General features: G+C 43.5%; 92 protein-coding genes and 2 pseudogenes (2 of these 94 cut by a window edge). 39 read left to right on the top strand and 55 right to left on the bottom strand.

Annotated elements, in window-relative coordinates; genetic code table 11:
• From BMW86_RS12755 to BMW86_RS12740, 4 genes are all read right to left on the bottom strand, one after another.
• Nucleotides 1-510, bottom strand: the start of a protein-coding gene (locus BMW86_RS12755) for a GDSL-type esterase/lipase family protein (RefSeq protein ID WP_177189247.1). 807 nt of this gene lie to the left of the window's left edge; the window shows 510 of its 1317 coding nt (coding positions 1-510); it begins with the start codon at nt 508-510; its stop codon lies beyond the left edge, outside the window.
• Between the two features lie 157 nt (nt 511-667).
• A complete protein-coding gene (locus BMW86_RS12750; RefSeq protein ID WP_143056563.1) occupies nt 668-1198 on the bottom strand; it encodes a glucosaminidase domain-containing protein in 531 nt (176 codons plus the stop codon).
• A gap of 208 nt (nt 1199-1406) precedes the next feature.
• Nucleotides 1407-3155, bottom strand: coding sequence for an aspartate--tRNA ligase (gene aspS / locus BMW86_RS12745; RefSeq protein ID WP_089782141.1), 1749 nt, complete (start codon nt 3153-3155; stop codon nt 1407-1409).
• A gap of 81 nt (nt 3156-3236) precedes the next feature.
• Nucleotides 3237-4280: an NAD(P)/FAD-dependent oxidoreductase gene (locus BMW86_RS12740; RefSeq protein ID WP_177189246.1), complete on the bottom strand. Its 1044-nt coding sequence runs from the start codon at nt 4278-4280 to the stop codon at nt 3237-3239.
• A gap of 200 nt (nt 4281-4480) precedes the next feature.
• Here BMW86_RS12740 and BMW86_RS12735 point away from each other — a divergent pair, with 200 nt between their 5' ends.
• On the top strand, nt 4481-5713 hold the full coding sequence (locus BMW86_RS12735; protein ID WP_089782139.1) for an alginate lyase family protein: 1233 nt from the start codon (nt 4481-4483) through the stop codon (nt 5711-5713).
• A 77-nt stretch (nt 5714-5790) separates the two neighbouring features.
• Here BMW86_RS12735 and BMW86_RS12730 read toward each other — a convergent pair whose 3' ends face one another.
• From BMW86_RS12730 to BMW86_RS33335, 10 genes and pseudogenes are all read right to left on the bottom strand, one after another.
• A complete protein-coding gene (locus BMW86_RS12730) occupies nt 5791-8169 on the bottom strand; it encodes an ABC transporter permease (protein WP_089782138.1) in 2379 nt (792 codons plus the stop codon).
• Nucleotides 8170-8180: 11 nt separating this feature from the next.
• Complete coding sequence (locus BMW86_RS12725; protein WP_089782137.1) at nt 8181-9557, bottom strand: alpha/beta hydrolase-fold protein; 1377 nt, start codon at nt 9555-9557, stop codon at nt 8181-8183.
• A gap of 2 nt (nt 9558-9559) precedes the next feature.
• On the bottom strand, nt 9560-12004 hold the full coding sequence (locus BMW86_RS12720; protein ID WP_089782136.1) for an FtsX-like permease family protein: 2445 nt from the start codon (nt 12002-12004) through the stop codon (nt 9560-9562).
• 405 nt (nt 12005-12409) lie between these two features.
• Nucleotides 12410-18481: an alpha-2-macroglobulin family protein gene (locus tag BMW86_RS12715; protein ID WP_089782135.1), complete on the bottom strand. Its 6072-nt coding sequence runs from the start codon at nt 18479-18481 to the stop codon at nt 12410-12412.
• Between the two features lie 234 nt (nt 18482-18715).
• A complete protein-coding gene (gene sucD / locus BMW86_RS12710) occupies nt 18716-19597 on the bottom strand; it encodes a succinate--CoA ligase subunit alpha (RefSeq protein ID WP_089782134.1) in 882 nt (293 codons plus the stop codon).
• A 197-nt stretch (nt 19598-19794) separates the two neighbouring features.
• Nucleotides 19795-20598: an ABC transporter ATP-binding protein gene (locus BMW86_RS12705; protein ID WP_089782133.1), complete on the bottom strand. Its 804-nt coding sequence runs from the start codon at nt 20596-20598 to the stop codon at nt 19795-19797.
• Nucleotide 20599: 1 nt separating this feature from the next.
• Nucleotides 20600-21343, bottom strand: a complete 744-nt coding sequence (locus BMW86_RS12700; protein ID WP_089782132.1) for an MlaE family ABC transporter permease — start codon at nt 21341-21343, stop codon at nt 20600-20602.
• 31 nt (nt 21344-21374) lie between these two features.
• Nucleotides 21375-22406, bottom strand: a complete 1032-nt coding sequence (locus tag BMW86_RS12695; RefSeq protein WP_089782131.1) for a hypothetical protein — start codon at nt 22404-22406, stop codon at nt 21375-21377.
• A 48-nt stretch (nt 22407-22454) separates the two neighbouring features.
• Nucleotides 22455-23453: pseudogene (locus tag BMW86_RS33340) on the bottom strand (phosphate acyltransferase); the annotation flags it as partial.
• A 117-nt stretch (nt 23454-23570) separates the two neighbouring features.
• Nucleotides 23571-24755 (bottom strand): annotated as a pseudogene (locus BMW86_RS33335) (malic enzyme-like NAD(P)-binding protein); the annotation flags it as partial.
• Between the two features lie 122 nt (nt 24756-24877).
• On the opposite strand from BMW86_RS33335, the gene BMW86_RS12685 reads away from it, so the two are divergent.
• Complete coding sequence (locus BMW86_RS12685) at nt 24878-25318, top strand: DUF4293 domain-containing protein (protein WP_089782129.1); 441 nt, start codon at nt 24878-24880, stop codon at nt 25316-25318.
• A gap of 36 nt (nt 25319-25354) precedes the next feature.
• Here the strand turns inward: BMW86_RS12685 and uvrA are convergent, their stop codons facing one another.
• Complete coding sequence (gene uvrA / locus BMW86_RS12680; protein ID WP_218149139.1) at nt 25355-28159, bottom strand: excinuclease ABC subunit UvrA; 2805 nt, start codon at nt 28157-28159, stop codon at nt 25355-25357.
• A gap of 304 nt (nt 28160-28463) precedes the next feature.
• Between uvrA and BMW86_RS12675 the strand changes: the two genes are divergently transcribed.
• Complete coding sequence (locus BMW86_RS12675; RefSeq protein WP_170302716.1) at nt 28464-29045, top strand: RNA polymerase sigma factor; 582 nt, start codon at nt 28464-28466, stop codon at nt 29043-29045.
• Between the two features lie 82 nt (nt 29046-29127).
• Here BMW86_RS12675 and BMW86_RS12670 read toward each other — a convergent pair whose 3' ends face one another.
• Nucleotides 29128-30327, bottom strand: coding sequence for an acetyl-CoA C-acyltransferase (locus BMW86_RS12670; protein WP_089783659.1), 1200 nt, complete (start codon nt 30325-30327; stop codon nt 29128-29130).
• Between the two features lie 125 nt (nt 30328-30452).
• Between BMW86_RS12670 and rlmN the strand changes: the two genes are divergently transcribed.
• The 5 genes from rlmN (at nt 30453) to BMW86_RS12645 (ending at nt 36132) form a co-directional block, all read left to right on the top strand.
• Nucleotides 30453-31490: a dual-specificity RNA methyltransferase RlmN gene (gene rlmN, locus BMW86_RS12665; RefSeq protein WP_089782127.1), complete on the top strand. Its 1038-nt coding sequence runs from the start codon at nt 30453-30455 to the stop codon at nt 31488-31490.
• Between the two features lie 35 nt (nt 31491-31525).
• On the top strand, nt 31526-33298 hold the full coding sequence (locus tag BMW86_RS33160) for a pseudouridine synthase (RefSeq protein WP_089782126.1): 1773 nt from the start codon (nt 31526-31528) through the stop codon (nt 33296-33298).
• A gap of 20 nt (nt 33299-33318) precedes the next feature.
• Nucleotides 33319-34062 carry an RluA family pseudouridine synthase gene (locus BMW86_RS12655; protein WP_089782125.1) on the top strand — a complete coding sequence of 248 codons (744 nt, stop codon included), beginning with the start codon at nt 33319-33321 and terminating at the stop codon, nt 34060-34062.
• A gap of 140 nt (nt 34063-34202) precedes the next feature.
• Nucleotides 34203-35531 carry an AAA family ATPase gene (locus BMW86_RS12650; protein ID WP_089782124.1) on the top strand — a complete coding sequence of 443 codons (1329 nt, stop codon included), beginning with the start codon at nt 34203-34205 and terminating at the stop codon, nt 35529-35531.
• Nucleotides 35518-36132: an RloB family protein gene (locus BMW86_RS12645; RefSeq protein ID WP_089782123.1), complete on the top strand. Its 615-nt coding sequence runs from the start codon at nt 35518-35520 to the stop codon at nt 36130-36132. The genes BMW86_RS12650 and BMW86_RS12645 overlap by 14 nt, the downstream gene beginning before the upstream one ends.
• 201 nt (nt 36133-36333) lie before the next feature.
• Here BMW86_RS12645 and BMW86_RS12640 read toward each other — a convergent pair whose 3' ends face one another.
• Nucleotides 36334-36969, bottom strand: a complete 636-nt coding sequence (locus BMW86_RS12640; protein ID WP_089782122.1) for a peroxiredoxin — start codon at nt 36967-36969, stop codon at nt 36334-36336.
• A gap of 335 nt (nt 36970-37304) precedes the next feature.
• On the bottom strand, nt 37305-37889 hold the full coding sequence (locus BMW86_RS12635; protein ID WP_089782121.1) for a hypothetical protein: 585 nt from the start codon (nt 37887-37889) through the stop codon (nt 37305-37307).
• A gap of 101 nt (nt 37890-37990) precedes the next feature.
• Between BMW86_RS12635 and BMW86_RS12630 the strand changes: the two genes are divergently transcribed.
• A complete protein-coding gene (locus BMW86_RS12630) occupies nt 37991-38992 on the top strand; it encodes a helix-turn-helix transcriptional regulator (RefSeq protein WP_089782120.1) in 1002 nt (333 codons plus the stop codon).
• Nucleotides 38993-39003: 11 nt separating this feature from the next.
• Nucleotides 39004-40635 (top strand): adenine deaminase, encoded by a 1632-nt coding sequence (gene ade / locus BMW86_RS12625; RefSeq protein WP_089782119.1) that lies wholly within the window; start codon nt 39004-39006, stop codon nt 40633-40635.
• Between the two features lie 111 nt (nt 40636-40746).
• On the opposite strand, the gene BMW86_RS12620 is transcribed toward ade, so the two are convergent.
• Entirely contained in the window at nt 40747-41832 is a 1086-nt protein-coding gene (locus tag BMW86_RS12620) for an anhydro-N-acetylmuramic acid kinase (RefSeq protein WP_089782118.1), read from the bottom strand.
• Nucleotides 41833-41930: 98 nt separating this feature from the next.
• Between BMW86_RS12620 and BMW86_RS12615 the strand changes: the two genes are divergently transcribed.
• From BMW86_RS12615 to BMW86_RS12595, 5 genes are all read left to right on the top strand, one after another.
• Complete coding sequence (locus BMW86_RS12615; protein WP_089782117.1) at nt 41931-43814, top strand: YfbK domain-containing protein; 1884 nt, start codon at nt 41931-41933, stop codon at nt 43812-43814.
• Between the two features lie 159 nt (nt 43815-43973).
• The gene (gene upp, locus BMW86_RS12610; protein WP_089783658.1) at nt 43974-44627 is read left to right on the top strand and encodes a uracil phosphoribosyltransferase; all 654 of its coding nucleotides are present in this window, start codon (nt 43974-43976) and stop codon (nt 44625-44627) included.
• A 203-nt stretch (nt 44628-44830) separates the two neighbouring features.
• The gene (locus BMW86_RS12605) at nt 44831-45850 is read left to right on the top strand and encodes a PorP/SprF family type IX secretion system membrane protein (RefSeq protein WP_177189245.1); all 1020 of its coding nucleotides are present in this window, start codon (nt 44831-44833) and stop codon (nt 45848-45850) included.
• 157 nt (nt 45851-46007) lie between these two features.
• Nucleotides 46008-46787 (top strand): EI24 domain-containing protein, encoded by a 780-nt coding sequence (locus BMW86_RS12600; RefSeq protein WP_089782115.1) that lies wholly within the window; start codon nt 46008-46010, stop codon nt 46785-46787.
• Nucleotides 46771-47490, top strand: coding sequence for an SAM-dependent methyltransferase (locus tag BMW86_RS12595; protein ID WP_089782114.1), 720 nt, complete (start codon nt 46771-46773; stop codon nt 47488-47490). Before BMW86_RS12600 ends, BMW86_RS12595 begins: the two co-directional genes overlap by 17 nt.
• Nucleotides 47491-47603: 113 nt before the next feature.
• Here BMW86_RS12595 and BMW86_RS12590 read toward each other — a convergent pair whose 3' ends face one another.
• Together BMW86_RS12590 and BMW86_RS12585 are read right to left on the bottom strand one after the other, a co-directional pair.
• A complete protein-coding gene (locus tag BMW86_RS12590; RefSeq protein WP_089782113.1) occupies nt 47604-47978 on the bottom strand; it encodes a hypothetical protein in 375 nt (124 codons plus the stop codon).
• A gap of 12 nt (nt 47979-47990) precedes the next feature.
• Nucleotides 47991-49367, bottom strand: a complete 1377-nt coding sequence (locus BMW86_RS12585; protein WP_089782112.1) for a M20/M25/M40 family metallo-hydrolase — start codon at nt 49365-49367, stop codon at nt 47991-47993.
• 201 nt (nt 49368-49568) lie between these two features.
• Here BMW86_RS12585 and bshA point away from each other — a divergent pair, with 201 nt between their 5' ends.
• Nucleotides 49569-50711: an N-acetyl-alpha-D-glucosaminyl L-malate synthase BshA gene (gene bshA / locus BMW86_RS12580; RefSeq protein WP_089782111.1), complete on the top strand. Its 1143-nt coding sequence runs from the start codon at nt 49569-49571 to the stop codon at nt 50709-50711.
• Between the two features lie 89 nt (nt 50712-50800).
• Here bshA and BMW86_RS12575 read toward each other — a convergent pair whose 3' ends face one another.
• From BMW86_RS12575 to porU, 7 genes are all read right to left on the bottom strand, one after another.
• Nucleotides 50801-52231 (bottom strand): murein hydrolase activator EnvC family protein, encoded by a 1431-nt coding sequence (locus BMW86_RS12575; RefSeq protein ID WP_177189244.1) that lies wholly within the window; start codon nt 52229-52231, stop codon nt 50801-50803.
• 69 nt (nt 52232-52300) lie between these two features.
• Nucleotides 52301-53086, bottom strand: a complete 786-nt coding sequence (locus tag BMW86_RS12570; protein ID WP_177189243.1) for a lipoprotein insertase outer membrane protein LolB1 — start codon at nt 53084-53086, stop codon at nt 52301-52303.
• A 64-nt stretch (nt 53087-53150) separates the two neighbouring features.
• Nucleotides 53151-54956 carry a tetratricopeptide repeat protein gene (locus BMW86_RS12565; protein WP_089782108.1) on the bottom strand — a complete coding sequence of 602 codons (1806 nt, stop codon included), beginning with the start codon at nt 54954-54956 and terminating at the stop codon, nt 53151-53153.
• A 2-nt stretch (nt 54957-54958) separates the two neighbouring features.
• Entirely contained in the window at nt 54959-55402 is a 444-nt protein-coding gene (dut, locus tag BMW86_RS12560; RefSeq protein ID WP_089782107.1) for a dUTP diphosphatase, read from the bottom strand.
• A gap of 31 nt (nt 55403-55433) precedes the next feature.
• Nucleotides 55434-55913 carry a 2-C-methyl-D-erythritol 2,4-cyclodiphosphate synthase gene (gene ispF / locus BMW86_RS12555; RefSeq protein ID WP_089782106.1) on the bottom strand — a complete coding sequence of 160 codons (480 nt, stop codon included), beginning with the start codon at nt 55911-55913 and terminating at the stop codon, nt 55434-55436.
• A 113-nt stretch (nt 55914-56026) separates the two neighbouring features.
• Nucleotides 56027-57202: a type IX secretion system outer membrane channel protein PorV gene (gene porV, locus BMW86_RS12550; RefSeq protein ID WP_255372909.1), complete on the bottom strand. Its 1176-nt coding sequence runs from the start codon at nt 57200-57202 to the stop codon at nt 56027-56029.
• 123 nt (nt 57203-57325) lie between these two features.
• Nucleotides 57326-60670, bottom strand: coding sequence for a type IX secretion system sortase PorU (gene porU / locus BMW86_RS12545; protein WP_177189242.1), 3345 nt, complete (start codon nt 60668-60670; stop codon nt 57326-57328).
• 279 nt (nt 60671-60949) lie between these two features.
• Here porU and BMW86_RS12540 point away from each other — a divergent pair, with 279 nt between their 5' ends.
• Complete coding sequence (locus BMW86_RS12540; RefSeq protein ID WP_089782103.1) at nt 60950-62491, top strand: SUMF1/EgtB/PvdO family nonheme iron enzyme; 1542 nt, start codon at nt 60950-60952, stop codon at nt 62489-62491.
• A gap of 142 nt (nt 62492-62633) precedes the next feature.
• Here BMW86_RS12540 and bcp read toward each other — a convergent pair whose 3' ends face one another.
• Both bcp and BMW86_RS12530 read right to left on the bottom strand, forming a co-directional pair.
• A complete protein-coding gene (gene bcp, locus BMW86_RS12535; protein WP_089782102.1) occupies nt 62634-63089 on the bottom strand; it encodes a thioredoxin-dependent thiol peroxidase in 456 nt (151 codons plus the stop codon).
• Nucleotides 63090-63091: 2 nt separating this feature from the next.
• Nucleotides 63092-64777, bottom strand: coding sequence for a peptidoglycan DD-metalloendopeptidase family protein (locus BMW86_RS12530; RefSeq protein ID WP_177189241.1), 1686 nt, complete (start codon nt 64775-64777; stop codon nt 63092-63094).
• A gap of 58 nt (nt 64778-64835) precedes the next feature.
• Here BMW86_RS12530 and BMW86_RS12525 point away from each other — a divergent pair, with 58 nt between their 5' ends.
• Together BMW86_RS12525 and BMW86_RS12520 are read left to right on the top strand one after the other, a co-directional pair.
• Complete coding sequence (locus BMW86_RS12525) at nt 64836-65990, top strand: sensor histidine kinase (RefSeq protein ID WP_089782100.1); 1155 nt, start codon at nt 64836-64838, stop codon at nt 65988-65990.
• Nucleotides 65987-66658 (top strand): LytR/AlgR family response regulator transcription factor, encoded by a 672-nt coding sequence (locus BMW86_RS12520; protein WP_089782099.1) that lies wholly within the window; start codon nt 65987-65989, stop codon nt 66656-66658. Before BMW86_RS12525 ends, BMW86_RS12520 begins: the two co-directional genes overlap by 4 nt.
• A 36-nt stretch (nt 66659-66694) precedes the next feature.
• Here BMW86_RS12520 and BMW86_RS12515 read toward each other — a convergent pair whose 3' ends face one another.
• The 4 genes from BMW86_RS12515 to BMW86_RS12500 form a co-directional block, all read right to left on the bottom strand.
• Nucleotides 66695-67489: a DUF475 domain-containing protein gene (locus BMW86_RS12515; RefSeq protein WP_089782098.1), complete on the bottom strand. Its 795-nt coding sequence runs from the start codon at nt 67487-67489 to the stop codon at nt 66695-66697.
• Nucleotides 67490-67557: 68 nt separating this feature from the next.
• Entirely contained in the window at nt 67558-68421 is an 864-nt protein-coding gene (locus BMW86_RS12510) for a phosphoribosyltransferase family protein (protein WP_089782097.1), read from the bottom strand.
• Nucleotides 68422-68525: 104 nt separating this feature from the next.
• Complete coding sequence (locus BMW86_RS12505) at nt 68526-69203, bottom strand: TerD family protein (protein WP_089782096.1); 678 nt, start codon at nt 69201-69203, stop codon at nt 68526-68528.
• Nucleotides 69204-69216: 13 nt separating this feature from the next.
• Entirely contained in the window at nt 69217-69792 is a 576-nt protein-coding gene (locus tag BMW86_RS12500) for a TerD family protein (protein WP_089782095.1), read from the bottom strand.
• A 254-nt stretch (nt 69793-70046) separates the two neighbouring features.
• Here BMW86_RS12500 and gldA point away from each other — a divergent pair, with 254 nt between their 5' ends.
• The 8 genes from gldA to BMW86_RS12460 all read left to right on the top strand — a co-directional run bounded on the left by gldA (nt 70047) and on the right by BMW86_RS12460 (nt 77110).
• Nucleotides 70047-70979 (top strand): gliding motility-associated ABC transporter ATP-binding subunit GldA, encoded by a 933-nt coding sequence (gene gldA / locus BMW86_RS12495; RefSeq protein WP_089782094.1) that lies wholly within the window; start codon nt 70047-70049, stop codon nt 70977-70979.
• A gap of 58 nt (nt 70980-71037) precedes the next feature.
• Nucleotides 71038-72330 carry a phosphopyruvate hydratase gene (eno, locus tag BMW86_RS12490; protein ID WP_089782093.1) on the top strand — a complete coding sequence of 431 codons (1293 nt, stop codon included), beginning with the start codon at nt 71038-71040 and terminating at the stop codon, nt 72328-72330.
• 124 nt (nt 72331-72454) lie between these two features.
• On the top strand, nt 72455-72760 hold the full coding sequence (locus BMW86_RS12485) for an FtsB family cell division protein (RefSeq protein ID WP_089782092.1): 306 nt from the start codon (nt 72455-72457) through the stop codon (nt 72758-72760).
• Between the two features lie 208 nt (nt 72761-72968).
• Nucleotides 72969-73118: a hypothetical protein gene (locus tag BMW86_RS32795; RefSeq protein ID WP_177189240.1), complete on the top strand. Its 150-nt coding sequence runs from the start codon at nt 72969-72971 to the stop codon at nt 73116-73118.
• Between the two features lie 52 nt (nt 73119-73170).
• Nucleotides 73171-73818 (top strand): endonuclease III, encoded by a 648-nt coding sequence (gene nth, locus BMW86_RS12475; RefSeq protein WP_089782090.1) that lies wholly within the window; start codon nt 73171-73173, stop codon nt 73816-73818.
• A gap of 1 nt (nt 73819) precedes the next feature.
• Nucleotides 73820-74533: a YqjF family protein gene (locus tag BMW86_RS12470; RefSeq protein WP_089782089.1), complete on the top strand. Its 714-nt coding sequence runs from the start codon at nt 73820-73822 to the stop codon at nt 74531-74533.
• Nucleotides 74534-74617: 84 nt separating this feature from the next.
• Nucleotides 74618-75844, top strand: a complete 1227-nt coding sequence (locus BMW86_RS12465) for a nucleoside permease (RefSeq protein ID WP_089782088.1) — start codon at nt 74618-74620, stop codon at nt 75842-75844.
• A gap of 72 nt (nt 75845-75916) precedes the next feature.
• Nucleotides 75917-77110 (top strand): Gfo/Idh/MocA family protein, encoded by a 1194-nt coding sequence (locus tag BMW86_RS12460; protein ID WP_089782087.1) that lies wholly within the window; start codon nt 75917-75919, stop codon nt 77108-77110.
• Nucleotides 77111-77302: 192 nt separating this feature from the next.
• Here BMW86_RS12460 and BMW86_RS12455 read toward each other — a convergent pair whose 3' ends face one another.
• Nucleotides 77303-77887 (bottom strand): DUF6134 family protein, encoded by a 585-nt coding sequence (locus BMW86_RS12455; protein ID WP_089782086.1) that lies wholly within the window; start codon nt 77885-77887, stop codon nt 77303-77305.
• A gap of 158 nt (nt 77888-78045) precedes the next feature.
• On the bottom strand, nt 78046-79896 hold the full coding sequence (locus tag BMW86_RS12450) for a 2-oxoacid:acceptor oxidoreductase subunit alpha (protein WP_089782085.1): 1851 nt from the start codon (nt 79894-79896) through the stop codon (nt 78046-78048).
• Between the two features lie 251 nt (nt 79897-80147).
• Here BMW86_RS12450 and BMW86_RS12445 point away from each other — a divergent pair, with 251 nt between their 5' ends.
• From BMW86_RS12445 to BMW86_RS12430, 4 genes are all read left to right on the top strand, one after another.
• Nucleotides 80148-80888, top strand: coding sequence for a Bax inhibitor-1/YccA family protein (locus BMW86_RS12445; RefSeq protein WP_089782084.1), 741 nt, complete (start codon nt 80148-80150; stop codon nt 80886-80888).
• Between the two features lie 444 nt (nt 80889-81332).
• The gene (locus BMW86_RS12440; RefSeq protein WP_089782083.1) at nt 81333-82088 is read left to right on the top strand and encodes a head GIN domain-containing protein; all 756 of its coding nucleotides are present in this window, start codon (nt 81333-81335) and stop codon (nt 82086-82088) included.
• A 34-nt stretch (nt 82089-82122) separates the two neighbouring features.
• Nucleotides 82123-82761 (top strand): RNA polymerase sigma factor, encoded by a 639-nt coding sequence (locus BMW86_RS12435; protein ID WP_177189239.1) that lies wholly within the window; start codon nt 82123-82125, stop codon nt 82759-82761.
• 4 nt (nt 82762-82765) lie between these two features.
• Nucleotides 82766-83743, top strand: a complete 978-nt coding sequence (locus tag BMW86_RS12430) for a FecR domain-containing protein (protein WP_143056562.1) — start codon at nt 82766-82768, stop codon at nt 83741-83743.
• A 217-nt stretch (nt 83744-83960) separates the two neighbouring features.
• Here BMW86_RS12430 and BMW86_RS33155 read toward each other — a convergent pair whose 3' ends face one another.
• The 6 genes from BMW86_RS33155 to BMW86_RS12400 all read right to left on the bottom strand — a co-directional run bounded on the left by BMW86_RS33155 (nt 83961) and on the right by BMW86_RS12400 (nt 93367).
• Nucleotides 83961-85238, bottom strand: coding sequence for a 2'-5' RNA ligase family protein (locus tag BMW86_RS33155; protein WP_255372908.1), 1278 nt, complete (start codon nt 85236-85238; stop codon nt 83961-83963).
• Nucleotides 85239-85248: 10 nt separating this feature from the next.
• Nucleotides 85249-86514, bottom strand: coding sequence for a kynureninase (gene kynU, locus BMW86_RS12420; RefSeq protein ID WP_089782080.1), 1266 nt, complete (start codon nt 86512-86514; stop codon nt 85249-85251).
• Between the two features lie 231 nt (nt 86515-86745).
• Nucleotides 86746-90258, bottom strand: coding sequence for an efflux RND transporter permease subunit (locus BMW86_RS12415; RefSeq protein ID WP_089782079.1), 3513 nt, complete (start codon nt 90256-90258; stop codon nt 86746-86748).
• A gap of 17 nt (nt 90259-90275) precedes the next feature.
• On the bottom strand, nt 90276-91370 hold the full coding sequence (locus tag BMW86_RS12410) for an efflux RND transporter periplasmic adaptor subunit (protein WP_089782078.1): 1095 nt from the start codon (nt 91368-91370) through the stop codon (nt 90276-90278).
• 33 nt (nt 91371-91403) lie between these two features.
• A complete protein-coding gene (locus BMW86_RS12405) occupies nt 91404-92744 on the bottom strand; it encodes a TolC family protein (protein WP_177189238.1) in 1341 nt (446 codons plus the stop codon).
• A gap of 5 nt (nt 92745-92749) precedes the next feature.
• Nucleotides 92750-93367, bottom strand: coding sequence for a TetR/AcrR family transcriptional regulator (locus BMW86_RS12400; protein ID WP_089782076.1), 618 nt, complete (start codon nt 93365-93367; stop codon nt 92750-92752).
• 482 nt (nt 93368-93849) lie between these two features.
• On the opposite strand from BMW86_RS12400, the gene BMW86_RS12395 reads away from it, so the two are divergent.
• From BMW86_RS12395 to BMW86_RS12365, 7 genes are all read left to right on the top strand, one after another.
• On the top strand, nt 93850-94473 hold the full coding sequence (locus tag BMW86_RS12395) for a DUF502 domain-containing protein (protein WP_089782075.1): 624 nt from the start codon (nt 93850-93852) through the stop codon (nt 94471-94473).
• A 263-nt stretch (nt 94474-94736) separates the two neighbouring features.
• Nucleotides 94737-95666, top strand: coding sequence for a zinc dependent phospholipase C family protein (locus tag BMW86_RS12390; protein ID WP_089782074.1), 930 nt, complete (start codon nt 94737-94739; stop codon nt 95664-95666).
• 188 nt (nt 95667-95854) lie between these two features.
• Nucleotides 95855-96925, top strand: coding sequence for a 3-phosphoserine/phosphohydroxythreonine transaminase (gene serC / locus BMW86_RS12385; RefSeq protein ID WP_089782073.1), 1071 nt, complete (start codon nt 95855-95857; stop codon nt 96923-96925).
• A gap of 144 nt (nt 96926-97069) precedes the next feature.
• Nucleotides 97070-98311: a DUF1015 domain-containing protein gene (locus BMW86_RS12380; protein ID WP_089782072.1), complete on the top strand. Its 1242-nt coding sequence runs from the start codon at nt 97070-97072 to the stop codon at nt 98309-98311.
• Nucleotides 98312-98439: 128 nt separating this feature from the next.
• Nucleotides 98440-99510, top strand: coding sequence for a tetratricopeptide repeat protein (locus BMW86_RS12375; protein ID WP_089782071.1), 1071 nt, complete (start codon nt 98440-98442; stop codon nt 99508-99510).
• Nucleotides 99511-99538: 28 nt separating this feature from the next.
• A complete protein-coding gene (gene paaN / locus BMW86_RS12370) occupies nt 99539-101197 on the top strand; it encodes a phenylacetic acid degradation protein PaaN (RefSeq protein WP_089782070.1) in 1659 nt (552 codons plus the stop codon).
• 15 nt (nt 101198-101212) lie between these two features.
• Nucleotides 101213-101875, top strand: coding sequence for a YceI family protein (locus tag BMW86_RS12365; protein ID WP_177189237.1), 663 nt, complete (start codon nt 101213-101215; stop codon nt 101873-101875).
• Between the two features lie 230 nt (nt 101876-102105).
• On the opposite strand, the gene BMW86_RS12360 is transcribed toward BMW86_RS12365, so the two are convergent.
• Nucleotides 102106-102408, bottom strand: a complete 303-nt coding sequence (locus BMW86_RS12360) for a winged helix-turn-helix transcriptional regulator (RefSeq protein WP_255372907.1) — start codon at nt 102406-102408, stop codon at nt 102106-102108.
• A 224-nt stretch (nt 102409-102632) separates the two neighbouring features.
• Here BMW86_RS12360 and BMW86_RS12355 point away from each other — a divergent pair, with 224 nt between their 5' ends.
• Nucleotides 102633-103742, top strand: a complete 1110-nt coding sequence (locus BMW86_RS12355) for an alpha/beta hydrolase (protein WP_089783656.1) — start codon at nt 102633-102635, stop codon at nt 103740-103742.
• On the opposite strand, the gene BMW86_RS12350 is transcribed toward BMW86_RS12355, so the two are convergent.
• The 12 genes in view from BMW86_RS12350 to BMW86_RS12295 are tightly spaced (at most 56 nt apart) and all read right to left on the bottom strand, a layout consistent with a single transcriptional unit that may run on beyond the window.
• A complete protein-coding gene (locus BMW86_RS12350) occupies nt 103743-104099 on the bottom strand; it encodes a cupin domain-containing protein (RefSeq protein ID WP_089782067.1) in 357 nt (118 codons plus the stop codon).
• Between the two features lie 2 nt (nt 104100-104101).
• The gene (locus BMW86_RS12345; protein ID WP_089782066.1) at nt 104102-105073 is read right to left on the bottom strand and encodes a glycosyltransferase family 2 protein; all 972 of its coding nucleotides are present in this window, start codon (nt 105071-105073) and stop codon (nt 104102-104104) included.
• Nucleotides 105074-105099: 26 nt separating this feature from the next.
• Nucleotides 105100-105846: a type 1 glutamine amidotransferase domain-containing protein gene (locus BMW86_RS12340; protein ID WP_089782065.1), complete on the bottom strand. Its 747-nt coding sequence runs from the start codon at nt 105844-105846 to the stop codon at nt 105100-105102.
• A 48-nt stretch (nt 105847-105894) separates the two neighbouring features.
• Entirely contained in the window at nt 105895-109296 is a 3402-nt protein-coding gene (locus tag BMW86_RS12335; RefSeq protein WP_089782064.1) for an ATP-binding protein, read from the bottom strand.
• 7 nt (nt 109297-109303) lie between these two features.
• On the bottom strand, nt 109304-109885 hold the full coding sequence (locus BMW86_RS12330; RefSeq protein ID WP_089782063.1) for a DUF4194 domain-containing protein: 582 nt from the start codon (nt 109883-109885) through the stop codon (nt 109304-109306).
• Between the two features lies 1 nt (nt 109886).
• Entirely contained in the window at nt 109887-111359 is a 1473-nt protein-coding gene (locus BMW86_RS12325) for a DUF3375 domain-containing protein (protein WP_089782062.1), read from the bottom strand.
• Nucleotides 111360-111397: 38 nt separating this feature from the next.
• Entirely contained in the window at nt 111398-111922 is a 525-nt protein-coding gene (locus BMW86_RS12320) for a class I SAM-dependent methyltransferase (RefSeq protein WP_089782061.1), read from the bottom strand.
• Nucleotides 111923-111926: 4 nt separating this feature from the next.
• The gene (locus BMW86_RS12315) at nt 111927-112847 is read right to left on the bottom strand and encodes a hypothetical protein (protein WP_218149138.1); all 921 of its coding nucleotides are present in this window, start codon (nt 112845-112847) and stop codon (nt 111927-111929) included.
• A 56-nt stretch (nt 112848-112903) separates the two neighbouring features.
• Nucleotides 112904-114001: a toxic anion resistance protein gene (locus BMW86_RS12310; RefSeq protein WP_089782059.1), complete on the bottom strand. Its 1098-nt coding sequence runs from the start codon at nt 113999-114001 to the stop codon at nt 112904-112906.
• A 21-nt stretch (nt 114002-114022) separates the two neighbouring features.
• On the bottom strand, nt 114023-114637 hold the full coding sequence (locus BMW86_RS12305; protein WP_089782058.1) for a TerD family protein: 615 nt from the start codon (nt 114635-114637) through the stop codon (nt 114023-114025).
• A 1-nt stretch (nt 114638) separates the two neighbouring features.
• Nucleotides 114639-115193 carry a TerD family protein gene (locus BMW86_RS12300; protein WP_089782057.1) on the bottom strand — a complete coding sequence of 185 codons (555 nt, stop codon included), beginning with the start codon at nt 115191-115193 and terminating at the stop codon, nt 114639-114641.
• Between the two features lie 11 nt (nt 115194-115204).
• Nucleotides 115205-115343 carry the 3' portion of an HAD family hydrolase gene (locus BMW86_RS12295; protein WP_089782056.1) on the bottom strand. It continues 557 nt past the right edge of the window, so the window shows 139 of its 696 coding nt (coding positions 558-696); the start codon falls outside the window, past its right edge; its stop codon occupies nt 115205-115207.

Raw genomic sequence — 115343 nt, 5'->3', positions numbered from 1 at the left:
AATGCTGGCAGGCGGTAATTCTTTATAGCTATAATCTTTCCAGTCTTTGGAGAAGGTATGAGTGATGGTAGTCCGGAAGCCTGCTACTACTGACGTAATAGGCACAAAACCTACCCCTGAACCACCAAACAGGACTTGCAGGCTATCGCGCAGGTCTGCTGTGATCAGGTCTCCTTCAATCATAGAATCCCCGAAGTAGGCGATACGTACTTTCTTTCTTTTACCGGTTTTCAATTCATTCAGTGCTGACAGGAAATGTTCCAGTCCGCTAACGGTGGTATCACGTACCGCATAGTTGAGGATACCTGTATAAGAGGTAAAATCGTGATCATGGTCAGGGTCGGGAATACCAGCCAGTGCGACTGTATCCACAGGGCTTGCTGCGGCTGTATCTGTTGGTATTTCAGCAGCAAAAGCTGAACTGTCTGCCGGCTCATCCTTACGGACATCTGCCAGCATATCTAAAGGTCGGGAAGTATAATTCTGAAGGGAAAATGTGTTTCTGACCATTGACAAAGCCACTAAACACACTAGGGATCCTGCGATTATATAGAAAGGATAGGCCGATTTGTTTTTGCCGGACATAACTCTAAATCAGATTTGTAATTCACGTTTGTAGTCCCCACTTACATCACACGATATATGGAAATTACTACAAATCTATATGTTAATTACTTGAATACGCCATTTGCTCATCCAATTTGTACAATTTATGTTTAGTGATCATGTTGGTCACTCTTTTCACCCATTCCTGTCCGGCAGAGGAATACCCTCCACGGTTCATATGGGTGAGCCATAATTTATACTCCGGTTTCCCTTTTACTTTGGAGAACCATTTTTTGCGGGAGAGCATACTCACAAAGTATTGGTAAGATTCGGCGTCAGATGCAAACTCCTTGTATTTTGAGCGATAGGTAGCCCCTTTGATTTTATGCAGTTTATTCCTCCCTACTATTCCGAAATGGTTATGCAGTAGTCTGGCATTTTTGCTGGTGCCTGAACCAGATTCCAGCATAGCCACACCCAGTATTACACTGGCAGGGATACCGGTCTCATTCATCAGTTTAACAGCAGTTTCTTTGTGATTGTCCACGTAGCGGGTAACTGAACGCTGCGCGAACGCTGTATTGCCAGCAAATAAAATGATACATAACACCGCACAAACCCATCCTCTGCAGAATAAGCGGTTTAATGACATGGCATTGTTATTTTTTGTTCTGGCAATATAGTTTAAATATTTATACAATATGATGATTAACTTGTAATTAATTATTAATCTGTTAGATATAAGCTACCAACAGTTAATGTTCCTTATTGTTTGCACTGATCCCCCTTAATACTGAAAATTCCAGCATCAAGGGGGACCTGTTACAAAGCAAACACCCATTGGCAAATTTTATGCCATCCTACTTCACTAATGATATTTTCAGCTCATTCAATTGTGACTGATCAATGTCGCTAGGCGCGTCCAGCATTACATCTCGGCCGGAATTGTTCTTCGGGAAAGCGATGAAATCCCTGATGCTTTCGCTACCACCCAGTAGCGAACACAGGCGGTCGAATCCGAAAGCGATACCACCATGCGGAGGTGCGCCATATTCGAAGGCTCCGAGCAGGAAGCCGAATTTATGACGGGCTTCATCCGGACTCATGCCTAATGCGGCAAACATTCTTTCCTGGAGTTCACGCTGGAAGATCCTGATAGATCCTCCTCCAATTTCGGTACCATTGAGTACTATATCGTAGGCGTTTGCCTTAATGTCTGCGTATTTAGAGGTGTCCTCCATCCAGCTGATATGTTCTGGTTTTGGAGAGGTAAACGGATGATGCCGTGCTACCCAGCGGTTTTCTTCTTCCGCGTATTCGAACAGCGGGAAGTCTATTACCCATAACGGCTTAAATTCTTCTTTATTACGCAGGCCCATGCGTTCGCCCATTTCCAGACGCAGCTCGCTCATGGCTTTACGGGTGCGTTCTTCTTTACCAGCCAATACCAGTATCAGATCGCCCGGTTGAGCCTGGCATTTGTCTGCCCAGATTTTCAGTTTGGTTTCGTCGAAGAATTTATCCACAGAGCTCTTAACGGTACCGTCAGCGCCTACGCGGGCGTAGATCAGGCCGCTCATGCCTATTTGCGGACGTTTTACCCATTCGGTGAGTTCGTCCAGCTGTTTACGGGTGTATTCTGCGCAACCTTTCGCACAGATAGCTACTACCAGTTCAGCTTCGTCGAATACTTTAAAACCGTTGTTTTTGGCAACGTCGTTGAAGTTTACCAGCTTCATTTCGAAGCGGATATCCGGTTTATCGTTACCATAGAATTCCATGGCATCGTCGAAGGTCATGCGGGGGAATGGTTCATTGAACGTGATCCCTTTTATTTCCTGGAAGATATATTTCAGCATCTCTTCGAAGTTGTTCAGGATATCTTCCTGTTCTACGAAGCTCATTTCACAGTCTATCTGGGTGAATTCCGGCTGACGGTCGGCACGAAGGTCTTCATCGCGGAAACACTTCACTATTTGGTAGTAACGGTCGTATCCGCTTACCATCAGCAGTTGTTTGAAAGTCTGTGGCGACTGTGGCAGAGCGTAGAACTCGTTAGGGTTCATACGGCTTGGCACTACGAAGTCGCGGGCACCTTCCGGAGTAGATTTGATGAGGAAAGGCGTTTCGATATCCATGAAGCCCTTACTGTCCAGGAAGTTACGTGCAGCCCTGTTGAGGCGGTAGCGCAGTTCCAGGTTTTGCTTCACGATATTACGACGCAGATCGAGGTAGCGGAATTTCATACGTAATTCATCGCCACCGTCAGTATCGTCCTGTACGGTAAAAGGAGGTGTTTTAGCAGCATTCAGAATAGAAAAGCTGCTGACAGTGATTTCCACTTCACCCGTAGGGATGTTTTTATTTTTGCTGGAACGTTCCGTAACGGTACCAGTGACCTGTATTACAAATTCGCGACCAAGTGGCTGGTTATCAAGCTGCTGATTCAAAGATTCACCAAACAGCAACTGCGTGATACCGTAGCGGTCGCGCAGATCCACGAAAGTGATGCTTCCAAACTTCCTGACTGTTTGTACCCAGCCGGACAATGATACCTGTTTACCGTTGTGTTCCAGTCGTAGCTCGCCACAAGTGTGCGTTCTGTACATATAATTATATTATAAAGTTCAAATTTGGTCCCGAAACTTCGTTACCGGGGTCGGCAAAGATAACGTATGATCACTGCATTTCTATCCTTTACGCCTGTTAAAAAAGCGTTTAATATCTGTTTCCTGCCATAGTGGCTTATCTTCAAGCAGATGCGCCACAAACTGAGCCGCCATAGCGGGTGCCAGCGACGTGCCTTTTGTACCCAGGCCATTGAAGATACCCAGGGCGGGGTGTTCCGGGTGTAACCCCATCATAGGGCGACGGTCCGTACCGGATGGGCGGACGCCTGCATATTGGTCCAGTACTTCGTAAGGGACTTTCAGCAGTTGTTGCAGCCCTGCTTCCAGGTATGCTCTTTTATCTGTAGTAGGCTGTTCATCTTTATAATCCCAGGCAAAAGTGGATCCTACCCAATAGATATCCTTTTCCTGTGGTACCAGGGTAATGCTTCTCTTCACGATATCTTCGGTATGGAAGTCGGGGATACGTACTTTTAGTACCTCTCCTTTGTTGAGCAGGAAAGGGACGTTATTGAACCAGGGATTTGAGGTAGTGGCAGCGCCTTCGCAGAAGATGATGCGGTTAGCGGTGATATCTTTGTACTGGACCGTCTCTCCTGTTTCTAATGCATCTGCATCAAAGCGTTCTTCTCTTAAAGCATTATGCTCTTTCAGCCAGGTTCTCCAGGCAGGCAGTAGATTATGCAATAACACCGTAGCTCCTTTAATAACTGCGGCCCCAAATGGCTGATGTAAGAACGTTTCATAAGGATCATTCTCCGGAACATGCATGTACGTTAGTCCGGATGTTCTCTCTATGAATGCATCCTTTAGCTGTTCAGATGGCAGTACATTCCAGATATCACGTTCTTTGAATACCGGCACGTTTAGCAATTCTTCCAGTCGCTGATAAGTCTTTACTGCTACCGGATATATATCATCATACAACCAGGAAATAGTAAACCGCCGACCCGATACAGGATTAATAACACCAGCTGCAATACGGGACGCACTATTCGGCTTGTACTCATCCATCACCATCACAGAACAACCGGCTTCCATCAGGGTATGACTGAGCACTGTCCCTGCAATCCCCTGACCAATTATAAGAAAATCAACATTCATTGGGATGCAAATTACAATAAACAGCATGCTCCGGACAAGGTAAAATTTTCATTGTCAGCCACGTATTTTAAAAAATAAATATTTATACTTATCTTGACCTTGTTTCGTGAACGATGAGCTGCCATTCCTTTTTGTATTGAAAAATCTGGTTGAATACCTAACAGTGTAACAATAAAATAAACCTGCAAACAACTTAATCCATGAGAGCCAATTACTTGTGTGTACTTTTCTGTACCCTATTTTTACCCATTTTATTCGCTGCCGCATGCGAAAAAAGCAGAGAAACACTGCTGGTAGCTCCTTTAGCTATTAATGACCATGACACCACATTCGTACATCCGGGGCTGTTACATACTGCAGCCGCTTTTGAACGTATGAAGACAAAGGTAGCAGCCGGCACAGAACCCTGGTTATCCGGCTGGAACAAACTTACTTCCAATGCACATTCTTCTACAAGCTGGACTGCCAGTCCGCAAGCCATTGTTTACCGCGGGGCTGATGGTGTGCATCCAGAAAATTACAGCCTGTTATTTAACGATGTAGCAGCCGCCTATGCTTCCGCGCTGAGATGGAAAGTATCCGGTGATGAAGTATATGCGAAGCAGTCTATCAGCATCATGAATGCATGGTCGGCCCAACTAACCCTGCTGGCAGGGAATAATGATTCCGTACTGGCCGCAGGTTTGTATGGTTATGAATTTGCCAATGCAGCGGAGATCATGAGAACATACAAAGGATGGTCTGCTTCCGATCTTGCTCGTTTTCAGCGAATGATGCTGAAAGTATTCTATCCGGTGAATCATACTTTCATAACAAGATGGGAAAGATGTATGGGCCATTATTATGCAAACTGGGACCTCTGCAATATGTGTTCCCTACTGGCAATCGGCGTGCTTTGTGATGACAGGGACATCTATAATGAAGCCATCACCTATTTCAAGTACGGAGCAGGAAACGGTAATATCAAAAATGCTGTCTATTATGTTCACGATGACGGACTGGGACAATGGCAGGAAAGCGGCCGCGACCAGGGACACACAATGTTGGGAATGGCATTGATGGGTGCTTTTTGCGAAATGGCCTGGAGCCAGGGAGATGATCTGTATGGATATGATGACAACCGTTTTCTGAAAGGAGCCGAATATGTAGCAAAATATAACCTGGGACAGGATGTGCCTTATGTTGCATATACCAATTGTTTGGGAGTGAACCAGACAGTTATCAGCGAAGCTTCTCGTGGCAATGCCCGCCCGGTATGGGAGTTGATCTATAATCACTATGTAAAGCTGAAAGGATTGTCTGCGCCATATACCACACAGTATGCAGCAAATGTAAGACCTGAAGGCGGTGGAGGAAACTATAGTTCAGGTAGTGGAGGATATGATCAGTTGGGATATGGCACGTTAACGTGTACACTGGATGATGGTCAGTAATATATCTATTAAAACAAGATGCTCCTGACAAGCAACATTCGCTATGTCAGGAGCATCAAATATAATAGCATGATCCGTTAATCTGTTTTCAGGCTTTTCACCGGGTCCATCAAGGCAGCTCTTACAGACTGATAACTGACAGTGAGCAGTGAGATAAATACTGCACAAACACCTGCGACAAGGAATACCCACCAATGTATAGACACACGATAGGCATAACCCTGTAGCCATACAGACATAGCCCACCAGGCCAGTGGAAATGCGATAAGCGTAGACAGACATACCAGCTGCAGGAAATCTTTGGAAAGTAAACCGGCAATACCGGCCACACTTGCACCCAGTACTTTACGGATACCAATCTCTTTTGTTCTGCGCTCTGCAGTATAAGCAGCTAATCCAAATAAACCCAAACAGGAAATGATAATTGCCAGTGAGGCAAAGATGCGTGTCAGTTTACTGATCAGCATTTCATTAGTGAACTGCCAATTAAACATATCATCTACAAACCTGTATTCAAAGGGATAACCGGGATTGTATTTGTGCATCACTGCTTCCATCTTAGCCAGCGTTTGTTCCATATCACGTCCTGCTTTTGTACGGATGTATGTCACAGTAGCCCGCGAAGGAAAACAGCCAAATATTACCGGGTCCGACTGACCATACATATTGCCGTATACATAATCATTTACAACACCGACAACCCTCAGATTACCATTAGCAGATCCGGGGAAGCCCGTATAGCTGATAGCTTTACCAACAGCACTTCCAGTTCCCATCAGCTTTGCCATAGATTCCGTGATGATTACATTAAAACTATCTGCAACTGCATTGGTCTGAAAATCCCTGCCATCTATGATACGCATACCCAAAGTAGCCATGAATGCAGGATCTACCACTCTTATTGAAAACAATATTTTCTTATTGGGATCTTTTCCTTCCCAACCTACATTTCCTGTATTATTTCCACCATACATGGTGATAACGTTCGCCAATGCCATATTCTCTATTGCACCGGTATTCAGCATATCTTCTTTTATGGCTGTAAAGTTCTTCAGCATATCCCCCTGCATATTCATCACTATCAGATTATCCTTATCATATCCGAGGTTCCTGCTTTTTACATGACGGATCTGCTGATAGATAATGATAGTACTGATGATTAATACAATTGAAACAGTGAATTGTAACACAACCAATCCTTTCCGGATAAATGCAGCACCACCGGTTTTTATGTTTAATCCTTTTAAAACAAATACAGGATTAAAAGAAGACAAATATAATGAAGGATAACTACCTGCTACCAAACCGCAAACAATGGCAATCAGTAATAACGCAGATAAGTGAACAGGGTTTCCCAAGCCTATATGCAGGTTTTTATCCATCAGCGTATTACAGTAAGGCAACACCACTATCATGATCAGCACCGCAATCAAAGTTGCCAGTGCCGCCATGAATATAGCTTCGCCTATGAACTGTGCAATCAACCCCGATTTCCCTGCTCCCATTACTTTCCTCACCCCTACTTCTCTTGCACGTTTTTCACTGCGTGCAGTAGAAAGATTCATGAAATTAATACAGGCAATAAAAAGAATGATCCATGCGATGATTGAGAACATATGTACGTATTGAATACGCCCCCCACTTTGGACTCCGTTATCAAAATTACTGCGCAGATGCCAGTCTTTCATCGCCAACAGAAAAGCATGCGTAATAGTTGTTGGTTGCTTGCTTTTCACATAATCATACAATTGCTTATTGATGGCATCCGGGTTAGCAGACGGGTCCAGTTCTACATAAGTATATGGAGCATTACTGCCCCAGTCGGTCAATGATCCATTCTCCAGCGCATACACTCCAAATGGTGCAGCCCATTCAAAACGTACAGTGCTATTCTCAGGAAAGTCTTTCACTACACCGCTGACCGTATATACCTGTTTATTATCAACCTTTAATGTTTTACCCACAACATTTTCCTCTTCTCCAAAGAACTTCTTCGCCGTCCTCTCAGTAATTACAACAGAATATAATTGTGCAAAAGCCGTCTTTGCATCTCCCTGTACAAAAGGTATTGTGAACATGTTAAACAAAGAAGCATCTGCATACAAACCGGACGCATACATTGACTTATCTCCGATACTGAATAATAAAGACGGAGAGAAATCTGTTACACGACACACCTCTTTTATACCTGGTATATCTGCTTTTATAGAGGCTGCCAGCAATCCTGGTGTTGATCTGAAAGTAGGGATATATCCATCATAATTCCAGTTCTGCATAACCTGATACAGCTGTGGCTTTTTCAGGTTTACATTATCATAATTTACTTCATCCTCTACCCATAGAAAAATTACTCCTGCACATACAATCCCTATTGCTAATCCGAAAATATTCAGAAAGCTATATGTTTTATTCTTCCAGAGATTACGAAGCATTGCTTTGAAATAATTCTTAAACATGGGAGTATTTTTTAATGATGATAAAGTACGTCCCGGGGAATAGGATTAGTTTCGTTGCCCCCCGGCACCAGATAAATGATCATAGGAATAACTGTACCTGTGTATTGTAAATGCAGCGGATAAAATCCTTTTTGCAGCGGAATAATAAACGTTTTGTCTTTACCGTTACCCGTGGCTTTCTTATAATCAAATAATAACTGATCACCCAGATGTAATGTTACATCCGTTACAGGATCCACTAATCCGAAAATATAATAGCCGTCTTCTTTTATTTCCAGAAAACCACTCTGCAGACCGGCGATACTATCCAGTCCACCGGGTTTTATTTTTCCTGGTTTTTTAACAGCAGTTAGTACAGTCCCGATTTTGTAATCAGTCTTCAGGACTTTATTATATTCCTGTCTTGCACAGAACGCTTTTAATGTTACCTGTGATGGTGTATTCATCTCTTTCATACCCTGTGGCATTTCAGGAGACGCAGAAGTTGGTTCCGTCCCATCTGTAGTATATCTCACATGCATCCTTTCATCAGAGAAACAATAGAAATTAAAAGGTTTATCTTTTAATATAATGCCTGCCATCGGATGAAATACCAGGCTATCAGGGGTATAACCTTCATAAGTATATTTCAATCCGTCGTATACTGTTTTGAAAATTGTGGAGTTATGCGTTTCACCGGTATATACCAATGTCTTCCAGTGTAATGTCGCAGGCGCATTGGCATGGAAAATAGAATCCATTGCCTTTACTCCCATTTCCCTGAAAGCGGCCCCTTCCCTGCCGGTAAACAAAATTGTTCTCTCAGGATTAGGTAATGATGGCAATTTTTCCGCTGCCATCTTCATCAGAAAACCATCTCCATACCAGAAAGCAGGATCTGCCAACATGTATGATTGGAATAGCTCAGGTTCTTTAAAGAAACAATATAATCCGAACAAGCCACCTAATGATCCACCTTCCAGTGTGCGTTGTCCTTTAGTAGGATATTTCTTTTCGATATAAGGGATCAGTTCTGTTTTGATGAATGCAATGTAATTATCTGCACCACCGGAAACAGGATTACCATCCACATGTATAGGAGTAAGCTCCCTATCCCGCATGTTATGGCCATTTATATAGGTATTAGGCAAGCTTACAATAATATTCGCCGGCATAAACTGGATCTGTGCAAAGCGTTGTAGTTGTGCAACGATCTTCGTATTCCATTCTCCATCTGTCACATAAGTAACGTCATACCGGGCACCAGATCCCGGTTTGTAATCATCCGGCAGCACTACTTCTATTTTCCGCTGTTCTTTCATGATAGTGGAATAAATAGAATCCTTGATGACCGTCTGCGCCATCGCAACTACAGGTAGCAGGAAAAAAATAACAATCAGTTTTTTCATATTTATTCTGTTTTCAGACTTTTAACAGGATTTGCCAGTGCTGCACTTATGGCTTTATATCCCACAGTCATCCAGGCGATGATGACGGATAATACAACAGACATCACAAAGATCCCCCAGCCCATGTTTGTATGATAATAGAAACCAGCGAGCCACTCCTGCATGAAATAATATCCCAGGGGTGCTGCTATCAGGAAAGCAATCCCTATTAAGATAGTAAATTCTCTTGAAAACATGTATACGATGCTTTGTACGGAAGCGCCTAATACTTTACGGATCCCTACCTCTTTAGTTTTCTGTACTGCCATGAATGAGATCAATCCGTATAAACCAAGACAGGAGATAAAGATGGCCAGGAATGCAAATACCTCGAAGAGTTTTGCAGTGATCCCTTCTATCTCGTAATACTGGCCAATCCTTTCATCCAGGAATGTACAGTCGTACAGATAAGTAGGAAATACGGACGTGAATACCTTTTGTACCTGGGGTAATGTAGTGTGCATTTTAGCAGGGTCCAGCCGCAACGCGATAAAACTGTACGTCCCGAAATAGGTGGTTAATACTAACGGTTCCACAGCAAAACGCAGGTTCCTGCTGTTAAAATCCTGCAATACCCCTACTACAGGATGTTTTATACCATCATCAAAAGCAATTGTTTTATCAAGGATCTCATTGACTGATTTTAATCCCAGTCTTTTCACCATTGTTTCATTCACTAATAATTCCCGGATCGTATCACTGGCGTATGGCATTCTGCCTGCAGCCAGACTTAACTGGAACGTTCTTAAATAGCCTGTATCAGCAAATTGCTGCATGGTTACAAAAGGCTGCTTCTCCGGATTGCTATCGAAAAAGAAAGTACTGGTAGATTCCCAGCCGGCGGAAGGAGCATCCATACATAAACTGGCGGCCGATACACCAGGTATCTGTGATAACTGCTGTTTCAGATTTTCATAGTGTGTTTTATAACTATTCTCACTGGGGAGACTTATTAAGATAACCGCTTCTTTTGTAAATCCCATAGGCTGGCTACGGAAATATGCCATCTGCTTTACCACCACCAGGGTACCTATTACCAGCAACTGGGCAATCACAAACTGCATCACCACCAATCCCCTACGCAATGAGATCCCCCCTATTGTACGGGCCGTAATCTTGCTTTTAATGGCCGCTACCGGGTTAAAACCGGATAAAACCATGGCTGGATAAGAACCGGCCAATAAGGTGATTAAAACGCCTGTAATGAGCAAATACAGGATAGTGGCCGGGGAATATAATAACTGCGGGGAAATCTCTTTCTGCATTAATGTACTGAGGGCCGGCAATGACACTGTAACTATCACACAGGCAAGTACCACAGCAACCCCAGTTATCAGGGCTGTTTCATTCAGGAACTGCCTAAGTAGCTGAGTACGGGTACTCCCCAATACTTTACGCACTCCTATTTCTTTCGCACGGCTTACTGACTGTGCAGTGGCCAGGTTGATGAAGTTAATGCAGGCTACCAGCAGCAGGAAGATACCGATAAGTCCTAATGAGTAAAGTTCCCGGTAGGTGAGACTGGCTTTACCGTAATGCGTAAAACGCTTATCCAGGTGCATTTCCTTCAGCGGCTGAAAAGCTAAGTGTATTTGTTTGGCTTTGGGCCCCTGTTCTTGCGGGTAATAATGGTTTACAAAACCAGGCATCTGCTGTTGCAGCTTGTTCATATCCTGTTTCGCAGACGCCAGCACAAAGCAGGAGCTGTTACTGTTTGTATGGCCCCAGGAAGATTTATCCAGCAGGTTGCTCCCATTCAGCTTCAGGAAGGTCACAAAGGAGCCTACCAGTCGTACGGGAACATCTGTATTGGCAGGAAGGTCTTTATACACTCCTACGATCTTTAAAGGGACCCTATATGACCATAACTGCACTGTTTTACCTATCGCATTACTATAACTGCCGAAAAAGGCTTCTGCCAGGCTTTTATCAATGACTACAGTGTTCAGATCTTTTAAGCCTTCGGCATTACCAACCAGCCAGGTATAATCAAATATTTTAAAGAGATGTGGCTCTGAGAAAAACAGCCCGTTTTTGACATTAAAACGTTTTTCATCGGCTAAGTCTTTTCCGGGTACATACACCTGGGCCGTTCCTATGTCCCAGAGGGCCGCGGCCTGTTCAATACCTGGAAAATCCTGTCTCAAGGTACTTGATAAAGGCACGGGGGCAGCAGCGTGTCTGGATTCCACTTCTCCATTGCTGACGTTAGTCACGGTGGTCACCACGCGGTAGATCCTGTTGGCATTGGTATGGTAGCTGTCATAACTCATTTCATTCCTGATGACGAGGAAGATCAGCAGACTGGCGGCAATACCGACTGCCAGTCCGGCAATATTCAGGAAGGAGAACGCCCGTTTTCTCCACAGGGAGCGGTAAGCAATCTTAAAATGGTTGTTATTAAACATGGTTGTAACAATAGATGAGCGTGATGACAAAAAGAATACCACGCATTAAATAGTTGATTATCATAAATATAAGAAGTTGACTGGGTGTTTTTTTGTTCGATTTTGAAGAGGAAGTGTACGTTTTTGAACAGGACTGTAAACTCTTATCAGAACTAAAACTCCCTTGAAATCCTATATCCCTTCATCACAGAAAGCTCATTCCTTCGGCACTCTTTCGTCATTCCTATATCGTTTGGATATAGGAATGCTAGTAGAATGATATAAGAGTGATATAGGAGTGACGAAGGAATGATGATAGAATGAGCCTTGAGAGAGTCTTTCAGGAAGTCAAAATAGCCTGGTTTAAAGCAATAAAAAAGGGGATCAGAACGAATTCTGATCCCCTTTGAGAAAAAAGTATATCGATTATTCTATCACTTTCACTCTGATTCCTTCACTATGTGCACTGAATTCAGGCGCATACATACATTGTGCAGTGCTGATACCATTACTGAAGTTACCCTGATGGGTGACAAACAAGGTATATTCAAATACATAGGTGCCTTTTGGCAAACGGCTGAAGAAGAAGTTGGTGGAAGCATCTTTTGTGCTTTCATAATAACTCACTCCATTCTGCCATTTACTACCGCTGATCACGTTCTCAGGTTCAAAGCAGGCAGCACGCATATCTTTCAGATGTACATACTCCATGTCCCTGTCTACTTTCATGGTCACCTGTACTTTCACTTTATCCCCTACCTTCAGTTCATTACCTTCCTGGATAGCAGTCAGTAAAGGACCATTAGCCGTATTCTTCTGAATGAACAGGCGTTTTTGCAGGGTGAGCGGTGTAGCTGCAGATGTTATTTTGTCCAGCTGTTCGAAATACTGCCAGTAGATAGCGCCCCAGGCCGGCTGTCCGTGACTGCCTTCCAGTTTCACTTCTATCTTACCCATATCAGGTTTTACTTCGTGTCCTTCAAAACGTTTTTTGAAGTAACCGGTACCTGCTTCTGTTTTTTCAGTAGCAGAGCTGATAGTGGTATTACCGATCTGAATGTTTACCTGCGGAGTAGCAGATAACCAGTTGCTGCTACCTAATAACATCGCATAACAAGCGTCGGCAGTTGCCTTGGTTGTATGCCAGTTATTCGTTTGTTTGTTTTTGAGCAACCATGTTTTCATGTCACTGACAGCGGCAGTATCATGTGTAACATCTTCAAATGCTTCTATGAGGATAGCCTGTGTTTCTATAGGCGCTTCGTACCACCAGTAACCAGCACGTACATCTTTCCAGAACATCCCCATTTCTTCATTCACTATCGCATTTTCTTTCAGCGAGCGGATAATTGCTTTTGCAGTTGTTGCGTCACCGCTTCTCTGTAAGGCCAATGCCAGCATAGCCTGGGTATATTTGCCCTGTTTCAGCCAGTATTGCTTCGCCTGTGAGAGATAGTATTTGTAAGACTCTGCGTATGCTTTAGCAACAGGTTTTTCCGGGAACAGGCTGCGTACATATAAATAATGCGCTTCCAGGTAACCGAGATGCTGTTCCTTGAGGTTTGCTTTGCTTTGTTTCAGGTATTGATAACGTTTTTCTATTTCTTTCTCTACATAAGCCATACCCTTGTCTACGATTCTTTGCGTGGCTTCTTTATCCATTACACCTATATGCTGTAAACGACCGATACCAGCCAGGATGTATTGTGTGATGTACTGATCTTCCCACATACCGGTGAACCATGGGAAAGCACCGGAAGGCAGTTGTTTCTGCTCTAACTGACTGATTGCTTTGTTCTGTTCTCCGCTCATACGTTGCAGATCGAATAACAGCCCGATACGCTGTTTCTGTTCTGCTTCATTCTTTGCTTCCATTACCCATGGCGTTTCCTGTAACAGCACAGATTTCAGCTCTTCATTCTTTTGCAGATTACTTTGCAGCGCGGCCGTATCCGTTGTTTTCCATTTCTCAAACATATTCTTTATACCGGGTAATGTATTGGCAATATGTGATGCCAGCGCATTTGCATAAAAACGGTTGAAGACCTGTTCAGAACATTCATACGGATATTCCATCAGATATGGTAATGCCTGCACAGCATACCACGCAGGATTGCCGGAGAACTCAACGGTTAACGCATGTTGTTGTAATGTTTCTGAGGTATCACTGCTTAACAGTTTAGGCATTGTAAAGGAACGGATACCATCACCACGCATTGCCAGCGGCAATGTTTCTGTTACCAGCATGGTGTTGGTAAGGACCGGTAATGCATTCTCTTCACCATCACTGAACTTTCCTGCCTGTGCTACTACGCGGTATAACAGAGAACTACCAAAGTTGAAAGGAATCTGTACCGGGAAATTCACCGCGGTGCTTTGTCCCTTCTCTACGGTGAAGTGCTGCACCGGGAAGACATTCTGGAACCAGCCATCTACAGGTTTCATAGTAGTGGCATCCAGTAATTCCAGTCGGGCTTCTCCTGTTAATGCGCTGTCTGCGAGGTTGCTTATTTTGGCAGAGAAGTCTATCTTATCACCTTCGCGCATGAAGCGTGGTGCATTGGGTTGCACCATCAGTGGTTTTTGTGTAACAATACTGGCGCTTACCTGGCCGAAAGAGACGGTTTTAGTATGTGCCAGTCCTATGAAGTTCCACTTTGTTAATGCTTCAGGTACGGTGAATTCAAAACTGATGTTACCGTCTTTATCTGTATGTAAGTCTGGTAGGAAGAATGCCAGTTCGCTGAGGTTCGTACGTGGTTGTACTTTCTCTGCTGGTTGTGCATTTGCCGGTGCAGCCGGTTTCTGAGGTTCGCCAGCTACTACACTTTCCTGCAGAGCAGCCGGAGCAGCTTTCGCCATATCCATAGAAACCTGTCCCTGGAAAGTTGATGGGGCAGGTGCCATTGCCATCATTCGTGGTTCTGCGTTATCACTACTTTCTTTTTTCAGCTTGCTCATCCCTCTGATCTGAAGACGTCCACCACCTGGTCTTGCATAATCCATGAACCAGTTTAAGGCATCGTATGAGAATCCTTTCTCGTTAGGAATATCCGGAGATATAATCTTCTGCCAGTTAGTAGAGGCAATTTCCCTGAAGTTTACAGCACCACTCCACTGGTTATAGGTATATAAAGAAGGATACAAACCTGGTGTTTCCCAGCTATGTCTACGGAAAGCATCCAGTGATGCATCGTACATGGTTGCTACCATTTCAGCAGCTACCTGTGCGCCTTTATATCCTTTAATATTTACCTGCCATTTTTCTTTTTCACCAGGTAATAGTTTATCACGGTGTGTAGCTAATGTGATATCCAGTTCTTTATTTGTCCAGGGAACCAGTACTGTTTTACTGGAAGTAAACACACGGTTATCCTTTACAAATACGTACTGAAATCCTACATTTCCCCTGTCTTCTTCTGTAGCTGTATAAGCCCTGTTCTCTATTTTTGCATCTATAGTAAATGTGCTGAATACTTCTTTCTTATCTACTTTCTCAAAGATCTGTAATACCTGTATATCCTTTGCTGCTGTACCAAACAACATCTGTTCAGTTTCTCCCGGCTCTATCTTCATCTTATCTTCATACTGCCATAAATAAGTCGGATAAGATACTGTTTTCGCCGTTGGGTCTATCAGTTCAAATGTTGTTTTCTGTATTACGGGTACTCCATATTTATCTACTGTACTTACTTCCAGTTCATACCAACCTGCGGGCAGTTTTTTTGTATCCAGCGCAATGGTACTGTCTGCCTTTGTTTCTACCTGTTTGGTAACAGTAACAGCACCACGTACCCAGTTCTCAGTTTTGTCTTCATCTTTATAAATATCTACCGGGAAGTCTTTGATATAATCCGCCTGCGGAATCACAAACTGGTCTGGCATATTCCAGTAACGCGTGCGTAATAAGCGACCAGGATGCTGTAATGGTTTTACAGCCAGGGTTATTTTAGCAGGTTCAAAATTACCGTTTAAATTTTGTGTGGTAACAGACAGTGATTTCAGCTCTTCCTGTAAGAGAGGACTTGGTATATTCACTGAAATCTCAAGCGACTGATACCCTACACTTACGCTTTGATTACCACTATGTGTTTCACCGTTGATGTCTGTAATATCTGCCTGTACGGTATAAGTAAAGATAGGCTTCAATGCCGTGTCTATACTTAACTCCGGTAAGGCAGGGAAGGTAACATTAAATGTACCATCCGGCAGCGTTGTTGTTTCCCCCTGTGTGATCTCACGGGAAGGAACATTATAGAACGGACGTTTCCACATCAGCCATGGATAAGGGAAACGGGCCATTCTCGTAACACGGTATTTTACTTTTGCACCGTCAATATTATTTCCGGCATAAGCCAGTGCTTTACCATTTACTGTAACGGAGTCCCCTAAACGGTAAGTGCCTTTTACCTTATCAAATTCCACATAGAATTTAGGTCGTTTGTATTCTTCCACAGAGAAAGAAATACTACCGGCTCCTCCATCTTCTTCTATTCTAAAATCTCCATTCAGGCGATTTGTAGGTAAGGTGAATTTACCCGAGTATGTACCATATTCGTTAGAGGTCAATTCTATTGAATCTACGTCATCTCCGTTTACATCGTGCAGGTATAACATTGTTTTGTAAGCGGCCAATACACGGCTTTTAATGGCCGGACTACCTTTCTTTACAACGATACCTTTGAAGTACACTGTTTGTCCGGGGCGATAAATAGCCCTGTCTGTAAACAGGAATGTTGTATGAGGAGTGGTATCCTCTTTATACCTGGTGTAGTTATAGATGTATTTGTAATCATCCGGGAACAGGTCGTCTTTCCCATTAATCCATTGCAGTCTTACGTTTGTATTGTTCTTCAGTTTCTTCATCCGCAGTGATCCGTCTTTCCCGGAAAGATCAGTTGAGACGAGTTTCAACTCATCCTCACCGGAATTAGCATTTCTTACATTCTGCCATACATTCAATTTAACATCAGGCATTGGTTTACCTGTCTGCCTGTGTAAAACGTAATAGAGATCTGGTTCACCTTCATTGTCATCCCGGCTGATATAACTGATCTCAGATACATGGATGAACTGTGCAGCCAGCAGGTTTTCTTTAATAGAGAACTGAGGGTTTGTACTGGCCAGGATCATGTACTGGCCTATCGGTAATGCATTTATTTTAATCTCAGTAGTATGCTTACGGTAATCTTCTGATCCTGTTAAAGATTGTTCCCATGCTTTTGTTACGGGCCTTTCTGTTGCCAGTCGCCAGTAGGCTTCATTATCAACATAAGCGTTCTGGGATGCTTTGTATAATGCCTGACGGAAATCTTCGTCGATACGGGCAACACGCAGGTAAATCTTATTCAGATTACTATAACTAACCAGCGTACGGAAAGGCAAATCCGGTATATTCACCAGTTCTGTTTCCAGCCTTAACTCTTTGCTTTTAATCTGTTCCAATAAACGGGCAGCCTCTATACCTCCACGAGAGGATGGCGCCTGTTTGATAGCTTTATCACACAGCGTTTTTGCTGTTATATAAGCATCTTTGTCGGGTAAACCGTAGTAGTATTGTGCCAGCAGATAGGTGGCTTGCGTGCCTTCTGCTTCGCCAGCATATGTCACTTCCATTTCTTTCAGGAGTTTCACATACAGCACTGTTTTATCAGGCATCACACTTACCTGGTTCATGTACGTCACTCTTTCCAGGTCTACATCCAGAAGTGCCGCTTTGCTGTCTTTCTCATGGAAACGCAGGAGTTCCTGTAATATTAACAGGGCTTTGTATTGTAAGGAGACATCATCAGTACTAATGAAATGATGTGTTGCAAATGTCTTCGCCGGTGCAAATGCAGCGGGGTCCGTCAGTTCGAACTGGTTAGCCGGGCGGGTGGCATTCGCCTCTCCTGTTTTGAAATAGTCCAGGGCACGGTGTGCCAGCAGGTCATATAATGTAGGGCGTAATTGCCGGGAGTTCTCTCCTTTGTTTATGATTGGATCGTAGGTAGCAATATTCACCTTTTGCAGATCAGCGCTTTTTTCTAAAGAAGCCAGATAGGCCGCAGCGATTTCTTTGTTCAGGCGGTCGAGGCTCCAGGCGGTGATGTCTGTAGTGGTATCGTTTTCCACGGCGGTACGACGGTACAGCATATATCTGTTCTGCTGCAGGTAGCTCCAGATCAGTTCTCCTTTTATGCTCAGTAAAATGGCTTTTATGGAGCCATCGAACTGTGCGATATGGGTATCCACCTCATGAAGGTCTTTCATGGCAGAATACTCTTCAACGATATTCATGTATTTAATACGGTAGATCAGTGCTTTCAGCAATTGCACATCCTGTTTTTGTTGCAGGGCTTGTGTATAGATACTGTTCACTTCTTCCAATGCCGACTTTGGCAATCCTTTTTTGTCAAAAGCTTCTACTTTTTCCCAGTGGGTATCATAGTTAAATTGGGCCATAGCGGTAGTACTGATAACTGTTAAAAAAATCAATAATGAGAAAATGAGGCGCATACAGACGGCGTTTAAGGTTTGTATTATTCAGAGGATGCAGAATTTCAGGGTATTCCACAATGACAGGGCATAAAAGTCAAGAAAATTAATTTCAGGGCAAAAAAATCCTTCCCGGATAATATGGGCGAAGGAGGTAGCTGGCTACCTGTTACCGATGTAGCTGGCAAAAAAAATCCTCCTCCGTTGATTCCGGAGGAGGACTATCTATATCATTAACTGATTGATTAGCAAATACTATGCTTTCACAGCCTTCAGTACATCAGCCATAGTCTGGCCAATATTTGCAGGGCTTGCTACTACATGGATACCGCATTCTGCCATGATTTTCATCTTAGCAGCAGCAGTGTCATCAGCTCCACCTACGATAGCACCGGCATGACCCATACGACGGCCCGGAGGCGCTGTCTGGCCAGCGATGAAGCCTACTACAGGTTTAGTACCGTTTTTCTTGATCCACAGCGCAGCTTCTGCTTCCATGCTACCACCGATCTCACCGATCATGATGATACCTACGGTTTCAGGATCGTTCATCAGCAGTTCTACCGCTTCTTTGGTAGGCGTACCGATGATTGGGTCTCCGCCGATACCGATAGCGGTAGAAACACCCAGACCAGCTTTAACTACCTGATCAGCAGCTTCATATGTTAAAGTACCGGATTTAGATACGATACCAATGTTACCTTTTTTGAATATAAAACCAGGCATGATACCTACTTTCGCTTCTTCTGCAGTGATTACACCAGGGCAGTTTGGTCCGATCAGGCGGGATTTACGGCCTAACAGGAAGTTTTTAGCCCTGATCATATCCTGTACAGGAATACCTTCTGTGATACAGATGATCAGTTCAATACCTGCTTCTGCTGCTTCCATGATCGCATCTGCTGCGAACCCTGGTGGAACGAAAATGATAGATACATTGGCTGCAGTGGCTTTTACAGCATCGTCTACTGTATTAAATACCGGCCTGTCCAGGTGCTTGCTTCCGCCTTTTCCCGGTGTAACACCGCCTACTACCTGTGTACCATATTCGATCATCTGTGTGGCATGGAACGTACCTTCTGTACCGGTAAAGCCCTGTACAATCACTTTGCTATGCTTATTAACTAAAACACTCATCGCGCTTGGTTTATTGTTTTATAATGATATCGGCAAAATTAAAGTCCTATTCTTAAATTCCCAATCTTTTCCTTGGTGCTTGATTATTGGATAATTTTTTGATAGTGCTTCGCACTATCAAAAAATTGGAGGCCGTCTTGCAGGGCTTCGCCCTGCACCCGGTACCCTGCACGAGCGCGGAGTACCCGGAAATCAAACTAGTCTTTTTTCAGCTTATCCCGCCAGTCTTTCTGCTGGAACATTTCCATTTGCCGAATTTCCTTGGCTTCCCTTAAGAAGTCGGACGCAAATATAAAATCATTCAGTTTCTCATCCTTGCTAAAAATAATATCCTTGTTACTTCCTTCCCATTGTTTACGTCCCTGGTACATATATACGATATGATCCCCGCTTTCCATTACGGTGTTCATATCATGAGTATTGATAACCGTGGTAATGTTGTATTCTTTGGTAATATCCTTGATGAGCTTATCTATAAGCAGGGAAGTCTGGGGGTCCAGACCGGAGTTTGGCTCATCACAGAACAGGTATTTGGGGTTGAGGACGATAGCCCTGGCGATACCTACCCTTTTTTTCATCCCCCCGCTTATTTCAGCCGGGAACTTCTTGGCGGCATCTTTCAGTTGCACTCTTTCCAGGCATTCCATTACCCGCTTCTTCTTATCCCTTAATGAGCCGGAACCGAACATATCGAGCGGGAACATTACATTTTGCTCTACGGTCATACTGTCGAACAGGGCAGATCCCTGGAACAGCATACCTATTTCGCGACGAATCTCTTTACGGTCTTTTTCTTCCATCCCGGTGAAATCCTGCCCTTCGTAAAGGATCTTACCATTATCCACTTCCATCAGGCCTACCATACACTTCATCATCACGGTTTTGCCACTACCGCTGGAGCCTATGATGAGGTTCACTTTGCCGGTTTCCATCACTGCCGAAACTTCCGGCAGAATCACCTTATCTCCAAAACTCTTCTTTATATTAACCAACTCGATCATACTATAATAAGATTGCTGCCAGCAAATAGTCCATGAATAATATCAGTACGCAGGTAACAACTACCGCTGCAGTACTTGCCTTACCTATTTCCAGCGCTCCCCCCTGTACGTTATATCCGTAGTAGGATGGGACGGTAGAGATGATAAAGGCAAAAACAAAGGATTTGAATAAGGCAAAGAATATATTATATGCTTTAAATTCCTGTCTTAAACCCTGCATAAATTCTTCATGGGAAAGGATGTTGGCCAAAGAACCCGCTTCCAGTCCACCCCAGATACCCAGGAAACCTGCGATAGCAATTAAGCAGGGGATCATGATAAGCGAAGCAAGGATTTTAGGACCGATGAGATATCCTTTTGTATTGATACCCATGATCTCCAGGGCATCGATCTGCTCGGATACCCGCATATTACCCAGTTCTGAAGCTATCTTGGAACCTACCACACCCGCCAGTACGATACAGGTGAGCGTTGGCGCAAATTCCAGGATGATAGTATCTCTCACAACCTGTGCTATTGTAGCTTTGGGGATGATCGGACTTACCAGCTGGTAAGAGATCTGCAAAGTGGTTACCCCTCCCATAAAAATGGAGATAATCAATACTATCCCCAACGAACCAATGCCTATATCAACGCACTGAAGCATAAACTCCTTCCAGTACATCTTCATGTTTTCCGGTCTGGAAAACATTCCTTTGAGCATAAGCAGGTAACTTCCGAAATGATGAAAGAATCTAAACTCCATAACTGGCCAAAGATAGTGGAAAATGTTATAATCATCTCAGGCTCCTGACGAGAAGACGCTTCAAACTGCGTTCTATGATCTCCCCCATTGTTTTACAGCGTGAAAATACGGAGTCTCCATAGTACTCGGCCAGCTCATGGCCCAACTGGGATATTTTTTCGGGGAAAGAGACATTGTCTTTCATTATTACATCCCGTAAATCTTTGATCCTGTGGCGTTGGGCTTTTATCCTCCTGGCTATCAGTGATCTTTCTTCCTGCTGGTATTGTTTTACTACTTCGGCATTGAGGTGTTTCATGGCCAGTTCCACGAATACACGGTTTTCTTTGAAGAACTGCGGCATGTAGAGCGTGCGTTTGCCCTCATAGAATTGCTGGTCGAAGTCGATGGCCCTTATCCTGAACTGCACATCGTCGAAGTCCGGAGTAATGTCAAATACGAAATTATAGGAACGCATATCGCCCAGCAGGCGTACAAAACAGCGCTCATTGAACTTTACAAACTCTTTGGCTATACGTTTTGGATTGAATTCCGGGCGGTTCAGGTAATGTGCCGCGAACTGGTCTCCGGGTACACCGGCGATATGTTCTTCTACCAGCGTGTTCCCATCTACCATGAAATTCATCCAGTAGGGGGATAAAATATGTTCCAGTTCCAGTCCGTAGATGCGGGAAGCGTCGGCAATCTTAATATAAAAATAATCATACACCTCATTGTAGGTGTTCACGATTTTTATGCGGAAGGGGTGAGAATTCCCGAATGTGCAGATATCTATGCGTTCTATGCTTAAATGCTCTTCAGCCGCCTGGTCTCCTCCTGCTTTCATGATAGAATAGATTCTTTTCAGGCCGGCCTGTAACTGGCCTATCATGCTCTGGGGGTAGAATACAGATTCCCAGAGGGTATCTTTCCCGTCTTTGTCATATACAGGAATGCTGTTATCATAATAACGGAGTTCCTCGTATGATACAGGCAGCGGCACTTCTCTCTCATATAGTTTGAGATATCCCCTGAAACTGGGATTGAGCGGGAAGAATGCTTTCTTTTTGGAGATGTGCTGCATGACTCAAATATACAAGCTCCTGACGTGGTGTACGCCAGGAGCTTGTTTTTATTTCTTCTTAGCAGGTACTTTTTCTTCGCAGCATTTATGCTGTGCATCTACTACAGCAATGTTTACCATGTTCACGATCTGACGCACTGTACTACCTAATTGCAGGATATGTACCGGTTTCTTCATACCTAACAGGATGGGGCCTATGGCATCAAAACCCGCTACTTCCTGTAACAGGTTATACGCCACATTACCCGCTGTAAGATTAGGGAAGATAAGGGTGTTCACTTCCTGGTCTATCAGCTCACTGAAAGGATAACTATCCTTCAGGATTTCTTTGTTGAATGCCATTGCTGCCTGGATTTCACCATCAACAATCAGGGTAGGATCTTTCTTCTTCACTATTTCACGGGCCTTGCTTACCAGCTGTGCTTCCGGTGTACCACTGGAACCAAAGTTGGAATAAGATACCATGGCTATACGGGGAACGATATTGAACTGTCTTACTTCATTTGCTACCAGCAATGTGATATCTGCCAGTTCCTCCGCAGTAGGATTAAAGTTCACTGTTGTATCTGCGAGGAATAACGGGCCACGTTTGGTGTTGATGATATACATACCAGCCACACGTTTCGCATTCTCTTCCATACCTATCACCTGTAATGCAGGACGGATAGTATCCGGATAGTTACGGGTAAGACCGGAGATCAGCGCATCTGCTTCACCGGTTTCCACCATCATACAGCCAAAGTAGTTACGCTCACGCATTACTTTCTTTGCTTCGTACAGGTTAAACCCTTTACGCTGACGCTTTTCAAAGAATAACTGTCCGAATTCATGGCGTTTATCATGCATTTCATCGCTCTTAGGATCGATGATTACAGTATCTTCTAATTCAATACCATTTTCTGCTGCCAGTTGCCTGATTTTGAGTTCATTACCCAACAGGATCGGATAGGCGATACCTTCATCTCTCACAACCTGAGAGGCTTTCAGCACCTTCAGGTTATCTGCTTCTGCAAATACCACCTTACGTGGGTCCTGACGTGCTTTGGTACCAATTACACGGAATAACTGGTTATCCAGTCCAAGACGTTTGTTCAGTACTTCTACATAATCGTCCCAGTTGGTGATAGGGAATTGTGCCACACCGCTATCCATGGCCGCTTTAGCTACTGCAGGAGCAACATGGCTTAATAAGCGCGGGTCCAGTGGTTTTGGGATGATATATTTCGGACTGAAAAAGAGGTTCTTTTCATTGTAGGCCAGGTTCACGATATCCGGTACCGGCTCTTTGGCCAGTTCTGCCAGGGCATGTACTGCGGCCAGTTTCATTTCTTCATTGATCTGGGTAGCGCGTACGTCCAATGCTCCGCGAAAGATGTAAGGGAATCCCAGTACATTGTTCACCTGGTTAGGATGATCTGAACGGCCGGTAGCCATGATCACATCCGGGCGGGAGCCTATGGCCAGGTCGTAAGCAATCTCCGGATCAGGGTTTGCCATCGCAAATACGATAGGGTTCTTGGCCATGCCTTTGATCATTTCCGGCGTTACCACGTTTCCTACGGAAAGTCCTACGAATACGTCTGCACCTTTCATTGCCTCTGCCAGGTCCTTTACTTTAGAAGTAGTAGCGAACTGTTTGTGCATATCTGTAAGATCTGTACGGCTGGTATTCAGCACGCCATTCTTATCAAACATTACGAAGTTTTCCAGCTTTGCACCTAATGACACGTACAGCTTTGCACAAGCCATGGCAGCAGCACCAGCTCCATTGATAACTATCTTTACTTTCTCTATTTTCTTCTTTACCAGTTCCAGGGCATTGAGCAATGCAGCGCTGGAGATGATGGCCGTACCATGCTGATCATCATGCATGATAGGGATCTTCAGTTCTTTTTTCAGACGCTCTTCGATAGCAAAACATTCCGGGCTCTTGATATCTTCCAGGTTAATACCTCCGAAAGTAGGTTCCAGTGCTTTTACTACCTGTACAAACTCGTCTACATCCCTGGTATTCAGCTCTATATCAAATACATCTATATCTGCAAAGATCTTGAATAATACTGCCTTTCCTTCCATTACCGGTTTACCGGCTTCAGGACCAATGTCTCCCAGTCCCAGTACGGCGGTACCATTACTGATTACGGCTACCAGGTTACCTTTGGCAGTATATTTATATACATTTTCTACGTCTCTGTGAATTTCTTTACAGGGTTCAGCTACACCTGGAGAATAGGCGAGTGAAAGGTCCCATTGCGTTTTAGTGTTCTTTGTAGGTACAACTTCTATCTTTCCAGGCCGTCCCATAGCATGGTAATCCAATGCATCCTGCTTGTTCAGTTTTTTAGCCATAATTCAAATAAGATTGTTCTTGGGCGTGCAATATACGAAGTATTGCAGGAACAGGAAGTACCACGAAAGAGTAGGTTCACAATAATTACTTACTTTTATGGCGTTAAACCTGACTGTATAACATGATACAACGTATTCAAAGTCTTTATCTTTTATTAGCTGCTGCGGCTGGCGCAGCTACCTGGTTTTTTGAGATCTGGAAAGCTACATTGAGTGATAATGTAGTGAGCTATTTTAATGTACAATCCAGCTACCTGGTGTTTGTGCTTTATATGGTAATAGTGATGCTGGCATTGGTTTGCATCTTCCTTTTCAAGAAACGCAAAGTACAGTTCAGGTTAACCGTACTGAATATATTTTTGTCTATAGGCGCTATTGTGCTACAGTATTTTAAAGTGCTGGATTTTGCTAATGCGTTGCAGACAGGTGGTAAAACAATTACTTCTTCCAGTTATCTTCCGGCAGCATTTCTGCCAGTACTTATATTAGTATTCCTGTTTTTAGCGGCGAGAGGGATTTATAAAGATGAAAGGTTGATTAAGTCGCTGGATAGATTAAGATAATTTAAAAAGCCCCTGACGTTGTCAGGGGCTTTCTTTTTATAGGTATTTACCTGTGTAACTTTCTTTTACTTTTTTCAATCCTTCCGGTAAGCCTGCGTAAAGTAGTTTTCCGCCACCGGCACCGCCTTCAGGACCAAGGTCTATTACCCAATCAGCGCTTTTTATTACATCCATATTATGCTCGATGACCAGTACGGTATGCCCCTGTTCTATCAGTGCATTAAAGGATGCCAGTAGTTTTTTGATATCATGGAAGTGCAGACCGGTAGTAGGTTCATCAAAGATGAACATGATATGTCCCTGTGCCTTGCCTTTACCTAAGAAAGAGGCCAGCTTCACACGCTGTGCTTCACCACCACTAAGGGTATCACTGCTCTGACCCAGTTTGATGTAACCGAGGCCCACATCACTTAAAGGACGGATCTTGTTGCAGACATCTTTCTCTTCCTTAAAGAATTCCAGCGATTCTTCCACACTCATAGACAGTACATCATAGATGCTTTTGCCCTTATAGGTTACTTCCAGTACTTCTTCCTTGAAGCGTTTACCGCCGCAGGTTTCACATACCAGGTGTACATCTGCCAGGAACTGCATTTCTACAATCACTTCCCCTTCTCCTTTACAGGTATCGCAACGGCCACCATCCACGTTAAAAGAGAAATGTTTGGGCTGGAAGCCACGCATTTTGCTCATGGGTTGTTTGGAGTACAAGTCCCTGATCTCATCGTATGCTTTGATATAAGTAACCGGGTTGGAACGGGATGATTTACCAATAGGATTCTGGTCGATCATCTCCACCTGGGTGATATCATCCACTGCGCCTTTGAGTGCACGGTGCTGCCCTACTCTTTCTGCAAATTCCCCTTTCAGCTTCATCATAGCCGGGTAGAGGATTTGTTTAATGAGGGTAGTTTTACCGGAGCCGCTTACACCACTTACAACGGTGAGTACCTGTAAGGGGAAATCGACGTCGATATTTTTGAGGTTATTTTGCCTGCAGCCTTCCAGTGTAATGGCTTTTTTCCATTTACGGGTATTGGCAGGTGGTTCTATGGTCAGATGCCCGCTCAGGTATTTACCTGTAAGGCTTTTGCTGTCTTTTAGTATTTCCTGGTAGTTACCGGCAAAGATCACTTCTCCGCCGAGATGACTGGCCAGGGGCCCCATGTCTATAATATAATCTGCCTCTTCCATCATCTGTTCATCATGTTCTACTACTACGACTGTGTTGCCAAGGTCGCGCAGTTCTTTCATTACGCCGATGAGACGGTGTGTATCCCTGGCGTGCAGCCCTATACTGGGCTCGTCGAGGATATACATGGAGTTGGTGAGATTACTGCCAAGGGAGCGGGTGAGCTGGATACGCTGGCTTTCCCCACCACTTAATGTATTCGCCAGACGGTTGAGGGTTAAGTAACTAAGACCTACATCCAGCAGCGTTTTAAGGCGGTGGTGTATTTCTATCAGGATCCTTTTCCCTACCTGCTGATCGTATTCATTGAGCTGAAGGTTGGTGAACCAGTTATTCAGGTCTTCGATAGGCAACTCCACCAGGTTGGCGATATTGGTATCGTTGATCTTTATGTACAGCGCTTCTTTGCGGAGACGGCCACCATTACACTCCGGGCAAAGGGTACGTCCGCGGTAGCGGGACTGTAATACACGGTATTGTACTTTGTAGAGGTTCTGCTCTACCATTTTGAAGAACTCGTTGAGTCCGTAGAAGTGTTCGTTGCCTGTCCACAGTAGTTGCACCTGTTCATCTGTCAGATCGGTGATCGGTTTGTGAACGGGGAAGTTGAACTTACGGGCCACTTTGATGAGTGCGTCTTTGTATTCGCCCATCTTTTCCCCTCTCCAGGGAGCGATGGCCCCTTCAAATACGCTAAGGCGTTTGTCGGGAATCACGAGGTCTGCATCTATGCCTAATACCTGGCCAAATCCTTCACAGACAGGGCAGGCACCGTATGGATTATTGAAGGAGAACAGGTTAGGGACAGGTTCTTCGAATTGCAGTCCGTCCAGCTCAAAGCGGTTGGAGAAGTGTTTCATCTCTCCGCCATCTACTTCCACCAGGCAATCGCCTTCGCTTTCGTAGAAAGCTGTCTGTACACTGTCTGCGATGCGGTGCAGGTCGTCTTCTTCGAAGTCCTTTACCACCAGACGGTCTACCAGCAGGTAGGCATCTTTGCTTACAGCAGGTTTTTTCTCTTCCAGCAGTTCTTCTATACGCAGCAGTTTATCCTTTACGTATAAGCGGGTAAAGCCTTTCTGCATCAGGATCTGTAGTTCTTCCTTTACCTCACGTTTGGCGTGGCGGCGGAAGGTAACCAGCAGCTGTACTTTAGTAGCGGTAGGGAGTTTTTTGATAAAGTCCACCACATCACTGACCTCATGTTTTTTAACAAGTTGTCCGGATATGGGGGAGTATGTTTTGCCTATGCGGGCAAAGAGCAGGCGCAGGTAGTCGTAGATTTCTGTCATAGAGCCCACGGTAGAGCGTGGGGTACGGGTGATCACCTTTTGTTCTATAGCGATGGCCGGGCAGATGCCTTTAATATAATCTACGTCCGGTTTATTCATACGCATGAGGAACTGGCGGGCGTAGGAGCTAAGGCTCTCTGCGTACCTGCGTTGTCCTTCCGCATACAGCGTATCCATTGTTAATGATGACTTACCTGAACCAGACACCCCGGTTACTACAACCAGCTTATTCCGGGGGATGCCAACACTTACGTTTTTCAGGTTATGTACTCTTGCGCCTTTAATGAATATTTCATCCTTTGTGTTAACTGACTGATCGTCAGTTATTGCTTCCGTTTTCTTCACTTTAGTAGCCATTTTCCTCTAAAAGGTTTAGAATTCTTCCGTTAAATACCGAAAGTAAGGATATTCTCAGATAATTACATTTGTACTGAATCGATTACGCAGCAAAGCGGCTCCCCTGCCTCAATTACCTCATATTAAATCCTTACAAACGCATCTTGTTTTATTCAACTATTACATTATATTTGCAATATACCAGAATTTAGGATTATCTTAACATTCACCAAAAAACTGCCAATTATAGCATAAACTCTACACAATAATACCTACGACTGTCAAAGGTCTGTTTCTTATTTTAAACCCGCTATTGTAGATGTTTATGCAAATAATGTACAAACTCAGTGACGAACAATTAATTACCCTCTTTAAGAAGGGGCACGCTTCCGCATTGGAAGAATTAGTTCACAGGCATAAAGACAAGCTCTATACCTCCATCTTTTTACTGGTAAAAGATTCTTTCCTGGCAGAAGATATATTCCAGGATACCTTTATCAAGATCATCGATACAATAAGGGCTGAACGTTATACAGAGAAAGGTAAGTTCCTCCCATGGGCTATACGTATCGCGCACAATCTTTGTGTAGACCATTTCCGCAAAATTAAACGTAACCCGATCATCAAGACGGGCGACGATAAAGATATCTTTAACGTACTGGGCTTTAGCGAAAGCAGTGCAGAAGAAAAAATGATCACCCGGCAGAGCCACGATCGTGTGCGCAGAATGCTGGATATGCTTCCTGAAGAACAACGGGAAGTGATCATACTGCGGCATTACGCAGATCTGAGTTTCAAAGAAATTGCTGACCTCACACACGTGAGTATCAATACCGCATTAGGCCGTATGAGATATGGCTTAATCAATCTCCGTAAAATGATGACGGAGAAGCAGATTTGTTTGTAATCCGTTTTTTTGCTTGCCATCAGCGGGCAGCCGGTTTAAGTCTCCGACTGCCCGTTCTTTTTATCTTTATCCCGAAAAGTGCTTAGAGCTTTTCGAAGATTATGGCAGCTCCCTGGCCTACTCCCACACACATTGTAGCCAATCCATACTTAGCGCCGGTTCTCCGGTTCATTTCATGCATTAACGTAGTAGTAATGCGGGCTCCGCTGCATCCTAAAGGATGACCGATAGCGATAGATCCACCATTTACATTGATGTTCTGAATATCGAGATTTAAATCTCTGATGCAGGCCAGCGATTGCGCGGCAAAGGCTTCGTTTAACTCTATTAAATCCAGTTGATTTACGGTGATACCTGCTCTTCTAAGGGCTTTCTTCGTAGCAGGGACAGGACCAATACCCATGATGGAAGGGTCTACACCCGCAACTGCCATGGCGTTGATCTTCATGATGGGGGTGAGATTGTATTTTTTCAGCGCCTGCTCTGATACGATTAATACAGCGGATGCTCCATCGTTGATACCAGATGAGTTACCGGCCGTTACACTGCCATCTTTGGAGAAAGCAGGTCTGAGACCGGCCAGTTTCTCGTAAGAAGTTTCGCGGGGAGGTTCGTCTCTGGAGATAATTACCTGTCCGTCTTTATTGGGAGTGATGGCGATAAGCGCTATTTCAGCCTCCCATTTACCGGCATCCAGGGCTTCTTTGTATTTTATCTGGCTCTGGAGAGCAAAATAGTCCTGGTCTTCCCGGCTGATCTTCCACTGGCGGGCTACATTTTCTGCGGTCTCGCCCATGGAATAAGGGTGGTACATGTCTGCCAGCTTCTTATTGGTAAAGCGCCAGCCGATAGTAGAATCGTAGATTTCTGTTTTACGGCTGAAAGCACCATCTGCTTTAGGCATTACCAGCGGAGCACGGGTCATGCTTTCCACGCCACCGGCGATGTATACGTCGCCTTCCCCACACATGATGGCTCTGGCAGCGTCCATGATGGCCTGCAAACCGGAAGCACAAAGGCGGTTAACGGTATTACCGGCTACAGTTACGGGCAAACCAGCCAACAGCGCTGCCATACGGGCTACACCGCGGTTGTCTTCACCGGCCTGGTTGGCGGCCCCGGCAATTACGTCTTCAATACCCGCAGGATCCACTGTGGGATTGCGTTCCATCAGGGCTTTGATAACGTGGGCCAGCATATCGTCTGGGCGGATGGTGCTGAGTACCCCACCGTAGCGGCCGATGGGTGTGCGTACCGCGTCTACTATATAAGCAGCTTGCATTGTTTTGTTTTGGTTATAAAAGGCTGTAAATGTAGGTAAAAAGTCCATCGACTAAAAAAACCTTACCTTTGTCGCTCATATCGACTGCCGTAAGGCAGACATTTCTCATTTAAAGGTCAAACAAATTGGGTAAAACAAACATCCGGCATCTTAATTTACCGGCATTACAGGAATACTTCGGGTCAATTGAAGAGAAGCCATTCCGAGCAAAACAGGTCTACGAATGGCTCTGGCTGAAACATGCCACCAGCTTCAATGCAATGACCAATCTCTCCAAAGATCTCCGCAACAAACTGGAAGAGCATTTTACACTGCCGGCAGTGACAGTGGATGCTACGCAGAACAGTTCCGACGGGACCATCAAAAACCGCTTTAGGTTGCATGACGGTCATCTTGTGGAAGGTGTACTCATTCCTACAGATACCAGACAAACTGCCTGTGTTTCTTCCCAGGTAGGTTGCAGCCTGAGCTGCAAATTCTGCGCTACCGGGTATATGGATCGCAAACGCAATCTGGACTTCGACGAAATTTTTGATGAGGTGGCCTGGCTGAATAAGCAGGCACTGGAATCCAGCGGCAAAAAACTCACTAACATCGTGTACATGGGTATGGGTGAACCCCTCCTTAACTACAGGAATGTATTGCAATCTATCGAACGCATTACTTCTCCTGATGGGCTGGGTATGTCTCCTAAACGTATTACCGTATCTACTGCGGGCGTATCTAAAATGATCCGTCAGCTGGGAGATGATCAGGTGAAGTTTAATCTGGCGCTGTCTCTGCACGCTGCGAATGATGCTAAGCGTAGTGAGATCATGCCTATCAATGATACCAATAATTTACAGGTACTCATAGAGGCGCTGAACTACTTCTACAAATGCACGCAGAACCAGATATCATTTGAATATATCCTTTTCAAGGATTTCAATGATTCCCTGAAAGATGCGGACGAGTTGATAAAGATCTACCGTCAGGTTCCTGCGGATCTCATTAACATTATCGAATATAATCCCATCTCTAACGCGAAGTTCCAGAAACCGGACGAGGAAGTGGCAGATACCTTTATGGAATATCTCGGCAAACATCGTGTGAATGCACGACTGCGCCGGAGCCGTGGTAAAGACATTGATGCTGCCTGCGGACAACTGGCAAATAAAGGTTGATCCGTTTCCTTTGCGAATAATTTAAAATTTATCTGATGAAGAAAAATACGTCTGCTAAAAAGGGTTTTTCCCCTTTTAAAGAAAACAAAAGCAGTTCAAATAAAAAGGCTGCAAAGCCGAATAATGGTGCGTACAGACCACGTAAGACAAAGTCTGAAGATGGTGCTGCTACTGAAAGACCTGAAAAAAGTGAGTGGACAAGACCTGAGCGTCCTGAAAGAGAAAAGACTGACCGTAAATTTGGTGAGAAACCACCAAGAGCTGAAGGTAAGTTCTGGGATAAGTCGGACAGAAAACGTACAGAAGCAAGACCTGAAAGAGGTGATAGCGAACGTAAAGAAAGACCTAAAACTGAGAGAAGTAATAAACCGAGTAAGTTTGCGGAAAGACCAGAGCGTAATAGCTTTGGTGGCGAGAAAGCTGAGAGAGGTGAACGCAAGAGCTTTGGTGGAGAAAGAACAGAACGTAAAAGTTTTGGTGACAGACCTGAAAGAGGCGAACGCAAAAGCTTCGGTGGAGAAAGGACTGAACGTAAGAGTTTTGGTGACAGACCTGAGAGAGGCGAACGTAAAAGCTTCGGAGATAAATCTGAAAGAGCTGAGAAACCAGCAAGAGGTGAAGGCGAACGCAGACCCCGTATCTCCAATAAAACAGAAAAGAAAACTGCCAATGGCAGAACTCCTTTCAAACCCCGTCCAAAAACAGACGACGACAGTGCATTTCACAGTCCAGGCGGCGCACGCAGCAAGGATACCCGTGAAGAACGCTCTACTCCAAGTGGATTTAACCGCAAGAAATTCTTCGATACTGCAAACGACCGCTTTGCAGATAAACAAGAGCGTAAAACTGACGCCAGAAAATCCCGCAGGGATGATGATACTGATGAGAGAAAACCTCGCAGAGATGATGCTGGTGAAAGAAGCCCACGCAGAGATAGTTCTACAAGAGACTCCGAAGAAAAAAGACCTCGCAGAGAAGATTCAGAAGACAGGAAACCTCGCAGGGATACATCCCGCAGAGATGACTCTTCCCGGGAATTCGGTAAACACCGCCCCAGGAAAGGAGAAGGAGAAAATACAGAATATGCTCCGGGAGAAATGCCGCTGAATAAATACATTGCGCATTCCGGACTCTGCTCCCGTCGTAAAGCGGTAGATTTTGTGAAAGAAGGTAAGGTGACAGTAAACGGTATCGTAATCACAGAACCTGCTACCAAAATAACACCTAAAGACGAAGTAGCTATCAGCAATAAACGTATCAATATCCAGAAGAACCTGGTGTACATCCTGCTGAACAAACCAAAAGGATACATCACCACTACTGACGATCCTGAGGGCAGGAAAACAGTGATGGAACTGGTACAGGACGCTACTACAGATGAAAGAGTATACCCAGTTGGACGTTTAGACCGTAATACTTCCGGGTTATTACTGTTAACCAACGATGGTGAACTGGCTCAGAAACTGGCACATCCTAAACATAATATCCGTAAAATATATCACGTAGGACTGGATAAACCACTCACCAAAGCTGACTTTGATCAGATCGTTGCAGGGGTTACACTGGAAGATGGCGTGGCAGTGGTAGATGCACTGGGATATGTAGAAACTAATGACCGTAAGGAAGTTGGAATTGAGATCCACAGTGGCAAGAACCGTATTGTACGTCGCATATTTGAACACCTGGAATACCAGGTTGAGAAGCTGGACCGTGTAACTTATGCTGGTCTTACCAAGAAGAATGTTAACCGTGGTAAATGGCGTTTCCTGACAGAAAAGGAAGTCATCTTACTGAAACATTTTAAATAACAGCCTATCTATTACGAATTATGAGGATCAACGACATTATTATAAAAGAAACACCAGACTTTGTTGTATTGAACAAACCAGCTGGTACATTAACGATACCCGACAGGCATGATAACCAGTTATCATCCTTACAGGGAATGCTGAAGAAACATTACGGTGAAATATTTACCGTACACCGCCTTGATAAGGATACCAGCGGTATTATCTTATTTGCGAAAAACGAAGTATCTCACAAGTACTACTCTCAGTTATTTGAGACCAGGAACGTGGAGAAATATTACCAGGGACTGGTAAACGGACAGCTGACTCCTGCTACCGGCAGTGTGGAACAGGCTATTATGGAACATCCTGTTCAAAAGGGCAAGATGGTGATTAACAGCAAGGGAAAAGCATCTCATACTGATTATGAAGTACTGGAATCTTTCGGATTATATAGCCTGGTGAAGTTTCACCTGCATACCGGCCGTACACACCAGATCAGGGTGCATGCGAAATACCTGGGACATCCGATAGCAGTAGACGAATTATATGGCACTGAGGCGCCTGTGTTCTTATCTTCTATCAAGAAAACCTACAAATTAGGTAAGAGAACTGAGGAAGAACGTCCGCTGTTAAAGCGTCTGGGACTGCATGCATGGCAGTTACAGTTCACAGATCAACAGGGAGAAAAGCATGTTATTGAAGCGCCGCTGGCGAAAGATATTCAGGCAGTAGTAACTCAGTTGAGAAAGAACAGTGGCAGAAGCTCTGAGCTTATCTTATAAAAGATTTTAATATCTACTTTAGAAAGATTTCAAAACTATTCTAAAAGCCGTCTCAATATCTGAGACGGCTTTTCTTTTGTGCATTTACCATGTTTTTATCTTTATATTTGTAATACACTTACATATTTAGAGGCAAAATAATGATTATTGACTTTTCCATAAAGAATTTCAGAACTATCAAGGATAAAATCACGCTATCCTTTGAGCCGGAAAATTCAGAAAATCTGGCGCATTACTATATTATTGAGCCCATGCCTGGGTTAAAGCTTTTAAAGCTGGGTCTTATCTATGGCTCAAACGGTTCAGGAAAAAGTACTATTCTAAAAGGTTTGGAATTTTTGCGTCGGCTAGTCATGAATCCACTACAGCAAAAGCATGATAAACTGGACTTCAGTCCTTTCTTATTTGATCAACAGACGCCTAAAGAAAAATCCAGTTTTGAATTAAATTTTGTTCACAACAATACTAAATATACCTATCAGATAGATTTCACCAGAGATGCAATTTTATACGAGAAGCTAGAATTTTATTCCCCTAAAAAGTCGTTAGTCTATGAGAGAAATACTGATGTAGAAAAGCAGCTCTCTATAATTAAATTCGGCGGAAAAATCAAAGTAAAAAAGGTTGCTGAATCAACATTAGAAGCTAATACATTATGGAATACAACTGTACTTAGTGGTTTTTTGAAAACGAATATCGATTCCGGTGAACTTAGGAATGTTACAGATTGGTTTCACAGCGTTTTAACACCTATTATCACCCCCACTTCGGATATAAGCGAATACATTACAAGCGAATTGGAAAGTCAAAAAATTAATAAAAAAAATATCTTACAATTTTTAAGAAAAGCTGATTTCAAAATCAGTGATATATCTTTTGAGAAACATACAAATCAAGTTGACAAGAATATTCGCGAGGTAATGTTGTTTTTTAGTAAACAACAACAGATAGATCTGGATCCTAAAAAATTAGAGGAATTGGATAATGTTGAATTAACAGAACTGTTTTTCCAGCATTCAGTAAAAAACGGAGACAATATATCAAAATACACACTTCCTTTTAGAGAAGAATCCGAGGGAACCAAGCGATATTTTGAATTTAGTGGGCTATTAGACATAATCCTTAACGAACAAAGTGTACTCGCTATTGATGAGTTAGAATCTTCCTTACACCCCGATCTTTTAAAACATTTTCTTCTCCTTTTCCTCGTAAATGTTAAAACAACTCAACTAATTGCTACTACTCATTACCGTGAACTATTATTAGAAAGAGATATCTTAAGAGATGATGTAATCTGGTTCACAGAGAAAAAAGAGAATGGAAGTGTTGATTTGTATTCATTGAGTGATTTTGACTCTACAATTGTACGGGACACTACTTCTATATTTAATGCGTATAGATCAGGCAAATTAGGTGCTGTCCCAGATTTAAGTGATTATTATATAGACTTAACTGATGGGAAGAAGTAACTCGAAGATAAAGGGGACTGGCAGAAAGACATTCGCTATCGTTGTAGATGGCGAAACCGAGATGTGGTATCTTCAAATGCTACATCGGAATGAAAAAATAAAAGGGATTTCCATTCAGCCGGAACTTCCCACTAAAAAAAAGCTCGCGGATCAGTTTAAGGCAGTAAAATCCAATGCCCTGATTTATGACCAATCTATCTGGATTATAGACCTGGATGTTGTGATCAAAGAGAATAGAATTGCTGAGCTGAACAAATACCTGACTGAAGCCAAATCAGATAGTAAGATCAAGATACTTGTTAATACACCGTGCCTTGAGTTTTGGTTTCTCAGTCACGTAAAAGATAGTGGTAAATACTATGCAAACGGAGAGCAGCTCATTAAAGAACTGACCAAATATGATCCTTTGAAGGATTTTGCTAAATCTGAGAAGTATTTTGTTAAAGACACTCCTGACATCTATAAAAGACTTAGACCTTATTTAAAGAGCGGCATTGAGAATGCAGCTAAAAGAGGTGATTTTGATATAAATAACCCTCAGCAAGGCAAAGCTGAGATGTATAAGTTATTTGAACTGCTAGGGCTTGATATAACAGAATAAGCTAATCTTCCAAGTCAATCTTCTTTAAAATCCCCTTACTTCCTTTACTCCCCTAATAAGTTCTCAACCTGTATAAAAAAGAAAAACGGGGAGAAATCCCCGTTTCGTAAAAATCAAAAACCAACCATTAAAAACTCTTATGAATAAAAACCTGACACCCCGGGGTGCAGGTTTTAAACGTTATATCTTATGTACACAGCCTTATTTATTCGGCTGTGGTGTTGTTCTCAGATAAGGCTTGATGATTTTGTGACCTTTAGGGAATTTTTCAGGAATATCTTCCGTCTTAATTGCTGCGGTTACAATTACATCTTCACCATCCTGCCAGTTTGCAGGGGTAGCTACACTGTATTTAGCAGTCAGCTGTAAAGAATCAATTACACGTAATACTTCGTGGAAGTTTCTTCCTGTAGAAGCCGGGTAAGTGATCGTCAGCTTTACCTTTTTATCTGGTCCTATAACAAACAACGATCTTACCGTAAATGTTTCAGAAGCATTTGGGTGAATCATGTCGTAGAGGTCAGATACTTTCCTGTCTTCATCTGCGATGATAGGGAAGGTAACGTCTGCGTTCTGTGTTTCGTTTATATCTTTGATCCAGCCTTCGTGTTTAGACAATGAGTCTACACTTAGTGCCAGTACCTTTACATTACGTTTTGCAAATTCATCTTTCAGCTGTGCAGTTTTACCCAGTTCTGTAGTACATACAGGGGTATAATCCGCAGGGTGAGAAAATAATACACCCCAGCTATCACCAAGATATTCGTAAAAATCTATATCGCCAATTGATGTCTTCGCCTGAAAGTTTGGCGCTATATCTCCTAGTCTTAAGCTCATAGTTATATCTTTTTACGTTTCAAAAGTAGGATATTCCTACAAATATTATAGACTTTAGTTATTTTTTTTGTAAAAAAAGTCCCTGCCTGGGGGAACAGGCAGGGATGGAGTGTAACAAACAATTCAAAATAAACGCATTATGGATTATGCTTAATAATATAAGCGATCCAACTCTGCTGGGGTATAGGGTTTTCAGGGGGATAGTCAGGGTTAACATGGATTGAGGGCATAGGTTAAATGGAAAGGGTTATTCAACAGATGAGTTAAGGTCTTGTTTCCTTACCTGTCAGAGACTGACAGGCAAGGGAAACAAGGGGGTTAATGGTTAAATGGACCTACATCGTTCTTTCTTTCCAGGCATAATATGCCAGGGTATATTTAAGATCGTCTGTGAGATCGGCCTTCTGACGGGCGGCTTCTTCCTCAAAATCCAGCTCCATATAGCCAAGGTAGAGAGCATAACTTTGATACAGCACATCCATGCAGTGGTCGATCTTCTTTACATATTGTTTGGTTTTCTGAGGGGTTAACGGAGATGCGTCTTCTATGAAGTAACATTCTCCTTTTGTATATTCTACCCAATTACCTTCTTCGCGGTAACCAGGGCGTGTTAAGCGGAAATTCATGTTATCGAACACAATCGCTGAACCCAGTTCTGCTTCAAGATCAATCATTTCAGGGATCTGACGCATGTTTTCCAGTTTCTGTACGATAGTCATCTGTACAGCATCACTTCTGTCTTTTACATGACGTAACATGGTGTTCAGCACTTCATAAGTGGTTACAAAGTCGCAGCGGTGCCAGCCATCCCCCTTTTGCAGGTGGCCCCAGAATGTTAAATAATTGGAATCATCCAGAATGATCTGTCCTATTGATATAGCCTGGAATGTCTGTGCGGTTGCTGTATTTACCTTGTTCATAGTGATTAGGCGTTTATAACAATTCAAAGGTATATGGGCATAACGCAGCGAATATGCGTAGCGAATTTTAACTATTTTTATCATCTAAATAATAACTGTCCATGCCGAAAAATAAGGATGCCGTCTCACGTTATCGCTGGATAGATGAACGGCTCCGCAATAAACGTTTAAAGAAACCCAGCCTGGAAGACCTTATAGAATACGTATCCAGGAAAATGGATGCTACCATTTCTGTACGCACTATTCAAAAAGACATCCAGGACATGCGCCATGATCCTGAACTGAACTATCATGCCCCCATCCTATACGACCGCAGCTCCGGAACTTACCGTTATGATGACGATAACTTCTCCATCAGCAGCATTCCTATTGATGAAACCGATCTGCAGGGCCTTGAAATAGCCATCAGTATCCTGGAACAGTTCCGCAGCCTGCCCGTTATACAACAGTTTGAGGATGCTATCCTGAAAATAGCGGCCAGCCTGAAACAGAACCGTGAGGTGATGGAACATAAAGGACTGATCAAATTTGCCCGCGCAGCACAGTATAAAGGAGCAGCTCACATCCCCGTGATCGTAGATGCCATCAAAGGACTGGAAGTGATCCGTATTGCGTATCAGAGCTTCGACAGGACCGAACCCAAAGAACATTGGGTAGAGCCTTATCATGTGCGGGAATATCAGTCGCGCTTTTACCTGATAGGGAAAAGTCAGAAAGCAAAAGGTGGTACCCTGCTTACTTTTGCATTAGACAGGATCATTGACTTATGGCCTACGGATAAGAAATTTGATGAGAAAAACTTTGATGATGCCAGTTATTACCAGCATGCAATTGGTATTACAGTGCCACTGGGAGAGCCGGAGAAAGTAGTACTGGCATTCACTCCTATACAGGGGAAATATATCAAATCGCAGCCTATTCATCCTTCTCAACAAGTGGAATCAGATAATGAAAAGGAATGCCGTATCTCGCTGAATGTGGTCATCAATCACGAGCTGCAAATGCTTTTACTGAGCTATGGAGCAAATGTGAAAATATTACAGCCACAGTCGCTGGCAGATAAAATAGCAGCATCTGCAAAAGCAATGCTGGAACTTTATTAATACCCCGTTATATGAAAACATTCGAGGTATCAGGTAACCTGATAGACATATTACAGCAAAGCATTTACCCGGCTACCATACAGGTAACTGACGGACGTATCAGTAGTATAACACCTAATGAGAACGTATACGATCAGTATCTGCTGCCGGGCTTTGTTGATGCGCATGTGCATGTGGAAAGTTCTATGCTTACGCCTTCACAGTTTGCACGACTGGCAGTTGTACATGGAACTGTAGCAACAGTCTCTGACCCCCATGAGATAGCCAATGTATTGGGAGTGGAAGGTGTGGAATATATGCTGAAGAACGGGAAAGAAGTGCCTTTCAAATTCTGCTTCGGAGCACCATCCTGTGTGCCTGCCACTACGTTCGAAACGGCTGGTGCTACAGTGAGTGTAGCAGATGTGGAAGCATTGTTAGCCAAACCGGAAGTGCTTTATTTAACAGAGATGATGAACTTCCCGGGCGTGTTGCATGAACAGCCCGATGTGATGGCTAAAATTGCAGCAGCTAAACGTGCCGGGAAGCCGGTAGATGGCCATGCACCGGGGTTACGCGGCAAAGATGCACAAAAGTATATCGCCGCTGGTATCAGTACAGATCATGAGTGTTTTACAGCAGAAGAAGCGCTGGATAAATTGCAATATGGTATGCAGATCCTGATTCGTGAAGGGAGTGCCGCAAGAAACTTTGATGCGTTGATTCCTTTGCTGGATGAACATTATGAGAAGATGATGTTTTGCAGTGATGATAAACATCCGGATAACCTGGTGGAAGGACATATTAATGTGCTGGTGAAACGTGCGCTTGCATTAAAGCTTGATTTGTTTAAAGTGTTGCGTGTGGCCTGTGTGAATCCGGTGTTACATTATAAGATTCCTGCCGGTTTATTGCGTGTGGGAGATCCTGCGGATTTTATCGTTATTGATGATCTTCATGACTTCAATATACTCTCTACTTATATTGATGGCGCATTAGTGGCTGATAAAGGTGTTACACTGATAGATTCTATTGTAGCTCCTGTGATTAATAACTTTGATTGTGTACCAAGTATTCCTTCTGATTTCTGGATTCCTGCCAGTGGAGATACAGTTACGGTTAAAGTAATAGAGTCGCTGGACGGGCAGCTTATTACCAATAGTTTGCTGGAGACATTACCTGTTCGTGATGGTGTGGTGAATTCTTCTGTGGAGAAGGATGTGTTGAAACTGGCGGTGGTAAACCGTTATCATCCTGCTCCTGTTGCACTGGGTTTTATCCGCAATTTTGGGTTTTCACATGGTGCGATTGCTTCTTCGGTAGCACATGACAGTCATAATATTATTGCAGTAGGTGTGGATGATGTAAGTATCAGTCTTGCCGTGAATGCAGTGATAGCTGCACATGGTGGTGTAAGTGTGGTACGTGATGGCGTAGCCAGCGTATTACCGCTGCCGGTAGCGGGCCTGATGAGTAACCTGGATGGTTATGAAGTAGCCGCCAGATATAGTGAGCTGGATGCAGCAGCCAAGGCATTAGGCAGTCAGCTGGGCGCACCTTTTATGACATTATCATTTATGGCGTTGTTGGTAATTCCACATCTGAAGCTGAGTGATCTGGGGTTATTTGATGGAGATACTTTTAGCTTTACGAATGTTATCTGATTTTTTTTGATGGCGCTTCGCGCCATCAAAAAAAATAAAGAGGTTTTGCAGGGCGAAGCCCTGCACCCAAAATTATATTCGCGCCCAAATTATATTTGCCCTGCACCGCAATTAGATAGCCCACAAAGCACCGCCCACACTGTCTTTTTCTGCACCGGTCACTGATGACAATGCATTCGGCTCCTGCCTCCAGCGTAAAGTTCCCAGCAATGCCATCATCAATGCATTTCTGAATGTAATGGCTTGCGCATCAGATATAATGATCTCAATATTATAAGGCTGTAATTGTTCACGGATGTTTTGCAGCAGGAAACTGTTAAGCACACCTCCACCTGTCAGTAATAACTTTTGTTCCTGTTCTGATCCGCTTTGTAATTGCGAGATAGCTTTTGCGATCTGTATAGCGATATGATGCGTGTAAGTATTTAGTTTACCCTGAGTGGAAAGCTGCTGTCCCATGATAAGCGGTAATACGGTCCCTGTCGCGAATTTGCCTGCCAGTGTTTTAGGATAATCCTGTCCGTAATGAGATAAGCCGTTGAGGGATTCTAACAGCGCACTGTCCGTAACTCCACCTGCTGCCAGCCTGCCATCTTCGTCGAAAGGTTTACCCAGCGTTTCTGCCAGCGCATCTAAGATATAGTTACAGGGGCAGACGTCGAATGCGATGAAGCGGTTATTTGCTGTGGAAGAGATCGTTGCGTTTCCGCCCAGATTCAGGCGGTAGCGATAATCCGGGAACAGGAGTTGTTCTGCGACAGGCGTCAGTGGCGTCCCTTTTCCTCCCAGGGCTACGTCCATGGCACGCAGATCACTGATTACCGGTAAACCTGTTACCGCGGCGATGGCAGCACCTTCTCCCAGCTGGGCCGTCATTTTTTGCGATGGCATATGGAATACCGTATGACCATGAGCTGCAATGAAATGCACCTGGTGATCTAACTGGTAACTGGCGATAAAGTCCTTTACGGCATAACCGATATAATGACCGAATTCACTGTTCAACAACAGGTAATCCCTGGCGGAGGCATTTACGGCTCCTGCCAGTTTCTCTTTCCATTCTATAGTATAAGGCCGGCGTTCTGCTGCTTTAATCTCGTATGTCCATTTTCCTCTTACTTCTGTCAACGCTGCAAACACGAGGTCGAGTCCTCCCAGTGAGTTCCCCGAAGTGATCCCTATTACATTATATACCATCCACTAAAATTTGTGCAAAAGTAGGCGATATTTTTTTCCTGCTTTTATGGAATCGGATAATACCCCTGCATCATAGTAGCAGATTAAAACAAATCGTTATGCAAAAATATCTTTTTTTGTTGCTGGTGGGACTAGTTAGCTTAAACGCACAGGCCCAGCGAATCATTACCGGAACGGTATCAGATTCCGCGACTAAAGCACCTCTGGCAGGAGCTGTGATCAGTATCTCCGGTAGTTCTGCCCAGACTACAAGTAATGCCAAAGGTGTTTTTAAACTGACGGCACCGACGACCGCTGTTACCATACAGGTTACTTATTCCGGGTATGGAAAGAGGATTACCGTTGTACAATCGACAAACAATACGGTAAATATTCTTTTAGCACGGGTGAAACAGGATTTGCGGATAAAAGATGTGAAGAGAAAGATAATAATGGAAGACGAGAAATCTTTAAGTGAGGTGGTAGTAACAGGTTATGCCAGTCCGATGAAAGAGGTGAAAGGCAGAGTGGCCGCGACACAGATCTCGCCATCTACTTCATATCCAGGTACATATTTCGCACCCGTGGACAATACAGAAACTTACAACCCTATCAATGAAAACAATTTTCATACAGTAAGTGATCAGCCACTCAGCACCTTCTCTATTGATGTGGACCGTGCCTCTTATACCAATATCAGGCGTTTTCTGAACAGCGGCCAGCTCCCTCCTGCTGATGCTGTACGTGTAGAAGAAATGATCAATTACTTTGATTATCAATATAAGAATCCGACAGGAAAAGATCCGGTAGCGATCTATTCTGATATGGCCGTTTGCCCATGGGAGCCTTCTCACCAACTGGTACGTGTTGCCTTGAAAGCCAAAGATGTACCTAAGGAAAATCTTCCCCCTTCCAACCTGGTGTTTCTGATAGATGTATCCGGTTCTATGGCAGATGAAAACAAACTGCCACTGGTGAAACAGGCTATGAAAGCACTGGTACAGCAACTTCGTACCCAGGACAGGGTAGCGATCGTAGTATATGCAGGATCAGCCGGACTGGTATTACCATCTACTTCAGGTGGAGAGAAGAAAACCATTTTAGATGCGCTGGATCGCCTGGAAGCTGGCGGGTCTACAGCCGGAGGAGAAGGGATTAAACTGGCTTATAGCACAGCAGCGTCCAATTTTAAATCAGAAGGTAATAACAGGGTGATCATTGCCACAGACGGCGATTTTAACGTAGGGCCTTCCAGTGACGGAGACCTGCTGCATATTATTGAGAAGGAACGTGACAAAGGGATTTTCCTTTCTGTATTAGGCTTTGGAATGGGCAATTACAAGGACAGTAAGCTGGAATTGCTGTCTGATAAGGGTAACGGGAACTATGCCTATATAGATAATTTCGAAGAAGCCCGCAGGACCTTTGTTACAGAGTTTGGAGGTACACTGTATACCGTAGCCAAAGATGTGAAATTACAGATAGAGTTTAACCCTAAATATGTACAGGCGTATCGTTTGGTAGGATATGAAAACCGGATGTTACAAAATGAGGATTTTAACAACGATAAAAAAGATGCTGGTGAGATGGGTGCCGGACATACCGTTACAGCCCTCTATGAGGTGATTGCAGCCGGTAATAATACAGAGGCGATCAGTTGGGTGGATCCCCTGAAATATCAGCAGCAAACGATTATAGGAGGCAATACTGCGGAAGTGCTTACGGTGAAACTCCGGTACAAACAACCACAATCCAACAGCAGCCAGTTATTATCACAGGTGCTGCCCTGGAAGAATCAGCCGGTAACAGCTACTGCACCGGATTTCCAGATGGCCACAGCCGTTGCTGCCTTCGGATTATTACTACGGAATTCTGAATACAAAGGACAGGCCACCTATGACCAGGTATTAGCACTGGCAGGGAAAGCCAAAGGAGAAGATCCTGAAGGATACAGAGCAGAATTTATACAGCTGGTAAAGAAAGCGATGATTATAAAAGAATAGCTATCAGGGAATAAAAAATATCAGAAAGATAATCGCCGCAAGGCATTTGTGAGCCCCTTAAACAGTTAGCAATCAGAGCCGTATAAAATTTTCTTTATACGGCCTGATTCTGACGACCAATCATTTAACACTACAATGAAAAATGTGTACTTTGCACACATGTTAATTAATCTAAGTAATACCAATTCGCTGGTAGGAGAATGGCTAAGTGAGATAAGGAGCATGGACATACAGACAGACAGGATGCGCTTCAGACGTAATATGGAACGTGTTGGAGAAATAGCCGCCTACGAGATCAGCAAAACATTGGAGTACGAGGAGAAAGAAGTACAGACTCCCCTGGGTATTGCCAATTGCCGGGTATTAAAAGAACAACCGGTACTGGCAACCATTTTAAGGGCAGGACTGGCATTACATCAGGGATTACTCCACTATTTTGACAAAGCTGATCATGCCTTTATTTCTGCGTACCGTAAACACAAGCATGACGGTTCTTTTGAGATTAGCCTGGAATATATTTCCAGCCCGTCCATAGAAGGACAGGTAGTGATCCTGTCTGATCCTATGCTCGCCACAGGAGCCTCCCTTGTGAAAACTATCGAACACCTGCAGGGAATAGGAAAACCCAAACATATACACCTGGTGGTAGCCATCGCCTGTACCATAGGAATTGAATATGTGCAAAGACATGCTGGCAGCAACCTAAGTATATGGGCCGGAGATATTGACGATGAACTGACAGCCAAAGGTTACATCGTTCCAGGTTTGGGAGATGCCGGTGACCTGGCATTCGGAAACAAACTGCAGCAATAAACCAGAATCATCATAAGACTGAATTATAGATAGACCCGGAAGATCCTTAGCCAATAAAAAATTATAATAAAACACCCATTAATTATTAATGAGTTAGGGCGTTCTCATCCTTTCTATTATATATTTTTAATTTGCGATATGACGAGTTTTTAATACCTTCACATGGAACCATGAGAAAACCCTATACATATAAGTATTGTTTTATGAAGAAAGTGCTGCTTTTATTCATTATCATTCTTGCAATGATGACCCCGGCAAGGGCGCAGGATCCGCATTTTTCGCAATTCTTTGCCTCTCCGCTTACCCTGAATCCGGCTTTTACCGGCCTTTTCTCCGGTGACTACCGTGTTTCCGGCAACTACAGGTCTCAGTGGAGAAGCATCTCAACACCATTTACTACAGGTACTGCGGCAATCGACTTCGGCATTCTAAAAAATGCTATTAACTATACAGATATATGGGGTGTTGGTGTAATGGCAATGTATGACAGAACAGGGGGTGGTGCACTCACATCTACTTACCTGAGCTTCAGTACTGCTTATCATAAAGGTCTGGATCCTGAAGGGAATCATACACTAGCTGTTGGTATCCAGGCGACTTATGTACAAAAGCGACTGGACCAGACTAAACTGATGTTCGAAAATCAGATCGATAACAATGGTTATAACCCTGCTCTTCCAAGCGGTGAATCCTTTGCTCATCCTTCTATCTCTTATATAGATCCTAATATCGGTATCCTCTATAACGGTCTTGTTGGAGAATCCTCCAATATCTATCTTGGAACATCCTTCTATCATATCACTCAGCCTACAGAAACTTTCCAGAACGAAAATAACAACCGGTTGACTGCCCGCTGGACAGCTCATGGTGGTGGTTCCTTTCCTGTTGGTATGGGTAACCGTATCCACGTGAGTGCCCTGTACATGAAACAGAGTACCGCTTCTGAGTTTACTTTCGGTGGCGCCTATGGGTTTGACCTGAGCGGTGGTGATGAGGATAATCCCAAAACATTCTACCTGGGTAGCTGGTATCGTTTAAAAGATGCTATTAACCCTTATGTAGGTATGGAAATCAATGGTTTTACTGTAGGTCTCTCCTATGACATGAACGTATCCTCACTGAAACCCGCTTCCAACTACCGCGGTGGTATGGAAATATCAGTGATCTACATTCACAGAAAGAGTGATGGTAACAAGTACAGAACACTCTGCCCTCGATTCTAATCAACTAATTATACCTAAAAAAACCTGCCGGTTGCATCAGCCCGGCAGGTTTTTTATTTCTGCCTTCCACATTTTTTTCTGTTGTTCCACTGATTTTTAGTTACTTACAACCGGATCGATAACCAGAAGGACTAACTAAACCACTAAATACACTCAATTGTTTTCATTCAGAGAAGTACTGGCAGCCGTGCAGGCTTACGGGAAAGCGCATCAGTTTATTATGCAGCATAAATTATGGAAATGGATACTGGTACCCGGTATCCTGTACTGCATATTGTTTATTACGGGAAGTTATTTTGTATGGGGATATTCGGGAGATTTTGTAGAGTATCTCTTTAACCTGTTACCCATCCGTATATGGATTCAGGACCTCGCCAGCAGCTGGATAAGTTTCTTCTTCATCCTGCTGGGATTTTCTATACGGATCGTGTTCCTGTTATTATATTTTTCCTACTATAAATATCTTTTCCTGGTACTGGGATCTCCCCTCTTTGCTTATTTATCAGAGAAAACAGAAGCACTGCTGGACAGGAAGGAATTTCCTTTCAGCATGCAACAGTTTCTAAAAGATATGATGCGGGGGATACGCATTTCCCTACGGAATATGTTATATCAGACTATCTGTGTAATATTCCTCATCATCCTATCCTTTATCCCTGTTGTGGGATGGATAACGCCGCTCATTGCTTTCTTTATAGAATGCTATTTTTATGGTTTTTCTATGATGGATTATAGCTGTGAAAGGCATCAGCTGACTACGAAACAAAGTATTTCCTTTATAAAGGCGCACAGAGGTATGGCACTTGGCAATGGTATGGTATTTTACCTGCTGATGTTTATTCCTGTGCTGGGATGGATAATGGCACCCTCCTATGCTGTTATTGCTGCCACTATTCACTTATCAGATAAACGACTGTTGCATGGAGCCCGTTGGTAAAGTATACCTGATCCCGACTGTATTAAGTCCGGATACATTACATACCATTCCACCGTATGTAACTGCTGCCGTACAGCGGATCAAGGTGTTTTTTGTGGAGAATGAACGTACTGCACGCCGTTATATGAAAGCGCTGGACAGGACTGTCAATATTGATGAAATGCAGTTGCTGCTGATGGATTCGCATAATCCTCCGGATGTGGCGCTGGCAAAGAAGACATTACTGGCCGGGCAGGATATTGGTGTAATCAGTGAAGCAGGATGCCCTGCGATAGCCGACCCGGGGCATTTAGTGGTGAAAGCGGCACATACTATAGACGCACCGGTGATACCCATGGTAGGGCCTAATTCTATCATACTGGCGCTGATGGCTTCGGGCATGAACGGACAGAATTTCCAGTTTGTGGGATACCTGCCGGTGAAACCGGCGGAAAGGATGAAGGCGATTGCTGACCTGGAAGTACAGGCGAATAAGAAGAAACAGACACAGATTTTTATAGAGACCCCTTACAGGAATAATTATATCCTGAAGGATATACTGGCTACCTGTAAAGATCATACGTTACTATGTGTAGCGGCGGATATTACCGGGGCGGAAGAGTACATTCATACACGGACGATCAAGGCCTGGAAACAGACCACATTACCCGAACTGAATAAGAAACCGGCTATTTTTCTCCTGTATGCAGGGGAAGTGGAGTAGGCAAAGTGCGCGGTTAATAGGAAGGAGACAGGAAGGAGCTATGAAGGAGACATGAAGCAGCTATGCTTTAAACATATAAAAAGAGAGGCTGTAATCCAGCCTCTCTTTTTGTATTAATTAGCGTCTTTCATCGATATCACACTATCTACTATAAAATTACTGTAGCCTCTCCAGGGGATAGCTCCCAGGTATTCTTTATAGTGTAACTCTACAAATTTCCCGCTGGCCGTCATCAGCTGCTGCGCGATACGCTCGTCTGCTACTGAAAACTGGAATTCATTTGACTGTAATGCTCCCGGTTGTTTGGAACGGTAGCCAGTCTGAATCAGGCGGCCTTCGTATGTTTTAAATACATAGCCCTTCTGAACAAAGTAATTCAGTTCTCCTGCCTTTACACCACGGCCAAATACGAAGTAGTATTTATAGCCGAAGAAACCAGCCAGAATAACAATAACAGCAAGGGTAATCAATAATAGGAATCTGCGCATAATTATATAAGATTATAGTCCGTATTCGTCTACAAGATAAATTAATGCCGCCATGCTGAATGCACCCAGTTCCAGCTCTCTTTTGTTTACTGCTGCAAATACATCATTGACAGCATGATGTAAATCAAAATAACGCTGGGAATCAGGGAATAGTTCACCCATCGGACATCCTGTTGCCGCACTCAGCTCTCCTACATCCACGCCTCCGCCCACTGCATCAAATTCATAGATATCATATGGCAGGAACAGTGGTGCCCAGGACTTGATCTTTGCTCTCTTTTCTGCTGACATTTCAAAAGAGAAACCTCTTGGTGTAAAGCCACCTGCATCACTTTCCAGTGCAAAGATGTGCTGTTCGTGAGCTGCTTTGGCTAATTCCCCATATTTCTTACCACCACGGGAACCGTTTTCTTCATTGGCAAACAATACGATCCGTATTGTGCGTTTAGGACGGATACCCAGGGCTTTGAAAGCTCTTAATACTTCGATAGACTGTACACAGCCGGTACCATCATCATGTGCACCTTCGTTCACATCCCAGGAATCCAGGTGACCACCTATCGTAATGATTTCCTCCGGGTGTTCAGTACCACGGATTTCCCCGATAACGTTGTGGCCAATTGTGTCAGGTAACATGTGGCAGCTGGTGCGCAGGTACAGTTTTAAATCTGGTTCTCCTTTCAGGCGGCTGCTTAACAGCTCTGCATCCTGCAGGCCCACGGCTACTGCCGGAATCTTAGGGAAGGAGTCGTTATAGGCCATTGCACCGGTGTGCGGGAAGTTATTGGCTCCATGTGTCATAGACCTGAGGATAATGCCTACAGCACCGTATTTAGCGGCACGGCTGGCACCCTGTCCACGATATCTCACAGCTTCTGCGTAAGAATCGAAGGTGCGGACAAAGGCCGGATTAAAGGGATGGTTGTAGAATACGATCTTGCCTTTAATCTTGTCTTTTTTTGCTTCCAGTTCATCGAAAGTAGCAATTTCAATGATGGGGGCTGTGATGCCACCCGGAGCGCTGGCGACTGAATTTCCCAGGGCCAGTACATTTAAAGGTGGAATGAAATCGCGGCGGCGGGAAATGATGCGCACTTCTTCTTTTGCACCACGTACCCAGTGAGGTACCTTACATTCCTGCAGATAGACCGTATCTGCACCGGATTCTTTTAATGTCTTTGCTCCCCATTGTTCGGCTTTCACCATTTGAGGAGACCCTGCCAGGCGACCGCCTACAGTTTGTGTAAGTACTCTCAGCTCTTCGTAAGCCTTACTGTTTGTAAGTACTTCCGTTGCTAACTGACGTAATTTCAATGAATCATTCTCCAATTGTTGCGCACTTGCCGGGAGTGAACAGATCAATAATACCGGCAGCAGGTATTTTCTCATAAGCACAAGTCTAATATTTGGATTTAAAGCTAAATAATTACCGCTGTTATTTCAAATGTGCCGCAAATCATCTAACAAACCGTTAATCCCATTAAACGGCTTAATCATGTTAAAATGTTATAATTTCGTAGTCTGTAATTGAGTAAACAGCGTTATGTGTACAAAGTACCACGCTAAGGGTTAAGTATCAAACAATAAAATATGCGTATAGGAATAGTATGTTATCCTACTTATGGGGGTAGCGGCGTCCTTGCTACGGAGCTGGGCAAAGCACTCGCAGATAAGGGGCATATGGTACATTTTATTACATATCAGCAACCTGTGCGTCTGGGTGCCTTTCATGCCAATATATTTTACCATGAGGTGCAGGTGCCAACTTATCCTCTCTTCGACTTTCCACCATACGAATCTGCCCTGAGCAGCACTATGGTAGATGTGATCATGAATCATCAGCTTGATCTGCTGCATGTACATTATGCCATTCCTCATGCTTCCACTGCTTACCTGGCAAAACAGATTGTAGGTAAACAGGGAAGGATCGTTCCTTTTATCACCACACTGCATGGTACAGACATCACCCTGGTAGGGAAAGATAAGACCTATGCACCAGTGGTAACCTTCTCCATCAACGAATCTGATGCTATTACAGCAGTGTCTAATAACCTGCGGGAAGAGACCTATAAATCATTCCCTATAGAAAAAGATATTGAGGTGATCTACAACTTTGTAGATGTGGAGCGTTTCAAACGCAGAGAACCTGAGCTACAGCAATTCCGTAATGCCATTGCACCTAATGGAGAGAAGATCCTGTTGCATGTATCCAACTTCCGTAAGGTAAAAAGAGTGCCTGATGTGGTGAAGATATTCCGTAAAGTGCGTGAGGAAATGCCTGCTAAATTGTTGCTGGTAGGTGATGGCCCTGACAGACCTGTAATAGAAGGGATGTGCCGTGAATGGAACCTTTGCGGGGATATCCGTTTTGTAGGTAAGCAGGAACAACTGGAAGATGTAATGTCTATCTCCGATCTGTTCATTCTGCCTTCTGAGTATGAAAGTTTTGGATTAGCGGCACTGGAAGCAATGGCGGCACAGGTACCGGTAATATCGTCCAATGCAGGTGGTTTACCCGAAGTGAATATTCATGGACAAACCGGTTATTTAAGCCCTGTAGGTGATGTGAACAGCATGGCAAAATATGCTATACAGCTGCTGAAAGACGATAAGCTGATGTCTATTATGAGACAAGGTGCGCTGGAACAGGCGCAACGTTTTCATATCAGCAATATTATACCGCTATATGAAGCCTTGTATGAAGAGGTGATTAATAAAGCATTAGTGATGTAAAAATTAGGGCTGGTGCTTCGCACCAGCCCTAATTTTTTAAAGGGTTTTTACAGGGCTTCGCCCTACACCCAAGCACCCAAAAGGGAGTATTATTTTCTTCTTATCCAGCTTTCAGGATTCTGTTTGGCAACACCTTTATAGATCTGCAATTCTACTTCTCCCTGGTTTTCCAGTTCGTTGGTACCAGCAGTTCCAATTACCTGTCCGGTATTTACTTTATCTCCTGTTTTTACATTCACTGTCTGTAAGCGAACGTAGTTGGTAAAGTACTGACCATGACGAATGATAACAAGCGCTCCACCACCAGGGATGATTACCACTTTTCTTACTTCTCCCTGGAAGATCGCTCTTACAGCCGCTCCTTTATTGGTGCCGATGATGATACCATCATTCTCTACCGTGATCCTTTCCATTACCGCATGCTGTTGTCTGCCGAAATGACCGATGATATTACCGGAAGTAACAGGCCATGGTAATTTTCCGCGGTTACTTTCAAAGCTTTCCGATAATGCAAGGGCTTCAGGTGTAGCTTCCAGTACGTTTTCTACACGGGCTGGTTTTTCTACTTCTGCAGGCGGCGGTGTTGGCGCCGGTGCAGGTTTGGAAGGTGTTTCAGCAGGTCTCTCCGGCTTGTCCGGTTTATCTGCTACTGCATCATTTGCGGCATTGGCTTTTGCTGCCGCCGCTGCTGCAGCTGCCGCTTTACGGGCTGCCTCCTCACGTCTCTTCTTTTCTTCCAGTGCTTTCCGTTTTGCCAGTGCTTCTTCTTCGGCCTGTTTACGGGCCGCTTCAATTTCACGACGGATTACTACCTGTATCGCTACCTGCACTTTCTGTGCATCTTTCTTATTCTTGTTGATATCTGCTACCAGTTCCTGTTCTCGACCTTTGAGCTGCGTGAGTACCTGGTCTTTTTCTTTCTTATCTGTTTCCAGGATATTGCGTTGTTCCTGTTCTGTTTTCAGTGTACCTGCACGTTTATCTTTCTGATCTCTTAAGTTCTCTATTTTCTTATTCAGCAATACCTGTGTTTCGAGAATATTATCTGCCTGACGGCGACGATAATCCCGGTATTGTTTCAGGTACTGATACCTTTTGATTGCGTCGTTGAAAGTCTGCGAAGAGAAAATAAAGTTGAGCATATCGTAAGTACTGCGGTTTTTATAGGCATATACTACGAGTTGTGCATACTGAGATTTGAGTGTATCCAGATCTTTCTCCAGTGTTTTAATATCACGGTAGGCAGAGTTAATATCTCCGTTTATGAAATTGATCTCTTCATTGATATTATTGATAAGCCGGGTACGCAGTGTGATTTTATCGCGTAAAGCTCTCAGCTGACCAAGGCTTTCGCGGGTAGACTTCTTGGTTACCTTTAATGCTTCATTCGCTTCATCAATCTCTTTCTGTAGCTCTTTTTTCCTATGTTCCAGTTCTTCCCGCGATGGTTGAGTTGCCTGCGCGTTGAGCAGTGCAGGTAGTAAACCTAGTATTAATATAAATGGGAGAAACTTCTTCAAATTCAGCATGATGGTTTTAAAGATAACTGCAAAACAGCAATTTACAAATTTGTGTTCAACAGAAGCGTACTATTCTTTAGAATAACCTGAAGGTATTGTAAATGGAAAACTAACAGGCTGATTGAAATCTACCTTATTAAAATCCATATCTATCTTCGTGAAATTTTTGTCTTCTACAAATACACGGCGACGTGTAGCGAACTTATGTCCATCCTGAGATCTGTATTCACCATAGGTGAGTTCGCAGGAACGTTTATGCGAAGTATCCTTGTCCATCACTTTACTCTGCTGTAACACATAATCATCTGCAAAAACATTAAACAAACTGGTGAATAAAGTACTGTCGCAACTGAATGAAATAACTGCCGGTGTTTTAATCACCTGGTAAATGGAATCCGAGAGGTATACCGGATTACCTATGATTAAATTCTGCAGCGTTTTAAAATCGAATGGAATATTCAGTACATCATTCGCATCTCTTATAGCACGGAGATATTGTTTTTTATGAAACTTGTCTATTGCTTTGAGGCTGTCCGGAGTAATAATGGCGCGTGCTACTTCACCAATTACGGGAAGAGAAGCAGAGATCCAGATGATACTGTCTTTCTGCATACGGATAACAGCGCTGATGCCAGCCATTTGTTTTGCTTCACTTTCAAAATCTACTTTCAGTTTAGCAGAAAAGGTATTAAAATCGATGATGTTACTACGGATTTTAGACAGCATGTTTATATTGAAAGCGGTAGCTTCTGCGATTGCGCTGCTGTCGAGGGTGGCGGTGGTATTATTGTGAGAGGTATCCGTTACAGGAAAAGCAGAACGCTCTATATGGCGTGCGTGCCTGCATGAAAACATTCCCGTGCTTATGATACCCAAAGTAATTAGTGCTAGTGTTTGCTTCATCATGTTCTTTATTCTGTTATTCTCTTTCTGTAGCCAGGATGTACCGCTTTTCTGCTATTTTGCGCGCTAGTCCTACAGAAGTTGCCCCTTTTTCTTTTGCCAGTTGCCAGTATTCCATTGCTTTTTCCACTTCATGCAGGTTAAACAGAATGTCTCCGTAATGTTCCAGCATATTGGGGTTTTGCATGGCGTCTTTAGCCTGCAAGGCTTTCTCCATCCATTGTTTTGCCTGATCGTATTTTCCAAGCCGGAACAGTACCCATGCATATGTATCCATGTAATTGGTACTTGCAGGTTCCAGTTCCAGAGAGCGGCGTGACATCTCTTCTGCTTTGTTCAGTTGTTCGCCACGCAGGGAAAGGTAGTAGCTGTAATTATTTAGTACAGTGGCATCGTTCGGCGTAATTGCCAGGGCACGGTCGTAGCTACTGTCCGACTGTGAATGCTGTCCTGTGGCATGGTAGGCATCTCCCAACAGAGAGTATACATCTGCTTTCATGCCTTTTTCTGCCTTATTGGCCATCAATGCACTGTTGAGAGCGTCTATTGCAGCCGGATAATTTTGTAGCAAAAAGTCAGCCACGCCTTTGAAATAGTGGCCCATAAATTCCTGTGGGAACTTTTGAGCGACTATTGTACTCACTTTCAATAAGTTATTAGGATCTTCCCTGCGGGAATAAATCCACATCAGCTGGTACCATACGGTGTAACGTGTGGAATCCAGCGTCACAGCCTTGTTATAGTCCATGAGGGCGCTGTCCAGTTGTCCTGCCTGGGAATACATATCTGCCTGTAAGGCGTATGCTTTGGCCTCTTCCGGGTGAGCCTGGATGACCAATTGTGCCAGCTGCAGGCCTTCCTTTAGCTTGGAGCTGTCTACCTCCTGCATTTGCAGGTAAGGGTACACATAAGCTACTTTTTCATCGATGCTATATTCCGGATTGGCAAAAGCACGGGTAAGGTATGCCCAGTATTCTTTGTAATTGCCTTCCTTTTTAGCATAACCGGCTAATGCGATCAATGCACGCGGGTTGCTGGAATCCAGTCCGAGTGCAGTATTATAGATGGCTTTGGCTTCGTCCGTACGGTCATTGGCATTATAAATATCTCCCAGTACCAGGTAAAAACGTGTTTCACCGGGGTTCTGGTTGATGAGTTTCTGAATTTCTGCGGCAGCATCATCTACCCTGTCCAGTTTGAGCAGCAGGCGCTGTTTCTGATAGGCCAGTTCTTCCACGACACCTGTTTTTTGTTCCAGCTGGTCGAAAACGTCCAGGGCTGCGGAGTTCTTCTCTGCTTTGGCCAGGAACATTCCTTTGTTGTAAAGGTATTCGTCGTTGGAAGGATATCTTTTTGAAAGATGGTCATAGACGTTGGCCGCACTATCATACATACTGTTTACCCCGAATGCATCTGCCAGGGTAATCTGGAACCATTTATTGGAAGTATCCAGACTGGCAGCACGACGGGCAAAGCCCAGTGCATATCCGGGATTATGTACTTCCACAAAAAGGCGGGAGAGTTCGTAATAGGCAGTCGGATTGTTCTTTTTGAGACGCAGATAGTCTGAGAACTGGGTGATAGCCGTACGGTAATCACCTAATATTTTAGAACGTTGTGCGGCGAAGAAGATACTATCTGCTCTTTGTTCCAGGAGTGCCGGATCTTTGATATAGATACGGGGCGGGGTAAAAGCAGTCGTTTTTTTAGGTGTGCGGCATGAAAAGAGAACGGCAAAAAGCAACAGGGGCATGGAAATACGCATCACGCATCTAAAGTATGACCTGGCTCTGTTGATTCCTTCTATTCTCCTTATGCTCATATTTAAGATTTTCCTGTGTGTCCAAACCCGCCGGTACCGCGTTCTGTATCGGTAAGCAGCTCTACTGTTTCCAGGCGGGCCTGCACAAATGGTGCGATAATCATCTGTGCAATTCTTTCTCCGGGTGCGATGGCCTGGGGTTCGTTGGACAAATTAATCATAATGATCTTAATCTCTCCCCTATAATCAGCATCAATTGTGCCTGGCGTATTCAAAAGGGTGAGTCCCTGCTTGATAGCCAGACCACTGCGGGGCCTTATCTGCGCTTCATAACCGGAAGGCAGTTCCATAAATAAGCCGGTAGGTACCAGTACTCTTTCGAGTGGTTGCAGCGAAATAGCTGTTTCCAGGTTGGCACGCAGGTCCATACCTGCCGCATCTGCCGTGGCATAAGCTGGCAGAGGATTAGCGGATTTATTGATGATTTTTACTGAAATAGCAGCCATTGGGCAAAGATATTCTAATTAGTTAATAGTGTTATTTTTCCAGGAGCACAGTTGCATAGGCCACTACTCCCTCTTCCCGGCCAACAAAGCCCAGTTTTTCGGTGGTGGTAGCTTTGATGGAAACATCTTCTATGGTTAGACCAAGAATACGGGCAATAGTTTCCTGCATCTGCGATACATAGGGCTTTATTTTAGGGGCCTGTAAACAAAGGGTACTATCAATATTCACTACCTGGTATCCTTTCCCAGCCACCAGCTCCATGGTACGTTGTAACAGGATTTTGCTGTCTATGTTCTTGTAAGTGTTATCCGTATCAGGAAAATGCACCCCTATATCTCCCAGGGCAAGGGCTCCCAGCATGGCATCGCAGATAGCGTGCAGCAGAACGTCTGCATCACTATGGCCCAGGGCCCCTTTATGATGTGGTACTAAAACTCCTCCTAACCAAAAATCGCGGCCTTCTACCAGCTGATGAAAATCCACTCCCGACCCGATACGCAGTTTACTCATGATAAAATATGTCTATTAGAAATGAAGATAAGCTCTAAATTAAAAATCCTCCGGAAATATCCGGAGGATTTAAACATTTTAAAAAAATATTAACTATTTAAGTTTCAGGCATATTACCAGGTAGCGCCGCCATCACCTTCATCCTGATGACCAAGATCGAAGATCAGCGTGAATCGCAGGGTATTGGACAGCGGGTTACGCTGGATACCGTTTCCTGAAGGAACGAGGTAAGAGAAGTTCAGTCCGAACATGTTGTACTTAACACCCACACCGGCAGTAGCGTATTTACGGTTGCCTTTGTTTTTGTTCTCGTAGAAATAACCGAGCCTTACAGCAAACATATCGTTGTAGGTGTATTCACCACCTGCAGATACCGTGAATTCCTCTAATTCTTCCTTAAAACCACCCGGTGCATCCCCAAAAGAGGAGAACATACCCTGTAAAGTACCTTTTTCGCGGTATTTACCGAGGCTGTCCGGAGTAGGTACCATCAGTTTGTTCACATCAGCGGTAAGCATGATTTTATTGGTTTCATCCAGGCCAAAGGTATAGGCAGTACCTAAACCGAAGTTAGTAGGGATGAAATCCTTATTGGTAGCAGAAGAAGTATAAGAGATTTTGGTACCCATGTTGGTCAGTGCAAGACCTACATTCCAGGTATTTACTGTTCCATTTTCTTTTTCGTATTCTTTCGTGTAGAACAGGGAAACGTCTGCAGCAAAAGCGGTACCTGGTTTGATTACACGACCGCCAACTTCGCCACTGGCAAGGTTAGAATAAATGTAACGGCCAGCCAGTGCTATAGAGAAGTTATCTGATAATTTACGGGAGTAACCGGCATCGAATGCAAACTCACGTGGGTGATAATCGTAAGTAGGCTGACCAGTAACATCTGTAAAATTGATGGTACCAAGGGAGAAGTAACGCAGGGACCCGGATACGGCCTGCATTTCATCCATCTGGTAGTACCCTGCTATTGTAGCCAGGAATACATCATTTACCAGCTCTTTCAGCCATGGAGTATAAGTAACGGATACCGCAGAACGGCTTTTTGCAAAAGGAATCTTAGCCTGATTCCAGTAAATGGAGTTGGCGTCGGGTGAGGTGGCAACACCTGCATCCCCCATTGCACCGGCACGGGCATCTGGTGAAATACGCAGAAAAGGTACGGCGGTATTAATGGTATTGGTACGACCATCAACGCTACCGCTGGTGATTTGAGCTACAGCAGAGAAACCAGTTGTAAGGCAACAAATAAGAAAAAGGTTTACAGTTACCTTTCGTATCATGTAATTGTACATGCAGTTGTGTTTAGAACGAGATGTAAAAATAGTTCGATTTTTAATATATACAAGATCAGGGGCCTGGTAAGGGACATTGCGCGAAACTAATTTATTCTTTTGATGCATAGGTTATAATAGAATTACTTTTCCACCTAAAAATTGTGTTTTTCCATTCGCTTTTACCATTATGCTATAAATATAGATCCCAGGTGACAGTATGGAACCGGCATCATTGGTGCCATCCCAATATGCCCCTACATAACGGCTCCCCGAAGCATTTATTGTATGATGAATAATTTTTACTTGTCGTCCTTCTATCGTATAGATCCTCACTGTAACGTCCAGTTCCCGCCCCTGTTGATTGTGTGTAAACGTAAAATTTGTCTGATTATGAAAAGGATTGGGGAAGCAACCTGCCTGTTGAACTACCATTTCACTGCCATTTATTACCTTAAAGTGCAGGGTGGCGGTCCCTGAATTATTATAGGTATCCCAGGCTTTGATTGAAAGTGTATGCGTTCCGGAAGGTAATCCATACAGGGGGAAATTTACCTTTCCTGCTTTATAGCCATCCAGTTCTGCCTCAAAAAAATTATTCAGGATGTAGTACTGATCAGGGTCGTTATCCAGGGTTGCTACCATATCATGACCAATGCCATACCCGGTGGTATTGAGACCATGATCATCGTACAGGTTTAATAACAGTACAGGATTCTCTCCTGTAATGTCTCCATCTCTAAAGTATTCATTGTCAAGGTATGCTTTAATATCCGGTCCCTGCGTATCTTCTGCGGCAGTAGTATCTGTACCCCCTACCCTGAATGCCGAATATACCCCTCCGGCAGCTGTAACCCCGTTGGTCCCATAGTAACTGATGCTACTGGGTTCCCCTGCCTGGTAATTAATATCTGCGGGTACAACGAAGGTGAAAGTAAATTTACCAGCTGTGATGGTCTGGGACCCACGGTAAAGGATATTCCGTTGCTGATAGAATCCTGTTTTAGTACTTCCCGCATCGTTGGCCCGTGTATATTGTAAAGCGGGTGCATCGTATACAGTAGGGTATACGATACCATTATACGTGTTCTGCGGCATACCCTGTTCATCTTCCAGATGACCTGAAACGGTATATTGGCCTAACGCTTTGAGCGTATCTCCGTTTATGGAATCAGTGACTACATGATATTTAGGGAAGGCCAGTGTCAGCGCCGGATCTCCGAGCAGCTGGAACTTCCTGTTATTCGGAATATCGCTGTAAGTGGCATAGGTGAGGTTTTTGGACCTCATGGCAGCCTCTCCCAGGGTAGGCATACTGCCGTCTGCATCTGGTGTTAATAATGCCTGCAGGTAGTTGGCATTCAGTACTTTATTGGAAGCGGCAAATACGGCACGGGTGGTAGTCATTAAGGCAATGCCACCACCATTTTCCTGTAGCAGGATTTGTTCTCCCAGGGAAGTGTAGGCAGGGTTGTCGAAAGGGGCAAAGTCGCAGGTAGCTGTGATGAACAGGGGCAGTTTAGTGCCGTTCTTCCAGGTATCCAGTGAGCTTTCATCTACGACTACTTCTTCTGCCAGGCGGGAATAGCTACCATGGCCAGTATAGTTCCAGATCAGCGTACCGTTGTAAATATCTTCTGCAATGGCGGTATTGACGGCCGGATAACGGCTGCCACCGGCATCAGATATTTTAGGGTAGGCATCCAGGTAGATTTTATTGACTCTGCCGGCAGGCCATTGCTGTTGTGCAATGTTGCTCATGTACTCCGCATCTTCCAGATGAAGGTTGTTGTCTCCATCGTCTGCCACGAAGGTGATATGCTGTTGCCAGCGGCCGAAATTGGTGTTATCGTAATAGTGAATGATCTTGTCTACCAGGATTTCCGCATCGGACGCTTTTTGTGCCGGCAGCCGGCCAATGCCTATTTTCAAGAGGTTCTGACTGCCGTTATCATTGATATCGTTATCGAAGAATCCGAAAAAATCATCTGAAGGGTAGGCATTGATAGGATCAGTAGAGATAGTGCTTTGCCAGGTAGGCACCATGTTGGTGCTGTGTTTATAATCATAGGAAGCATCTCCGAATAATAGTAAATACTGAAGGCTCCCTTTATCGTAACACATTTTCGTGAAGTCTCTTATGGCAGTAGGATCTGGTGATCCTGAGGCGAATTCGTTATAGATATCGTTGACAGTAACCACTTTCACGGTTAGTCCATCATGAGCGGTATGCCATGCTGCCAGGCGACTGGCAGCTCCCATCAAAGCCGGCGTAGTGACAATCAACATATTCACACCACTGATGTCGTGCAGGTCCTGATTTGGTACCATGCCTATAAATGCAGGCTGCCCGAAACCCTGATTACTGAAGGCCACGTATTCGTGCAGGGAAGTATTGCTGCGCGAGAAAGATAAGGAGCTGCCGCTAAGGCGGGTCTTTACGATTACGGGCTGTAAAGGATCGGTGAGGTCCCAGACCTGCGTTTGATCCGTAGCGTTGCTGAGGGTAAATTGAACAGTTTGCCCGATGCTGCCGGCATCTCTGAAGAAAAGTGGTTCCTGAGATATTTGCAGCGGGCAACGGGCCTGCACCCTGATATAGTCCAGCCATCCCTGCCCATCGCTGCTGCCGGGTGTAAAGCGCAGGGTGACAGGGACACTACTGCCTGATGGAGTAGCGGAAAAGCTACCTGAAGCGGTGGATGCAAAGGATTCAAAGATGTTGCCGCTGATAGGTGTTAAGGATAATTTCCCGATGGCGCTGCCATTGGCTTCTATAGAGAAGCTGGCAGAACTGAGTCCCCTGGCCGCTACACGAGAGCCTATAGTAAGCGATGTGGGGGTGGATGGCAGGGAGAAGCTGATGGTACGTACCGGTTGTACATTACTGAATACGGTTCCCCACCATTGTTTCCCACTGCTTAAGAAGTTGATGCTATCGTTTTCGTAGAAGGCGTGGTAATCGAATGAGTTGACAGAGGCAGTGGCAGCGGGTTCGCTGTTATCTGCTGTGATACGTTTTCCTTCAGTAGTGCCTATGTTCAGGAAATAATAAGCGGTATCGCTGTAAAGGTTGGCAGTGTGGGTATAGTTGCCGGCCTGGTAAACCCAGCTATGGGGGCCGGGGGCATAAAAAAGCAGGTAATCTGAGCCATTTAGTATGCCATCTCCCCCATCTTCAATAATTATTCCTACTTCCGGTATATCATCATAGCGGGAAATTGCGTTATTCTCTGGAAGCATTTGTCCGCCGGAGCCAAATAGTCTTATACCTGATGATTGAATGGCGCTGGTACTGATGCCCATGGCGGCTAACCGGGCAACATCTATTTTATAGATTCCCTGTTTGGTAACTGCCAGTTTATACCAGTTTCCTGATGCCAGTACGGAGTGAGGTTTGCCTGTACCATCCTTAGCTATTACCGGTAGTATCCGGCAACAGATAAAGAGTAAGCAGCTGAGGCAAAAAAATTTCATACCGGCAATTTGAACAAACATAATAAAATTAAAGTATATTTATCTGCTGAAATCGACCAACTGTTTGATTACTTGCGAAAAAGGGGGTGAATGTGGCTGAAATAAGTAATATTAACTTAATGTGTAGGCGACCAAAATCTTTTAGAGTTAAAACATTGATTCAAAACAATATACGTACAATTAACAGGCAAACGCTTACAGATTAATTATTTTTACTATAAAATAAAATATCCTACATTTGCGTTTACCATAAAACATCAAATACTAAAGCTAATTCGCATGCATAGATTAACCTCTGTCTCAATGCTCATAGGCGCCAGTGTCATGTTGTCGATGACTGCCTGCAACAAAAGCGGCAGCGGTGGCAAAAAGGCAAAATCTTCGGCCACTGGCTGGAACTATAACGATCCTAAGATGGGTGGTTTTAGTGTAGCCAAGAGCAAAGATCAACAAACTGGTCCGGGTTTAGTTTTCGTGCAAGGTGGTACCTTTGCAATGGGAGCGACCGAACAAGACGTAATGGCTGACTGGAATAACATTCCAAGACGTATTACGGTATCTTCATTTTATATAGATGAAACGGAAGTTGCCAACGTGCACTATCGTGAATATCTGTACTGGCTCCGCAGAATGTATGGAGAATCTTTCCCTGATGTTTTCCGTAAAGCTTTACCGGATACCCTGGTTTGGCGTAGCGAGCTGGCTTATAACGAGCCTCTGGTAGAATACTATTTCCGTCACCCTGCTTATAACGATTATCCGGTAGTAGGTGTTAACTGGAAACAGGCTGTAGACTATTGTAAATGGCGTTCTAACCGTGTAAACGAAAAGATGCTGATCGACAAAGGTTTACTCGGAAAAACTGACATCAACAATCAGGCAGACGATAACACATTCGATACAAAATCATATACCGCTGGTTTATACGAAGGTATTCCCGGTAAGATGAGCAAGGAAACCAAAGCACAGTTTAAGAATGCTGATGGTTCTCCCCGTACTGCTCAATTCGAAGATGGTGTAATGTTACCTAACTACCGTCTCCCAACAGAAGCTGAGTGGGAATACGCTGCACTGGGTTACATTGGCCAGAACCCTGGTCCTTCCAAGAAAGAAGGTAAACGTGGTGAAGAGTTGATCATGAACAAACAGGTGTACTCCTGGGGAACTAACACAAGCGGTCTGAGAGATATCCGCCGCGGAGCATGGCAGGGACAGTTCCTGGCCAACTTCAAACGTGGTTCCGGTGATAACATGGGTATGGCTGGTGGTCTGAATGACCGTGCTTCCATCCCTGGTCCGATCCAATCTTACTTCCCGAACACTTTTGGTATCTATAACATGTCTGGTAACGTTAGCGAGTGGGTACTTGACGTATATCGTCCTCTGAACCCAATCGATGGTGATGACTTTAACTACTTCCGTGGTAACAAGTTCCAGACTACCTATATGAATGGCGAAAACGAACCTGAAAAGGATAGCCTGGGTCACCTGAAAATGCGTGATGTAACCGATGAAGAAAGTGCTAACCGTTTGAACTACCAGAAAGGTGATGTTATCAACTACTTAGATGGTGATACTCTTTCAATGGTTGAATATGGTTATGGTGTTACTTCACTGGTGAACGACAAATCACACGTTGTGAAAGGTGGTAGCTGGAATGACAGAGCTTACTGGCTGTCTCCTGGTGCACGTCGCTTCATGCAGGAAGATATGGCAACCAACACTGTAGGTTTCCGTTGTGCGATGGACCGTGTAGGTAGCCCTGAAGGTAACAAGTTCAAAACTGGTAACCTGTTCAAGAAACAACGTCAGAAGAGATAATTCAAAACTTCTTTATACAAAAAAGGCCCTGGGATAATCCCAGGGCCTTTTTTATTATGATTTAATTTTTTTATGATGGGGCTTCGCTCCATCATAAAAAAATTGAAGGGGTTTTTACAGGGCTTCGCCCTGTACCCAAAAATTAAAGTGAAAGGATCTGTTCTGTGTGATTCTTTGTATCTGGCTTCTTAATGATCTTATCTATTACGCCATTCTCATTGATCAGGAAAGTAGTGCGGTAAACGCCGTCATATGTTTTGCCCATCATCTGCTTTTCTCCAAATACACCATACTGGGTTACGATCTCTTTATTATCGTCTGCCAGTAAAGGGAAAGGAAGATCATATTTCTCTGCAAATTTCTGATGACTCTTTTCTCCGTCTACGCTTACGCCTACTACAGCATAACCTTTCTTCAGCAATGCATCATAGTTATCACGCAGGTTACAGGCTTGTGCAGTACAACCTGGTGTCATATCCTTCGGATAGAAATACAGAATTACTTTTTTCCCTTTCAGATCACTGAGGGTTAATTCCTTTCCTGACTGGTCTTTTCCTTTGAAAACGGGTGCTTTATCTCCTTCTTTTAAATGTGTCATAACTATCTGATAAAGGTGAATGTTTTGGTACCTATGTTACCTGCAACATCTGTTACAGTGAGTTTGAGTGTATGAGAACCTGCAGGGCAATGTTCATCAAAAGTATATGTGATGACGTTACTCTTGCGGGAGAACATCAGCCAATGGCCGTCTAATTCTGCCCGGTAACTTTTAATGCCGCTGTTATCGCTGATAGAGAACGTCAGTTTCGCAGCCTTTGACAGGTTAACACCATTTTTTAAAGCGCTTGTAATTTTAGGCGCAATGGTATCTGCTTCCAGATGGAAGTTGCCAAAATCGCGGAACTTAGCAGTGAACCAGCCATTCTCATAAGTAGTACCAGCAATATCCTCTCCAAGTCCTTCGCGTACCATCACGATCTTACTCTGCAAATCAGCAGAAACAGGCTTGTTGGGCCTCATGCGCAGGGTAAAATAATTATGCACGGGAATTAATGGAGTATTGAGATGCAGGGTAGCGGAATAAGCTTTAGGAGTAGATGGCAGTTCTGCATAGTTGAAACAGATCTGATCATACAAGGCTGTTTCTTCCATGGAAAACTCTACCTGGTTGTTCTCAAATATATTGCGGGACTCTGCATACATCATATTGGCACACTTAGGCACTGCAGCAGCTTCCCCACTCTGTTGCAGAGAGAGCTTCACTGTGCTGGTATTTCCGTAGGCATCCTTCACCAGCAGTTTTACCGGATGAGGCTTACCATCGGAAAGGTCTAGCACACCATCTCCCTGAACATCCTTGTAAATATCCAGTTTATTACCTGGAAGGGAGAACAGGAGCTGCAGATATGGCCCTCCGCTCTTCTTTGTTTTATAATCGATATGGGCATTGATATAACGGGAGTCCTCAAAAGCAATGTTATCCAGCTGAAAACCACTGTTAGGCACGTCCCTGTCGAACAGTACTACTTCGTAGATGCCATAAGAATTAGGCGCCACGCCCATACGGTCTACCGCATTGATCCCCAGTCCGGCCTGTGTTGCCTTTACAGGGATTACCGCCTGTGTGGTCACATATTCCCCATTCACCTTTTTCACGGGAACCATCTGTGGTGTCTGATCATAGAGGCTCTTATCCATATCATAGATGGCTATACGGTATACATCCGGGGCACGGCTGTCTGGTATGTCAAAGCCGAATAATAAAGGATTCAGCGGTTTTTCTGATTGAGTACCCCTGATTTCGAAGTGTACGTGCGGACCGGCAGAACCGCCGGTATTGCCACTCCAGGCAACAAAGTCGCCCTTCTTTACAGGAAATTTCCCTGCGGGGATTTTGAGATCGGTGGCCCAGCTTTCAGCAGCATACTCCTGTTGCTTCACATATTCTTCCAGTGCCGGGAAAAAGCGGTTCAGGTGTCCGTACACAGTAGTATACCCATTAGGGTGGGTAATATACAGTACATTACCGTAACCCACATGGGATACACCAATACGGCTTACATAACCGTCTGCGGCGGCATGCACCGCCAGATTCTCTTTTTGCTGGGTCTTAATATCAATACCTGCATGAAAATGGTTGGGACGAAGTTCCCCGAAATTACCAGCCAGCTGAATGGGGATGTTCAGTGGATTGCGGAAATATCCCTGTGGATAGTTTTTTCCCGGTAATTGCGCATGTAACAGCTGAGGTAATAAAAAGCATAACCCGAATATTCGCTTCATCATGTTGCAAATGTAAGAAGTGCTGGTAAAAAAGCCGATTTTGCCCTTACATTTGTAGCAAATGATGAAGAGCAAATTAAGAGAGGTACTGATCCACATTGGCGGATGCGTCACTTTCCTGGCGCTTCCTATTGTTTTTTCGCCGGATGCGAACAGTATAGCCGATGTATGGAAGTATGCACCTGCACTGAAGGATTTTCTGGTGTACCTTTCACTGATCCTCTTCTTTTATTTCAACTTCTTCTTTTTAATCCCTGTCTTTTACTTCAAACGGAATTATACCGGGTTCTTCCTTATCTCCTTTGTATGCTTTGCAGTGGTTGTATTATTGCCTAATGCAGTGGTAAAGGAAGATAACGGCTTTGAGAAATCAGCCTACAGACCCGAACGGCCAGAAAGAGCGGAACCACCAGAAGGAGCAAAACCGCCTCCGCCACCACCGGATGAAAGATTCTCCATACAGCCATCACCGCCCCATATGCCGGAGGAACAGCATACTTCAAATATGCCGGTACAGCAACATACTTCCAAATCGCTTCTGCTGGATGTGGGTCACCAGGTATTCCTGTTCCTTGCTGTATTCTTCTTTTCCCTGATCCTGAAAATCAGCAACCGCTGGCGACAATCTGAAAAGGAGAAACTGAACGCGGAGCTTTCCTATCTCAAGGCACAGATCAACCCTCATTTTTTATTCAATACCCTTAACAGTATTTATTCCCTGGCTATTGATAAATCTGACCAGACACCGGCAGCGATCGTAAAGTTATCCGGCATGATGCGCTATGTAATCAGCGATTCAGGGCATCATCTTGTTTCTCTATCTAAAGAAATTGATTATATCAATAATTATATTGCATTGCAGAAGATCCGCTTCGGTAATGCAGTGCCATTATCTTTCAGGGTGAGCGGTGTATATGTGGGAGAACAGATTGCTCCTCTCATCCTTATCTCTTTTGTAGAAAATGCATTCAAACATGGAGTGAATGCTGCGGAAGATTCAGATATACGGATAGAGATCAACATCACACTGCATCAACTGCATTTTACTGCATTTAATAATAAAGTGACTGTACAGGAAATGCCGGAAGACAAAGGCGGACTGGGGATCGTGAATACCAGGAAGCGGCTGGAATTACTATATCCCGGCAGGCATACACTGGAGATCATTGATGATCCTAATTATTTCTCTGTTTCACTGTTATTACAATTAACATGATGATACAAGCTATTGCAATAGATGATGAAATACCGGCGCTGAAAGTATTGGAAAACTTTTGCGCGAAGGTGGATTATATCCATCTGCAGCAAACATTTAATCAGCCCGATAAAGCGTTGAAGTATCTCTGTAAATCACCTGTGGATTTATTGTTTCTGGATATCAATATGCCATCTATCACAGGTACCGATTTATACAGGTCCATAGAGCAAAAGATGATGGTGATTTTTACTACTGCGCATAGTGAATATGCTGTAGAAGGGTTTAATCTCAATGCACTGGATTATCTGCTGAAGCCTTTTACATTTGAACGTTTCTTACAGGCTGCTGAAAAAGCGAAGCTGTTTCAACCTCCTCCTCCACCGCTTATTTTCAGGATAGATTATAGTTTAGTAAAAGTGAATCCTCCTGATATATTATTTATTGAGGGATTAGATGATTATCTCAAAATACATCTGTTGCAGCAACCACCTTTAATAGTGCGTATGACGATGAAGGCTATGATGGAAAAACTACCGGCCAGTGCATTTGTAAGGGTACACAGATCTTTCATTGTGCCATTGGCACATATAGAGCAGGTGCGTAATAAAATTATTTTAATAGCGGGGAATGAGATACCTGTAGGAAGTAGTTATGAGGCAGGTTTTTTCAGTCAGTTTAAGATGTAAAAAAAACCGGCTTCATTAGAAGCCGGCCCGGAAGAATTATTTTGCTTCTCCTAATTTATGTCTCTTAGGATAATTGAATAACCAGCTTGTTATTAACGGAATCAGGAAGATAGAAACAGTGAGTATGGAAGTAGCCCAATCTGCTTCATGACTTTCCAGGAACTTAGTGATACCAGTTTCCGGATAGAAGTGTTCGTATAAAGACAACATCAGTTTTATACCTAATACACCAATTACCAGGAAAGCGGCTGTTTCCAGGAAAGGGAATTTTTCCATCAGCGTTACAAAGCCCTGTGCAACAAAACGCATAGCCAGGATACCGATGAATACACCAGTCCAGATCAATATGATGTTATCACTGAAAGCGACTGCTGCAAATACGTTATCGATAGAGAAGGCAAGGTCCATCAGTTCCACCAATGCTACGGTAGCCCAGAACTGACCCATCCATCCTACTGTAGCTTTATATAACCAGTTACTACTTTTATCTACGACTTCCTCTTCAACTGCTTCAGCAGCTTTGGCTTTGGCTGCTTTACTTTTAAAGTAATCAAAAGTGAGATATAAAAGGTATAAACCGCCCAATGGCTTCAACCACCACACTTTTATGAGGAATGATGCGAACAGCAGACAGATACCACGGAAAAAGTAAGCACCAATGATACCATACTTTAATGCTTTGTTACGTTTTTCTTTGGGTAAGTCCATTACCATTGTTGCCAATACTGCTGCATTATCCACAGACAACAGGCTTTCAATAATGATCAGGTTCCCTACGATCAGTAAAGCGGGAATCGGGTTATTAATGATCTGTTGAATTAATTCGTTCATTTGCTGATAGGTTTTAAGTTTCGGTGTAAATCTAGCCCGTTTCCGTCATCAATACAAGCTCAATTATTCTATATCAGCTGTAATTCAGGTTTTAAGACCAGTTGCCAGTAGGGTACCGTTTTCTGCAGATAATTGAAAAGATAGGTAGCATTTTCCCGGTATTCCTTCATCTGGTGGTAGTTATTACCCAGGCAGCAGTCGCCCAGTTCCAGCAGAAAAGCGGCTGACTGCAGCAACAACAGGTCTTCAAACTCCTGTGCAGGGGCGTGCAGCAGATACTTCACTACCCGGGTATTGAACCGGAAAGAGGGGCCTTTTAATATTTCAACCAGGTTTGGCAGAGAGTTGACGGTATAATAATTCAGTTTGTTTTCGATATTGGGATGGATATCCATGTTATGTAACTGGGCATAATAAAGGAAATAAGCATCATTACTCAGTGCATAGCCTTCCAGCAGGTTGCGGATAATCAGTTCATGGCTGCCTGTAATACGGATATCATCAGTAAAGATCAGTGTTTTATCCTGCAGGAATTCTTTATCAAGATGATACTTATCGTTGATGATAAGGGCTTTCCTGCTTTGCATATCCAAAGCACCGTAATCAATACTGTATGTTTTGAAACGGTGTATTTTGGAAGTTTCAGCAGGACTACGGCCATTCATACACAGAAAGCGGTTCAGTACTTTCGTAAATGCAAGCGTCAGGAAATAAGACGCCGTGGGTATTGCGGTGTAAGGGCTGGGTAATATCACCAGTTGTTCGCTTTGTAACAGAGCGGTACCATGTGTGGTGATGAATCCGTTGGCAAGGGCTGTTCCAAATGCATCCGCAGCAATGCCATCTCCAAATTTAAACCGGCTGTAGGCAGCCGGATCAAATGAGAATTCATTAGCATCTACGATGCGATGTAGGGCAAATACATCTTTCATAAACAACTTGTTTAAGGGTTAATTTTAGGGCAATTCCCTGCTGTACGTTTACTCCCGCCTCCGTTCAGTTCGCGTATAAGTTACAGAATGCGGTCTCCTTTCTTTTAATAGGCATAGTTTTTAAGTATATCCATGAAACTGTCTGTAGCCTGTGGATCTCCTATGGCCCTGAATTTCCAGGTACCATCTTTACGGTATACTTCTGCAAACACCATTGCGCACATATTATTATAAGCGCTGTTGGCAGAGAGGTTGAACTTCGCGATTTCTTTTCCTTTACTATCTACCGCACGTATGAATGCGTTTTCTACTCCACCGAAATGCTGATTGCGCTGACGCCCCTGATAGATAGTTACCATAAAGAGGATCTTATCGTATTTGGGATCGAGGCTTTCCAGCTTTACAATGATTTGTTCATCATCACCATCGCCTGCACCGGTGCGGTTATCACCTGTGAGCCAGATGTTACCGGAAGGGTGTTTCATGCTATTGAAAAATATCACGTCGCTTCCGGATAAACCGATATTGCGGCCATCGCTTGTTTTAACGGTTTTGCCCAGGTCTGCCACTTTCCCATTTTTATCCAGCAGAAAAGCTATTGCATCCAGATCGAATTCATCTTCTTTTGCACCACCCAGTAATTTCCCCAGGAATCCACCACCACTGTTCTTTTTGCGGATATCCCATCCCAATCCTATTGTTACGGTAGACAGATCAAAACTTTCTCCGTTGTCGTTTTTACGCAGGTCGATAGTCTGACCTTTTACAAGATTTATAGCCATGTGTCTGAAGGTTTTATTTAATGATCTGTCCTTTGTAATATTTGGAGAGGAAATAAGCAAGGTCTTCTTTGTAACCGATACCAGAGGCTTCGAAGCGCCATTTACCATCACGGTTGTAGAGGCGTCCGAATTCAACGCCTGTTTCTATGGAGAAGTCTTCACCCAGTTCATACTTTGCAATTTCTTCACCATCGGCATTATTAACGATACGGATATACGAATCCCGTACTTGTCCGAAGTTTTGTCTTCTGCTGGTAGCTTCATGAATGGTCACTACAAACAGGATTTCTTTGATATCCTGATTTACTTTAGAGAGATCTATTTTAATAATTTCATCATCTCCGCCTGCGCTGTTACCGCCGGTAGGATCATCGCCGGAATGGTGTAAGGCTTCATCCGGAGAAGTTGTATTACCGTAGAAAACGAAGTATCCTTCCAATGGAATCAAGCGGTTGGCATCTATCATGAAGGCAGATGCATCAAGATCAAAAGCGCCTCCTGTACCTTCATTCGGATTCCATCCCAAACCTACACTAATATTGGAAAGTCCTATATCAATCTTTTGTCCCTTTTGTAAGTTAATTGCCATGAAAAGTCAGATTTATGTTGTTACCTCTGGTCAGCAAACAATAAAATTAAAATTAAGTATTCAGGGGTGAATTTGAAGAAAAGTTTTTGTTATTAAAAACCGTTCCTCAAAATGTTAATATCGTATTAATAATCATAACTATCCTACTGATAAGCAACACTCTTTTTCTGGCTAAACAATAATTCCCTGTCATTATGCACCTACAGGGAACGATTAAATTCCGTACTTTAGCCGCGCCAAAGCGGAAAAACCTTATGTCAATTACAGTTACACAGTTAAGCAAGGTATACGGGGAACAGCGGGCGGTGGATGACATCTCGTTTTCCCTTAATAAGGGAGAAGTGGTAGGTTTCCTGGGACCAAATGGTGCCGGCAAAAGTACTACCATGAAGATGATCACCGGGTATCTGCCGCTCAGTGGTGGTCAGGCCAGTGTTTGCGGCTATGATGTGGTAACCCATCCTATGGAAGTAAGGCAACGCGTCGGTTATCTGCCGGAGGCGAATCCCCTGTATTTTGATATGTATATAAAGGAGTTCCTTGGCTTTGTTGCCCAGGTACATAAACTGGGTGCGAACAGTGATAAGCGGATAGCTGAAATCATTGCCCTCACCGGTTTGCTGCCTGAAAGCAAAAAGAAGATAGGCGCTCTTTCCAAAGGTTATAAACAGCGTGTGGGACTGGCTCAGGCATTATTACATGATCCCGAAGTGCTGATCCTGGATGAACCCACTTCCGGTTTAGATCCTAACCAGCTGGCAGATATCCGCCAGGTGATCAAAGATCTGGGGCAGAATAAGACAGTGGTGCTGAGCACGCATATCATGCAGGAAGTAGAGGCAATGTGCAGCAGGGTGATCATTATCAACAAAGGGAAAATCATTGCGGATGATTCTTTACAGAATTTACAACAAGGTGGCACCGAAAATGGTTATATACAGGTATCCTTTGGGGAGCCACTTCCTTCCCCATCAGATTTAGAACAACTGGCCGGAGTGATACGTATTAAACAGCAGGATGCCCAGACGTGGCAGCTATTTGCTGCGAATATAGAAGAGGTGCAGAAAAACCTCTTACAATTTGCTTTGATAAATAACCGGAACATCCTTTCTTTGCAGAGCAATTCGCAAAGCCTGGAAGCAATATTCAGGCAGTTAACGACCGACAAGCCTCAGGCTACAAGGTAGCGACGCTTGCGTGTTGCGGCTTGAAGCTTATTTAAAATAATAAAACAACTTTACAAAGATGAGTATCATTTCAGAAATCCATGCCAGGCAAATCCTTGACAGCCGTGGAAATCCAACGGTAGAAGTAGATGTAACCACAGAAGATGGTCATTTTGGCCGTGCTGCCGTACCGTCCGGTGCTTCTACAGGTAAACATGAAGCAGTTGAGCTGCGTGATAACGACAAATCCGTATACATGGGTAAAGGCGTTCTGCAGGCTGTTAACAATATCAACGAAATCATTGCGGAAGAACTTGTTGGATGGGATATTAAGGACCAGGCCGGTATTGACAAGTTTCTGATTGAGCTGGATGGCACAGAAAACAAAGGTAAACTGGGTGCTAACGCTACCCTGGCTGTGAGCATGGCCGTTGCCAAAGCTGCTGCTGAAGAAGTGAACCTGCCCCTGTACCGTTACCTGGGTGGTGTAAACGCTACTACCCTGCCTATTCCTTTGATGAACATCATCAATGGTGGTGCACATGCTGATAACAAAATCGACTTCCAGGAATTTATGATCGTTCCTTTTGGCGCTCCTTCTTTCTCTGAAGGTCTGCGTTGGGGTGTTGAAATCTTCCATCACCTGAAATCCGTTCTGAAAAAGAAGGGTTACAGCACTAACGTAGGTGATGAAGGTGGTTTTGCTCCTGAAATCCAGAGCAATGAAGAAGCAATCGAAACAGTACTGCAGGCTATCGAAGCGGCTGGTTACAAACCAGGTGAGCAGGTAGGTATCGCACTGGATGCTGCAAGCAGTGAAATGTACGATGATGCTACTAAAACTTACAAATTCTACAAAAGCTCTCAGAAAGTAATCAGCAGCGATGAAATGGTTGCTTACTGGGCTGAGTGGTGCAGTAAATATCCTATCGTTTCTATTGAAGACGGTATGGCTGAAGACGATTGGGCTGGCTGGAAAAAAATGACCGAAGTTTTAGGTGATAAAATACAGCTGGTAGGTGATGACCTGTTCGTTACCAACGTAAAACGCCTGAAACAAGGTATTGATCAGAATATCGCTAACAGCATCCTGATCAAGGTAAACCAGATCGGTACTGTTACTGAAACGATCGATGCAGTAAACATGGCTCACAAAGCTGGTTACACTTCTATCATGAGTCACCGTTCCGGCGAAACCGAAGACACTACTATTGCTGACCTGGCAGTAGCATTGAACTGCGGTCAGATCAAAACCGGTTCTGCTTCCCGTACAGACCGTATGGCTAAATACAACCAGTTACTCCGTATTGAAGAGGAATTGGATGAAGTGGCTTTTTATCCGGGAAAAACCGTTAAATTTAGTAAGAAATAACCTTCAGATTGGATTTCGTGCATTTCCGGGATTTGATCTTTGATTGCCGATATTTTAATTAGTGGTCGATATTTCCGGGTTTTGAGTTACTTCAAAACCCGGATTTTTTTAAAAATTCAATTGTATGTCCAGACTTAAATCCATCAAAATACCCGCTTACATGAAAAATAAGTTTTTCATTGCTGCAGTGGCATTTGTGGTATGGCTGTCATCTATGGACCGTAATAACTTCCTTTCCCAGTACGAATTGCAGTCTGAGGTGAACAAACTGGAAGATCAGAAGGCCTTTTTCCAGCAGGAAATAGACCAAACCCGCAAAGAACAGCAGGAATTACTCTCCAGCCCGGAGAAACTGGAAAAATTCGCCCGGGAAAAGTACCTGATGAAAAAGGATAATGAAGACCTGTTCATTATCACAGAGAAAAAGTAACGTTAATCCGCATCCACTCCGCTTTCCGTTTAATTCGGTTATATTTAGTTTCGAAATATTTCATTTATTTTGACAATACATTCTGCACAATCTCCGTTATACTGTTATGAATTAGTCTTTTACAAAAAAACACATTTGCATGGGGAATTCTACAAACCTTTTTTCTACTTTATATTCTGTAACTGATAGCGCCAATAAACTACACAAGATGACAGATCAAGACCCGGAACTATCACGTGAAGAACAGATTTGTTTTAATCAAACACGTAAAGCGCTTGATACGATCCGTTTTTCTCCAAGACCTGAAACATTGCAGGCAATCTCCGATTACGCTAAAAAAACGCAACCGGCAAAATAAGTGACTGTTTAGCAGGTATAATTGCTCCCATTTTGCCCTACCTTTGCGCGGTATGACAAAGAAAGAACGCTTTGCCTTTGTACTCAGCTACTTCGAAGAACATGCTCCCAATGCTGAAACGGAGCTGATCTATGACAATCCCTACCAGTTACTGGTAGCCGTGATCCTGTCTGCCCAATGTACAGATAAGCGTGTTAACATGACCACGCCCGCTATCTTTAAAAATTACCCGGATGTGGAAGCACTCAGCACCGCCACATTTGAGGATCTCTTCCCTCTTATACGCAGTATCAGTTATCCAAACAATAAGACCAAACACCTGATAGGTATGGCCCAAATGGTTGTGGAGAATTTTCACGGAGAGATACCCTCTACCGTGGAAGAACTCGTTACCCTGCCTGGCGTGGGCCGTAAAACAGCCAATGTAATCACCTCTGTGGTACACCATCAGCCCAATATGGCCGTAGATACACATGTATTCCGTGTATCAGCACGGATTGGTCTTACCACCAACGCCACTACCCCTCTTCAAACCGAAAAGCAACTCCTGAAATATATACCGGAAGAAAAGGTGCACATTGCCCATCACTGGCTAATTTTGCACGGCCGTTATATTTGTGTGGCCCGTACACCTAAATGTGGTGAATGCGGACTGCGGCCTGTGTGTAAATACTATCATTCCCTTGTAAAAGGTAGCTAATATGGTCAAACCCTTCCTTACCGCTGAGTGGCGCAACCTGCTCATGATCAACTTTGAAGCAGATCCTGCTGTATTACAGCCATTTGTACCACATCATACTGAACTGGATACCTGGAATAATACCCATTATGCCAGCCTGGTAGGCTTCCTTTTTACCAATACCAAAGTGATGGGACTCTCCCTCCCCTTTCACCGTCATTTTGAAGAGGTGAATCTCCGGTTTTATGTACGGTATAAAGAAGACGGTATCTGGAAACGGGGTGTTGTATTTGTAAAAGAAGTAGTGCCTAAAAGGATGATCACCTTTGTAGCCAATACTGTATACAAGGAGAAATATGCCACTCATCCGATGCGCCATTCCTGGAAACATACAGATGAACAACTGGAAGTAGCTTATGAATGGAAAGTAGGACAGCACTGGAATTATCTGAAAGCTACTGCCTCTTCAGAGGCGCTTCCTATTACAGAAGGCAGCGAGGCTTCCTTTATTACAGATCATTACTGGGGATATACAAATATGGGTACTGCCCATAGCGGTGAATACCAGGTTACCCACCCTCAATGGAGAGTACACCCTGTTTCCGCATTCAGTTATCAATGTGATACAGCTGCTCTCTATGGAGAACAATTTGTTCCGATGCTGCAGCAAACACCCCTTTCTGCGTTGCTTGCGGAAGGTTCTGCTATTACAGTTATGCCGAAAAAAATATTATAATACCCGCCACTGGTACCCTAATTTGGAAATTCGATAATATTTTACTTATCTTTTAGCGCTAAACTATAAAGACTAAAAATCGTTATGAAATCACAGACCCGAATTCAATTGTCGTTTATGATGTTCCTGGAGTTTTTTATCTGGGGGTCATGGTTTGTTACGTTGGGAACATTTCTGGGGGCAAATCTTCATGCTAATGGAACACAGATAGGCAATGTATTTTCTACCCAGTCCTATGGTGCAATCATCGCACCTTTTATAATAGGACTGATAGCTGATAAATATTTTAATGCAGAAAAGATCCTGGGAGTGCTGCACCTGATTGGCGCAGGATTGATGTTCCTGATGTTCCGTGCGGATAACATCAGTACATTCTTCCCTTATGTTTTTGGGTATATGGTGGGTTACATGCCAACACTGGCACTGGTGAATTCTGTATCCTTCCGACAGATGACGAATCCGGAGAAAGAGTTTTCTTCTATTCGCATATGGGGAACGATAGGCTGGATAGTGGCCGGTTTACTGATCAGTTATGTTTTCCATTGGGATGGAAAAGCCGGGCTTGAAGCAGGTGAGTTGAAGAATACTTTTGCAATGGGTGGTGTTGCTTCCCTGATCCTGGGAATTTATTCCTTTACCTTGCCTAAAACACCTCCTGTTAAGAATAAAAATGAGAAAGACAGCATTAGCTCTCTTCTTGGACTCGATGCTATTAAACTATTGAAGAACCCTAATTTTGCGGTGTTCTTCGTCTCTTCTATACTTATCTGTATCCCACTGGCATTTTATTATCAGAATGCACATACTTTTATAGAGCAGACAGGTATTGAGAATGTAACAGCGAAAATGTCTATAGGACAGGTTTCTGAGACATTGTTTTTGTTGCTGATCCCTGTATTCTTCAGCAAATTTGGCTTTAAGAAAACCATTCTTATAGGTATGCTGGCATGGGCCGTTCGTTATGCACTTTTTGCATATGGTAACGGAACTGACCTCTCCTTCATGCTGCTGATAGGTATTGCATTACATGGTATCTGTTATGACTTCTTCTTCGTATCCGGACAAATCTACACAGATCAACAGGCAGGCGAAAAATACAAAAGTGCTGCACAGGGTATGATTACACTGGCCACTTATGGTTTTGGAATGTGGATGGGATTCAAGATTGCAGGATTTATTACTGATTACTACACGGCTCATCCTGTTGAGAATTTCTGGCGTCAGGTATGGCTGATACCTGCAGGTATTGCCCTGGCAGTATTCCTGTTGTTCCTGGTATCATTCCGCGACAGCAAAAAACAAGTAGCGTAATAAACAGTTATTTTAAATATCGCTCCGCAGTGAAATACTTTACTGCGGAGTTCTCATTTCAAACCAGAAATTATGCAACGTATTTCCATGTTAGGCTCCGGCTTTATTGGTCGTTTCTATGCAGATTCTCTGCAGGGACAAAGAAGCCGGGATAAGATTGTCAGTATTTATTCCCGCAGGGAAGAGAGTGCGAAGAAGTTCGCAACAGATTATTCCGTTGATCACTGGACATTGGATATGGAAGAATCTATTGCTCATCCTGATGTGGATATCGTTTGTATCGCATTGCCCAATAACCTGCATGAGGCTGCGGTAGCGCTTTGCTGTAAGCATAAGAAAGGCGTCATTTGTACCAAACCCCTGGGGCGTAATGCAGAAGAAGCCAAACGCATGCTGGAAGCTGTAGAGAAAGCAGGCATCTTTAATGGTTACCTGGAAGACCTGGTATATACGCCTAAGTTTCTGAAGGCACTGGAGAGTGTACAGAATGGTGCGCTGGGACGCATACTCTGGGCTAAATCCCGTGAAACACATCCTGGCCCGCATAGTGAATGGTTCTGGGATAAGGAACAGGCAGGTGGTGGATGTATCCTCGACCTGGGTTGTCATTGTGTGGAGATTGCACGCAGTTTTATTGGCAAGGATATTAAACCGGTAGAGGTGATGTGCTGGGCGGATACACAGGTGAAACCGATTGATGCGGAAGATCATGCGATTGGCCTGGTGAAATATGAGAATGGCGCGATTGGACAGTTTGAAGTAAGCTGGACTTTCCGCGGAGGACTTGACCTTCGTGATGAAGTAATGGGAACAGAAGGAACGATATGGCTGAATAGTTTTTTACGCACAGGGTTTGATATGTTTACTACCGGCAAGGGTGCGGATTATGTAGCGGAGAAAGCAGAGAGTAATACCGGCTGGTTATTTCCCGTGGGTGATGAGTTGAATGAGCTGGGGTATAATCACATGTTTGCGGATATGTTCCATGCAAAAGAAGGGAACCGTCCCGCAAGAGAAACGTTCTATGACGGGTATGTAGTGAATGCTATTTTAGATGCGGCTTACCGCAGTGCGGCTACTAAATTATGGGAACCTGTGAAACTGGATATATGGCGTGGGCAGGAAGGATTAACGAAGCCTGTTACATTGGTGGAATATGATGCGCAGTATTACCTCGTAAAAGAAGAGATGACGCACTTTGGTGCGAAGAAATTAATATTGAAAGATAAAGCGAGCGGACAGATTATAGAGAGAGTGATTGAATAAAAGCTCCGGAGCGGCGTGTTTGTAGCAATAATTTACCTTCTTGATCATAGACTCCGTTAGGAGTCCCCTTATAAGAATGTAACAGGGGACTCCTAACGGAGTCTTGTTTTGTTGTCTAATGTGTTTACTACAAACACGGGGCTCCTGACGGAGCCAAATCGAGTATTAGAGGCTTTTTAGGAGCCTTCTTCATTAAGAAACTCTGATGATATATGCCTTTCCAAAGGTCTGGCTCACTTCGACCTGCACCAATACCCCTTTTTCGTATTTATAGATGTTCTTTTTGCCTTCCGGTAACGTAAGCTCATATAACCCATTACCCAACGTTTTCAGGCTTAAAAACGCCCCTATTGATTCAGAGAAAATACGGGTGATCTGATGGGGTTCCATGAAGTATAACTCTGATACAGAATGCATGATCTCCGGACTATTCAGGATAGACTTTTCGCCATTCTGTACCACAGTATAAATCTTTCCATCCTTTTGCGTAGTAATCGATTTGCTATCCCCTTCTTTCCCTGAATCTTTAATCACTTTAGACCTTATCATCACACTGTTCTCAAATTCACAGGAGATATCCAGGCTGAATCTGGTAAGGGGTCGCATATCTACTTTGCTTTGTATAGAGATGTTCTTAGCAGCACCGCTCTGCTTACAATGAGCACTCACATTACCAATAACACGATTTGCAAAACGGATCTCGTACTCGTGATTCTGTCCATATAGCCAGTTCCCGGAAAAGAGAAAGATAATAATCACTAGGTTGATGCCCTTCATAATAGAGAATTTGGCTAAGAATATGCTACTATATAGCTAACGTTCGACTGTCCCTTTTGTTATATCATGCTAATTATATTATCAACATATAAGGTTATTAAAAATACAAAATCCTGCCCATGTGGGCAGGATTTTATTATTAATATGATAACGTATTGTTATTGAAGCATTTCCTTGATTTTAATCACCAGTTCTCCCTTTGTAATAGGAACACCCATGATTTTATGATAACCCTGTGCATCAATCAGGAACTGATCACGGATAATTTTGATCAGCTGGCCGTTATTGATTTCAGGAATCAGGATTTTATCATAACTGTGCAGGATCTCTTCCAGGTTTTTAGGGAAAGGACGCATGTACCTGATATGTGCATGTGCCACTTCATGACCTTCTGACAACAGTTCCAGTACTGCACTTTTGATAGCGCCATAAGTAGAACCCCATCCCAGTACCAGTACCTTACCTTTTTCAGGCCCTAACTCTATTGTCTGAGGTGGAATATGATCAGCGATCTTATCAATCTTCTCCTGACGGATCTTCACCATCACCTGGTGGTTTTCCGGATCATAACTCACGTTACCGGTGATGTTCTGCTTTTCCAGACCACCGATACGGTGTTCCAGTCCGGGAGTACCAGGTACAGCCCATGGACGTACCAGTTTCTCATCACGGTGATAAGGCAGGAACTGCTCCTCTCCTTCTTCCAGTCCTTTTTTGAACTTCACCGCTATTTCCGGCAAATCTGCGCTCTGCGGAAAGCGCCATGGTTCAGCACCATTGGCAATGTATCCATCACTCAGGAATATTACCGGTGTCATGTGCTGTACAGAGATGCGGAAGGCTTCAAATACTGCGTTGAAACAGTCTGAAGGTGTAGAGGCAGATACGATCGGCATAGGGCATTCGCCGTTACGACCATAATAAGCCTGCAACAGATCCGATTGTTCTGTTTTGGTAGGCAAGCCCGTAGAAGGACCACCACGCTGAATATTGATGATGAGCAAAGGTATTTCCAGCATTACTGCCAGCCCCATTGCTTCACCTTTTAATGCCATACCTGGACCGGAAGTAGTGGTAATGCCCATGTGCCCACCATAGGAAGCTCCAATGGCAGAGGTGATACCGGCTATTTCATCTTCGGCCTGGAAGGTGCGTATATTAAAGTTTTTGTAACGGCTCAGTTCATGCAGGATGTCTGAAGCCGGTGTAATAGGGTAAGTACCCAGGAACAACGGCAGGCCCGACTTCTGACCAGCAGCTATCAACCCATAGGAAAGGGCGGTGTTACCGGTGATACTGCGGTAGGTACCAGGTTCCATGCGGGCCTTTTCCACATGGTAGCGGGTGGTGAAAGCCTCTACGGTATCCCCATAGTTATATCCGGCATGCAGTACTTTCAGGTTGCTTTCCAGGATATCCGGTTTCTTACCGAATTTCTCTGTGAGGAAAGTTTCTGTACTTTCGAGGGTACGGTCGTACATCCAGTATATAAAGCCGAGGATGAACATGTTTTTCGCACGGTCTTTCTCCTTCATACCCAGCGGACTGTCCTTCAATGCTTCGCGTGTAAGTTTGGTAACGTCTATGGTATGGAGCTGGTAGTTAGCCAGGGAACCGTCTTCCAGTGGGTTAATCCCTTCCGGATAGTTCGCGAGACGAAGGTTCTTAGCATCAAAACCATCTGTGCTGGCGATGATGATCCCTCCCTTTTTAAGTCCCTTGAGGTTTGCTTTCAGCGCAGCAGCATTCATTGCTACCAGCACGTCACAGGCATCTCCCGGGGTAAATATGCGGTTAGATGAAAAGTGTAACTGGAAACCACTCACCCCGGGCAGGGTACCTATTGGGGCACGTATTTCTGCGGGGAAGTCTGGGAAAGTACTGAGGTCATTCCCGAACAGGGCTGTGTTATTCGAAAACTGGGTACCCGTCAACTGCATACCATCACCACTGTCCCCGGCAAATTTGATCACTACATCCTCTATGTTTTGAATCGAACTATTTGACATTTATTAGCTTATTTAACTGACCGATGTTTTTCAGGCTGTAAATTTAACAATTCGGGAGCTAGTATCCATTGTATAATTATATGCTTTTCAAAGCGGTCATTATTACAAAAGTACACAAAGTGAATAGACTTTTATGCTGAAGGGTGTCATAGCTAAAAGTTATGCAGTATAACTTTTAGTGATAGGGATGCGAAGACGTGTACCTGTTATCAATTCAGAATCGTAAATTTGTAAGATAAATTTTTAATATCATGGCATTATTTGAATCCAATAACCCTGTCCTGAAGGAGAAAACGTTCCAGTCTGTTGCTGCCGACCATTCCAATGGTGTAATGACCATTAATGGTACAGTGGCTAAAATGGGCTTTCTGCTGGCTATGGTAATGGCTGCTGCTATTTATTCCTGGGGCGCTGGAGCAAGGCAACAAAATATCATGCCTTTCCTGCTGGTAGGTGGCATAGGCGGTTTTATACTGGCTATCGTTATTACTTTTAAGAAGGAATGGGCTCCTTATCTGGCTCCGGCTTATGCACTGGCAGAAGGTCTGTTCCTGGGTGTTCTTTCAGCTATGTACAGCGGACTGTATGATGGTATCGTTTTACAGGCGGTAGGTCTTACTTTCGGTACTTTCATTGCGATGCTGATCCTGTACAGGACCCGTGTTATCCGTGCTACGGAGAAATTCAGAGCGGTTATAATCACTGCTACTGCCGGTATCGCTATCTTTTACCTGATAGCAATGGTGCTGCGTATGTTCAATATCAACATGCCTTTCCTGCACGATAGCAGCATGATTGGTATCATTTTCTCCCTGGTTGTGGTAGCTGTTGCTGCACTGAACCTGATCCTGGACTTCGATATGATAGAAAACGGAGCTGCACAGGGCGCGCCTAAATACTTTGAATGGTATGCAGCTTTCGGACTCCTGGTAACTCTGGTATGGTTGTACCTGGAAATCCTGCGTTTGCTGAGTAAACTGAACAGAAGATAATATCTCTTTATAAGTAATGAAGCCCCCTTCAATCGTTGATTGAAGGGGGCTTTTTGTTGCGCCAAAGGGTCAGTTTATAGTCGGGTTCCCCATCAGAAAATAGTTAAAAGTGTACAATTTGTTAAAGCATAACCCATTTACTGTTAAAGGATTCGTAAAGGAATGTTAAAAACTGTATTATAAATTTATTAGCATCCTGTGGCATGGTAATTGTCTTTTCTATTACATAGTTCTTAAGTTGAAGAATTCCTTTAAAGATGTGAAAGTGCAAGACGACAGAACTCATTAACTGAATAATAATTTATAAGCAATAGTTGGTTTTCATAGGGGTTAATCAAAAAGCCGGTCATATTTCAATACGACCGGCTCTCTTTTTTTTATCAATTCCATAGGGGTATTTCTTCTTCACCCCGTTATAACTGTATAACATAAATCTCCCCCATTATGTATACAGCTAAAAAACAAGTCATTATCGTTTATAGCAGTCTTGGTATAGGATGGTTGTTGCTGATGATCATAATATTCAGCTTCATATTATCCGGTTGCAGCAAGGAAGTACTTGGCGGATCCGGTCTTGTGGTGACAGAAAAGCGTCAGACAGGCAGTTTTACTGATGTAGCGGTGGATGGTCCTTTTTATGTACACCTGAAACAAGCGGCAGATACACGTGTAGAGATAAGTGCAGAGGATAATTTAATGCGTGTGATAGATACGTATGTAACTGGCTCCACACTGCATGTTACTTTGAAAAAAGGGGTAAGACTGAATTTCTATAAAGACATTAATGTATACCTGCAAAGTGAGCATTACCATGCTGTAAGTTTCTCCGGTTCCGGTAGTATTGATAATACGGATACCCTACGCACAGATAATTTTGATTATACAGTGAATGGCAGTGGCAATGCACGTTTTACAGTGGTAACACCCAAACTGGAAACGCTGGTGAATGGTAGCGGGGATGTTACGCTGTATGGCAGTGCCGGTGTTTACAACAGTGATATTAATGGCAGCGGAGATATAAGCGCACTGGGGCTTGCCTGTACAGATGCAGAGATCAGCGTAAAAGGTTCCGGCGGACATACACTCAGTGTTTCTCATGCGCTGGATGTGAGTATCTGGGGCAGTGGAAATGTGCAGTATAAAGGAAATCCCACTGTGAATACAGAGATACAGGGATCAGGAAGAGTTATAAAATTATAAGTACGAAAGCGTCACACACATGCAAGCTATGCCTATGGTAGCATACTCTCGTCAGTCAAATAACGATGTCAGCAGGAACAGCGACAAATCTTATTTTTGTACTATGCCGGAGAATGCCGAATTACAAAAGCTTTTACAGGAGGATGAAGAGCAGTTTATGGAAACGCTATTCAAAAACTGGTTCCCTTTTGTCTGTAAAACCATCTATCGAATTGTGCAGGATACTGCTACAGCAGAGGATCTTGCGCAGGATGTATTCATAAAGATCTGGAACCGTCGGGCCGCCCTGAAGGACGTATATTTCAAAGCATACCTGCATCGGGCAGCAATTAATATGGCATTGGATCATTTGGACAAGAACAAACGCCGTGGCACGCATATGTCACTGGAAGATCATATGGAACCAATACAGGCGGCCCAGTCCAGCCTGGGGTTGAAACAAACGACGCAGCATATTCAGCAGGCAATTGACCGTCTGCCGGAGAAGTGCCGGGAGATTTTTATTCTCAGTCGTTATGAAGAACTTTCATACCGGGAAATAGCTACTACACTGAGTATCTCTATTAAGACAGTGGAGAACCAGATGATGACGGCATTGAAAAAATTACGGGTGTCTTTGCAGGATTACCTGCACACGATCATCCTCATTATTGCATTACTCTTACAATTTTAACGGTATGCCTAACACCTTTGATATAGAAACGCTGATTGTTCGTGCGATGGAAAATAGTCTCAGTAAAGAGGAACAAGCTTCTTTGCAGGCCTGGCTGGAAGAAGATGCAGCTAATAGCCGGTATTATGAGGAGATAAAAAAGACCTGGGACCTGACTGCTACAGCAGATACTGATTTTGTTCCTGATACGGAGCGTAACTGGGAACGATTTCAGCGGCAGATACAGCCTGTGAAACATATCTCTCCTTACCGGAATGCATTCCGTATAGCGGCAGCCTTCCTGGTACTCGCAGGTGCTGGTACAGCATATTTCCTGCTGAGCCCCCGTGAGATAATTGTACAGACGGCTTCTATGGAAAAGAAAGAAGTTGTATTACCGGATGGCAGCAAGGTATTCATGAACCAGAACAGCAAGCTTCATTATGCCAGTAATCTTGCCGGTGCGGAACGTGCGGTATACCTGGAAGGGGAAGCATTTTTCGATGTAGCGCATGAACAGGCGCGTCCTTTTGTGGTGTATGCAAATCATACACAAACGCAGGTGCTGGGAACTACATTTGATATTAAAGCGTACGAAGCACAACCGGTGGAAGTAGCAGTGCTTACTGGCAAAGTAGCTGTTTCCCGCAAAACGGAGGAGAAGTCTACTAGTAGACTGGTACTCACCAGCGGCAGAAAAGCCATTTTCAAAACAGATAAGCAGTTAGAAGAGATTGCCATCTCTGATCCCAATCTGATGGCATGGAAAGAGAATGTACTTCGCTTTAATAATATCCAGATAAAAGATGTGATCAGCACACTGGAATCATATTATAATGTGAAGATCGTGATTGAGGATAGTACAGTCGCACACCTGGATTACAGAGGAGATTTCTTTGATAATCCTAAACTGGAAAATGTACTGGACGTAGTTGCAAGCACCGCAGAAACCACCTGGACTAAAGAACAGGGAGTCTATCACTTAAAGAAAAAGAACACATAGTATGTTGTAGGTATAATAGATACGGCCGGGTAATTAATTACCCGGCTTTTTTTGTTTTGAACAATTTTTTTATGACGGTGCTTCGCACCATCATAAAAAAATTAAAGGTTTTTTGCAGGGCTTCGCCCTGCACCCAAAATCAAACTGAGTCACTGCCAAAAAGAAGAGGGAGCCTGTATTACAGACTCCCTCTTTATTTTTTGATATTCCTTTATTATCAGGCTCCTCCCAGTTTGCATTTCTGCAGAACTTCCCAGGATTTACCGTTATGACGAAGGAAGTACAGGTTATTTACTTTGAAAGTAGCTGTGTACTCTTTGTTTTCGTATTCAGGCCATGCCTTATCGAACTGAGCATCTTCAAGGTCTTTGAACGCTACTGTTACGTGCGGTGTGAAACCGGTACGTGCCAGCATGGTACTGAAACCAAATTCCTTGCGGAGGAAGTTGATCAGCTGCCTGTGAAGGGCGCCCATTGTTTCGCTCTTTTCAACGTTGATGAACAGTACACGATTCTGCTTGTTCGGGAAAGTACCAAAACCGTTCAGGGAAACCTCGAAAGGTGCCTGTGTTTTAGCAAATTCAGCCAGTTCGTCGCAGAAGGATTTTTCCAGTGCAGGGTCTGCAGTGAAAGGTACCTGGAGCGTAATATGCGGCAGAACTTTCAGCGCATATATAGGACCGAACTTCTCAGCAAAATCCTGTTTTATTTTGATGATCTCCTTACCTACTTCAGCAGTAGGGAGTAAGGCGATAAAGTAGATCTTGTTATCAGGTTTCGGAGTGAAAGGACGTCTTTGTCCGCCGAAGCTTGGACGACTTCCGCCGCCGCCGCCACCGCGATATCCGCCACCACCACCGCCGCCGCGATTGTAGCCACCACCGCCGCCACCGCCACGGTTATAACCACCACCACCGCCGCCGCGATCGTAACCACCGCCGCCACCGCCACGGTTATAGCCGCCACCACCGCCACCGCGATCGTAACCACCACCACCGCCGCCACGGTTATAGCCGCCGCCACCACCGCCATCGCGATCGTAACCACCGCCGCCGCCATAGCCGCCGCCACCTTCACGTGGACGATATCCACCGCCGCCGCCACCATCACGGTCGCCGCCACGATTATATCCTCCGCCACCGCCGTCACGGTCGCCACCACGGTTGTAGCCGCCACCACCGCCATCGCGATTGTAGCCACCACCGCCGCCATAACCACCGCCGTTGTTGTCGCGTGGACGATATCCACCGCCGCCACCACCATCACGGTCGCCGCCACGATTATATCCACCACCGCCTTCACCACGGTCTCTGTTATAGTTTGTTGGAGGTCTGTCATTACCTTCCCGGTTGTATCCACCGGGTCTGCCTTCCCTTTCGTTATTAAAATCGGGTTTGTAGTAACCGCCTGGTCTCTCCTTATTGGGATCTTGGTCTTTATCTGCACCAGGAGGAGAGTAGGGCCTGCGGGGGCGTTCGTTTCTCTCAAAAGTCATCTTACCTTAATTAAGCGTTTGAATCAATATTAGCTATTATTTCATAAAAATGAAATACGTCTCCATAAGAGTTATACAAGGGCGCCGGTGATATCCGTATTACTCCGGGTTCGCGCCAGTCGACAATTAAACCAGCTTCCGTCATCTTTTGTTGGATATCTTTACCTCTGTCATGGAATAACAAAGATAACTGTGCACCACGTTCCTTACAATTTTTAGGCGTAATTATTTCAAAATTTATGTTTTCTATATGTTTTAACAGGAATTCAAGATAATTGGTGAGTTTAATGCTCTTATCTCTTAAAGCGGCCATACCAGCGGACTCAAACAGTTCCAATGAGGCTTTTAGTGCTACCATGTTAAATACTTGTGCCGTGCTCAATTGCCAGCCTTCTGCACGGCTTTTGGGTTCAAAACCCTTCTCCATTTTAAAACGGGTGGCTTCTTCGTTGCCCCACCAGCCGCCTAAGCGTTGCTGGTTTCGGTTTCGGGCGTGTTTTTCATGTACAAATGCTCCACCTACAGCTCCGGGGCCTCCATTTAAATACTTATATGAGCACCACACGGCAAAATCAACTTTCCAGTCGTGTAACTTCACAGGTACGTTTCCTACTACGTGTGCCAGGTCGAACCCGACTAAGGCTCCTGCTTTATGAGCCACGTCCGTAATGGACTGCATATTAAACAATTGGCCGGTATAATAGTTTATTCCCCCCAATAATATTAGTGCTAAGCTACTACTTTCTTCTTCAATTATCCTAAAAATATCTTCCTCCCGGATCAAATGTTCCCCCTGCCGCGGTGATACTTCTATGATCGCCTCTGCAGGGTCTAACCCATGCAGTTTTACCTGAGTTTCAACAGCGTACTGATCACTGGGGAATGCTCCCGCTTCCATTAACACTTTAAATCGCTGTTTTGTTGGCCGGTAAAAACTCATCATCATTAAATGAAGATTAACCGTGAGCGTATTCATCACTGACAACTCATCCTGGCTTGCTCCTAATATCTCCGTAAGTGGCCGGCTGCAATATTGCTGATAATATAACCAGGGGTTCTTTGCTCCCCAATATCCCTCTACAGCGCATTGCTGCCAATCATATAATTCCTGATCTATCGCTGCTTTTACATTCCTGGGCTGCAAACCCAATGAGTTACCGCAAAAATATATAGCATTCTTTCCATTCCGCTGAGGAAAATAAAACTGCTCCCTAAATGGGGCTAAAGTGTCTTTTTGATCCTGTTCCTCAGCAAACGCCTTTGATACCTCAAACATAACTGTCTCTATTCTGGTTCTTCCTATCCGGTTTCTCTCTTGTTCACATTTATACAGGTTAACGTCTAATGGCCGGTTTCTTTATCAAAAATAAGTAATTGAGACAGCAGTTAATTGTTAAAGTTTGTTAAGGGCAAAAAAAAACCGCTCCGAAGATTCGGAGCGGTATCTGTTTAAACCTACAACTGTTACACTGTACGTGTATCGACTAAAACATTTGTGTTATAACATTTAATGCGTTTTTTCCTCCTCATCTTCAAAGAAATTATAAGGCTTTGGAGATGTATAAGCAGGATCATGGAGCTTCTTCAGGTCTTCACCACTCATCGTAATCTTCAATATCAATACCGTGAACGGTACATATTTTAGTACACGCGGCCACCCCATCATGTCCAGAGCATCGATAGATCGCTTGTTCATGGCATACATCACCGGTACCAGGATCAACGTAAGGAAAGTGGCAAAAACTAACCCGTATACCATCGTCCAGGCCAGCGGCCCCCAGAATGCCACATTATCTCCACCAAAGTAAATATGCGGTTCAAAAGAGGAGAACAACCCGGCAAAGTCAATGTTAAAGCCTACTGCCAGTGGTATCAGACCAAGAATAGCCGCAATAGCTGTTAACAATACCGGCGTCATACGTGTTCTTCCGGCTTCTACCACGGCTTCGTATACCGGTGTCTTTTGCTTTACCAGCAGGTCCGTAAACTCTACCAATACAATACCGTTACGTACCACAATACCGGCCAGGGCCATGATTCCCACCCCTGTCATTACAATAGAAATGTCCATACCGAAAATCGAGAACCCAAGGAATACCCCGATGATACTGAACAATATTTCCATGAAAATGATAAGCGGCCTTCCGATAGAATTGAACTGGGTTACCATGATCATCAGGATCAGTCCAAATGCACCTACCATCGCCATCATCAGGAAGTTGGAAGTTTCTGCCTGGTCTTCCTGCTCTCCCGTCATCTTGATAGATGTTCCCGGCGGCTTAGGGAAGTCCTGCATAGCTGTTTGAATCTGGGCCACTACCTCATTTGCATTGTACCCAGTGAGTACATTGGAATAAAGCGTAATAACACGTTTCTGATCTATACGTTTGATACTTGCATATGTATTGGAATACTTAATATCTGCTACAGCCGACAATGGTACCTGGCGTATAGCGCCACCCATCGTCATATCGCGGTAAACAAGATTCAGGTTCATCAGCGTATTGATATTGTTCCGCTCATTCTCTTTAAAACGAACCATCACCGGGTAATCATCTTCCGGATCACGGAACTTGGATACTTCCTGTCCATACAATGCGGTACGTAATGCCATACCGATAGTAGTGGTAGAAATACCTTCACGGTTAGCTCTTTCCCTGTCTATGTTCACCAGGATCTCCGGTTTATTACTCTGGAAATCCGTTTTCAGTTCTTCCACACCGGCTATCTGTAAAGAATCCAGGTAACGTTTCAGTTTATCTGCTCCTGATGTTAACTCCTCAAATTCATCACCGGAAATTTCTATGTTGATTGGCTTACCTGTTGGAGGGCCTCCCTGTTCCTGTTCAACAGTAATATCTGCCCCGGGAATTCCTTTTGCGGCAGCCCTGATCTTATTCAGGTACTGTTTGGAAGAAACACCATTACGTTTGCCAAATTCCACAAAGGCCACTGTTACCTTTCCTTTGTGCGGCTGCACACTCATATCCATCTGTGAAGGATCACCTGCACCTACAGCTACGTTGGAGATAATAGATTCCACGATAGGATTATTTTCTCCCATCACTTTTGTAATCCTTTGTTCTATAATATGTGTAACAGAATCTGTGTATTTCTGATCTGTACCCATTGGCAACTCTATGTAAGCATAGATGAAGTTAGGATCTGCTTCAGGGAAGAATACCACCTTTGGATTACGGATGGCTGTTAACATGATACTAAAGATGAGCAGACAGAATGTACCTAACACTATCCATATGGGACGCCATCCTATCAGACACCATTTCAATACACGCTTGTAACGCTCCTGTACCCTTGGCCACAGGTTACTCTGGAAACGGCGGGCTACACCACCTAACCAGAAACGCTCCAGCACTATCATGAGATAAACAAATACAACGAAGTTACCTGCTCCTGCACCACCCACTGCATATCCTCCTATTGTAATTACCATAAATACGGCGGTGAGGAAAGCAAATTTCTTGTCGAATGTTGGTTTTGGATGTGCTTCTCCTTCATGACGGTCCATGAAGTCTACTGCAAATACCGGGTTGATAATATAAGCTACTATCAGTGATGCTCCCAGTGTAGTGATCAACGTTACCGGCAGGAAGAACATGAAGCTACCAATGATACCAGGCCAGAAAAGCAATGGTACGAACGGAGCCAGTACCGTCAGCGTACCGGAGAACACCGGCAGGAACACCTCTCCTGCCGCCATCTTGGCGGCTTTGACAATACCAAGATCTTTGCGTGAGTAAAAAATTCTATGTACGTTTTCTATCACCACAATCGCATCATCCACTACTATTCCCAATGCTAATAAGAAAGAGAACAGTACCATCATATTCAATGTGAAACCATATGCAGGCATCAGCAGGAATGCGATGAACATGGAGATAGGTACGGACAATGCAACGAAGATCGCATTGATAGCTCCCATGAAGAACATCAGAATTAATGTTACCAACAGGAAACCAATGATAATGGTGTTGATCAGATCATGTAATGTTACACGTGTTTTATCCGACTGATCCGCTGTAATTTTTACATCCAGTCCGGCAGGCAGATAATCCTTCTGCATATCTGTAATGATCTTACGGATCTTATCAGATGCATCAATCAGGTTCTTGCCACTTTGTTTAATAACGTTCAGCGTGATTACATTCTTACCATTCAAACGTGCATAACTCTCCTGCTCTTCAAAACCATCTACCACATCTGCGATATCACGCAGATATACAATGGCACCTGATTGTCCACGGATAACAATGTTTTTAATCTTGCTGGCATCTTTATACTCACCCTTCACACTCAGCGTACGCTTCTGACCATCCATAGATACAAGACCACCAGAGATTGTCCTGTTCTCTGCGGCAATTGCATTTCCGATATCATCAAAGCTCACCTGTGCAGCTTCCATCTTATACTTATCAACGTTGATCTGTATTTCACGGTCCAATGCACCCACAATATCCACACGGGTAATTTCATTCAATGCTTCTATACGGTCCTGCATTTCATCTGCATACTTTTTCAGTGTTTGCAGGTCGAAATCACCGGACAGGTTCACGTTCATAATAGGTATCTGCGATACATCTATCTTAATGATCTGTGGTTCCTGTGTAAGATTATTGGGCAGGTCTTTCTTTGCATCATCCACTTTCTGCCGTACTTCCTGCCTGGCGGCATCCATATTTTCACTGGCATCAAATTCTATGGTGATGGCAGAGTAATCCTGCATGGAAGTACTTTTGATAGACTTCACACCGGAGATACCACCCAGTTGTTTTTCTATAGGTTTTGTTACCAGCGTTTCCATGTCTTCCGGAGAAGTACCATTATAGATAGTGCTGATATAAAACTGAGGGAATACTACTTCAGGAAACTGTTCCTTCGGCAGGCTCTGATATGACATGATACCTGCAAATGCGATGATAATGGTGGCGACATAAATACTCACCTTATTATCGATCGACCAGCTGGTAGGTTTAAATTCTTTATTCAGATTATCTTGCATAAACCTTGTTTTAATTATTATTGCTGGATCAGGTCATTATCATTCAATCCCTGGTAACCGATAGTTACAATGTTTTCACCTGCCTGTAAGCCACTCTTGATTTCTGCTTTATCATTGTAAGTATGTCCCAGTTCTATTTCTCTTCTTTTTGCCATACCATTTTGTGCAATAATCACATAAGGTTTACCTAAAGAATACTGGATTACATTCACTGGTATCACTATCGCTTTGGACTTACTGTAATCGATAATTTTAATCTGTGCCATCATGTTCGGACGTAATGCAGGATCTGGTTGCAGCGGTACTTCTACTTTAATGGTACGGCTTAACGGATCGATCACTCTTGCAGCAAACCCTATTTTGGTACGGACCTGTTTATCGATATCAGGGAAGTTCAGCACTACCACATCTCCTGTTTTCACTTTACCGGAATAAGCTTCTGCTATGTTTGCGAGTATTCTCAGGTTAGAGTTATTCACTACACGGAAAGACGTAGAACCCGGAGCTGCATTGTCTCCCAGTTTAGAGATTACCGCATCCACAGTACCATTGATAGGGGAAATGATCCTTGCCTGTCCCATCTGGTCCTGCAGGGTAGACATCTTTCTTTCCAGGCTTTCTTTTTGATTTTTAGCATTCAGATATTGTACTTCAGAACCTATTTTCTGGTTCCAGAGGTTTTGCTGCTTCAGGAATAAGGTATTAGCCAGATCCAGTTGTGTACACAGTTCTGCCTGGTTGGATCTCATGATCTGATCATCTACCTGTGCCAGTGCCTGACCTTTACTTACGGTCTGCCCTTCTTTCACAAAGATGCCGGTGATAACACCAGGGATACGGGAAGAAACGTTCACGTTTTCACGGGCGTCTACATTACCCTGTACATCTATGTAATGTTCGAATACGGTATCCTGTACAGGGCTGATAACCACCGTTTTCTTTTTCTTCAGTGTATCTGCTTTACTGGTTTCTTTTTCGAGTTTAGCAATTTCTGTTTCCAGTTTAGCCTTTTCCTCTTTCTTCTTTTTCAGCTGCTCTTCTTTGGTAACCTCGCCGCCGCAAGCCACGAAGAATGTAATGATCAGCAAAGCAGGGAAATATCTTTTTAACATATAGTTCTAGTTAAGGATGATCGATGTTGGTTTTTACAGTTTGCCGTTTGCTTTCAGGTAATCTACTTTTGCAACAACAGCATTATACAGGGCAGAGAAATAGTTGTTCTGAGCTGTGAGCAGGTCATTTTCTGCCGTACTCATTTCAAGGCTGGAACCTACGCCTTCTCTGTATTTGATCTGTGTCATGTTGTGTACTTCCTGCGCCAGTTTCATATTGCTTTCCTGAGCATCCAGTGTAAGGATGTTATTACGCAGATTGGAAGAAGACTGAGAACGTTCCAGGTCTATACCCAGTTTCGCATCTTCTATCTTTACTTCTGCTTTCTTTACTTCCAGGAAAGCCTGGTCTACTTTACGTCTGCGCTGGGAACCTGCATAGATAGGCAATGACAGGTTTACACCATAACCAACATATCCGTACCAGGTGGCGGTGTTGAAGTAGTTGAACTGATCGCTGGCGCGACTCATACCACCTGTACCAAACAGGGACAGTGTAGGGTATGCATTGAATTTATATCTTTTCAGATCAAATTCGTATGCCCGTTTCTGTGTTTGCAGTAATTGGTATTCTATGCGCTGGGAATAGTCGAAGTTTTCTACTACCACTGCTGATTTTATTTCTGCAGTAGATAACGTATCGGTCAATTCAATTTCCTGCTGCATAGACATGCCCATCTGGTATTTGAGGGCAGCAACGCCTACTTCATTCAGGTTGCGGAGTTTGGTTTCTTCTGTCTGCAGGTTGGTTAGCTGTACCGTTAATCTGTCTACATCCAGTTTTTCAACCAGTCCGTTTTTATACGTTTCTTTTGTATCACTCAGCAGTTTTTCCAGCGTTGCAATATTCCCGGTGAGGAACTGCAATGCTTTACGGGCGGAGAGTACATTGTAGTAAGATTTGTACACACTTACCTTTACATCTATCTCAGCTTTCTGAACTGTGCGGGTAGAGAGGTCTTCCAGGGTTTTACGTGCCTGCAGCGCTACGAGAACGCTGGGGTCGAATAGTACCTGGTTTACTTTTATTTCTCCTACTGCATTGAATTTTAGTCCGAATGAAAAAGGGACCAGTGTTCCTTTGGGAACACTATCAGAAAAGTTGGAGGCATCGATCAGTTGTTTCTGAACGATAGGATTGTGCTGGAAGGAACCAGAACCGGCTACATTGGGCAGGGCCAGTCCGCTTACTTCTTTGTTTTTAGCCAGTTGAATCAGTTGGTCCAGTTTAGCGGTGCGTACAGTTGCCTGATTGGCCAGTGCATAGTCCACTGCCTGTTTGGCGGATAGCGGCAGCACGTCCTGCTTCGCAGGCTGCTGTGCCATCCCGTGTAGGTTGATCATCAACAGTAAAACTGTGATTTTTAGTCTCATAAAGGTCATTTATTAGCAGTGGTTGTTTTTCTGTATTCTCCTATACGTTTATATCCTTCTTCAGATACTACCCCATACAGGTAATGTTCCAGCAACAGGAGCTGCACTTTACCCATTTCATATTTTGCCGCAGGAAATAAGTCGGGCTGGAAGCATATCATAGTAGCAGCTATGCGGTATTGTGTCATCACATCTACATCCAGTTCCGGACGGTATAGTCCTTCACTGATACCCCGTTCCAGGTTTTGTCTGATGGTGAGTTGCAGCGGGCCGTTCTTATAATCCTGGAATACCTGGAATGCACGGGCGTGAAAGCGTTGCAGATCAAACAGTATGATAGGGTTCATATACCGGAAACATTCGTCCAGCATCTGCATTACCCGGAACATTTCATCAATTGCATCACCGGCTTGTTGCTGGTTTTCATTGGATTGTGCATCCATTTGAGTCAGGTAACGGGCTATCGCATTCATCACCAGTTCGTCTTTATCGGCGAAATGGGCATAGAGAGTCTTTTTAGACGCTCCCATTTTCTGGGCGATATCATCCATAGTAATGGACCTTGTTCCGTATTGACGGAACAAACCAAATGAGGTGTCGAGAATCCGTTCCTGCATTTCCATTTTGAGTGTATAAGATAGTTTTTCAGTACAGGCTCATTTCCAGTCAGTTGGATGGTTCGTAGGTTTTCCAGTCTGGCGGTTTCACAGATTTGCTATGCTCGGGGCAAAACTATGGAAACTTTTTAAACTACAAAAGTTTCCAATACATTTTTATTTAATGTGCTTATCAAGATAGGGGTACTACATCACCCAGGATACAAGCTAGTATCTTCGGGGAGAGTTCGGGGAGTCTCTATATGTGCGCCACACGTAAAACATACCTTGGAGATACTCTCAACTTATCTATGTGCTCTAAGTATGACCAAGGTATGTTCAAGGTATGTTCAAGGTGTGCTCAACATATAGAGACTCCCCGAACTCTCTCCGAAGACACTCTTAATTTGTATAAAACAGGGGCAAACAGGGCAGATAAAATAAAGGGTGTAACTTTGTGCTGTCATTACCGGACAAAGGTCCGGGACACACTTACACATAAAAAATATATGTCTCCAAAAATCAGATTGAAGCGCCTGGCTGCCCGCATGTTGCAGTATTTCTTCCAGGGACTCATCATTCTCGCTCCTGTTGGAATAACAGCGTTGACCCTTTACTGGGCATTCATGACAATTGATAATATCATTCCTAAAGAACTGATCCCTATTGATACCCCGCTGAAATATCTCCGTTATAAGGGGGTAGGTTTTGTACTGGTAATAGTACTGGTGGTGGTAGTAGGATACCTCAGTTCATCCTTTATATTAAGCAGGTTATTTTCCTTATTTGATCATTTACTGGAAAGGACTCCTTTCATTAAATATATCTATACTTCGGTAAAGGATGTATTTGATGCTTTTGTAGGAGAAAAGAAGAAATTCGATCATCCTGTACTGGTACAGATTTATGGGGTTGATGTATGGGAGATGGGATTCATTACCCAGCCCAATGTGGATAGCCTGGGCCTGGAAGGCCATATGGCAGTATATGTTCCTCATGCATATGCTATTACCGGAAAGGTTTTTATAGTACCCAATGAGCGGGTAAAACCTCTTACAAATATTTCTGCCGGAGAAGCGATGAAATTTGCCGTGAGCGGTGGAGTGACCAGTCTTGATGCTCATCATAAATAATAATCTTAACTTAGAAATAGTTCTGATAAGGTTCTGACAGGCTTCCGAACAGGATCATCTTACGCTTATCCTACGCCTTTTAGCGAAGGACAAGCGTAGGATATGTATCTTTTGAATCTTATCAGAAGCTTATCTCTTCTTTAACAGAGATCCGGTAGAGATATAGTGATCCTTCGTTCATCCTTCGTTCGCGAACGAAGGATGAACGAAGGATCACTATATCTCTACTATGTTTAGTACACGTTTGTTAACCAATTCACCCAATGTATTACAGATTTTTAGCGATCGTTCTGATTGTATTCATTCCTCTTTCTACCAAAGGATGGGGCTTTTTTGCCCATCAGCGTATTAACCGGCTGGCCGTATTTCTGTTACCTCCGGAGATGATGGTATTATATAAACCTCAGCTGGAATATCTGACTACCCACGCTACAGATGCTGATAAACGCCGTTACATAGTAGCCGCTGAAGGCCCCAGGCATTATATAGATCTTGATCACTACAAACCCAATGAGCTTCCCAGGAAATGGATCTACGCTGTTACCAAGTTTGGTGAGGATACTTTGAACACCTACGGTATTCTCCCCTGGCATATCTCTGTGATGATGGAACGTCTTACAAAAGCATTCATGGAAAGAGATACCAAACAGATCATAAAACTAAGTGCAGACCTGGGCCATTACATTGCAGATGCACACGTTCCACTCCATGCCTGTTCCAACCACAACGGACAATTTACCGGGCAGCAGGGTATCCACGGCTTATGGGAATCGAGGATTCCTGAATTATTAGCAGACCAGACCTTCAACTATTTTACAGAAAAACCCGTATATATAACAGACATAGCAGCCACCACCTGGCAGATAGTGACAGAAAGCGGGAAGGCTGCGGATACTGTGCTAAAAAAAGAGAGAACATTACAAATGGCGCCAGACCAACGTTACGCCTGGGAAAACAGGAAAGGTAAACTGGTAAGGACCTATTCAACAGCTTATGTCAGAGCCTATCAAACTGCCCTTGGAGACATGGTAGAACGCCGGATGACCGGCGCAGTGCATATGGTTGCCAGTTATTGGTATACCGCCTGGGTAAATGCCGGTATGCCCCCTTTAGGTAAGGAAGAAGCGAGGATTTTCTTGAAGGAGAGGGTACTCCCTGTGAAAGACAAAATGATAGGCAGACAAGAAGAATAAAGGGCTATTTTCAATTAATTTCGATTTTAAAAAATAATAATTTATCTTTGTTGATACTATCTTTTTTTAGCCTTATCCTACACGCTATACAGCACCATTTTGAAATGCCATACATTTTTTAATCCATTCCTCTGAACAAACCAAGCAACGTGGAACAAGCTAACAATGTATTTAACTTAGATCGACCTATGAAGGTGCACAATTTTAACGCAGGGCCTTCTGTATTGCCAAATGAGGTGCTATACAAGGCCAGCAAAGCTTTGATTGACTTTGAGGGTTCAGGAATGTCTATTCTCGAAATAGGACACAGAACCCCGCTGTTTCAGGCGGTTTTGGATGAGGCACGCAATCTCTTAAGGGAGCTGATGCAATTGGATGATGATTTTGAGATTCTCTATTTACATGGAGGAGCTACCACCCAATTTCTTCAGGTACCTATGAATTTGCTTGAAAATGATGGAACGGCTTCTTACATCGATACAGGTGTATGGAGCAATAAGGCTATTAAAGAAGCAAAACAATTTGGATTTGTAGATGTAGCTGCCAGCTCTAAAGAAAGCAACTACAATCATATTCCCAAACAGTTTACTATTCAGCCAAAGTCCACCTACCTCCACATTACCACCAATAATACCATCTATGGTACGCAGTGGCAGAAGATCCCGGAAACGGATGTTCCCCTGGTAGCAGACATGAGTAGTGATATATTAAGCCGTCAGCTTGACTTTAACAAGTTTACGCTTATATATGCAGGTGTACAGAAAAATATGGGAGCCGCCGGTACCACTATGGTAGCCGTGCGTAAGAGCGCTCTCGGTAAAGTGACCCGCAAAATACCAACCATCCTGGATTACCGTAATCATATAGAAAACGGTTCCATGTTAAATACCCCTCCCGTATTTGCTATCTATATATCCATGCTCACGCTCCGCTGGTTAAAAGACCAGGGTGGTGCAGCCGGTATAGAGAAGATCAATGAGAAGAAAGCGGCACTTTTATATAACGAGATCGATAATAACCCACTGTTCCGTGGTACTGTAGCCAAAGAAGACCGCAGCCGTATGAATGTGTGTTATATCATGGATAAACCTGAACTGGAAGAAGAATTCCTGAAATTCTGTAAGAAAGAAGATATTATCGGTATCAAAGGTCATCGTAGTGTAGGCGGTTTCCGCGCTTCCCTTTACAATGCCCTTCCATACGACAGTGTAGAAGTACTTGTAGAAGCCATGAAGTATTTCAGTCTGAAAAAGGCATAACAGGCTCCGGCAGGAGCTGCATGTTTGTAGCAAAATATTCACATCTGACTCCGTATGAGTTTCCTTCTATAATTATAAGGGAATTTATACGGGGTTTCTTTTTGTTCTTTATTAATTACTTTTGCGCCTTAACAACTATAAATCATGGCAATCATCAGACCCTTCAAAGGTTTAAGACCTACTCCGGAACTGGCTGAAAAAGTAGCGGCACGCCCCTACGATGTGTTGAGCGCAACAGAAGCAAAGGTGGAAGCAACCGGTAACCCGTATGCTTTTTACCATGTTTCCAAATCGGAAATAGACCTGCCCGAAGGCACAGATGTGTATAGTCAGGCTGTATATGATAAAGCCGCAGAAAACCTGCAACGCTTTATTCAGGAAGGAACGCTCTTCCAGGATAACACCCCCAGCTATTATATTTACAAGCTGGTTATGAACGGCCGTACACAAACCGGATTGGTTTGTGCATCCTCTGTATCAGACTACAACAGCGGCATCATCAAGAAACACGAATTTACCCGTCCTGATAAAGAAAAGGACCGTATCAATAATATTAAAACTACCCGCGCACAGACAGGCAACGTGTTCCTGGCATACAATGATGTTCCGGAAGTAAACTTCCTGATAGAACATTGGATGACCGCCCATGCTCCTGCTTACGACTTTACCGCAGCAGATGGCATTCAGCACACCGTTTGGGTTGTAGATGAGCCTACTGCCGTACAGAATATCACTACCCTCTTCGAGAAAAAAGTACCTTTCACTTATATCGCAGATGGCCACCACCGCGCAGCTTCTGCTTCCCTGGTACAGAAAGAATTTGAAGAAAAACAGATGATCTCCCAGGATGATCCGGCTAATTTCTTCCTCACCACTATTTTCCCGGCCAGTCAACTGGTAATCCTGGATTATAACCGTGTAGTAAAAGACCTGAACGGCCTTTCCAAAGAAGCCCTGCTGTCTAAGCTGGAATACGATTTCAGTGTAGTGCCTATCGGTCATATGCCTCAGGCCCCTTCTATGCTGCATGAATTCAGCATGTACCTGGATGGTACCTGGTACCGCCTGCTGGCTGAAGAAGGCACCTATACCACCGATCCTATCGGTATCCTGGATGTCACCATCCTTTCCAATAATATCCTGGATAAAATCCTGGGCATTAAAGACCAGCGCACCGATAAACGCATCGACTTTGTTGGCGGTATCCGCGGACTGAATGAACTGGTAAAAAGAGTGGACAGCGGCGAAATGAAAGTTGCCTTCGCCCTTTATCCTGTAACCATTCAGCAGTTATTTGATATTGCAGACAGTGGTAATGTGATGCCTCCGAAGAGTACCTGGTTTGAACCTAAACTGAGAGATGGACTGATCAGTCACCTGATCTGATCATATAATTAACTCATATATCCTGCCCGGGCCAACCAGTACTTCCTGCTGGCCCGGGCTTTTTAATTGGGGTTAACAATGGATGGCACATTTTTTTCTTTATTTTTACAACAAACGTTCAGACAGGTATGAATATGTTGAAAACAGTGTTATTTGCGGGGTTATTGTTCTCTTCAGTAATAGCATCAGGGCAGGATTCAAAAGAATTATACAATACAGCAACGGGTTTTATACGTGGTGGAGATTACGCCAATGCCATACTGGTATTGAATCAGGCATTACAAATGGAACCTGATAACGTAGAATTCCGCAAGCAACTGGGATTTTCTTATTTCCTGCAAGGTGATATGAGCAAAGCAAAAAACATCATAGAACCCCTTTTGAATAAAAAAGAGGCAGATGCACAGCTATACCAGATTGCCGGAAATATCTACCAGGCACGCCAGGAATTTAAGACTGCACAGAAATTATACGAGAAAGGACTGAAGAAATTTCCTGAAAGCGGAGAACTGTATAATGACAACGGACAACTGCTCATGTTCCTGAAAGTATACGAAGGTGGAATGGGCAGCTGGCTGAAAGGAATTGAGAAAGATCCCAATTTCCCTGGTAATTACTACAATGCGGCCCGCGCCTACTCTTATACAAAGAATCCGTTATGGATCATCATCTACGGAGAAATCTTTGTAAACCTGGAAAGCTATACAGACCGTACCGCTGAAATCAGGAACCTGCTGATAGATGCCTATAAAAAATTATATAACGATCCTTCTATTCTGAGCAAAGCCGTTGAGGACCAGCAACAGGTAGATAAGAAAAGTAAACGCCCCTCTGCTGCGGAATTCCAAAGGGATTACCTGGCAGCTATGGGCAAACAGGTAGGCGTGGTAATGACAGGCATAGACCCTGAATCACTGATCATGGTGCGTACCCGCTTCCTGCTCGACTGGTATAACTTTTCCGGGGTTAAATACCCATATGCATTATTCGATTTTCAACGCGCGATGCTGAAAGAAGGAATGTTCGAAGCCTATAACCAATGGGTATTTGGACCAGTAGCTAATCAGGCAGCCTTCAAAGCATGGACCACCCTTCATAAAACCGATTACGACAGCTTCCTGCAATTCCAGAGAAATCACCCACTGAAAATGAGACCGGATGAATATTATAACAATAATGAGTTCTCGCTGCCAAGATAAGGATTGATCAAATTCACAAATTCCACATATGCTCACGATCAAACACCAAAACACGATTGATAACGCCGTGAAGGCGAATCATGAACGCGCTTTTTATTCTCAGTACCCCGAACATCCTAAAGCCTATGGCGAAACCGCCATGGCAGAGGGTGCGGAAAAGTACCAGGATATGTTACAGCAACCTTATAAACAGCTGTTACAGACGAATGAAACTTCATGGGCCGGAGAAGAATTATCTCCTTATTCCATGCAACCCCTGGGCATTACCTACCCTATTTTTGATGCAAACACACTGGTAGAAAAAGCAGCGGCAGCAGCTCCGCAATGGCGTAATACCATTGTATCCGTACGTGCAGACATACTGGTAGAAACGCTGGAAGCTATTAAAGGCCGCTTCTTTGAGATTGCTTACGCTACCATGCATACTACAGGTCAGAGTTTTATGATGAGTTTCCAGGCATCTGGCCCACATGCCAATGACAGGGCACTGGAAGCCATTGCTATGGGATATCATGAGGGAACACGTTACCCGGCTACCCTCCTGTGGGAAAAGCCAATGGGTAAAACATCCCTGGTGCTGAAAAAGGAATTCCGGGCTATCCCTAAAGGGACCGGCGTTGTAATAGGATGTTCCACTTTCCCGGTATGGAACTCATTACCCGGCATCTTTGCAGATCTCGTTACCGGTAATCCTGTTATCGTAAAACCTCATCCAAAAGCGATATTACCGATTGCGATTGCAGTAAGCGCTATCCAGCAGGTATTACAGGAAAAAGGATTCAGTCCTAACCTCTGCCAACTGGCGGCAGATACTTCTGCAGCACCTGTTTCAAAAACGCTGTGCGAACATCCAGGCATTCAGTTGATCGACTATACAGGTGGCAGCCAATTTGGCAACTACGTAGAGTCACTGACAGGAAAAACTGTCTTTACTGAAAAAGCTGGTGTTAATTCTGTGATAATTGACAGCGTAACTGATATAGATGCTGTGTTACAGAATCTGGCATTCTCAGTGTCTCTTTACTCCGGACAAATGTGTACCGCGCCGCAAAACTTCTTCATTCCACAATCGGGTGTAACTACCGCCAGTGGCCATCTGAGCTTTGATGAAGTGGTACAGAAATTTAAGGATGCGATACTGGCACTGGTGAATAATCCAAAAATGGGAGCAGGTACACTGGGCGCCTTACAGAATGATATGACCTTACAGCGTGCGCATAATGCTAACAAGCTGGGAGCCAAAGTGATACTGGAAGGACAACCAATAGCCAGCGAAGAATTTACACAGCTGAGAGGTTATACACCTACCCTGCTGGAAGTAACCAGCACCGATAAAAATATCTTTGAACAGGAATTATTTGGCCCGGTTTTGTTATTGATCAAAACCAGGGATACAAATGAATCAATTCAACTGGCCAGGCAGATGGCACAGCAACACGGGGCTATTACCTGTGCGGCATATGCTACCAGTCCTGAAATGAAAGAAAAGATCACTGAGGCAATGAATAGTGTTTTCACACCTGTATCTTTTAATTTTACCGGATTCATCTGGGTAAACCAACACGCTGCTTTTTCAGATTTTCATGTGACGGGAGGCAATCCTGCGGGCAATGCAAGCTTCACCAATCCTGAATTTATCCTGAGGAGGTTTGTATGGGTTGGCAACCGGGAACTGACCGGCAGCTGATAGAACAATATGTTTATGAAATATATACTACCTCTTATTTTTCTTGCTTTACTGACGGCCTGCGAGCAGGCGCCGAAAGCAGACAAGGCGACAACAACCGAGGCTCAGTCCGTAAAGGAAGGAGAAGGCAGTGCGTATCGTCTGGACACGACCACCAGTGAGTTGCAGTGGATAGGTACCAAACCTACCGGCAAACACACCGGCCGTTTCCTGATACACCAGGGTAAGCTCTATGTAAAAGACACAACCATTACAGGTGGTAGTATAGAGATCAATATGAGTTCACTGAAAGATATGGACCTGTCTTATACTGATACTTCTTTGCAACGTAAACTGGAAACAGAACTGAAAGGCCCCCTGTTCTTTGACGTGGAAAAATATCCTTTTGCCCGGTTTGAGATTACCGGCGCCAGTGATTTTCGTCCGTCTGTAGGGAATGATGTAATGATGAAGGATGCGAATTATATGATTCAGGGTAATCTGACCATCAAGAACATTACCAAGAACATCTCCTTTCCGGCCTATATCAGGATACACAATGAGGTATTAACTGCGGAAGCTGTCTTTAATATAGACCGTACTCTGTGGGGAATGACCTACCGGGCAGATAAATCCATGCAGGATAAGCTGATCAACTCCCAGGTGAACATACAGTTGAAGATAAAAGCTTTAAAGTAGTAACAAAACATAATAGGCTCCGTTAGGAGCCCCGTGTTTGTAGTAAAATATAATATTCTACATAATTGACTCCGTAGGAGTCCCCTGAGGTTAGCAATTTTAGGGGACTCCTACGGAGTCTGTGTTTTGTTGTTTAAGGTGTTTGCTACAAACACGGGGCTCCTAACGGAGCCTATTATGTTTTGTTATACCACGAAGCTCTTAACGGAGCTTTAAATCAACCTGATTATTTATACAGCTACTCCCTTATCTTCGTATATCAAACTTGAAAACTCACACAACTGCTCCAGTAACCGGCACAACTCTACCCCATGTTCTGTTAAAGCATATGTTACCTTAGGCGGCATCCCCTGGTATTGATGCCTGCTGATAAGACCATTCTTTTCCAGCGTTTTAAGACGATCTGAGAGGATATGGTCCGTTATATAGGTAAGCTCTTCCCTGATAGCAGAGAATCGGTTTTTACCCTCTTCAATGCAGAATAAAATGTCTGTTGTCCAACGGCGGCTCATAGAGAATAAGAGTTCGTTCAAAGGACATTTACTCTCTAAAAATGACTGATTCTGATAATTTGACGAGTTTGTCTTTCTTTCCGGCATAATCTTCCTTATTCAAATAGTTTACGAAAATACGGGTTTTCTATAAGGTCAGTTATTGAAAAGATAAGGCTATTGTCTAAAATAAACAATAGTAATTGATAGATGGATATCCCTGCAAAAGGTTCATATCTTTACGCATTAGGAATATGCCTATTTATATGATCCGTTTAGTATTAATTATCATTTTCTTATTAATTTCCCTGCTGGCGATATTTAAAGCACCTACCTATCACCTCTGGCTGCTGGCTATTGGCGTTGCTGAATTTGCCTGGATATTCACAGCAATCACACTGGTATTATTACTGAGTGGTTTCTTCGCCGGAAAGTATCAACTGGCAGGTACTATCTTAGGTATTATTACACTGATCATTTTCCTCACGCCCATCGTACGTGCATGGTCAGAAGGCCGGCAACTGGCTGCTGCTGTTGATAATACATTCGGCAATGATCCGTCAGCAAAAGCTCCTTTTAGCTTCGCAACAATGATCACAGGTAATCATCTGAAAGAAGTGCCCTGTAAAACATTCAACTATCATTCTTCTTTACACCTGGATTTTTACCCTTCACAATCCGAAGGATTACGCCCTTGTGTAATAGTGATTCATGGCGGTTCATGGAGTAGCGGCGACAGCAAACAATTACCTGAGCTGAATACCTACCTTGCCAATACAGGTTATCACGTAGCATCTATCAATTACAGACTGGCTCCGGCGTTTCAATGCCCTCTTCCCGTAGAAGATGTATATGCTGCCATGGAGTACCTGAAAGTACATGCTGCTGAATTAAAGATAGATACCAGCAACTTTGTATTACTGGGACGTTCTGCCGGTGCGCAGATAGCTTTACTGGCCGCTTACCGGCAACCCATTCCGGGACTAAAAGGTGTGATAGATTTTTATGGTCCTGCAGATATGGTATGGGGATATTCTCTTCCTGCCAATCCGTGGGTAATGGATTCACGTAAGGTGATGGAGAATTACCTGGGCGGTTCCTATACAGCCGTTCCTAAAAACTACGAAGCCAGTTCTCCTATTGAATTCGTCAATAAAAACACTGTACCTACACTTATTATACATGGAGAACATGATGTACTGGTTGCGTATGAACATAGTACGCGGCTGAATAAAAAACTCAGCGCCAACGGTATCAAACATTTCTTCCTTTCGCTGCCCTGGGCTACGCATGGTTTTGATTATAACCTGAACGGGCCTGGCGGACAGCTATCTACTTACACCGTAGAAAGATTCTTACACTATGTAACTCAGTAATTATTTTGCAATGAAGTTAATAGAAGCTTCGTCTTTGAATGCAACATACACCCGGTTCCAGGGCTGATCATCTATCAGTTTCCACTTATGCCCTGTTCCTGTAGTATCCAATGCTATCAGTATATCTCCCGGTCTTAAAGTAAATGTCTCTCCCAGGAAAGTTTCGAACAACAAAGTCCCTGATAAGGTAATGACATATTGAGTAGTAGGTGCCGGATGCCAGTCGTAAGACGAATGTGGCGCCGTTTCATTAAACATTACTGATTCGGTATCTCTAAGCTCCTTGTTGGCAACGGTCCCTTCTATCACATGCGAATGGCCATCTTCTCCTGTAAATAATTTATACGCCCTGATCATATCTATTTAAACATTTTTCTAAAAGTTTCTGCTATTCTTACAGGGAAAGGTTTTGCCCGGGTGAAAGCTTTTTCAGCCAGCTTACATTCTTCCCTTATCTCATCTGTAATATGTTTATCCAATTTTATAAAGCGACCAATACGCCTTATAAAACGTACCCGTTTTCTTCTGGCATGTATCAGCAGATGCAGTTCATTTTCTTCAACAAGACCATTCATCTCTTTCCGCAGCATATCAGAAACGGGATCAATCCCCTCCATGATCCTGTTGATCTTCTGGATGTATTCAAATCCTACCTGCTGCCCCTGGTGCAGACGATATTTAATTAACGGTTCATCTATAAATCCTAATGCATGATAATGCGCAGCCACAACAGCTATCCAGCCATCGTGCCATAGTTTATGCATTAAACGGAAAGGAAGTATTTTATCCAGGAAGTCTTTCTTTATTACAACGGTAGCTCCTGTAACGATCTTACCATATTTGAGCAGGTAACGCAGGAGATTATCTTTATCTGCTGCGTACTGTACAATCTCTTTTGTAAAAACATTCACGTCCCATAATGAGGAGGATAAAGGCTGGTCATTATCATCTATGAAACTCGCATTTGTAAAGACTACTTTATCTTCCTCATGATGATTAAAATGCGCGATTACTTTTTCTACTTTCTGTGGATACCAGCTATCATCCTGATCACTGAGGAAAATGATGTCTCCTTTGCACAGATACAATGCTTTCTCAAAATTCTTTCTGGCTCCTATGTTCTTTTTGTTTTTAACGATATTGAATATGCCGGGATATTTTGATGCATAGTCATTGAGAAGGGCAATAGTATTATCTGTAGAAACATCATCTACAACAACTATTTCATTTACCGGGACGGTCTGATTAAAGATACTATCCAGTTGTTTGTGCAGGTATTTCTCACCATTATACGTACACAATGCAACAGATATTGTATATATTTTTTCCACGCCCTAAGATAATATTTTTAACCGTTTCAGAGCATTTTTAAGAGTTCGAGTGAGAAGCGGTAGGCATCTCCGGGCCACCGGGCTGATAAATAATTTCTGTCCCTGACAGCAAATCCCCTTTCTGTATTATTAATACGATCCCTGAAAAGTGGCTTGGGGCCCGGGATAAAGTTATGCTTATCTGCCAGAGCAGCTGTTACTTCGTCCTGTACGGTATGTTTAGGATAGGTAAGATAATAGTCCTTTAACCAGAAGCGGGTCATGTTATAGGCAGTGAGTTCCTGAGCCCTTAACAATGCCGTGGTTTTATATTGATGAATAGCTGATTTCTTTGTAACAGGATCAATGCTACGGGCGGCCAGTACCACACCATGACAAATAGCGGCTACTGTCTTCTTTGCATTGAAAAAGTCTACAACAGTTTGCTTCAGAACAGATGATTCCAGGTATTCCTTTACACCTTTATCATGACCTCCCGGAAGTAGCAGTGCATCAAAGTCTTTTTCCCTGATAGCACTGTATTTAATAGGCTGCATGAACGCCGGGGACTGTTCCATTTCATGATAGGCCTCGACTGCATCTTCTCTGGCTTTTAAAAGCTTTTTGAGAATACCCAATCCTGTTCCGTATACCATTCTTGTATCTGCTGCCGCTATCTTTCCTTCCGGTGTGGCAAACACTATCTCATGACCATGTTTCGATAATAACTTCCAGGGAATGGCGGTTTCTGAGGGGTCAAATCCGTAAGCGGCGAGGGGAACCAGGATTCTCATCTTGATCGGTTATTTCTCACAAGTTAAGGATAATCAACAACTTATCCGCTACACTTCTACTTCATTCCCCTTTATCTTCTCCTGCAATTCTTTTACGGTCATATTGTACAATACGCTGTGTCTGTTTTGAACACGTTGCACCAGATGTACATGTGCAATGAAATTCTGCACAATAGCGATCTTATCACTGGGAGTAACTACCAGTAACTGCAAATGCAATTGTTTACACAGCTCCATCAGGTAAGTTGCTTTTTCCTCATCCTGATTACTGAAGCTTTCATCTACTGCTATAAAGCGAAGACTCTTACTGTTCTTCCCTTCTCTTGTTATTCCAAACTGGTAGGCAATAGCGCTACACAATATGGTATACGTCAACTGGGCCTTTTCTCCACCGGAAAGCTGTCCCATCTGACGGTATGTCTTTTTAATTTCGTTTGTTTGTCTGAAACACTCATCCGCCCAGAATTCCGACCAGTTCCTTGCATCCATTACACGGTTACGATAAGCCTCACTTTCATCTAATGCACTAATCAGTGGCTGTACTTTCTCCCTGAAATGCGAGGCCTTTTCTTCAAAGCTACTCTGCTGCCAGTTAGCTGCCTGTGGCAACGCCTCCAGCAAACGGCTACGGAATTCTTTTATTTCGGTACCAGAGGATACAGGTCTTCTGCCCAGCTGGATATACGTATCAGGAAGTCTGTTAAAATTAATGCCTATTAAAGACTCATTCAGTTTCCGGATTGTATTACTGATATCCCTCTCCCACTTTTCCATCTCTTCATTCAATCCGCCTATCTTATAAGTGATGGTAACATTGATAAAGCTCTCAAAGTCCTTCTTAAATTTGGGTAGATTATCCTCTGCTAATTTACCCATCCATTCAATGTACTCCTCAGCAAATGCAGCATCGTCAGAGAATCCTTTTACGTCTGAAATCCAATCCGGGAATTTCTGTAATAATTCAGCAGATGGATTTTTTACACGGTTGATACTCCTGCCCAATTGTACCTCTTCTCTATGACTGGCATCATCTGCCTTCTTGAAATTGGCTTCTTTGGATTCGCGTAATGAGTTGTAGACAATACTGATATTATCAAGCGTTACTTCACTAAGGATATTGCTATTCTGTTGCTGGAACTGTAACAGTTCATCCTTATTCTCTTCAGTGATATGTTGCAGAATAGGCAGCAGCTGTTTTATCTCACTCTCCATCAGGGAGATCTCGTGCTGATCCAGCGCCTCTTTGCGGATCAATCCATCCTGGTAATGCTGGTTATCCAGTTTCTGTCTTTCTATATCCAGTAACTCCACTTTCAGTGCATCCAGTTCTTTGTTCTCTTCACGCAGGGAGACAATCTGCTCTTCTGTTTTACGAACACTTTTATTGATCTTAACAAGATTAATCTCATCAAATCCTTTATGTTCTTTTATCCTGCTGGCAGCACTAAATTGTTTTTGTAAACGGTTGGATCTGTTCTTACAGGTTTGTAAGATCTCTGTAGAAGAAGAGACGATGTCGTTCAGCTTATTCCTTCTTGTGATCAGCGCTTCTTTTTTCTTTTCGTTATTCCACCCCATCACATAACTGGAAGCTCCACCTTTACCAGGGCGATCATCTTTTTCATGTCTTTCCCGGCTCTTGATCAACCCTTCCATAGTGATAGCCATATCATACCGCTGTAAAGATTTCTCATCATTTACACAGATATAATTATATCGCTGAATGATCTGTTGTTGTACCCATTTGCTCAATTTATGGTCCGGATGAAATTCCAGTTTATGATAAACTGTATTATCATCAGGATATAAATCCAGTGCCGCATCTTTAATATGATGATACACCAGACGCGAACGCATATTATTATTATTTACGTATGCGGTTACTTTTTTATAATGCTTATCAGGTATCAGTAATCTTAGTGAGAATGAATGCAGCAGTTTTTCAATTGCAGGCTGCCAGTCCGCCTCACTCATTCTTACCTGTGCCAGTTCACCTGCAAAAGGAATATCGTTTGGATCAATTTTAAGATCGTTACACATTTCCTTACGCACCTGTACCAGGTGAGAAGGAATATTATTTTTAGACTGATGCAGTAATTCGATTTCCTTTTCTAATCCAAACTTCTCTTTCTCTGCATCATCTTTTTCTCTTTTAGCACTGTACTCATCTTCCTCATTTAAACGATGTTCGTTTTCCAGTTTTAATACAGACCTGCCTACTTCTTTTAGTATACGCTGGTAAGTAGCTTCATCCGGAATATCCTCTTCTTTCAGATTCAGATCAGTACACCATTCCAGTAATTGCCGCAGGTTTTCATCCGCCTGTAGTTTTTTCCTTCTTAACTCCTGGATCTCATTCTCCAGCTGTTGTAAACGTTGGCCTGCTTTATTCTGATCTAATAAATTTCTTGTAACCCTCTCCTTTTCCTGCAATTCACTCTGCAGTAATTTTGCTTCTTCAATTTTCTTTAATAACAAACTGACCTGTTGACGACGTTCGTCTAAAGTCTGAGAGAGCAATTGGTGTTTAGTGAATTTGTTCCATATAGCGGAGATATCCAACTCCTGTTGCAGTTGTTTTTTCTCTACTTTCAGCTTGGAAAAATTCTTGTAATGTTCGGCTAAAGGTTCGAGTAATAAGATCTGCTGTTCTGCTTTTTCTATATTCCGCTGCGCATCCAGTAAGGTTGTTAAATGCTTCTTTAACTCCTGAAACTGCTCTTCCATATTACGCGGTTCCAGCATATGCATACGGATGAAATCATCCAGGTTGCCTAATACTTTGATACCCACAGTCTGGTTAAACAACTGCAATGCCTGAATACTTTGCATACCCAATGCATCTACCATACGCAGGGCATATTTACTGGCAGAGTCGAACCATTCCACCATTTTACGGGCGCCCTTATTGTAGCTCTGGTCTAAACGACGTTTCCAGTTTCCACCGAGATCAAATGGTTTAAAGTCATCTTCAATGTGCAGGGATTTATGCGCGATACCAAACACCTTCCTCATATCCCCGTTAGAGAAATATCTTACCTGGAACAGTGTTACCGCCTGGTCTGCTTCATTTTCAAAATTGGCCAGCAGAATACTATAGGCTTCTTCCTTATTTTCTCTGAGGTATAAAGTTTTGGTAGCGCCGCTTACTTCACTGTTGATCATACCATAACCACCCATTACATAGGAGTCTTCTGTACGGTCACCTTTCTTTTCACTACCACTGCTCTGATTGTAAAAACGGTATTTCTTCTCCGGCACTATCAGTGTCAGCAGGGCATCGATGAAAGTAGTTTTACCGCTACCGTTAGCGCCGGTAAGCAAACTGGTTTCTCCACCCGGCTTGATGCTGTGTATATGTTTATCAAATGTTCCCCAGTTAAATATCTCCAGATATTGCAAACGGAAACCACTCTTATGACTATCTGTATTAAAAACGTCTAATTGCATTTGTAGGCTACGGATTTGAATGTGCTGTTAATTGCTGATGAAAGTTCTCCAATACTTCGCTATCAACCTTAGCTTTTATTATTTTCCTGATCCTGAACTTCTGTTCATCAGCTACCTCATGGTTTTCTGTTTTTTGCAGAAAACCATTCTCTTCCATTTTATCAATCAGTCTGTCTATTTCTTTTAAAAATTTTATACGGCTTGCTCCTTCCTTAAAATGCAGCTCTGCGTATTCTTTTATTTCCCGACGTTTCTTTATCAGTTCGCGTGTGGTGGCTTCCCCTATTTCAAACTCTGCCATCATCTCTCTGAGTAATACCAGCATAATACTTTCTTCATAAGTATATGATCTTCTCTGTACCCAGCTCACATAAGCATCATCATCTTCCGAAAGGGAATGTTTTACAAATGCAAATCCATCCTGTTCATCCAGCACCAGCATAAGACCTAACTGCATCAGGAATCCTGTCAGCTCTACTTTATACTGTATCAGTTTTTCCCAGATATTTCTATCCACGTATTCTACTGGTCCCTTCAGCAGTTTAACTACCACCACTGCATAAGGTAATATTTTATCAGGAGCGCTCATCTCATTGTAGTTTAGTAAACAATAAATATGGTACTTCTACGAATTTAGTTTGTTCCGCATTGAGAGGAATCAGTTCGTAGGTATTCTGCACTGTCAGTGCCTGTTTAGATTTCTCACGGAGAAAATCATAATAACCTATCACCTCTGCCAATCCATGTTCCAATGGTGAATGATCTAATACTTCTTTTAGTGTAGCAGTATCTTTTCCTTTTAAAGCCTCTTCCACTTTTGCCCATAACTGCTTTTTATTGACATAACTCATATTCAGCAAACGGCCGAATCTTACCATATCCTCTATTTTCTCTGTAGTAGCGATAGGCTGTACAACTTCCGCAACTCCTTTCTTCTGTTCCAGCGCTACCTTCCTTTCCATCACCATCTTTATCTCTGCACTGTCCTCTAATGTGATACCCGCACTTACATCCCCATTATCTATCAGACCAAATACCAGTTCTTTAATACCATTGATCTGTTTACGTAGACGTCTGTGCCGTGCTATTTCTTTTTCAGAAATAATACGACTGAGTTTCTCTGCCATTTTATCATTGGCACTATACACTGTTTTACCTTGTTCCAGTAACAGTGATTTGATATTCTGCAGGAAATATTCGTCGTTCTCTATTTGTCTGTCTTCCAGCAGCTGGGCCAACTGAACGGTTAATTCCCGCCAGTCTTCATTCCCTTCACGAGACATGAGAAAGTCCCAGAAAGCATAGAAACTCTTACCCTGATTGCTGTTGCGTAATGTATCATATGCATCAAATGCAAAGCCCAGGATAGCGCCTTTGTTCTGTTCTGCTTTTGTATGTTGCTCTACTATGGAACGGTGGATATTTTTGAAATTATCCTCTACCTCGCGGAAATCGCTGATCAGTTCATAACATAATCTTGTAAAGAGTTCCAGTCGTTCCTGCACCTGCGCATTGCTGTAGCGTTCAGGTCCGCGTCCCATTTCAATCGCCTTGATCTCTTTCTCTATTTCCGATTTCTTATTTTTTAGTATTTCCAGCCGCTTGGTCCTGTCATCTTCTGTATTCTCAACGATATCCCTTAATGAGTTGAATAATAATTTAAACCTGCTTTCTGTTCCAACGTGCTGGCGTAGTTGCAGGTTTTGCATCCACTGGAATACTTTCTCTGTATGTGCGCTTAACTGGTACTGGGTATTTCCTTCTGCATCCGGCAAATCCTGCAGGATCCTTTTCTGTACCCAGCTGAGGATGTATTTACGGCTACGGGATTCTTCATCATCCCCAAAATTGATCTTTGCCTCTTCCAGATCTTCCTCTACATCCTCATGAGAACCCAGCTCTTCCGCCAGGAGCTGTATCAGCCTGGCTTCTGAAATGGAGAACATGTTCTCCTCTTTGAAAATGTTATATAGAAATGGTAATATCCAGTTGGCATTTCGCAGGCGTAACATCTGTATGGCCGGAGATGTGGATATTAACCCATGAAGGTCCTTTTTATTCATACAGGCTGTAATTTGGAGAAAAAACCGGAGAATTGGACCTACCTGTGGATAAGTGCTGCATATATGTTAGCACGTCCATAGAGGGAGGGGTGGGTCTGTAATTTAGTTATCCGGGTATATCCCTGGCTCTCAAAGAATTGCTGAAGGGATTTATAACTTAAAGGGTAAGGCACCCAGGTAGGGACTGGCTGGTCCGTATCGTATTCTACTATCAGTAAACTACCGCCTGGTTTCAGTGCGAAGTTTATTTTACGCATGAAGTCTGGCTTGTCTTTTACATAATGCAGTGCATTAGCCATAACAAAACCGTCTAAGTCCTTGAAAAAGAATGGATCAGTTACAAAATCGGCTTCCTCTATTTTGATGTTTATGCCTGCTTTTACGGATTTAATATTGGCTGGTGGCCTGTTATCTATTGCGTGAATAGTACTTCCAGGCAGCAGGAAATGTGACAAAGCGGCGGTAAATAAGCCGGAGCCACAACCCAGATCTGCCCAGTTAGTGATTTGTGAGGAAGAAAGCTGATCATTCTGAATCAGTTGTATCGCGTCGTTTAATTCCATTCTCTTAGAGACTGTTTGTATTCAGCATGGACTTAAGAATATTAGCCTGCACATCGAAGTTGCTGATATTCTGTAAAAAATTCACATCATCAATCTTGTCGTAGTATTCTTTCAGTAAGTTTTTAATTTCATCCGGGATCGTGCTTTTGGTAATGTTTGCAGCACTTTGCAGTTGATCATTTCTATCCATCAGCTCCTGCCGGAGTTTTGTTTTTTTGGATAAAGTATTTGACCAGTCGATTCCGGAGATCTTACTAATATCACAAAACAGGAATAAATTCCTGGATGGCAGGAACAGGAAATGTCGCTCATCTCCCACTATCTTATATATTTCCAATACTAAATGACCGGATGTAAGTCCGCAGAAGAATTCACTTTTAAAATCTGTTTTATTCAGGATCCCCATTAGCTTCCGCTGAATAATAGCATATGTATTCCTGTATACTTCTGCGGGATTAAAGGTAGTGAGTTCTTCAAACAACGGCCATGGGATATCGTAGTAGAAGTCAGCAGAAAAGCGGGCGCTGAATGCATTTATATTTTTGGAAAATGGATCTTCATCTGTGTTCTCAGATAAAAACTGAAACAATTTCCTCAACGATAAATTGACCTTTAGCGCCTGCCGTTGTTTATCAAGATTAAAATTCTTTTCTGTGAATACGGAATTTTCAATGTTGTCCATCATCTCTTTGTTCAGATGAATTTCATCGAACAGCACATTCACATTCTTCTCGTTGGCAACCTTTATTTTCTTTAACAGATCAACTACTGTAGTAGTATATTGAAGATGGAATAACTCCAGTTTATTAATATCCAGCTCCGGATTGTTCTCAAATAATTTATGAATTACCTGGGTACGGAGATAGATTTTATAAATCACTTCCTCTTCAAAAAAAACGGACAGCAACTGTAGTTTGCTGACCATTCTATTTGAATCACGTAATAATATAGCCACATTGTCATCCATCTTCTTCCCCCTACTTAAACATTAGTTACACCTTTTCTCAATTCAGTTTCAAGGCTCTGTAATTCTGTATCCAGTTGTCTTCTGCTTTCAGTACCCTGTTCGTGAATCTTCTTCACTTCGGTTAGTGTATCGATTAATGATTTAGTGGTCATTTTCAATGTTTCTATAGAAACAACCGTTTTTTCATTTTCTTTCGCTACATCAATACTATTCTGTTTCAGCATCTCTGCATTCTTCTGTAGAATAGTATTGGTGGTATCAGAGATCTTTTTCTGCATCTCCACATTCGCCTTCTGTCTTTGCAGCGCTACGGCAATGGTGAGCTGGTTTTTCCATACAGGAATAGTAGTAGATACAATAGACTGTGCTTTTTCAGCAATAGATGTATTGTTGTTCTGTACTACTCTTATCTGGGCAAGAGACTGCATCATGATAAACCGTACGATCTTCATATCAGCAAGACGCTTGTCTAACCTCAGCACGAAATCCCTTAAATCGGCAATTTCATAATCGTTGTAGTTAGCAGAGTTAGCTTCCATCTCAGCCAGTTTCTCACTCAGTTCCTTGAACTTGATAGTACCGGAGATGATCAGCTCTTCCATTTGTTTAATGTGGTTGACATTGCTGTCGAACATTGTCTGGAGGGAGCTGTTATCTTTTATAGAATTGATTCTGCCTGCTTTGATCTTATTGGTGATCTTATCAATGTTATTGATAACAGTATCATATTTCTGGAACAGCTTCTGTGCATCAAATACTATCTTTTTCAAGAAAGGTATTTTTGATAACATGGATTTGAAGCCACCCTGGTTCAGTTCATCAACATCGATATAATTCAGTTCTCCTAACAGATCATTGATCAGATTACCAACTTCCCCCGAGTTGAATGTACGTACAGAGGTGAGAAATTCATTACTGTATTTCTCCATGGAGTTCTGCACATCAGTACCATAGTTCAGGATGGAGTTCACATCACTGGGTACCAGGTTCTTACTGAGTTCTCCATACTTTTTGGCATCTTCCGGAGTCACTACCGTCAGATCAACATTTCCCTCTTTGTCTACCCTGGGATGGGTAATCGCGAGATCTGTGCTGTTTAAATTATTTTCCATAAGGCATTTTTTAAAACAAGGTTATAAATAGTTCTGTGTAACTGTGTTCACAGTTTCCTGCAACTTTTTATCTTTAGTAGGCTCCCCTATTGCATTGAATTTCCACTCTCCGTTTTTCTTGTAAAATACACCCATTACCATGGATACATGTCCGGCAAATGCAGATTCATGTGCGATATCGTATTTGGCGAATACTTCTGTTACTCTTTTAGGAGTGCCTTCATAAATACGGATAGACGCAAATGGTATTGTACCGAAATCCTGTCCTTTGAAGCTATTGAGTACAAAAGCTACATAGGATACATTCGCATCCAGTCCGGAGAAGTCAAGTGTGATCACTTCATTATCCAGACCATCATCTCCGCCTATATCACCGGTACGGTCATCACCACTGTGTTTTACTGCGTAGTTTTTTGAATGCAGGTTACCAAAGTAAATAACTTCCAGTACCTGTTTTTGTTCATTATATAATGCACAACTGGCATCCAGGTCTACTGCTTCCTTTGTTTTGGATAACCCGAACATGGCTTTCTTTTCTATAGCGCCCCAGTTAATCCCAACACAAACACTTTGTAATTTTGCGCCATTGCTTTTTTCAAGCGATATCCGTTGTCCTTTTTGAAGATTAATAGCCATCTTAGTTATATTTATTTAAGTAATCCTGCAGTCCGCCTTTCATACCTACACCTACTGCTTCAAATTTCCATTCGTTATTTCGTTTGTAGATTCTTCCGAATTCTACAGCTGTTTCGATGGAGAAATCCTCTTCCAGTTCATATTTCAGCAGTACTTCATTGGTAGCTGAATCGAAGATGCGAACGAATGAGTTTCTTACCTGACCGAAGTTCTGTCTGCGGCTTTCTGCTTCGTGTATAGTTACCACTACACAAATTTCCGTAGCCTGTGCATCAATCTTAGCAAGATCTACGATCACTTGTTCATCATCACCAGCTCCTTCACCGGTAAGGTTATCGCCGGTATGTTGTACAGCACCGTCAGGAGATTTAGTGTTATTATAAAAAACAAAATGCTGATCAGAAAGTATCTTTTTATTTTCTCCTAAGATAAAAACAGAAGCATCCAGATCGAAGCCGGTGCCTGTTGAAGAACTGTTAGTATCCCAGCCTAAACCAATTGTAAATTTTGGGGAATTGATTGTTTCTCTTTGTCCCTTTTGCAAGTTAATAGCCATGTTATAGACTTTTAGTTAAATAAACTTAAAATAGTTTTATTATTGGAATTTATTAGCAATGTACTGATGCCTGCTATGCTGCCGCCTTCTATGTCGGCTTTAATGTTATCTCCTACATGAATGATTTCTTTTAAATTCAGCATCTCTTCT

Source organism: Chitinophaga sp. YR573, from assembly GCF_900110995.1.
Lineage (GTDB): Bacteria > Bacteroidota > Bacteroidia > Chitinophagales > Chitinophagaceae > Chitinophaga.
This window is presented reverse-complemented; position numbering and strand designations above follow the sequence as displayed.

Coding starts and splice junctions, on each gene's coding strand:
- BMW86_RS32795 (WP_177189240.1), top strand. CDS start 72,969: ATGACAGATCAAGACCCGGAACTATCACGTGAAGAACAGATTTGTTTT.
- BMW86_RS12705 (WP_089782133.1), bottom strand. CDS start 20,598: ATGATCGAGTTGGTTAATATAAAGAAGAGTTTTGGAGATAAGGTGATT.
- aspS (WP_089782141.1), bottom strand. CDS start 3,155: ATGTACAGAACGCACACTTGTGGCGAGCTACGACTGGAACACAACGGT.
- BMW86_RS12605 (WP_177189245.1), top strand. CDS start 44,831: ATGAAGAAAGTGCTGCTTTTATTCATTATCATTCTTGCAATGATGACC.
- BMW86_RS12700 (WP_089782132.1), bottom strand. CDS start 21,343: ATGGAGTTTAGATTCTTTCATCATTTCGGAAGTTACCTGCTTATGCTC.
- BMW86_RS12715 (WP_089782135.1), bottom strand. CDS start 18,481: ATGCGCCTCATTTTCTCATTATTGATTTTTTTAACAGTTATCAGTACT.
- BMW86_RS12585 (WP_089782112.1), bottom strand. CDS start 49,367: ATGAGAAAATACCTGCTGCCGGTATTATTGATCTGTTCACTCCCGGCA.
- BMW86_RS33155 (WP_255372908.1), bottom strand. CDS start 85,238: ATGACTTTTGAGAGAAACGAACGCCCCCGCAGGCCCTACTCTCCTCCT.
- BMW86_RS12320 (WP_089782061.1), bottom strand. CDS start 111,922: ATGGAATTAAACGACGCGATACAACTGATTCAGAATGATCAGCTTTCT.
- BMW86_RS12445 (WP_089782084.1), top strand. CDS start 80,148: ATGGCATTATTTGAATCCAATAACCCTGTCCTGAAGGAGAAAACGTTC.
- bcp (WP_089782102.1), bottom strand. CDS start 63,089: ATGACACATTTAAAAGAAGGAGATAAAGCACCCGTTTTCAAAGGAAAA.
- serC (WP_089782073.1), top strand. CDS start 95,855: ATGAAGGTGCACAATTTTAACGCAGGGCCTTCTGTATTGCCAAATGAG.
- BMW86_RS12570 (WP_177189243.1), bottom strand. CDS start 53,086: ATGTTTTCATGCAGGCACGCACGCCATATAGAGCGTTCTGCTTTTCCT.
- porV (WP_255372909.1), bottom strand. CDS start 57,202: ATGATACGAAAGGTAACTGTAAACCTTTTTCTTATTTGTTGCCTTACA.
- BMW86_RS12515 (WP_089782098.1), bottom strand. CDS start 67,489: ATGAACGAATTAATTCAACAGATCATTAATAACCCGATTCCCGCTTTA.
- BMW86_RS12325 (WP_089782062.1), bottom strand. CDS start 111,359: ATGAATAAAAAGGACCTTCATGGGTTAATATCCACATCTCCGGCCATA.
- BMW86_RS12395 (WP_089782075.1), top strand. CDS start 93,850: ATGTCTCCAAAAATCAGATTGAAGCGCCTGGCTGCCCGCATGTTGCAG.
- BMW86_RS12435 (WP_177189239.1), top strand. CDS start 82,123: ATGGTAGCATACTCTCGTCAGTCAAATAACGATGTCAGCAGGAACAGC.
- dut (WP_089782107.1), bottom strand. CDS start 55,402: ATGGCTGCTATTTCAGTAAAAATCATCAATAAATCCGCTAATCCTCTG.
- BMW86_RS12305 (WP_089782058.1), bottom strand. CDS start 114,637: ATGGCTATTAATCTTCAAAAAGGACAACGGATATCGCTTGAAAAAAGC.
- BMW86_RS12510 (WP_089782097.1), bottom strand. CDS start 68,421: ATGAAAGATGTATTTGCCCTACATCGCATCGTAGATGCTAATGAATTC.
- BMW86_RS12520 (WP_089782099.1), top strand. CDS start 65,987: ATGATGATACAAGCTATTGCAATAGATGATGAAATACCGGCGCTGAAA.
- BMW86_RS12635 (WP_089782121.1), bottom strand. CDS start 37,889: ATGAACAAGGTAAATACAGCAACCGCACAGACATTCCAGGCTATATCA.
- BMW86_RS12505 (WP_089782096.1), bottom strand. CDS start 69,203: ATGGCTATAAATCTTGTAAAAGGTCAGACTATCGACCTGCGTAAAAAC.
- uvrA (WP_218149139.1), bottom strand. CDS start 28,159: ATGGCTACTAAAGTGAAGAAAACGGAAGCAATAACTGACGATCAGTCA.
- BMW86_RS12525 (WP_089782100.1), top strand. CDS start 64,836: ATGATGAAGAGCAAATTAAGAGAGGTACTGATCCACATTGGCGGATGC.
- BMW86_RS12375 (WP_089782071.1), top strand. CDS start 98,440: ATGAATATGTTGAAAACAGTGTTATTTGCGGGGTTATTGTTCTCTTCA.
- BMW86_RS12735 (WP_089782139.1), top strand. CDS start 4,481: ATGAGAGCCAATTACTTGTGTGTACTTTTCTGTACCCTATTTTTACCC.
- BMW86_RS12620 (WP_089782118.1), bottom strand. CDS start 41,832: ATGGTATATAATGTAATAGGGATCACTTCGGGGAACTCACTGGGAGGA.
- BMW86_RS33160 (WP_089782126.1), top strand. CDS start 31,526: ATGAAGAAAAATACGTCTGCTAAAAAGGGTTTTTCCCCTTTTAAAGAA.
- BMW86_RS12365 (WP_177189237.1), top strand. CDS start 101,213: ATGAAATATATACTACCTCTTATTTTTCTTGCTTTACTGACGGCCTGC.
- BMW86_RS12640 (WP_089782122.1), bottom strand. CDS start 36,969: ATGAGCTTAAGACTAGGAGATATAGCGCCAAACTTTCAGGCGAAGACA.
- BMW86_RS12460 (WP_089782087.1), top strand. CDS start 75,917: ATGCAACGTATTTCCATGTTAGGCTCCGGCTTTATTGGTCGTTTCTAT.
- BMW86_RS12675 (WP_170302716.1), top strand. CDS start 28,464: ATGCAAATAATGTACAAACTCAGTGACGAACAATTAATTACCCTCTTT.
- upp (WP_089783658.1), top strand. CDS start 43,974: ATGTTAATTAATCTAAGTAATACCAATTCGCTGGTAGGAGAATGGCTA.
- sucD (WP_089782134.1), bottom strand. CDS start 19,597: ATGAGTGTTTTAGTTAATAAGCATAGCAAAGTGATTGTACAGGGCTTT.
- BMW86_RS12335 (WP_089782064.1), bottom strand. CDS start 109,296: ATGCAATTAGACGTTTTTAATACAGATAGTCATAAGAGTGGTTTCCGT.
- BMW86_RS12720 (WP_089782136.1), bottom strand. CDS start 12,004: ATGTTTAATAACAACCATTTTAAGATTGCTTACCGCTCCCTGTGGAGA.
- BMW86_RS12565 (WP_089782108.1), bottom strand. CDS start 54,956: ATGAGCATAAGGAGAATAGAAGGAATCAACAGAGCCAGGTCATACTTT.
- kynU (WP_089782080.1), bottom strand. CDS start 86,514: ATGTTTGAGGTATCAAAGGCGTTTGCTGAGGAACAGGATCAAAAAGAC.
- BMW86_RS12465 (WP_089782088.1), top strand. CDS start 74,618: ATGAAATCACAGACCCGAATTCAATTGTCGTTTATGATGTTCCTGGAG.
- BMW86_RS12405 (WP_177189238.1), bottom strand. CDS start 92,744: ATGAGACTAAAAATCACAGTTTTACTGTTGATGATCAACCTACACGGG.
- BMW86_RS12500 (WP_089782095.1), bottom strand. CDS start 69,792: ATGGCAATTAACTTACAAAAGGGACAAAAGATTGATATAGGACTTTCC.
- eno (WP_089782093.1), top strand. CDS start 71,038: ATGAGTATCATTTCAGAAATCCATGCCAGGCAAATCCTTGACAGCCGT.
- BMW86_RS12315 (WP_218149138.1), bottom strand. CDS start 112,847: ATGGTCAGCAAACTACAGTTGCTGTCCGTTTTTTTTGAAGAGGAAGTG.
- ade (WP_089782119.1), top strand. CDS start 39,004: ATGAAAACATTCGAGGTATCAGGTAACCTGATAGACATATTACAGCAA.
- BMW86_RS12390 (WP_089782074.1), top strand. CDS start 94,737: ATGTATTACAGATTTTTAGCGATCGTTCTGATTGTATTCATTCCTCTT.
- ispF (WP_089782106.1), bottom strand. CDS start 55,913: ATGAGTAAACTGCGTATCGGGTCGGGAGTGGATTTTCATCAGCTGGTA.
- BMW86_RS12685 (WP_089782129.1), top strand. CDS start 24,878: ATGATACAACGTATTCAAAGTCTTTATCTTTTATTAGCTGCTGCGGCT.
- BMW86_RS12670 (WP_089783659.1), bottom strand. CDS start 30,327: ATGCAAGCTGCTTATATAGTAGACGCGGTACGCACACCCATCGGCCGC.
- BMW86_RS12655 (WP_089782125.1), top strand. CDS start 33,319: ATGAGGATCAACGACATTATTATAAAAGAAACACCAGACTTTGTTGTA.
- BMW86_RS12300 (WP_089782057.1), bottom strand. CDS start 115,193: ATGGCTATTAACTTGCAAAAGGGACAAAGAGAAACAATCAATTCCCCA.
- BMW86_RS12470 (WP_089782089.1), top strand. CDS start 73,820: ATGGTCAAACCCTTCCTTACCGCTGAGTGGCGCAACCTGCTCATGATC.
- nth (WP_089782090.1), top strand. CDS start 73,171: ATGACAAAGAAAGAACGCTTTGCCTTTGTACTCAGCTACTTCGAAGAA.
- BMW86_RS12540 (WP_089782103.1), top strand. CDS start 60,950: ATGCATAGATTAACCTCTGTCTCAATGCTCATAGGCGCCAGTGTCATG.
- BMW86_RS12730 (WP_089782138.1), bottom strand. CDS start 8,169: ATGTTTAAGAATTATTTCAAAGCAATGCTTCGTAATCTCTGGAAGAAT.
- BMW86_RS12340 (WP_089782065.1), bottom strand. CDS start 105,846: ATGAGAATCCTGGTTCCCCTCGCCGCTTACGGATTTGACCCCTCAGAA.
- BMW86_RS12430 (WP_143056562.1), top strand. CDS start 82,766: ATGCCTAACACCTTTGATATAGAAACGCTGATTGTTCGTGCGATGGAA.
- BMW86_RS12650 (WP_089782124.1), top strand. CDS start 34,203: ATGATTATTGACTTTTCCATAAAGAATTTCAGAACTATCAAGGATAAA.
- BMW86_RS12645 (WP_089782123.1), top strand. CDS start 35,518: ATGGGAAGAAGTAACTCGAAGATAAAGGGGACTGGCAGAAAGACATTC.
- BMW86_RS12740 (WP_177189246.1), bottom strand. CDS start 4,280: ATGAATGTTGATTTTCTTATAATTGGTCAGGGGATTGCAGGGACAGTG.
- BMW86_RS12590 (WP_089782113.1), bottom strand. CDS start 47,978: ATGCGCAGATTCCTATTATTGATTACCCTTGCTGTTATTGTTATTCTG.
- BMW86_RS12725 (WP_089782137.1), bottom strand. CDS start 9,557: ATGAAAAAACTGATTGTTATTTTTTTCCTGCTACCTGTAGTTGCGATG.
- BMW86_RS12355 (WP_089783656.1), top strand. CDS start 102,633: ATGATCCGTTTAGTATTAATTATCATTTTCTTATTAATTTCCCTGCTG.
- gldA (WP_089782094.1), top strand. CDS start 70,047: ATGTCAATTACAGTTACACAGTTAAGCAAGGTATACGGGGAACAGCGG.
- BMW86_RS12310 (WP_089782059.1), bottom strand. CDS start 114,001: ATGGAAAATAATTTAAACAGCACAGATCTCGCGATTACCCATCCCAGG.
- BMW86_RS12455 (WP_089782086.1), bottom strand. CDS start 77,887: ATGAAGGGCATCAACCTAGTGATTATTATCTTTCTCTTTTCCGGGAAC.
- BMW86_RS12350 (WP_089782067.1), bottom strand. CDS start 104,099: ATGATCAGGGCGTATAAATTATTTACAGGAGAAGATGGCCATTCGCAT.
- BMW86_RS12380 (WP_089782072.1), top strand. CDS start 97,070: ATGGCAATCATCAGACCCTTCAAAGGTTTAAGACCTACTCCGGAACTG.
- BMW86_RS12400 (WP_089782076.1), bottom strand. CDS start 93,367: ATGGAAATGCAGGAACGGATTCTCGACACCTCATTTGGTTTGTTCCGT.
- paaN (WP_089782070.1), top strand. CDS start 99,539: ATGCTCACGATCAAACACCAAAACACGATTGATAACGCCGTGAAGGCG.
- BMW86_RS12330 (WP_089782063.1), bottom strand. CDS start 109,885: ATGAGCGCTCCTGATAAAATATTACCTTATGCAGTGGTGGTAGTTAAA.
- BMW86_RS12410 (WP_089782078.1), bottom strand. CDS start 91,370: ATGTTAAAAAGATATTTCCCTGCTTTGCTGATCATTACATTCTTCGTG.
- BMW86_RS12595 (WP_089782114.1), top strand. CDS start 46,771: ATGGAGCCCGTTGGTAAAGTATACCTGATCCCGACTGTATTAAGTCCG.
- BMW86_RS12630 (WP_089782120.1), top strand. CDS start 37,991: ATGCCGAAAAATAAGGATGCCGTCTCACGTTATCGCTGGATAGATGAA.
- BMW86_RS12440 (WP_089782083.1), top strand. CDS start 81,333: ATGTATACAGCTAAAAAACAAGTCATTATCGTTTATAGCAGTCTTGGT.
- BMW86_RS12415 (WP_089782079.1), bottom strand. CDS start 90,258: ATGCAAGATAATCTGAATAAAGAATTTAAACCTACCAGCTGGTCGATC.
- BMW86_RS12750 (WP_143056563.1), bottom strand. CDS start 1,198: ATGTCATTAAACCGCTTATTCTGCAGAGGATGGGTTTGTGCGGTGTTA.
- BMW86_RS12695 (WP_089782131.1), bottom strand. CDS start 22,406: ATGCAGCACATCTCCAAAAAGAAAGCATTCTTCCCGCTCAATCCCAGT.
- BMW86_RS12530 (WP_177189241.1), bottom strand. CDS start 64,777: ATGATGAAGCGAATATTCGGGTTATGCTTTTTATTACCTCAGCTGTTA.
- porU (WP_177189242.1), bottom strand. CDS start 60,670: ATGAAATTTTTTTGCCTCAGCTGCTTACTCTTTATCTGTTGCCGGATA.
- BMW86_RS12485 (WP_089782092.1), top strand. CDS start 72,455: ATGTCCAGACTTAAATCCATCAAAATACCCGCTTACATGAAAAATAAG.
- BMW86_RS12450 (WP_089782085.1), bottom strand. CDS start 79,896: ATGTCAAATAGTTCGATTCAAAACATAGAGGATGTAGTGATCAAATTT.
- bshA (WP_089782111.1), top strand. CDS start 49,569: ATGCGTATAGGAATAGTATGTTATCCTACTTATGGGGGTAGCGGCGTC.
- BMW86_RS12615 (WP_089782117.1), top strand. CDS start 41,931: ATGCAAAAATATCTTTTTTTGTTGCTGGTGGGACTAGTTAGCTTAAAC.